Genomic DNA, 112,834 nt, shown 5'->3' with positions numbered 1-112,834 from the left:
CATCCAGTGGGACCTGGTGCCGCAGGCGCGGCCGGGCCCGGATCAACCACCCCAAAAGCCGCAGCACACAGTGTTTTTCACCAATCTCGGCATGGTGGGCATGAACGTCGGGCTCGATGTGCGGGTGATCGATCAGATCGGGCTGGCGAATCCGCTTGCGCAGCACACGGAACGGCTACAGCACGGCCGCATCGGCCACGACAAGAACCTCTTTCCGGATTGGGCGATCGCGGAAGGGCCGTGGGTGAAGGTGTATCCCGGTATCCCGGGATACCTGGACGAGCAATGGGTGGCGGAGGCGGTTGCGGCGCTGCGCTGCCCGGAAACCCAGGCCGTGCTCAGTTCGGTGCGCGCCCCGATGACCCCGCACCGATTCCTTTCCAACTTCCTGCATTCCTATGAATTCACCAAGTACCGGATCGATCGAGTGCCGCGCTACGAGCTCGCCCGGTGTGGGCTGCCGGTGCCCGAAGGGCCGCCGCCGCGCCCCCGCGAGTAATCCTCCGGCAGAGGAATTTTGGACCAATCTCGAAATGATCACGAGCCACCGTTCACGAGAAATTGCCAGCAACTTCACATTTGGGCCTTCACCTGCTGGCAATCACGCTCAAGCACATGCGAAAACGCCGCATTCGGCGCCAGCGCCCGGCCTGGAATGCCAGGGTTGCGGGGGCCGATCGGCGCTTTGCGGGACCGCCTCGATGCGACCCGACGGCTGGAGGTGTGGTTGACTACAACGGCACTGCTGCGCGGAGATCGCATGCAGTACGACCCAAAACATGACGCGCCAGGTTGTTGGGCGCGCCGAGAAGGATGAGGAAGCAAGGATGACGCTTGTCGACAGGTTTCGCGGCGCCGTGGCCGGTATGCCGCGGCGGCTCGGGGTGGCGGCCGCCGGCGCGGCGCTGCTCTCGGGCCTGATTGGCGCCGTGGGGGGCTCGGCGACCGCTGGTGCCTTCTCGCGCCCCGGTCTGCCGGTGGAATACCTGCAGGTTCCCTCCGCGGGGATGGGCCGCGATATCAAGGTTCAGTTCGAAAGCGGTGGCCCCAACTCGCCCGCGCTCTACCTGCTCGACGGCATGCGCGCGCAGGACGACTTCAACGGCTGGGACATCAACACCCCGGCGTTCGAGTGGTACAACCAGTCGGGCATCTCGACGGTCATGCCGGTCGGCGGCCAGTCCAGCTTCTACTCGGACTGGTACAAGCCCGCCTGCGGTAAGGCCGGCTGCGTCACCTACAAGTGGGAGACCTTCCTGACCAGCGAGCTGCCCGAGTACCTGTCGTCGCAGAAGCAGGTCAAGCCGACCGGCAGCGCGGTGGTCGGGCTGTCGATGGCCGGATCGTCGGCGCTGATCCTGGCCGCCTATCACCCGCAGCAGTTCATCTACGCCGGTTCGCTGTCCGCTCTGCTCGACCCGTCCCAGGGGATGGGCCCGTCGCTGATCGGGCTGGCCATGGGCGACGCCGGTGGCTACAAGGCCGCCGACATGTGGGGCCCCAAGGAGGACCCGGCGTGGGCCCGCAACGACCCGTCGCTGCAGGTCGGCAAGCTCGTCGCCAACAACACCCGGATCTGGATCTACTGCGGTAACGGTAAGCCGTCCGACCTCGGTGGCGACAACCTGCCCGCCAAGTTCCTCGAGGGCTTCGTGCGGACCTCCAACCTGAAGTTCCAGGACGCGTACAACGCGGCCGGTGGCCACAACGCGATCTTCAACTTCGACGCCAACGGCACCCACGACTGGCCCTACTGGGGCGCGCAGCTGCAGGCGATGAAGCCTGAACTGCAGTCGACGCTGGGCGCCACGCCGGGCGCCGGCCCGGCCACGGCCGCTGCCGCTGACGCTTCCAACGGCGCTTCCAACGGCACCGGCCAGGGCACCTAAGCCCACAGAACGACGCGATCGGCGGCGGAAACCCTTCGGGGTTTCCGCCGTCGGTCGTTTTGGTGTGTGATTTGTTTCACTACCCGGCGGCCGGGGGAACTACGGCGCTGGCTAATGTGCAGGCATCGACTAGACGATGGAGGGTGGACATGAGGGTCGTGCGGGGTATGTCAGCGCTTCTTCGGGTGTTCTTCGTCGCCGCGCTGGCCGTCGGCTTGATCGGTGTGACGGCCACGGGCGGGCCGGCGGGGAAGGCCCGGGCGGCCGGTTACGAGAGCCTGATGGTGCCCTCGGCGGCGATGGGCCGCGACATCCCGGTGGCCTTCCTGGCCGGCGGTCCGCACGCGGTATATCTGCTGGACGCCTTCAACGCGGCCCCGGACGTCAGCAACTGGGTCACCGCGGGCAACGCGATGAACACCCTGGGCGGTAAGGGGATCTCGGTGGTGGCGCCCGCGGGCGGGGCGTGGAGCATGTACACCAACTGGGAGCAGGACGGCAGCAAGCAGTGGGACACCTTCCTGTCCAGCGAGCTGCCCAACTGGCTGGCCGCCAACAAGGGCCTGGCGCCCGGCGGTCACGCCGCCGTCGGCGCCTCGCAGGGGGGCTACGCCGCGATGGCGCTGGCCGCCTTCCACCCCGACCGCTTCGGCTTCGCCGGATCGATGTCCGGGTTCCTGTACCCGTCGAACACCACGACGAACGGCGCGATCCTGGCCGGCCTGCAGCAGTACGGCGGCGTGGACGGCAACGGGATGTGGGGCGCCCCGCAGCTGGGCCGGTGGAAGTGGCACGACCCCTACGTGCACGCATCGCTGCTGGCGCAGAACAACACCCGCGTGTGGGTCTACAGCCCGACGAACATGGGCGGCGACGACGCCGCGATGATCGGCCAGGCCGGCGAGGCGATGGGCAACAGCCGGATGTTCTACCAGCAGTACCGCAGCGTGGGCGGCCACAACGGCCACTTCGACTTCCCGGGCGGCGGCGACAACGGGTGGGGCTCGTGGTCGGGGCAGTTGGGGGCGATGTCGGGCGACATCGTGGGCGCCATTCGGTAGCTCGGCGCCATGTTTAGCGGCGATCGCGAGCGCGGCGTAGCCGGGCGTGGCGGGTCGGCGCCATGTTCCGTAACGGGGTCGGTAGCGGGTCGCTGCCGGGCCGAACCAGTCGGGCAAGCCGGTACCGTGTAGGGATGCGGCAGGGGTCGGGAGGACCGCTTCGCTGCGATCCACGACTCTGCTAGCGGGAGAACATGGCCACCAACGCCCGGCGCAAGCGCCACCGAGTCCTCGCCTGGACCGCCGCCCTCACGATGGCGGGTGTGGTGTTGTTGGTCATCGTCGCCGTGGTGGTTTTGTTGCGCGGCCGCGAGGCGCCGCCCAGCGCGGTGCCGCCCGGTGTGCTGCCGCCGCCCTCGACGACCACCCACCCGCACAAGCCGCGGCCCGCCACCCAGGACGCGTCGTGTCCGGACGTCCAGTTGGTCAACGTCCCCGGCACCTGGGAGTCGGCCCCGCAGGACGACCCGGCAAACCCGGTGCAATTCCCCAACGCGCTGCTGCACAAGGTGACGGCGGCGATCACTCAGGAGTTCCCCGCCTCTCGGGTGCAGGAGTACACCACGCCCTACACCGCGCAGTTCCACAACCCGCTCAGCGGCGACACGCAGATGTCCTACAACGCAAGCCGGGCCGAGGGCACCCGCGCGACGGTTCAGGCGATGACGGACATGAACGCCAAGTGCCCCCTGACGAGCTACGTGCTGATGGGCTTCTCGCAGGGCGCGGTGATCGCCGGCGACATCGCCAGCGACATCGGCAACGGCCGCGGACCCGTCGACGACGACCTGGTGCTCGGTGTGACGTTGATCGCCGATGGCCGGCGTCAGCCCGGGGTGGGCAACGACATCGGCCCCAACCCGCCGGGGCAGGGCGCCGAGATCACGTTGCACGAAGTGCCCGTGCTGTCCGATCTGGGCCTGACCATGACCGGTGCGCGGCCGGGCGGGTTCGGCGCGCTCGACGGCAAGACCAACGAGATCTGCGCACCGGGCGACCTCATCTGCGCCGCGCCGCAGGAGGCGTTCAGCGTGGCGAACCTGCCCAGCACGCTCAACACCCTGGCCGGTAATGGCGGGCAGCCCATCCACGCGCTGTACGCGACGCCGCAGTTCTGGAACGCCGACGGGCAGACGGCGACCGATTGGACGTTGAACTGGGCTCGAGGGCTGATCACCAACGCGCCATATCCCAAACACGGATGACCGGGAGCGGGACACAGCCGTCAGGAGCCCGTTGCCGGTGCAGATCAGCGGTACCTTGTGATTTGGTGTGCTGCGGGCCGCCCCTTAACATTAAGAGGAATTTAAGAGCTATAACACTTTGTTGCGGGCCCGATCCTGGTGGAAGCCGGCTTGGGATGAGCAAGGTGCCGGCGCCCGCGGCGCCGCGCGAGGACTGGCCCGCTAGAAATGGAAGCCGTCGGCCTGGCCGACCGAAGGACAACACGTCGGCGTAACGCCGGCCTAAAACAGGTGTGACAGGAGAGCGGAATGCCGTACCACAACCCGTTCATCGTGAATGGAAAGATCAGGTTCCCGGACAACACCAACCTGGTCAAGCACGTTGAGAAGTGGGCGAGGGTTCGCGGCGACAAGCTGGCCTATCGGTTCATCGACTACTCCACCGAACGGGACGGTGTGTACCGCGACATCGTCTGGCGCGACTTCAGTGCCCGCAACCGCGCCGTCGGCGCCCGCCTGCAGCAGGTCACCCAACCCGGTGATCGCATCGCCATCCTGTGCCCGCAGAACCTGGACTACCTGATCGCCTTTTTCGGGGCGCTCTACGCCGGCCGGATCGCGGTCCCGCTGTTCGACCCGGGCGAGCCGGGCCACGTCGGCCGCCTGCACGCCGTGCTCGACGACTGCACCCCCTCGACGATCCTGACCACCACCGAGGCCGCCGAAGGGGTGCGCAAGTTCATCCGCGCCCGCTCCGCCAACGAGCGGCCCCGGGTGATCGCCGTCGACGCCGTGCCCACCGAGGTGGCCTCCACCTGGGTGGAGCCCGAGGCCGACGAGAACACCATCGCCTACCTGCAGTACACGTCCGGTTCCACCCGGACCCCGACCGGCGTGATGATCAGCCACCTGAACCTGCCCACCAACGTCTTGCAGGTGCTCAACGGGCTGGAGGGCAAGGAAGGCGACCGCGGCCTGTCCTGGCTGCCGTTCTTCCACGACATGGGCCTGATCACGGCGCTGCTGTCCCCGGTTCTGGGCCACAACTTCACCTTCATGACGCCGGCCGCGTTCGTGCGCCGCCCCGGGCGGTGGATCCGCGAGATGGCGCGCAAGCCCGACGACGAACCGGGTTCGGAACTGTTCACCGTCGCCCCCAACTTCGCCTTCGAGCACGCCGCGGTGCGCGGCGTCCCCAAGGAGGGTGAGCCGCCCCTGGACCTGAGCAACGTCAAGGGGATCCTGAACGGCAGCGAGCCGGTGTCCCCGGCGTCGATGCGCAAGTTCTACGAGGCGTTCGCGCCGTACGGGCTGCGGGAAACGGCGGTCAAGCCCTCCTATGGCCTGGCCGAGGCGACGCTGTTCGTCTCTACCACGCCGATGGACGAGGCGCCCACGGTCATCCACGTCGATCGCGACGAGCTGAACAAGCAACGCTTCGTCGAGGTGCCCGCCGACGCGCCGAACGCCGTCGCGCAGGTCTCCGCGGGCGTCATCGGTGTCGACGAGTGGGCCGTCATCGTCGACCCCGACACGGCCACCGAACTGCCGGACGACCAGATCGGCGAGATCTGGCTGCACGGGAAGAACCTCGGCCTCGGCTACTGGGGCAAGGAGGCGGAGACCCAGGAGACCTTCAAGAACATCCTCAAGTCGCGCATCAGCAAGTCGCACGCCGAGGGCGCCGAGGACGACGGGCTGTGGGTCCGCACCGGCGACTACGGCACGTACCACAACGGGCACCTCTATATCGCGGGCCGCATCAAGGACCTGGTCATCATCGACGGCCGCAACCACTACCCGCAGGACCTCGAGTACTCGGCGCAGGAAGCCAGCCGCGCGCTGCGCACCGGCTACGTGGCCGCGTTCTCGGTCCCGGCCAACGAGCTGCCCCAGGTGGTGTTCGACAATCCGCACACCGGCCTCAAGCACGACCCCGAGGACAGCTCCGAGCAGCTGGTGATCGTCGCCGAGCGCGCCCCCGGCACGCACAAGCTCGACTACCAGCCCATCGCCGACGAGATCCGCGCGGCCATCGCCGTGCGGCACGGGGTCACCATCCGCGACCTGCTGCTGGTGCAGGCGGGCACCATCCCGCGCACCTCCAGCGGCAAGATCGGCCGCCGCGCGTGCCGCGCCGCCTACCTCGACGGCAGCCTGCGCAGCGGTGTCGGCTCGCCGACCGCATTCGCCAGCTCGACCGACTGAATTCACGAAAACTATGGCTGACACTGATCCTTCCGAGAACCCAGAGAACACCGACGGCGACGTCCCCGCCAAGAAGACCGACTTGACGGTCCCGGAGATGCGCGAATGGCTGCGCAACTGGGTGGGCCGGGCCGTCGGCAAGTCACCGGACGACGTCGACGAGTCGGTCCCGATGGTGGAGCTGGGTCTGTCGTCGCGCGACGCCGTGGCGATGGCCGCCGACATCGAGGACATGACCGGTGTCACCCTGTCCGTCGCGGTGGCCTTCCAGCATCCGACCATCGAGTCGCTCGCCACGCGGATCATCGAGGGCGAGCCCGAGATCGACACGTCGGGCGACGACGTCTCGGACTGGACGCGCAACGGCCCGGCCGAGCGCGTCGACATCGCGATCGTCGGCCTGTCGACCCGGTTGCCCGGCGACATGAACACCCCCGACGAGACGTGGCAGGCGCTGATGGAGGGCCGCGACGCCATCACCGACCTGCCCGAGGGCCGCTGGGCGGAGTTCCTGGAGGAGCCGCGGCTGGCCGAGCGGATGGCGAAGGCCCGCACCCGCGGTGGCTACCTGAAGGACATCAAGGGGTTCGACTCCGAGTTCTTCGCGGTGGCCAAGACCGAGGCCGACAACATCGACCCGCAGCAGCGGATGGCGCTGGAGCTCACCTGGGAGGCGCTCGAGCACGCGCGCATCCCCGCGTCGAGCCTGCGCGGCGGGTCCGTCGGCGTGTACGTCGGCGTCTCCAACAACGACTACAGCTTCCTGGCGGTGTCCGACCCGACCATCGCGCACCCCTACGCGATCACCGGCACCGCGACGTCGATCATCGCCAACCGGGTGTCGTACTTCTATGACTTCCGCGGCCCGTCGGTGGCGGTCGACACGGCCTGCTCGAGCTCCCTGGTGGCCGCCCACCAAGCGGTCCAGGCGCTGCGCAACGGCGAGTGCGACGTGGCCGTCGCCGGTGGCGTCAACGCGCTGATCACCCCGGTGGTCACCCTCGGTTTCGACGAGATCGGGCAGGTGCTGTCGCCCGACGGCCGGATCAAGTCGTTCTCCTCGGACGCCGACGGCTACACCCGCTCCGAGGGCGGCGGCATGCTGGTACTCAAGCGGGTCGACGACGCCCGCCGCGACGGCGACCAGATCCTCGCCGTGATCGCGGGCAGCGCGGTCAACCACGACGGCCGCTCCAACGGCCTGATCGCGCCCAACCAGGACGCCCAGGCCGACGTGTTGCGCCGGGCCTACAAGGACGCCGGCATCGACCCGCGCACCGTCGACTACATCGAGGCGCACGGCACCGGAACCGTCCTCGGCGACCCGATCGAGGCCGAGGCGCTGGGCCGCGTCGTCGGTCGGGGCCGGCCCGCCGACCGACCGGCGCTGCTGGGTGCGGTGAAAACCAATGTGGGCCACCTGGAATCGGCGGCCGGTGCGGCCAGCCTGGCCAAGGTGGTGCTGGCCTTGCAGCACGACAAGCTGCCGCCGTCGATCAACTTCGCCGGACCCAGCCCCTACATCGACTTCGACGCGATGCGCCTGAAGGTGATCGACCAGCCCGCCGACTGGCCGCGCTACGGCGGCTACGCGCTGGCCGGGGTGTCCAGCTTCGGCTTCGGTGGGGCCAACGCGCACCTGGTGGTGCGCGAGGTCTTACCGCGCGACGTCATCGAGCGTGAGCCCGAGCCGGCGCCCGAAGCGCAGGCGGCCCCGGAAGCCGCCGCCGAAACGGCCGACGCCCCCACCATGGAAAGCCACGCGCTGCGGTTCGACGACTTCGGCAACATCATCCCCGACCCCGAAGTGCCCGAAGAGGAAGAGCCCGAACTGCCGGGCGTCACCGACGAGGCGCTGCGGCTCAAGGCGATCGCACTCGAGGAGCTGGCGGCGCAGGAGGCAGCCGAGCCGACCAAACCCCTGATCCCGCTCGTGGTTTCGGCGTTCTTGACGTCGCGCAAGAAGGCCGCGGCCGCCGAGCTGGCGGACTGGATGGAAAGCCCCGAGGGGCAGGCGTCGTCGCTGGAGTCGATCGGGCGGGCGCTGTCGCGGCGCAACCACGGCCGCTCCCGCGCGGTGGTGCTGGCCCACGACCACGCGGAGGCCGTCAAGGGTCTGCGCGCGGTCGCGGAGGGCAAGCAGCGGCCGGGCGTGTTCAGCGTCGACGGTCCGGTGACCAACGGGCCCGTGTGGGTGCTGGCCGGCTTCGGCGCGCAGCACCGCAAGATGGGCAAGAGCCTGTACCTGCGCAACGCGGTCTTCGCCGAGTGGATCGAGAAGGTCGACGCGCTGATCCAGGACGAGCTGGGCTATTCGGTACTCGAGCTGATCCTGGACGACTCGCAGGACTACGGCATCGAGACCACCCAGGTGACCATCTTCGCGATCCAGATCGCGCTCGGTGAGCTGCTCAAGCACCACGGGGCCAAGCCCGCCGCGGTGGTCGGGCAGTCGCTGGGCGAGGCCGCCTCGGCGTACTTCGCCGGCGGTCTGTCGCTGCGCGACGCCACCCGGACCATCTGCTCGCGCTCGCACCTGATGGGCGAGGGCGAGGCGATGCTGTTCGGCGAATACATCCGGCTGATGGCGCTGGTGGAGTACTCCGCCGACGAGATCAAGACGGTGTTCTCCGACTTCCCGGACCTGGAGGTGTGCGTCTACGCCGCCCCCACCCAGACCGTGATCGGCGGCCCGCCCGAGCAGGTGGACGCGATCATCGCCCGCGCGGAGTCGGAGGGCAAGTTCGCCCGCAAGTTCCAGACCAAGGGCGCCAGCCACACCCAGCAGATGGACCCGCTGCTCGGCGAGCTGGCCGCGGAGCTGCAGGGCATCCAGCCGCTTAGCCCGACGGTCGGCATCTACTCGACGGTGCACGAGGGCACATACATCAAGCCCGGCGCCGAGCCGATCCACGACGTCGACTACTGGAAGAAGGGCCTGCGCCACAGCGTCTACTTCACCCACGGCGTCCGCAACGCCGTCGACAGCGGCCACACCACCTTCCTGGAGCTGGCGCCCAACCCGGTGGCGCTGATGCAGGTGGGTTTGACGACGGCCAGCGCTGGTCTCCATGATGCCCAGCTCATCCCGACGCTGGCCCGCAAGCAGGACGAGGTCGAGTCGATGGTCTCGACCATGGCCCAGCTCTACGTCTACGGGCACGACCTGGACATCTGGACGCTGTTCACCCGCGCCGCGGGGCCGGCCGATTACGCGAACATCCCGCCCACCCGGTTCAAGCGCAAGGAGCACTGGCTGGACGTGCACTTCGCGCACGGCAGCAGCTCGGTGCTGATGCCGGGCAACCACGTCGCGCTGCCGGACGGCCGCCACGTGTGGGAGTACAACCCCCGCGGCCTGACGGACCTGCCCGCCTTGGTGAAAGCCGCCGCGGCCGAGGTGCTTCCGGACGCGCAGCTGGCGGCGGCCGAGCAGCGCGCGGTGCCGGGCGAGGGCGCCCGGCTGGTGACGACGCTGACCCGGCACCCGGGCGGCGCGTCGGTGCAGGTGCACGCCCGCATCGACGAGTCCTTCACGCTGGTGTACGACGCGCTGGTGACCCGCGCCGGGGAGGGCGTCGTCGCCCTGCCGTCCGCGGTGGGCGCGGCCGCGGCGATCGCGGCTCCGTCCAACGGGACGGCGACCGCCGCGCCGGAGGCGCCCGTCGAGGAGGCCGGGGCCGAAACCCTGACGGACAGCCTGACCAACCGCTACTTCTCGGCCAGCATGGGCAAGTGGTCCCCCGACTCGGGTGAGACGGTCGCGGAGCGCCTGGGACTGATCGTCGGCTCGGCCATGGGCTACGAACCCGAGGACCTGCCGTGGGAGGTGCCGCTGATCGAGCTCGGACTGGACTCGTTGATGGCGGTGCGGATCAAGAACCGCGTCGAGTACGACTTCGACCTGCCGCCGATCCAGTTGGCCGCGGTGCGCGACGCCAACCTCTACAACATCGAGGAGCTGATCAAGTACGCGGTCGAGCACCGCGACGAGGTCGAGCAGCTGCACGAGTACCAGAAGACGCAGTCGGCCGAGGAAATCGCCCGGATGCAGGCCGAGATGATGAGCGGCGCCACGCCGGGCACCGTGGCCGCGCCCGCACCGGACCCACAAGCCGAGCCGGAGACGCAACCGGCGCAGCCGGCCTCGGAAGTTCCGATCCCGCCGCCACCGACCGACCCGTCGGGCCCCAACGGCAATGGCGCCGCGCAGGCCAAACCCGACCCGGCCGGCGCCGCCGATGCGCTCAACCAGCAGGCGGTCGCCGCGGCGCTCAACTCGGACGTGCCGCCGCGCGACGCGGCCGAGCGGGTGACGTTCGCGACGTGGGCGATCGTCACCGGCAAGTCGCCGGGCGGCATCTTCAACCCGCTGCCCAAGCTGGACGACGAGCAGGCCGCCAAGATGGCGCAGCGCCTCTCGGAGCGCGCCGACGGCCCGATCACCGTCGAGGACGTCGCGACGTCGGAGAACATCGAGGCCCTGGCCGAGAAGGTGCGGCAGTACCTGGAGGCCGGCGTGGTCGACGGGTTCGTCCGAACGCTGCGCGCGCGGCCCGAGGGCAGCTCGAAGCCGCCGGTGTTCGTGTTCCACCCGGCCGGCGGTTCGACCGTCGTGTACGAGCCGTTGCTCAACCGGCTGCCGCCGGACACCCCGATGTACGGCTTCGAGCGGGTCGAAGGATCGATCGAAGAGCGTGCGGCGCAGTACCTTCCGAAGCTGATCGAGATGCAGGGCGACGGCCCCTACATCCTGGCCGGCTGGTCGCTGGGCGGTGTGCTCGCCTACGCCTGCGCGATCGGGCTCAAGCGGCTGGGCAAGGACGTGCAGTGGGTCGGGCTGATCGACGCGGTCCGCGCGGGCGAGGAGGTCCCGCAGACCAAGGAGGAGATCCGCAAGCGCTGGGACCGCTACGCCCGCTTCGCCGAGAAGACGTTCAACGTCACCATCCCGGAGATCCCGTACGAGCAGCTCGAGGAGCTGGACGACGAGGGCCAGATCCGGTTCGTGCTCGAGGCGGTGAGCCAGAGCGGCGTGCAGATCCCGGCCGGGATCATCGAGCACCAGCGCACGTCGTACCTGGACAACCGCGCCATCGACACCGCCGAGATCCAGCCGTACGACGGGCATGTCACCCTCTACATGGCGGATCGCTACCATGACGACGCGATCATGTTCGAGCCGCGGTATGCCGTTCGCCAGCCGGACGGCGGCTGGGGCGAGTACGTCTCCGACCTCGAGATCGTGCCGATCGGTGGGGAACACATCCAGGCCATCGACGAGCCGATCATCGCCAAGGTGGGCGCGCACATGACCGAGGCGTTGGGCAACATCGAGGCGGGGCGCCGCCGGACGAGTGAGGTGGGCAACTAGTGACCGGTGCGGAACCTTCTCGCGCTCACACGACGGCCGAAAAGCTGGCCGAGCTGCATGTGCGGCTGGAAAAGGCCATGGAGCCCGGCGGCGAGAAGGCCGTCGCCAAACGCGAGAAGAAGGGCATCCCCAGCGCCCGCGCCCGCATCCACGCGCTGGTCGACCCGGGCACCTTCATGGAGGTCGGGGCGCTGGCCAAGACGCCCAACGACCCGACCGCGCTCTACGGCGACGGGTGCGTCACCGGCCACGCCATGATCGACGGCCGGCCGGTCGGGGTGTTCTCCCACGACCAGACCGTCTTCCAGGGCACGGTCGGCGAGATGTTCGGCCGCAAGGTGGCCCGGCTGATGGAGTGGTGCGCGATGGTCGCCTGCCCGATCATCGGCATCCAGGATTCGGGCGGCGCCCGCATCCAGGACGCGGTCACCTCGCTGGCGTGGTACGCCGAGCTGGGCCGCCGGCACGAGGCGCTGTCCGGACTGGTGCCGCAGATCTCGCTCATCTTCGGCAAATGCGCCGGCGGAGCGGTGTATTCGCCGATCCAGGACGACCTGCTCGTGTCGGTGCGCGACCAGGGCTACTTCTTCGTCACCGGCCCGGACGTGATCCGCGAGGTCACCGGCGAGGAGGTCACCCTCGACGAGCTGGGCGGCTCCGACGCACAGGCCCGCTACGGCAACATCCACCAGGTGGTGAACTCCGAGGCCGAGGCGTTCCAGTACGTGCGCGACTTCCTCTCGTTCCTGCCGTCGAGCACCTTCGGCCAGCCGCCGATCGTCAACCCCGGCCTGGAGCCGGAGATCACCCCGACCGACCTGGAGCTCGACGCGATCGTGCCGGACTCCGACAACGCCGCCTACGACATGCACGAGATCCTGCTGCGCATCTTCGACGACGGCGACTTCCTCGACGTCGCCGCGCAGCACGGGCCGGCCATCATCACCGGATACGCGCGCGTCGACGGCCACCCCGTGGGCGTGATCGCCAACCAGCCCATGCACATGTCGGGGGCGATCGACAACGAGGCGTCCGACAAGGCCGCGCGCTTCATCCGGTTCTGCGACTCCTTCAACATCCCGCTGGTCTTCGTGGTGGACACGCCGGGCTTCCTGCCGGGTGCCGAGGAGGAGAAGCGGGGCATCATCAAGCGCGGCGGGCGGTTCCTCTACTCGGTGGTGGAGGCCGACGTGCCGAAGGTGACGATCACCGTGCGCAAGTCCTACGGCGGCGCCTACGCCGTGATGGGGTCCCGGCAGCTGACCGCCGACTTCAACTTCGCCTGGCCCACCGCGCGCATCGCGGTGATCGGCGCCGAGGGGGCCGCCCAGCTGCTGATGAAGCGGTTCCCCGACCCGACGACGCCGGAGGCGCAGCAGATCAAGAAGGACTTCATCGAGGGCTACAACCTCAACATGGCGATCCCGTGGACCGCCGCCGAACGCGGCTTCATCGACGCGGTCGTCGACCCGCACGAGACGCGGCTGCTGCTGCGCAAGTCGCTGAGGCTGCTGCGGGACAAGCAGTTGTGGTTCCGCACCGCGCGCAAGCACGGCCTGATCCCGGTCTAGTTTTCTTCCGCGAGCAGACGCAAAATCCCGTGTCTCACGGCAAGGTTGGGCGATTTTGCGTCTGCTCGCGGTGATATCGTCCAGCCGGTCAGCGTGCCGGGTTTCCGGCCCCGCCGGATGGCTGACCCGCCGGTGGCGTGGTCGGCGCGAGGCCCTGCTGGGCACCGGTCTCCTTGCGCCGGACCCAATCCGGCCCTTCGAGGACGTCCGGGAGGAGCCAATACAGTACGGCGAAACTCGTCACCGCCAGCACCCCGTGCAACACGATGTCGCGCGCCTCGAAGCCGAGCGGGCCCGGCGCATGATGTGCCGCGGCGATCGCGCCGATGATCACCAGGGCCGCGAAGACCACCGTGCAGAGCGCGGCCGCGGCGACCGCCGCGCGCCGGCCGACGACTCCGACCGCGGCCAGCACCCCGAGGCCGAGCAGCAGTGTGCTGTGCCAGGGGGTCAACGCGAGCCCGAGCACCGGGGCCCCGGTGGGCGGGGCGTGCCGATGGGCTGCGGCGGAGACCAGCCCGGCGACGCCCAGAGCGATCAGCAGCACCGCGTCGACCAACAGCAGCCACCGGCCGCTGCGGAAGTGGCTTTGCTTCCGGGAGACCAGGCGTAGTCCGGACGTCAATCGGCCCATCGGGCCCCGGGTGATGGGTGACATCGCTCAACCTCCCGACCGTCAGGTGCTCGTCTGCCATCCCGCGTACCCCGCCGCGGGCCAGGGGTCCGCGCGCCGCACGAAATTCTCAGCGATATCCCAGGTGAGGGCCCTCGGCAGCCAGCGCGCTAACCGGTGAACGCCCCGTCCAGTAGCTCGTCGAACCGCTCCAGCGCCTCGTCGGAGTCGGCGTCGATGCCGCGCAGCGCCCCGCGGTCGGCGAGATAGCGCTGCGCGTGGAGCCGGGCGACCAGCGCCTTGCGCTCCCCGCCGCGGGTCGCGCGTTCCCACGCGGCCTGCTCGGTGAGCAGCGCCGCGGCGTACACGTCGCCCATGAACTGGGCCAGCGGGAACGGCCGGGCCTCGGCCGTGTCGCGGTCCAGCTTGGACCACGCGATGATCGCCGCGTCGAGGTCCTCGACGCGCCCGGCCACCAGCCGCGTCGTCTCGTCGCCGTCGGACACCGACACCGCGTCCCGCAGCCGCGCCAGCAATGGCTCGTGGGCGCGGGTCTGCTCGATCCCGCGCCGCACATCCAGGCACAGGATGTTGTCGGGTCCCTCCCAGATTGTGTTGACCTGGGCGTCGCGCAGCAGCCGGGCCACCGGCCACGTCTCGATATAGCCGATGCCGCCGCGGATTTCGATCGCGTCGGACGCCGCGGTGATCCCGAGCCGGCAGGCCTTCAGCTTGGTGACCGGCACGGCGATCCGTTGCCGCATGGCGCGCGGCTGGCGATGGTTGGTGGCGCCGGTGCCGTCGAAAACCATTGCCTGCGCGGATTCCACGTCGACGATCATCTCGGCGAGCTTGCGCCGTATCAGCGGCTTGTCGATGAGCGCCCCGCCGAACGCATGCCGGCGCCGGGCGTAGCACAGCGACTCGACCAGCGCGCGGCGCGCGTTGCCCAGGCCGAACAGGGCGATGCCCAGGCGTGCGGCGTTGGTCAGCTCCATCATGCGGCCCAGCCCCTTGCCGTCGGACGGGCCCGTGTCGCCGGTGGGTTCCCCGGACAGCAGAAACGCTTCCGCGTCAACGAATTCCACCTCGCCGGAAGCCACCGAACGGGTGCCGAGCTTGTCTTTGAGCCGGCGCACCCGCACCCCGTTGCGCGACCCGTCGCGGCGGGTGCGCAGCACCAAGAAGTTGGCGACGCCCCGCGTCGAGTCGGGCGCACCCTCCGGCTTGGCCAGCACGACGAACGCCTCACCGGCGCAGTTGGACGCAAACCACTTGAACCCGTTGAGAATCCAGGAGTCGCCGGCGCGGGTCGCCGTGGTCTCCAGCGCACCCAGGTCCGAGCCGCCGGTGCGTTCGGTCAGCAGTTGCGCCGTCTCGCCCGCCCACTCGCCGGAGGCGAACTTGGCCAGCACGTGCTCGCGCACGTCGGCCGGCGCGTACGCGGCCACCAACGACTGGACCATGCCGCCGCCGGTGCCCAGCGCGCAGCCCATCCCGATGTCGGCCTGGTTGAGCAGATAGTTGGACGCGAACAGGCTCAGGCCCGAGCTGATCTTGGCGGCGCGCGCGTCGTCGCGCAGGGCCTGCTGGGCACCCAGGACCGCGCGTTTGGACTGCGTGAAGGAGGCCGGCATGACGACCTGGCTGATGTCGTGCCCCCAGCGGTCGTAGCGCTCCAGCCGCGGCGGGTTGTGGTCGGTCTCCTCCGCCCACCTCGCGACCGGGCCGCCCATCAACTCGCCGATCCGCACCAGATGCGGTTCCACGACCGCCAATTCCTCGGGCTGCAGGTAGTACGCCATGGTGAACCGCAGCGTCGGGTCGGTGAGATACCAGTTCAGACCCACCGCCCCGCTGTAGTTCTCGGTTCGGTAGCGCTGCGACTTCTCGTCGGTGGAAAAGGGCAGCCTGTCCACCGCCTCTACGGCGTAGTCGCTCATGGGTGAGACGCTACGCGCCCGTGAGGAAAACCAGACGGACCCGGCCGATCTGAATCTCGTCGCCGTCGGCCAGCACCGCCGCGTCGACCGGCTCCCGGTTCAGATAGGTGCGGTTCATGCTGCCCACGTCGACGAGGCGGAATTGGCCACCCTCGCTGAGGAATTCGGCGTGCCGGCGGCTGACGGTGATGTCGTCGAGGTAGATGTCGCTGTCCGGATGCCGGCCCGCCGACATGACGGGCTGGGTCAGCGCGAACCGGGAGCCGGTGTTGGGCCCCCGCGTGACGACGAGCACCGCGGAGCCCGGGCTGAGCGCCGGCCTGTCTTCGATCCCCAGGCCCGCGGTCGCCGGCGCGTCGAACTCGGCGGTTACCGCGGTGCCCATGTCGCCCGTCCGCTCCTGGACGCCCTCGCGCGGAGCCGGCTCCTGCGGCGTCGACCCCGTGTCGCTCACGCGGCTCGCGGCAGATCCGGCTGGCCGGCCGCCGCTTGCGACGTCGGCCGATTCGGTGCGGGCGCCCAGCCGACGTAGGTCAGGTACAGGCCGACGAGGGCGAAGACGACGCATAGCGTGATCCACCACGCCTGCGCGCCGATCATGTCGTTGGCCAGTGAGGCGAAGAACTTGGGGAAGGCCACCAGCAGCAGCCCGCGCAGCACGATCAGCCAGCCGATCAGGGAAACGATGATCGCCGCGGCACCGCGCCAACTTTGGTGCGCGGCCACAATCGTCAGGCCGAGCAGCAAGACGAACGCGCCGGTGACGAAGGTCCACATCGAATTGGCCTCGAATTGGGACAGCAGCGACTGCATGTCGGAGGCGCGCACGACCGCCGTCACGTCGACTATGACCAGGAAGGGACCGAGCACGCGGGAGAAAAAGCGTGTCGCACCCTGCGACTGTGGGGAAGCGTCCATTGCCGTGCCTTTCATGCGACGCCGGTCATCCGGCGATCCCCTTTAGGGGAGCACTTGACCGGGGCGTCGAGATAGGGACTTATGGCACTGCCTCGGCGACGCCGCGGTTATACCGGCGCCACGAACTCGGAGGTGTAAAACTCGGCCGGATTCTGCGAGTTCGCGTTGCGCCGCTCGACAATTACCCACACGCCGGTCGTGCCGGGCCGAATGGTGTCCTGCACGGTCGCCGTTCCGTTGCCGGCGGCGTCGGTCTGCATGCCCGAGAACGCGGTGCCCGGATCGCCCGGTCCGCAGGGGCTCGACGAGCTCCGGGGCATCTGGATGAGCCCGACGTCGAAGTGGGTGCCCGGCTCGGGCTCGTCGTAGAGGTGGACCTCCGCGATCGCTTTCGACCCGGTGGTGTGGATCGTCGCCTAACCCGTGCCCAGCATCGGGCTCGGGACCTGGGGGGCGACGCTGACGCGGCTGAAGTCGCAGCGCCGCAGATAGTTGTCCAGGACGACCGTGGTGCCGCTCTCGGCGCCGGCCGTGGCGCCCCCCAATGTGATGGCCCCGGCGGTCATCGAAGTGGCCACGGCCGCAGATGTTCCCAAGCGTGTAAGCGTGTACATCGGCCCACCCGTTCCCCCGTGTGAACTGGATCACAGCGGTTTACGGATTAACCCGATCGCGGCCCCATTAAACCTATTTTCGACAATTACTCATTCGTCAATTTGAGCGGTTATTTGGCTGCTGACGAATTGCGGTGGAAATCCGTGATAAATGGCTAGGGCTTAATGCGGATCGGGCCCGGGGACCACCACCCGGTGCGGGTCGCGGTGCCAAGGTCGAGCTGCGCGGGACGGGCGTCGGCGATGGTGTCGAACTTGCGCAGCGATCCCCAGTCGCGACCCCAGTCGTGGGACAGGTAGGTCGACATCACGTGCGCCCGCAGCAGCAGGTCGGTGATGCCGAGCAGGCCGCCGTTGACGCCGTCCTGCCAGGTGTCGGTGTCCTGCTTCTTGGCGTTGTAGTCGGGCGTGATGCGGAACTTGGGGATCTCGGTGACGCCGTTGACGTGCAGCATCGGCTGCTGGCACGGGAATGCCAGCCCGACCGCCCAGTCCATCAGGACCGGCTGTGTCGAACCGACGTACTCCTGCAGCGAGCGCAGTTCCGGCACGCGGGGCGGGGTCAGGGCGACCCAGTCGTCCGGCGTCAGGGACAGGTCCTCGGCGACCACCCGCACCGCGACGGCGTCGGCGGGTATCTGGGAGCGGGGGAAGCGCAGGTTGCGCCACACCTTGGGCTGCTCGCCGTACAGGTCGTAGGGCACCAGCCGTCCGGCCGGGAGCACCGAGCCGCCGGGACCGGGCCTGCCGATTTCCAGTTCCACGGTCTGCCCGCCGGTGTGGTGATGCAGGATGCTGTTGCCGGCGATCGTGCCCGCGGCGGTCACCACCACCAGCGGGTGCCCGGCGTCGGGCTTCGGCAACTGGTACCACGCCGAGGTCAGCTTGCTCTGCTGTTGCGCGCCGGTGGTGTAGCTGCCGGCCAGCGGGACCTGATCGGGGTCGAGGCCGTAGGGCAGCGGCACCGTCGACCCGTTGATGCCCGGGGTCGTCAGCTTGAGCGGCGCGTCCCAGTCGTAATCGGTGCCGGGCTGCGGCACCGACGTCTCCTTGACCGACTCGGCCAGCGTGCGGTCCGGCACGCCGTTGGGGGTGAAGCCCGTCGGCTTGACCCCGCCCAGCGGCCCCAACGGCCCGAAGCTGTCGGGCAGCGCGGGCATGAAGCCGGCGTTGCTGTCCGGCTCGACGAGAATGTCGTCGGCCAGGCCGCAGCCGCCGCTGAACTCGCGCAGGTTGTCCCAGGCGTTGGAGTAGGTGGGGTACTGGCGAACGATGCCGGCCGTCATCGACGCGATGAACACCAGCGCCATGAACCCGGCGGCCAGCGGGATCGGCGCCGCCGTCAGCGCCCGCGCCAGCCGGCCCTCGCCGCGACCGGGATCGACGAAGTGCAGCCAGGCCGCGTAGACCGCCGTGATCGCGAACAGCGCGAAAAAGATTGTGCTGATCGAGATTCCGTCGATCTTCGGCATGCTGCTGTTGAACGGCACGCCGTAGCTGGAGACATACCACCAGCCGTTGGTGGTGGCGAAGCACAGCGCAAGGATGAACATCAGCGCCGCCAGGAACGCCATCCGGTTCCGCGACCAGCGCAGCACCTTCGGCGACACCAGCACGGTGGTCAGCGCCGCCATCGCGGCGCCCACCGCCGCGAACAGCCCGAAGTGGTGCACCCACTTGGTGGGGGTGAACATCAAAAAGAACATGGTGCCGAAGATGACGCCCATCAGCCGCCAGGCGGGCCCACGCGCCACGCCGGGAATTCGCTTGCGCCGCAACATGATGAACAACGCCGTGAAGAGGCACAGGGCGGTGACCAAAAAGCCGAAGCGGCGCGAGAGCGAGCCGTCGACGGTGGGCAGGATCAGGTAGTAGTAGCGCAGGTTCTCGGTGTACCAGGCCTGGCTGGGCCCGATCTCGGTCCGGATCCTGGTGGCCTCCAAGACCGTTGACAGCGTCTGATCGGCGAACACCACGGTCAGGATGACCGTGCCGGCGGCGAGCATGGGCGCCACCAACGGCCAGGTGCCGACCAGCCGGTGCCGGCGGACGAGGATTCGCAGGATGGGGCGGCCACCGGCGACCAGCGCGGCCACCGCGATCAACCCGGTGGGCTGGACGCCCAGGGTGAAAGCCGCGGTGATGACCGCCAGCGCCGCGGGCGTCAGCCGGCTGTAGCGCATCGAGCGCTCGATCAGCACGTAGGTGATCAGCGAGCCGACGGCGATGATCGGCTCGGGGCGCAGGCCGTTGTCGAACGGCATCCAGGCGGTGAGCAGCACCATGCCCGCCGCCCAGTTCGCCGGCTTGCTGGCCGCGACCGCGGGTCCCAGCCGGGGCAGCACCTCGCGCGAAAGAAGCAGCCAGCAGACGATTCCCGCGATCAGGTCCGGCAACCGCATCCACAGGCTGGCGTCGCTGACATGGGTCATCAGCGCCAGCAGGTTGTAATACCAGCCGAAGGGGTCCTCCGGGCTGCCGAACCAGCGGAAGTAGTTCGACATGTAGCCGGCGTGGTCGGCGACGCGGGCCATGCCCAGGATGTAGCCGTCGTCGGAGGAGTTCGCCCCGATCACGTGCCAGAGCACGAAGCCGAAGATCACCGTGACGTCGGCCAGGGTGAAGGTGCGCCAGTTGGCGGGGATGAGCCGCCGCATGCGGTGGCCGTCGAGCTGGTCGAGGCGCCACAGCGCGACCAGCGCGACGATGGTGGACACGATGGCCAGCACCATCGCGGCCAGCTTCAGCGTCGTCGGGGTGGTGGAGAACCGGGTGTCGATGGTCGCCGAGAATTGCAGCCCGGGCGGCGCCGGGCCGGTGAGATCGGTGAACACCCCGACGATCTGCGGGCGCAGGTTCGGGTCGGGGAAGCCGCCGCCGATCGGTCGGCCCGCCGAATCCTTCAGCCCGACAAACGTGGCGAACGCGCCGGCCTTCGTCGAGGTGATCTCGATCCTTGAACATCCGGGGGCACCTGCGGCTCCTGCCACCTGATCGCGCGCCGCGCTGGCGATCACCACGTTGCGGTCGGTGACGTCGACGCGCTTGCCGTTGACCACCACGAACAAAGCGTTGAGCGCGGCGTCCTTGCCCTTCTTGGGGGCGGTGCTCAGGACCACCCCGCCCTCGGGCGGCAGGGCGCGCACCAGCGAGCACGGCACGGTGACCGTCACGTCGACCGGGGTCAGCGAAATCAGCGGTGCGGTAACGCTGTTGAGTTGGCCGTTCTGCGGCCAGTTGAGCGTCGCGGTGGTTTGGACGACGGGCAGCAGCGGCGTCGCGATCGACAGGACGAAACCGACCAGCCCGGCGATCGTCGCGACCCAGCGCGTCACGCGCACGTCGTGCCGGGCGGCCGCCTTGTCCTCGCGGTGGTTCACGGTCGCGACGCTCATGGGAGTGCCCGAATCGGTCCCTGCCGGCTCCAGCCGTGCACTGTCATCACACCCTGTTCGATAACGGCCTCCGGCGCCTGATCGGCCGGCACCAACCGGAAGTACTGCTCCACGGATCCCCAGTCGCGGTACCAGTCGCCGCGCAGGTACGTCGAGATCGTCGAGGTGCGCAGCATGGTCTGCAGGAAGAGGAACGGCCCGCCGGCCTCGCTGGACTGCCACCCGTTCGACGACGACGCCGTCTGCTTGTGATCCGGCAGGATGCGGTACTGCGGGAGTTCGGCCACGCCGAGGTGCTCGGAGAACGGGTGCTGGCAGGGGAAGTTCGCGGCGGTCGCGATGTCCATCAGCACCGGTGTGCGCGACCCCATCAGCTGCTGCAGGCTCTGCAGCACCGGCACCCGCGGCGGCGTGAACGCGAACCACTGATCCGAACTCAGGTTCGGGTCGTAGGCGACGATTCGCGCCACGTTGGCCTCGGGCGGCGCCCAGGTGAGCGGGAACCGCAGGTTGCGCCACGCCGGCTCGGGGCCGATGTCGATCGGCTGCACCTCCGCTAGCGGCTGGGTGGTGCCGTCCGGGCGGTCGAAGTCGCGGTGGCCCCACTGCAATTTCAGCGACTGCCCATAGGTGAAGGTGCCATCCTCCTTGTACGACCAGATCGCGCCGGTGGCCGACACCACGACGATCGGCCGGTCCGGCGTGCGGGGCGGCAGCTGGTACCAGGCCGAGGTGGCCGTGGCGGCGAGCGAGTTCTCGCCGTAGCTCCCCATCACCGGGGTCCGGGCCGGGTCGAGGCCGAACGGCAGCGCCGCGTGCGAGCCGTTGACGCCGGCCGGGCCTTTCCCGCCGGCCGTCCCCGCGGAGTCGCTCATGGCGGCGTTGGGCTTGTTGGGCGACGCGTCGGAATTCACCACGCCCGGCTTGGTCACCACCGGGTAGGACCGGAGGTCGGTCCCCACGCCGTCGGGTTTGAAGCCAACGGGGTTGCTACCTCCGAGCGGTCCGTCGGGGCCGAACGTCTGACCGGGCGCCGGCTGCAACATGCCCGCATTGGGGTCGGGTTCGGTCAGCACGTCGTCGGCCATCGCACAACTGGCGGGCGAGAGTCCCGACGTGATCGCCGCCAGGTTGGCCTTGCCGGTGGTGTAGAGCGGGTAGCGGAAGACCGCGCCCTTGGCCAGCGAGCCGACTTCGCCGATGACCATGATGGTCGCGACCACCAGCAGGGGCGTCGACGCGAGCACCCGGTTGCGCCGGTTGTCCTCGACCTCGGTGTGCCCGGCGTAGTCCATCCGGAAGTGCTGCCACGCGGCCAGCAGCCCGGTGAGGATGGACAGCGTCAAGAACATCGACGTCACCGGGTGGCTGGCGATGACCGGCTGGATGTCGTACCACGGCACGCCGTAGTTGCCGACGTAGAACCAGCCGTTGACGCCGGAGGTCGCCACCGCCAGCACGAACAGCAGCGCGGTCACGTACAGCGTCAGGTTGCGGCGGTTGTGCAGGCCGATCCGCGCCAGGGCGAACGCGGTGACGGCCCCCAGCGCTCCGGCCAGTCCGGCGAAGGCGCCGAACTGGACCGCCCACTTCGTCGGGGTGAACGTCAGCAGCAACAGGCCGAAGGCGGTGGTGCCGATCAACCGCCAGGCCGGCCCGCTGGCCACGCCCGGGATCCGGCCGCGGCGCAGCAGGGTGACCAGCATCCCGAACAGGCACAGCAGCAGCACCAGCACCGCGAATCGCCTCGACATGGACCCGTCGGGGTTGGACTCGACCGTGAGGAAGTAGTAGCGGAGCCAGTCCTGGTACCACGCGATCGTCGGCCCGACCTTGTACTTGATGCGCGCCGACTCGGCGACGGTGGCCAGCGTCTGGCTGCGGAACACCACGACGGTGATCAGGGACAGCGACGCCGCCAGCACCGCCAGCGGCGCCAGCAGTCCGTCGGTCGCCCGGCGCCGCCGGACCGTGCGCGCGATGGCCCGCGACCCGGTCAGCAGCGCGGCGACGGCGATCAGGCCCTGCGGCGCCAGCGTCGCGGTGAGCATCGCGACGAAGATCGCGACCGCGGCCGGGGCGAGGCGTTGCAGCGCGATCGCGCGCTCCACCAGTATCCAGGTGACCAGCACCCCGAGGGCGATCAGCGGCTCGGGGCGCAGCCCGTTGTTGAACGGCAGCCAGGCGGCCACGAACACCGCGCCCGCGGTGAACACGGCCACCCGGTTGGCCGCCAGGCCGCCGCGGCCCGGACCCAGCCTGCGCAGCACCCAATGGCTGATCACCAGCCAGCACGCGATGCCGGCCAGTATGGCGGGCAACCGCATCCAGACGCCGGCGGTGCTCACCGACGCGAGCCTGGACAGCAACCCCAGATACCAGTCGAACGGCGCGTCGGTCGTCCCGAAGTAGCGGTAGTAGTTGGCGATGTAGCCGGCCTTCGGGGCGACGCGGGCGATGGTCAGGTTGTAGCCGTCGTCGGATGAGGTGGCGCCGATGACGTGCCACAGCAGCAGCGTGGCGATCACCCCGGCGTCGGCGATCCAGGTGGCGAGCCCGACGCGGCGCCACGAACTCCACCTCGCGCGGGGGCGATACCGCGAGAGCCTGGGGGCACCGCCCGCTTGCGGGGGAGCGATCGGGGACCGCCAATTGATTGGCACGCCGCCGCCGCGACTGCGACGGTCGAGCGCGGCCAGCGCGATCACGGCCGTCAGGACGGCCAGCGCGCCCACACCCATCGCCAGCTGCTTGAGGGCGGTGGGGGCCGTGATGAACCGGGTGTCGATGTCGATGCGGGCCGACAGGCCGGGCTGGGCCGGCACCTTCAGGTCGGTGAAGATCCCGCCGACCTGCGGCTTCTTCTCCGAGGGCAGGGTTCCGGCGGCGTTGGGGATGCCGACGAACTCCGCGCCCGACGCGCCCGCGTCGGCCCAGACGTGCAGCACGCTGCAGGCCCCGGCCGCGACCGCCGGGCGCGGCGCCACCGCGGCCACGGTGTCGCGGAACGCGGCGACCACCAGGTCCTTGTCGGCGCGCACGAACAACCCGTTCTTGCCGGCGTCGATCCCGCCGGTGGGCAGGGTCGAGACGACCAGGCCGCCGCCGGCGGGCAGGGTAGCGATCGCCGCACACGGGATGGAGATGTCCAGGGCCCGCGGCGCGCCGGACACCAGGGGCGCGGTGATCTGGGCGACGTGCCCGTCCACGGTGCCCTGCGGCCACAGCACCGTCGCGGTGGTCTGCTTGACCGGGAGCAGCGGGACGAGTGCGCACAACAGCAGTCCCACGAGACCGGCGATGGCGGCCACCAACCGTGGGATCCGCTGCGATCGCTGATTACCGTCGTGGGGCACGAGGGTCGATCGTAAGCGAAGCTCCTTAGTCCGATGAGGACGCGGGGCCGGGCGGCGGGCCCGCGGACTGGTCGGACAATCGGTTTAGTCCGATGAGGACGCGGGGCCGGGCAACGGTCAGCGGGTGAGCCGGGCGGCCAGCGTGTCCAGGCCCGGGCCGTCGAGGTCGGCGAGCGCGGCGGGGCGGCCGGCCATCGCCATCAGCAGCGCCTCGCCGGGGCCGGTGACCCCCGGCCCGCGTCCGTGTTCCCAGTCGACGTCGGTGGCGCGCAGACGCAGCCCCCTGATCCGGCGGCCGGCGCCGATCCTGGGGTTGCCGGGCAGCAGGCCCAGGACCCGCACGAGCCGATCCGCCGGCACGCGGCGGGGCCGGCCCAGCGCGCGGCGGATGTCCTGGTGATGGATGGTGCCGTCGACGAGCGCGATCATCCCGCCGAACCCCGCCGTCAGCCCGCGCGGTTGGAGATGGGCACGCAGGAAGTCGAGCAGCTGCTGGCCGCTCAGCCCCGCGAACTCGTCGACGCCCACCTGGTTGGCCCGGACGATCCAGCCCTTGGCGAAGCGCCTCAGCAGCCCGAGCGTGCCGAGCTCTTCGTAGCTGACCATATGCGCGACAACGTCTTTGACGGTCCAGCCCGAGCACAGGCTGGGCTCGTCCCACTGTTGCGGTGTCAGTGTGGCCAGGAACTCTGCCAGTTCGGCCCGCTCGTCGCGGGCCATGCTCATCAGGGTGGCCGTCATCGCCGGTTCCCGGCGGGCAGCAGTGCGGCGTAGCGATCCAGATACAGCGGCCAGCCCGCCTCGCCGTCGACGCCTCGGGCGACCGATTCCCATCCGGGGCCGTGGCGATCCAGATGGCGGTGTTCGAGGTCGACCCGCGTGCGGTCGCCGGACTCGGGGGTGAAGCTCACTTCGACCTCGCTGGTTTTCGACGGGTCCGATTCCACTTGCCACGTGGGCCCGATGTCCCAGGTGAACACCAGGCGCCGGGGCGGCTCGTAGACCAGGATCCGCGCCCAGCGGCACACGCTGCCGTCGACGCCGCGGTCGTAGATGTGCCCGCCCGCTCGCGGCTCGAACACCGTCTCGGCGATCGGGACGGCCAGCAGGTTGTGCTCCCGGGGCTTGAAGTCGCCGAACCGCTCGGTGAAGACGGCGAACGCCCGCTCGATCGGGGCGTTGACGACGACGTGGTGCACCACGTTCGGAACCCGTTGTGTCATCAGCTTTCTCCCTTCGCTTCGTCGATCTTCTGGGCGTAGCCGGTCAGCGCCTGCGCCCAGAACCGGTCCAGGTCGGCGCGCAACGCCTGCAGGCCCGTCGGGTCGAGTTGGTAGACGCGGCGGGTCCCCGCGGCGCGATCGCGCACCAGCCCGGCGGATTTGAGCACTTTGAGGTGTTGTGACACCGCCGGCCTGCTGACGGGCAGGTCGCGGGCCAATTCGCCGACCGCCGAAGGGCCGTGCGCGAGACGTTCCACGATGGCCCGCCGCGTCCCGTCGGCCAGGGCCCCCCAGACGTCGCCGCTTTGGTAAGTGGCCACGAACGGTAAGCATAGGCTTACGGATACCCGGCAAGAGCGCCGGCGATCCAAGCGGTGCTCAGCTCTTGCGCAGCGGGGCGGGGCTCCACAGGCCGCTGCGGGTGGCCGTCCCGAGCTCCAACCGCGCGGGCTGGGCGTCGGGGTAGTACGGCGTCAGCCGTTGCAACGAGCCCCAGTCGCGCGACCAGTCGTCCTTCAGGTAGGTGGCCATGGTGGTCGCCTTGAGCAGCAGCTCGGTGACGCCCAACGGGCCACCGCCGTTGTTGTCCATCACCGGGGAGTTGGCTTCGGCGCCGAAACGGTCCGGCAGGATGCGCCACTTCGGCGTCTCGTCGACGCCGTTCTGATGGCCGAACGGCCGCTGGCACGGGAAGGCCAGGCCGACCAGCCAATCCAGGAACACCGGGTCTTTGGAGCCGACGACGTCCTGCAGCGTGCGCAACCGCGGGATCCGGGGCGGTGTGAGTGCGATCCAGTGCTGTGGCGCCAGGTCTTCGTCGTCGGCGACCAACCGGATCTGGGTGGCGCTGCCGGGGATGGCCGACAGCGGCAGCCGCAGGTTGCGCCACGCCGGGGAGGCGCCCACGTCGGAGAACTGGAAGGACCCGCCGGGGTGTCCGCCCGCCGCTTCGCCGTCGGTGGCCCACTGGACCTGGATCTCGCGGGGGTCGAAGCGGCCGGCCGCGCTGACCACCAGCAGCGGTCCCGCCTTGTCGCGGGCGGGCAGCCGATACCAGCCCGATCGCAGATGCGCGGGCACCTGGATGCCCGGGCGCCAGCTGCCCAGGACGGGCGTGCGCGCCGGGTCCAAGTTGTAGGGCAGCTTGGCGACCGAACCGTTGATTCCCGGCGCCGGGGTGGTGCCGCCCTCGGTGCCCGCCTCGGCGCCGGTGACCAGCTTGTCGTCGTTGATGAAGCTGCGGTCACCCGGTCGTTCCATCACCGGATCCGCGCGGACGTCGGCGGGAATCCCGTTGGGAGTGAAGGCTTCCGACAGCCCCGCGCCCAGGGCGTCACCCACCGTGGCGCTCACCGGCGCGAGCATCCCGGCGTTGGGGTCCTGTTCTACCAGCACGTCCTGGGCCAGTCCGCAGGTGTGGCCGGTCTTGAAAACAAAAGCAGCCTCGAGGTTGGAGCGACCCACCGTCCAAGCGGGGTACTGGTCGGTGACCGCCAGGGTCAGCGACGCGACCTCGAATACCACCAGCACCCACGTCGCAATGGCCAACGGGGACTGGACGATTCGTGCCACGCGTGCCCCGTAGCGGGTCCTGGGCGGGCCGTTGTCGGGCGACACGAAGTGGAACCATGCCGCCAGCAGCAGCACCAGGACGGTCAGCCCGAGCAGCGCGGTGGCAAACGCGTAATGCCACGCAGGGAACGAATTCGACCAGGGCACACCGAAATTGGACACATACCACCAGCCGTTGACGCTGGCGAAGGACAGGGCGACCAGGAACAGCACCACCGCGGCGAACATGGTGCGGTTGCGCCGGGAACGCATCGCCGCCGAGGTCACGGCGACCGCGGCCAGTGCGCCCAGCGACCCGGCCAGCCCGGCGAACACCCCGAAATGGTGGGTCCATTTGGTCGGAGTGAACATCATCGCGATAAACGAGATGATGGTGATCCCGACGATGCGGCGGCTCGGTCCGGCGGCCGTGCCCGGAATCCTGCCTTTGCGCAACGACATTGCGACGCTGATCGCGAGCGCGAGCACCAGCGCCAGCACGGCGAAGCGGCGGGCGACCGACCCGTCGGGGCTGGCCATGAACAGCCGCTCGTAGCGGATGTGTTCGTCGAACCAGCTCAGGCTGGGCCCGACGGCGCGCTTGAGAGCAGTGGCCTGGACCTCGCCGGCCAGGGTCTGGTCGCGGAAGATGAGGATGGCGGTGACGGTGATCGCGGCGAACAGAGGCGCCACCAACGGCAGCGCGCCGAACAGCTTGGATCGGCGGTTCAGGATGGTCCGCAGCGGCCCGATCGCGACCAGCAGGGCGCCGATCGAGGCGATGCCCGTCGGCCCGGAGAACAGGGTCAGCGCGCCGATGATGCAGGCGGCCGCCACCGGCAGCAGCCGGCTGGTCGCCACCGCGCGTTCCACCGAGCACCAGGTCAGCAGGATGCCGAGCGCGATGATCGGCTCGGGCCGCAGCCCGTTGTTGAGCGGCAGCCACACGGCCAGGAACATTCCGGCGGCCGTCCACGCCGCGCCGCGGTTCTGTTTGACGGCGTGCCCCAGGCGCGGCATCACCTCGCGGCTGATCACCCACCAGCAGGTGAGCGCCATGACCAGGGTGGGCAACCGCATCCAGATGCTGGCCGTGCTGACGTGCGCCCACAGCGCCAGCAGGTCGTAGTACCAGCCGAACGGCGCCTCCGGCGTGCCGAACCAGCGGTAGTAGTTGGCCATGTAGCCGGCGTGCTCGGAGACCCGGGCCATGGTCAGGATGTAGCCGTCGTCGGACGTGTTCGCCCCGACGAACTGCCACCACACCAGCACGGCGACGACCAGGGCGTCCAGCCCGCTGAGCGACCACCAGCGCGACGGCAGGAAGCGCCGGTGCCGGGTGCCGTCGGCGGTGTCGAGCAGGTGCAGCGCGATCAGGGCGGCGGCGGTGAGCACCACCCCGAGGATCATCGCCGCCATCTTCAGCTGGGTGGGGCTGCTGCTGTAGCGGGTGTCGATGGTCGCCGAGAAGCTCAGGCCCGGCGGCGCCGGCCCGGTGAGGTCGGTGAACACGCCGACGATCTGGGGGCGGAAGTCGTAGCCGCTCTTCTCGCCCCGCAGCGGCGCGCCCGGGTGCTCGGCGTTGGGCCCCTGGGTCAGCCCGACGAACTCGGCGGTGACGCGGTCGGCGTGTGCCGTGAAGGTCAGCCGCTGGCAGGCGGGGCCGAGCACCTGGTTCAGGGGGGCGGTCACCACCGCGACGTTGCGCACCACGAGCACCAGGTAGTCGTTGGCGCGCTGGATGAGTAGCCCGCGGTCGACGGCTTTGGGGGCCTGCTTGGGCACGGTCGAGAGCAGCACCGTCTTGCCGGTGTTCTGCGGGCCGGTCAGCCCGGCGGCGGCCTGGCACGGCACGGTGACGTTCAGGTCGGTTGCCACGTACCCGATCAGGGGGGCGTCGACGCTTTCGAACGCGCCGTTCTGCGGCCAGTTCAGCTGGGCGGTGGTCTGGTTGACCGGCAGCAGGGGGGTGGCGATGGCCAGCAGCGCCCCGAGCAGCCCCGCGATGGTAGCTACCCACCGAGTGATCCGGTGGTTCGCTCCCGTGTCGGTCACGGTGGTTGATGCTAGTTCTTCGGCGCGTCGCGGCGAGGTGTCGGTGCTCATGGGCGCCCTGCCGCCGGCTTGCGGACGGCCAGCACGAAGGGGCCGGCGCTGTGGACGACGAATTGCGGGCTGTCGAAGAGGGCGGCCCGCAAATCGGCGGTGTAGCGGCGCACGTTGGGCTGGTTGGGATAGACGTCCTCGGCGAGCCGCAGCGTGTAGTTGCCGTTGGCGCCGCGGCGCATCAGGAACACCGTGGGCGGCGGCCACGGACAGGTGTCCAGCGCGTGGACGAGCTCGCCGGCGGACTTGAGTTTGGACCACTTCTCGATCTGGGCGGCCCGCAGGTCGAACTGCGCGAGCGGGTTGGCGTAGTGCGACGTCAGCCCCTGGAAGCCCCAATAGGGATAGAAGGACAGGAAGCTGTAGTCGGCCGTCATCACGACGGTCTCGTCGCGGGGCCGGCCCGTCACGGTCGTGATGGCGCGGTCGATGTCCGGGTAGAACTTCTCCGAGCCCGGGGGTCGCCGGTCGCCGCGCTGCCCGTCGCCGTCGGTGTCGGTGTAGGCGATGGTGAGGTCCGGGCGCAGCACGTCGGGAATGTCCTGGCTGAACGCGATCGCGGCGGCCAGGCCGACGGCCCCGGCGACCGGGAACACGGCCCGGCCCCGCGCGGACAGCGTCCGCACCGCCTCGACGAAGCCGAACGCCCCGGCGGCCACCAGCAGCACGGTCAGGGTGGGCTGCAGCCGGAACGACAGCAGGGTGGTGCGCGCCAGCGTGGTCAGCATCGACAGCAGCGACCACAGATAGACGGCCAGCACGCCGATGGCCAGGGCGCCCGCCCGCACCGACGACCGCGCGCGCACCACCAGCCACAGCGCGCCCAGCAGGCAGACCGCCCCGAGCAGCGTGAACTGCAGCATCGGGAAGGTCAGCACGGCGCCGTCGGCCGGCAGGTAGTGCTGGGCGCTGCCGGAGTTGCTGACCGGGCTGCGGGCCGCCCGCAACAAGAACGGCAGCCACGTGGTGCTCGCGATGGCCGCGGCGATCACGGCGACGACGGCCAGCCGGCGCAGCGGGTCGAGCGCTGCCTTGGCGCCGCCCTGCCGCCAGCGCAGGGCGGCCAGCCAGAGGGCCATCAGCGCGACGGTGAACGCGCCGAAGGCGAACAGCAGCGTGTACCAGGTGGCCGTCCAGCCGAGGAACAGCCCGGCGCCGACGATGGCGGCCCAGCCGCCTTTCCCGTCGAGCGTCACGTCAGCGTGGCCGTCGCCGTCCGGCGCCACGCTGGCGTGACGCTCGCGGTCGGCGGCGCGCAGACCGGACCACGTCAGGACCAGCACCGGCGGCAGCAGCACGGTGATCATCGCGGCGTACGGCTCGGGCGAGCCGTAGGCGAGCGTCACCGCCGCCGTCGCGGTGGTGACGATCAGCGCGTACTCGAAGCGGACCATCCGCCACCACAGCACCAGGGCGACGGCGACGGCGACGGCGATGGAGGTGACGGCCCACGGCTTGTAGACCTCCCAGGCCGGCGTGCCGGTCAGCGCCGCGGCCCGCCCGCCAATCCAGAACCAGCCCGGCGGGTAGAACGGCGGCAGCCCGAGGTAGGTCATGTCGCGCAGGGCGGGGCTGTCGGCCAGCCGGGTCAGGTACTCGGTGCGAAACTGCTGGTCGACGGAGATGCCGAACAGGTACAGCTTGGTCGCGCCCAGCGGCATGCCCAGCGTCACGACGGTGAACGCGGACACGAACGTCAGGCCGCCCAGCCGGGCGAGCCACCGATACCGCCGCCACGCCCAGCCCGCGGCGACCAGGCCGGCCAGGCAGCCGACCTGCCCCACGGTGGTCAGCGCGTGCAGCTGGTTCGACGACGGGAAGGCGGGCCACTGCACCCGGGAGATGGCGGTCAGCGAGACCACGGCGACGACGACGGCCACCGCCACCGCGGCGAACATCTGGCCGAGGGTGGCCAGCGCGTTACGCATGATCAGATGGGCAGCTTGCGGAAGACGGGTCGCGGGATGTGTCGCAACACCATCATCACGTAGCGGAATGCCCCTGGCGCCCAAACCAATTCCTTACCCTTTGCGGCCGCGGTCACCGCGAGGTTGGCGACGTACTCCTTGTCGACGGTCAGCGGCGCCTCCTTGACGTGCGCGCTCATCCGCGTCCGCACCTGGCCCGGGCGGATCACCAGAACGCGAACCCCGTACTCGCGCAACGCCTCGCCCAGGCCCAGATAGAAGCCGTCCAGCCCCGCCTTGGTGGACCCGTAGACGAAGTTGGACCGCCGCACCCGCTCGCCGGCGGCCGAGCTCATCGCGATGATCTGGCCGAAACCCTGCGCGCGCATCTTCTCGCCGAGCAGAACCCCCACCGAAACCGCTGCCGTGTAGTTGATTTCGGCGGCCAGCACGGCCTTTCGTTGGTCTTGCCACAGCTCCTCGGCGTCACCGAGGATGCCGAAGGCGACGATCGCCACGTCGACGTCGCCGTGGGCGAAGGCCGCGTCGATCATCTTCGGGTGGCTGTCGGGGTCGGTGGCCTCGAAGTCGATCAGCTCCACCGACCGCGCGCCCGCGGCCTTCATCTGGGCGACGGCGGCGTCGCGCCCCGGGTCGGTCGGCATGGCGGCCAGCACGATGCGGGCGTGCGCGTTCTGCAGGTAGCGCTCGCAGATGGCCAGCCCGATCTCTGAGGTACCGCCGAGCAACAGGATGGTCTGCGGATTCCCCACGGCGTCTAAAACCATTGGCGCACCATTTACAACAGCTCCAAACGTCGGGCCATGTCCGAGGCGAACACCCCTGCGGGATCCACCTTGCGGCGCACCGCGATCCACTCGTCGATGCGTGGGTACATGGCGTGGAAGGTCTCGGCGCTCGCGCGCGAATCCTTTGCGGTGTAGACCCGGCCACCGAATTCCAGGACGCGCCTGTCGAGTTCGTTGAGGAACTCGTTGATGCCCGGCTTGTTGGGGAAGTCCATCGCCACGTTCCACCCGGCCATCGGGAAGCTCAGCGGTGCGCGGTTGCCCGGGCCGAACAGTTTGAACACGTTCAGCGCCGAGTAGTGGCCGCGGGTCTGGATCCAGCGGATGATGGCCTTGAATTCGTCCATCGCGTCCGGCGGCACCAAGAACTGATGTTGCGCGAAACCCATTGGGCCGTAAGCGTTATTCCAGCCGCTGACCAGGTCGAGCATGTGGTAGAACTGCGACAGATTCATGATCTTGCCGGTGTAGGTGCCGCCCAGCCGGTAGTACACCTCGCCGATGGCCATGAAGGAGAGCTTGTTCATCGCGCTGACGGGAAACACGTTGGGCACCGTCAACAGTTGCGGCGCATCGAATTTCAGCGGATTTCTGGCCAGCTTCTCGGGCAGCTGGTCGAGCTTCGCCAGGCTGCCGCGGCTGACCGCGGCCCGGCCGAGCTTGGGTGGCGGGCTGATCAGGTCGAACCAGGCGCTGGAGTAGGTGTAGTTGGCCTCGCTGCCGTCGAGGTGCACGGCGACCGTCTCGTCGAGGTCCCTGGTGGCCACCCCGTCGGCGATGAAGTACGCGGTTTCCGTCGGCGTCATTTCGATGGTGGCGCGCAGCACGATCCCGGTCAGGCCGTTGCCGCCGACGGTGACCCAGAACAGCTCGGCGTCGTCACCGTCGGGGGTGAGGGTGCGGACGGCGCCATCGGCCGTGAGTAGGTCCATCGAGCGCACGTGGTTGCCGAAGCTGCCCGCGCTGTGATGATTCTTGCCGTGGATGTCGCAGGCGATCGCGCCGCCGACGGTGACCTGGCGGGTGCCCGGCAGCACCGGCACCCAGAGCCCGAACGGGAGCGCCGCCTTCATCAGTTGGTCCAGGCTGACGCCGGCGTCGACGTCGACCAACCGGGTATCGGCGCTGATCGAGTGGATGCGGTTCAGGCCGGTCATGTCGATCACCAGGCCGCCGCCATTTTGGGCGTTGTCGCCGTAGGACCGGCCCAGCCCGCGGGCGATCACCCCGCGCCCGTTCGGGCCGCCGGATTCGGCGACCCGGGCGACGGCCATGGCGATCACCTCGGGATCGCGGGTCGAGAGCACCTGGGCCACCGACGGCGCGGTGCGGCCGAAGCCGGTCAGCCGGGTGGTGGTGGTCGGAACGTCGGTGCTCAACATCGTCAAAGAGGGTACCGCTTGCGACCGCCGGGTCAGCGGATGCGGAAGATTACCGCCCGCTGCACGATGAAGTTGATCACCGTCGCGGTGCCCTGCGCGATCACGAACGCGACGGGGATCGCCCACCCGCGGTAGTGCAAAAGCGCGAGGCTCAGGTGGTTGAGCCCGACCTGCACGGCGAAGGTGACGCCGTAGAGGATCATGACCGCGACGAAGCGCGCGGTGCTCGGGGCAGCCTGGAACGTCCACCGCCGGTTGATCAGGTAGGCGGTGATGGTGCCGACGACGAAGCTGGTGGCCTTGGCCAGGTCGACCTGGACGCCCACCGCCTGGTACAGCAGCAGGTACAGGCCGAAGTCCACGATCCCCGCCAGGCCGCCGGTGACGACGAACCGCGTCACCTGCGTCGTCAGACTCAACTGCGGACCCGTCGGCGCGGCATCGGGCAGCGGGGCAACCATTCGGGCGAGTCTAACCGGGCCGGACGGACGGCCCCGCGACGCTTCAGCGGGGCAGCTTGACCGCGATCAACTCGACCTGATCCTCGCCCTGCGGCGTCGAGTACGTCACCGTGTCGCCCGCCTTATGGCCGGCCAGGGCCTGGGCCAGCGGGCTGCGCGCGGTGAGCGTTTCCCCTTCCCGGCCGACGGGGGTCTCCTCGACGATCGAGATCACGTGCATCGTGACCACCTCGCCGTCGGAGAACCGCAGGGTCACCTCGGTGCCCCCGGGCAGGGTCTCGGATGCGTCGGGCTGCGACGGCCCGGTCCGCAGGCGCCGGTCCAGCTCGTTGATCCGGTCGCTGAGCCCGACTAGCTCCTCGGCGCGCTGGATCGCCTCGGCCGCGTCGCCGTGATCGCCCACCATGCCGCGGTCGTTGCGGACTTCGACCTCGAGGCGGTCCCGCCGCTGCCGTAGCCGCTCCAGCTCGGCGGCGAGGTTCGCCTTTGCCGCATCCGCCGCTGATTGGACCTTTTTGCTCACGTCAGGGGACCTTTCGCCCAGGTTGCTCGGGTGGCGTTCCAGTGTTGCACCACGGCGAGGCGCCCGCCACCGTTATCGCGCAAGCGGCGCGTCGGGCTCAGCGGATGGTGTGCCCGGAGTCGGAGTTGGTGGTCAGCGGCGGTGCGGCGTCTTCCTCGTCGTAGTACTCGACGGTGCCGCGCAGGGCGTCGAAGATCGCCCTGCCCTGCGCCACCAGCCCGCTGGCCACCTCGGTGAGCCCCTCGGCCCCGTTGAGCACGGTGACGTTCGCGTTGGCCAGTCCCCGGGCCGCCTTCTCGACGATCTCGGGCAGTTGGTCGATGAGCGCCTTGTCGAGCGCCACCCGGTTGTGCGACGCGGCGGCCTCCGCCTGGATCTTCATCTTCTCCGCGTCGGCGACCGCCAGGATCCGGACGCGTTCGGCCTCGGCCTCGGCGGGCTTGACCACCTCGGCGACCAGTTCCTGCTGGCGCAGCTCGGCGGCCCGCTCGGCGAGTTCGGTGCGCATCTGCAGCACCTCGCGCTGGGCCTCGGCCTCGGCGAGGGGCCCGGCCTGCGCGGCCTCCGCCTGGGCCTTGTCGACCTCGGCCTTGTACTGCGCCTTCACGATGGCGGTTTGACGGGCGAACTCGGCCTGCTTGCGCTGGGATTCCTGTTCGGCCTCGGCGGCCGCCTGGTTGGCCTGCGCCTGTGCGATCTGCGCCTGTTGCTGGATCGCGGCGTTGTGCGGCGCCGACATGGCGTCGATGTAGCCCAGCCCGTCGTCGTCGATGGACTGGATCTGCAGCGCGTCGACGGTCAGGCCGATGCGTGCCATCTCTTCCTTGGACCCGTCGAGCACCTCGGTGGCCAGCTTCTGGCGCTCCCGGATGATCTCCTCGACGGTCATCGACCCGATGATCGAGCGCAGGTGGCCGGCGAAGATGCGGCCGGTCAACACCGACATCTGATCCTGCTCGGAGAGGAATCGCTGCGCCGCGCTGATGATGCTCTCGGTGTCGTTGCCGACCTTGAAGGCGATCACCGCGCGGACGTTGAGGGTGATGCCCTGCTGGGTCACGCACTTCTCGGCGACCTCGGCCTCGCACATCGCCAGCGTGAGGAATCGGGCCTTGCGGAAGACCGGCAGGATGAAGGCGCCGTGGCCGGTCACGACGCGGAACGGGGCGTTGCTCCTGGTGCGGGCACCGGAGATGAGCATCGCCTCGTCGGGGGCGGGCACCTTGTAACCGAGCATGGGGACTCCTTCTCAGGGTTTCGCTGTTGTATCTCGGGCGATCCGGGCCGTCAATTCAGATCAGGCAAGGCCGTGCCAGGGTTCGACGACCACCGTCCGGGTGCCCCTGACTTCGACCACGAGCACCTGGGCGCCCTTCGGCAGGGGGTCGTCGGACCATGCCAGGAAGGCCTCCTTGGCGCCCCGGACGGTGACCAGCACCTCGCCGGCGCCGCGGTCGCCGCGGGTCGCCACGGTCAAGGTTCCTACGCAGCCGATGGCGGAGGCGTCGCTCACGAACGCATACTCCCGCATCGCAAGTGCGCGCGCCGTGTTTCCCCTAAACGGGTGCGGGCATGAGGGTGACGACGTAATTGCGGCTCCCGCGCCTTGATGCGCGATACCCAGACCCGGGCGCCGGTGGCCCGCCCCCCGATGCCTTCCACCGGCCTATGGTTGGTGGTATGAGCGTCGGTCCTCCGAAGTGGTCCGCAGCCCTCCTGGCCCTGCCGTCCGCCACCGCGCTAGTTTTCGCGGCGCCCGCGGCGGCGGACCCGGCCGACGACGCGTTCCTGTCGGGTCTTGCGGACAACGGGATCGTCATCAACGACCCCGACACCGCGATCTCGATGGCACACACGGTCTGCGCCGGATTCGACAGCAATCAGCCGGCGAGCCTACTCGCGATGAAGGCGATGAGGAACACCAACCTGACGCCGAAACAGGCCGGCTTCTTCGTCGGCCTCTCGGTGTCCGCCTACTGCCCGCAGTACAAGGGACAGGCCGGCGGCACCCTGAATTGGCTGCACATGCCGCCGCCGAACATGTGAGCGGTTAGCTCGATTGCCGGGCTCCGCACGCCGCGCTAGACCCAGTACGGAACCCGGGCGCGGTATTGCCGCATCGCGAACGCCGCCAGCACCCAGCCGACGGCGGTCAGCGCCCCCACCACGGCCCAGTGCCGCAACTCCTGGTGGGCGCCCAGCAGCGGGGCGCGGACGATGTCGAGATAGTGCAGCAGCGGATTCAATTCGACGATGCGCGACCAGCGTCCCGCCCCCTGCGCCCGCAACGTGTCGTCGTTCCAGATGATCGGTGTCATGAAGAACAGCAACTGCACGACCGAGAACAGCAGCGGGCCGATGTCGCGGTAGCGCGTCGCCAGGATGCCGAAACACAGTGACACCCATATGCAATTGAGCACGATCAGCGCCAGCGCCGGGATCACCGAGAGGTCCGCCCACGACCACGGCTTCGGATAGATCATCGCGATCACGACGTAGATGACGATGTTGTGCGCGAACAGGATCATCTGCCGCCACACCAGCCGGTAGACGTGCACCGACAGCGGCGTCGGCAACTGCTTGATCAGTCCCTCGTTGGCGACGAAGACGTCGGCGCCCTCCAGGATCGCCGCGTTGATGAGGTTCCACACGATGAGTCCGAGCGTGACGTACGGCAGGTGCACGGACAGCTCGAGGTGAAAGAGCTTGGAGTACAAGCCGCCCATGGCGACGGCGGTGGTGCCGGTCGCGATGGTGATCCAGAACGGCCCGAGCACCGAGCGGCGGTAACGCTGCTTGATGTCCTGCCAGCCCAGGTGCAGCCACAGCTCATGGCGGCGGAAACCGGCGACCAGGTCGCCGCGGGCGCGGGTGAAGGTCCGCGACTGGGCCGCGGCGTCCAAAAACGTCATGCCGATCCTCCCGGGTCCGATGGTGGCGACCCGCTTCGCCCCGCTTGGACTGTTCGCGACGACCCGCTTCGCCCGGCTACGCCGCGCTTGCGATCGCCGCGGCCGCGCTCGCGATCGCCGCTTCGCCCGAATTGCTCGCGGCGGCCCAAGCGGCGCAACCGAATCCACTCGGCCAGGCCTTTCGGGTCGCGCCGCGTGATCAGGAAGTACCAGCCGAACCGCAGCCACTCCTGCAGCAGCAACTTGCGCAGGCCGGGCTGGGACAACAGGTAGCCGCGGTTGCGGTAGGTGTAGAACCGCTTGGCGGGGTCATCGGGGTACTGGGTGTGCATGCGGCCGCCCAGGATCGGCCGGAATTCCGCGGACCCGCACGGGTGCAGGTAGATCGCGTCCAGGCAGGTGCCGAACGGCAAGCCCGACCGCACCAGCCGCCGATGCATCTCGACCTCGTCGCCGCGGATGAACAGCCGCAAGTCGGGGACGCCGATCGCCTCCAGCGTGGCCGCCCGGAACAACGCGCCGTTGAACAGCGACGCGATCCCGGGCAGCAGGTCCTGCCCCGCCTCGGTGCGCAATTCGCTTGCGCGCCTGCGCCATACCAACCCGCGGCGCAGCGGAAACGCTAGCCGCTGCGGGTCGTCCATATTGCACACCATCGGCGACACCTCGGCCAGCGCGTGCTTCTCGGCGCACGCCAGCAGGGTGGCCAGCACGTGCGAGTCCTGCGGGCGCCCGTCGTCGTCGGCCAGCCAGACCCAGTCGGCGCCGCGGGCCAGCGCGTGCAACATGCCGAGCGCGAAACCGCCTGCGCCGCCGAGGTTTCGGCGGGAAGCCAGATAGGTGGTCGGGATCGGCTGGCCGGCCACCAGGTCCGAGACCCGGCCGTCGCCGGGGCCGTCGTTGTCCACGACGATCAGGTGGTCGGGTAGCCGGGTCTGGCTGCTCAGGGTGCCCAGCGACTTGGCCAGCTCGTCGGGGCGCCGGTGGGTGACGACGACGGCGAAGACGGATTCACTCATCCACGGATGCTCTTCGGGCCAGCGGCTGGTCGGCGTCCGCCAGGGAGCGCGTCTCGGCCAGCACCTCGCGCACGTGCCGGGCCGCGTCCTCGCCCTCGTAGGCGCGCACCACGTCTTCGATGCCGCCCGCCATGCGGATCACGCCGTGGTCGATCCACATCGCGGTCTTGCACAGCCGGGCGAGGAACTCGTTGGAATGGCTGGCGAACACCAGGATTCCGGACCGCTCCACCAGGCTCTGCAGCCGGGACTGCGCCTTCTTCATGAAGTCGGCGTCGACCGCGCCCAGGCCTTCGTCGAGCAGCAGGATCTCGGGGTCGATGCTGGTGACCACGCCCATCGCCAGCCGCACCCGCATCCCGGTGGAGTAGGTGCGCAGCGGCATCGACAGGTAGTCGCCCAGCTCGGTGAACTCGGCGATCTCGTCCACCTTGGCCATCATCTGTTTCCGGGTCTGCCCCAGGAACAGCCCGCGGATGATGATGTTCTCGTAACCGGAGATCTCCGGGTCCATCCCGACCCCCAGGTCGAAGATGGGCGCGACCCGGCCGGTGACCTGCGCCCAGCCGCGGGTCGGTTCGTAGATGCCCGAAAGCAGCCGCAGCAGAGTCGACTTCCCGGCGCCATTGTGGCCGACCAGGCCGACGCGGTCGCCCAGCTCGAGGGACATGGTGATGTCGCGCAGCGCCTCGACGACAACCACGTTGGAGCTGTTGCGGCCGATCGTGCCGCCCGCCTTGCCCAGGAAGGCTTTCTTCAGCGAGCGCGACTTGGCGTCGAAAATGGGAAATTCCACCCACGCGTTGTGCGTCTCGATGTGAGGACCCGCCACCGTGCTTCGCTTTACAGGTACTGACCGTGCCCGGATCCGGTGCCCGGCTTGCCGACACCGGGGGGCAGCGCGCCCTGGCGCATGTTCTCCAGCTGCGCGCGGGCGGCCATCTGCTGGGCGAACAGCGCGGTCTGGATGCCGTGGAACAGCCCCTCCAGCCAGCCGACCAGCTGGGCCTGGGCGATCCGCAATTCGGCGTCGGACGGGGCCGAGTCCTCGTTGAACGGCAGGGTGAGGCGGTCGAGCTCTTCGCGGAGCTCGGGCGCAAGGCCCTCCTCGAGCTCGCGGATGCTGGTCGCGTGGATCTCGCGCAGGCGGTTGCGGCTGGCCTCGTCGAGCGGTGCGGCGCGCACCTCCTCGAGGAGTTGCTTGATCATCGTCCCGATGCGCATCACCTTGGCGGGCTGCTCAACCAGATCGGTCAGGGAGCGCTCGTCGGAGTCGTCCTCCGCCACCGCCGTGGTCCGCGGGTCCATGCCGCCGATGATCTCGATGTCATCATCGTCGTTGCGGGTACTCAATCCATCACCATCCTTCGCGGACTAAGAGTGCGGCGCCGCACCGCTTCCGCGCCATTCGTAGATTCGGGCTCCACCGTTGTCGTAGATCAGCGCCCACGACTTCGATTTATCCAGTGACACTAGTCCGTCGGGTACGGCGAAGCCCCGGACCGTCGGCGTGCTGGTGTAGATGTACCGGATATTGAGCGCTTTAATCGCCTCGACCACCCGCGGATCGGAGTCGCCCTTGCGGGCGTAGGCCCAGAAGACGAACCGGTTGGGGCCGGGGCCCATCTGCTGCGGGTAGTCGTAATGGGTCCACAGCGGGTGCAGGTCGGCGACGGCGTACATCCACGCGGTGCCGTCGGTGTTGGCGTTGCCGATCACGGTGTCGCGGGCGCCGGGCAGCGTGGCCAGGTAGGCCATGGCCATCAGGTCGCGCTGGTCGATCATCACCGAGTCGTACTTGTCGCCGAACAGGACCAGGTGCCGATAGAAGTAGTGGCGCGCGGCGAACACCGTCGTCGCCACCAGCAGGACGGCCGTGGCCGCCGCCCACACCGGCGCCGGCTGGGGTCTGAACCGGCCGGCGACGCGTTTGGCGCCGGCCACCACCGCCATGACGATCACGAACAATGCGACGCCGGCCATCGGTTCCAGCAGCAGGGTGATGGCCGCCGAGATCCGGCGCGGGTCCTTGTAGAAGAACTCCCCGAACGCGCCGGCCAGCGCGCCGAACCGGCCGCCGAGCGGCGTTCCCGCGTCGACCTCGACCGCCACCAGCAACAGCCAGACCGCCAGCGGCCACCAGATCTTCTTGTAGGCGAAGATGACGCCGCCGAGGATGGCCAGCGCCATGAGGCCGTACTGGTAGGGGAAGTCGTTGAGATGCCGCGAGTGCTGGAAGATGGCGTCGTAGAGGCCCCGCTTCATGCTGAGGCGGGTGAGGAACGAGTGCCCGGCGATGATGTCTTCCTGCTGACGGACGCTGATGAACTGCGGCAACAGGATCAGCCCGGTGGCGATCGCCACGCCCGCGAGCGTCGCGGCGTCGGCGAGCCTGCCGCGCACCGGACGCCACACCACGTCCAGCAACCACCACCCGACGGCGAACAGGACGACGATGAACCCGCCGGTCAGGTGGACCGACATCACCCCGACGAAGGCCAGCACCGCCACCGGGATGCGGTCGCGGTGCCGCAGCGCCGAGGCGATCAGCACGAACGTCGGGACGGCGACCCCGTAGGCCGCCAGGTTGGGCATGGCGGCGACGCCGAACTCGACGTAGGGCAGGGCGGTGAACGACGCCGACAGCGCGGCGGCGGTGGCGGCCGCCCCGGCGGTGCGCCATTCGCACCAGTGCGGCCGCAGCAGCCGCCAGGTCAGCATCGCCGCGCTGGTCGGGAAAAGCCAGACCGAGGCCGCCACCGAGCACAACGTGTAGCCGGTGGTCGGCGCCGCGCCGGTGAGCTGGCAGAACACCGCCACCCACGCGTGGAACACCGACGGGTAGTACAGCGTCTGGTGCGTCTCGACGTTGCGCAGCTCGCCCATGTGGGTGGACGACGCCTGCCCGGTGTCGAGGATGAACCGCACCTCGTTGGCGTGCCAGACGGCGTCCCAGGTGCTGGGGATGGTCTGCCAATGGGCGGCCAGACCGCGGTAGGCCGCCCACATGATCAGCAGGGACCCGACCAGCACCCCGACCGCGACCGTCGCCGCGGGCCAGCCGCCGATCCCGCGGGCCTCCGCCCCGGTGTCGCGGTAGCGGCCGAGCGCCAGCTGCAGGACGGTCATCACCAGGCACACCGTGGCCAGCGTGGCCAGCGCGGTCCAGCCGTTCCAGGGGATTCCGACGGCGCCGAACGGGATGATCGCCAGCGCGATCGCGCCGTAGGTCAGCGCCGGGCCCACGGCGACGGCGATGGGCCAACTCAGCTGACTGATTCGCGCGATGATCGCCCCGGGCGCTATCAGCAAGAACAACGCGATCAGCGTTCCGAACCAGAGGCCCACTGGACTAGTATGGCTGGCCGGGTGTCCTGCCCTCGGGAAGCCACCGGTCGGCTGGAAAGTCTCGAGCGCCTCCGGGCACCGCAACCGTCACAGTCTCGCGGAAATGCGCAAGCTCTAAGGTGGCTGGCATGGTTTACGACGTCGCCCGGGTGCGCGGACTGCATCCGTCGCTGGGTGACGGGTGGGTGCACTTCGACGCGCCGGCCGGGATGCTCATCCCGGATTCCGTCGCGACCACCGTTTCGACGGCCTTCCGCAGGTCCAGCGCCACCGCGGTGGGCGCGCATCCGTCCGCCCAGCGCAGCGCCGCCATTCTGGACGCGGCCCGGGCGGCGGTGGCCGACCTGTTCAATGTGGACCCGGCGGGCGTGGTCCTCGGCGCCGACCGCGCGATCCTGTTGTCGGCGCTGGCCGAGGCGTCGTCCTCGCGCGCGGGCCTGGGCTACGAGGTGATCGTCAGCCGCCTGGACGACGAGGCGAACATCGCCCCGTGGCTGCGGGCGGCGCACCGCTACGGCGCCAAGGTCAAGTGGGCCGAGATCGACATCGAGACCGGTGAGCTGCCGACCTGGCAGTGGGAGGGCCTGATCGGAAAGTCGACCAGGCTGGTGGCCGTCGCCTCGGCGTCCGCCGCGCTGGGCACGGTCACCGACCTGCGGGCGATGACGAAGCTGGTGCACGACGTCGGCGGGCTGGTGGTGGTCGACCATTCCGCCGCGGCGCCCTACCGGTTGCTCGACGTCAAGGAGACCGACGCCGACGTGGTGGCGGTGAACGCCCTGGCGTGGGGCGGCCCGCCGATCGGCGCGGTGGTGTTCCGCGACCCGGCGCTGCTCAATTCGTTCGGCTCCATCTCGACGGACCCCAAGGCGACCGGCGCCGCGCGTCTCGAGATCGGCGCGCACCAGTTCGGCCTGCTGGCCGGGGTGGTCGCCAGCGTGGAGTATCTGGCGGCGCTCGACGAGTCCGCGCGCGGCAGCCGCCGCGAACGCCTGGCGGTGTCGATGCAGTCGGCCACGTCGTATCTGAACCGGGTCTTCGATTACCTGATGGTGTCGTTGCGGTCGCTGCCGTTGGTCATGGTGATCGGCCGCCCCGAGGTGCGCATCCCGGTGGTCACCTTCGCCCTCAACGGCGTGCCCGCCGAACGGGTGGTGCAGCGGTTGGCCGACAACGGGGTGCTGGCCGTCACCAACGAGAACTCCCGCGCCCTGGACGTGCTGGGCGTCAACGACGTCGGCGGCGCGGTGACCGTCGGGCTGGCGCATTACTCGACGACAGCCGAGGTGGACCAGCTGGTGCGCGCGCTGGCGTCCCTGGGCTAGCCTCTCTTCGCGCGAGGGCTCGAGAGTGCAGCCATGGCTTCCGGTGTGCGCTCACGGCGCGGATGCCGCGAAAATGCCGCCCGCACAGCACGCTCGAAGCCCTCAGCGCACACCCGACGGGCCGGCCTCGATAGCGCGGCGGGCCGGTTAGACCGTCAGCACGACCTTGCCGGTGACCTTGCTCGACGTCAGCTGCTGATGCGCCTCGCCGGCCCGCTGGATGGGCAGGCGGGCGCCGATGATCGGGCGGACGCGGCCCTCGGCGATCAGCGGCCACACCGAGCCGATCACCGCCTGCACGATCTCGGTCTTGCTGTTGGGCCCGGTGACCGGGCGGGCACGCAGCGTGGTGCCGATGACCCGCGCCCGCTTGCCCAGCAGCTTGGCGATGTTGAGCTCGCCCTTGATGCCGCCCTGCATGCCGATGATGACCAGCTGCCCGTCGGTGGCCAGGGCGTCGATATTGCGGTCCAGGTAGGCGGCGCCCATGATGTCGAGGATCACGTCGGCCCCGCCGTTTTGCCGGAGCCGCTCGACGAAGTCCTCGTCGCGGTAGTTGATCGTGATCTCGGCGCCCAGCTCGCGGCAGAATTCGAGCTTCTCCGCCGAGCCGGCGGTGACGGCCACCCGGACGCCGAGGGCCCGCGCGACCTGGATCGCGTGGCTTCCGATGCCGCTGGCCCCGCCGTGCACCAGCAGCAACTGGCCCTTGCCGAGGTGGGCGGTCATCACCAGGTTCGACCACACCGTGCACGCCACCTCCGGCAGCCCGGCCGCGTCGACGAGGTCCACCCGAGCGGGAATCGGCAGCACCTGGCCGGCGGGGACGGCGACGTATTCGGCGTAGCCGCCGCCGGCCAGCAGCGCGCAAACCTGTTGTCCGGCCGACCAATCCGTGACGCCCGCACCGGTTTCGGCGACGACGCCGGACACCTCCATGCCGATGATCTCGCTGGCGCCCGGCGGGGGCGGGTACTTGCCGGCGGCCTGCAGCAGGTCGGCGCGGTTCACACCGGCGGCGGCGACCTTGATCAGCACCTCGCCGGGCCCGGCGGACACGTCGGGAACGTCTTGCCAGGAAAGCTGATCGGGGGATTCGGCGACGATGGCGCGCATGGCAGCCACGCTACCGACCACCGCTACCCTTAGCAGCGGTGGCGTGGCAGAGCGGCCTAATGCACTCGCCTTGAAAGCGAGAGACGGCTAACACCGTCCGGGGGTTCAAATCCCTCCGCCACCGCTGGTGTTCAGTCGACGGGCTGGTGCAGCGTCGGCGCGTAGCGAAGCAACGCGCCGACCCCGTCGGCCGGGGCGATCCGCTCGTCGGTGCGCACCAGCGCCGCCCCGACGGAAATCGCGAACAGCGGCAGGGCCTCGTCGGCGCGCAGCGTCTTGGCGGGCGCCGCGCCCTGTTCCGACAGCACGTTCTCGTTGGGCGCGACCGTCGTCAAACCCTCGTCTGACACCACCGTGGCGTCGCCGACGTCGCCGACGATCAACGTGTCGACGGCTCCCTGGCGCAGGGCCGAGCACACCGCGTCGAGCCCCTCGGCGGCCAGCCCGGATTGCCGCCCCACCTCGGCGGTGAATCGGGCGGCGGCGTCGTCGATCACCTTCAACCGGCGCTTGACGAATTCGGCTTCGATGCCCCGCTGAACCTCCTCGTCGTCGTGACCGCTGTGCCGCGCGCCCACCTGCAGCTGAATTACCCGGTCGCGCAGGCGATCCGGCAGGGCGGACAACAGATCCGAGCGCGAGCGCACCTCGCCGACGACGAAGATCACCTCGATGGACTTGTCGTCGACGAGTTCACCGGTCCGGTCGGCCACGGCGCGCATGTTCTTGCGCGCGGCTTCTTCGGTGCGCAGTTGCGGGTCGCCGTATCCGGCGGTCTCGGCCCCCGCGGCCTTGTGCACGGGGTAGCCGCCGCCGTCGACGGTTTCCGTCCGCAGGGCGCCGTTGACGTGCGTGGTGATGTCGGCGCCGGTGTGGTCGACCACGGCCAGCAGATAGTCGGGGTAGTCGAAGCCGAGCTCGACGATCGGGAGGACGAACGGCAATTCCGACACGCGGACCACCGTCTCGGCCGTGGGCCGGGTGAGGTGCTCGTTGAGCAGCACACGCTCGGCGCTGGCCACGATGCCGCGGCCGCTGCGACCGATCGGGGGCCGCAAATCCAGCACGGCGCGCCCGATTTCGTCGGTCACCGCCGCGGCGGCGCCCCGGCTTTCCAGCTCTTCCTTGAGCGCCCGCCACTTGAGCTCGAGCTGGGCTTCGGCGTCGTGGGTGTCGTGCGAGTCGTCGAAGTAGACCGACGCGAATGGCGCGGGGGCCTCTAGCAGCTTGCGGAAGCGTTCAGAGTCCATGCCTTTGGGTGCCCGGCGAGCCGGGACGCAAACACTAGTAGCTGCGATCGCCTTCGCTGTTGTCGAAGAAGCGCCATTCGCCGTCGGCTTCGACCTCCATGCGCCAGCCCAGTTCGCTGCCTTCGACCGCCTCGTCGGCGAACCACGCGTGCGCCTTGTCGGCGCTGTCGATCTCCTTGGTCGCGACGACGTCGCCCTTGGGGTTGAGCACTCGGTAGGTAGCCATGCGGGCAGTGTTCCCACCGCTGGGCACCCTCAACCCGCGGGAATCTCCGCGGTGATCTTGTCCAGCAGGGCGGTGTAGCGCTTGGCTTCCGGGTCGCGCCCGGGTTTGCCGCTGCTGACCACGCCGGCCGCCAGTCCGCGCGCCGGGTCGGCCCAGATGGCGATGTTGACCAGGCCGAGGTTGCCGAACGCGTGCGGCGCGTGGCGCCCGAACGGCCCCCACCGGTCCGTCCCGAGGATGAAACCGGTGCCCCACCGGGCCGGTTGCAGCCCGACCGCGAAATCCGGCCGCAGCCGGCGGCATTGCTTGACCGCGCCGTACATCGTCTCCGGGCTGACCACCCGCACGCCGTCGAGAGTGCCTCCGCGACGCCAGATTTCGGCGAACCGCGACATCTCGTGCGCGGTCGAGACCGTGTTGGACGACGGGATGATCGTGGTGAGAAACATCGGCGTGTTGGTGTAGGGGATCATCTCGTGCACGGTCCCGCCGATCGCCTTGCGGAAGATCTGGGCGACGACGGGCGGCAGCGGACGACCGGTCGCATGGCTGGGCGCGACCAGGGGCACGTCCCCCTTGGCGACGCCGAAGTTGGTCCAGCGGAAGCCGAGCGGGTCGAGGATCTCGGTGGCCAGGATTTCGCGAATCTCCTTGCCGGTAGCCGCGTAAACGATTTCACGGACCAGCGGACCCCAGGTCAGCGCGTGGTACATGTGAATCAGCCCGGGGCGGTAGAGCGGCCGCAATTCGCCGAGCTTCTGCTGCGCGTATTCGTGATCGTCGGCGCGGGTGACGTCCGGGCGCGGTCCGGTGGGAAAGGGCAGCCCGGCGCTGTGCGTCATCACGTGGCGGATGGTGATCCGATCCTTGCCGTGGCTGGTGAACGTGGGGATGTAGTCGCAGACGCGGTCATCCAGGGAGAAGACACCGCGCTCGACGAGCATGTGCACCACAGTCGCCGCGATGCCCTTGGCCGCCGAGTAGACGCAGAACGGCGTGTCCGGGGTGACGGGGATCTTCTCGGCGTCGGGCGGGTCGCTCGGGGCGTTGCCCCAGCCGTGGCCGATGGCCCGGTTGAGGACGACGCGCCCGTTTCGGCGGAGGCACAGCTGGATCGCCGGGTGGAAGCCCGCCCCGTACCAGTGCCGGGCGGCGTCCCAGATCCGGTCGACGGCGGCGCTGTCGATCTCGGAGTGGTCTTCCTCGCCGATCGTGGTCACGGCGTCCAAGTCGGTCGGGAGGCGGATCTTGCCGTCGGGTGTCGTCACCTCAGCGAGGGTACGTGGCGCCGGATCACTCCCCGGTGAACTGCGGCGGGCGCTTCTCGAACGTCGCCGCGATGCCCTCGGTCAGGTCCTTCGACGGCAGGAAGGCGGCGTTCCAGGCGGCGACGTAGCGCAGGCTTTCCGAGACCGCGGCGACGCGCTGCTGGTCGAGGACGTCCTTGATGCCGTGCACGGCCAGCGGCGGGTTGGCGGCGATCTCGGCCGCGGTGGCGTGCGCGGCCGCCAGCGTGGCGTCGGCGTCGGCGTAGACGTCGTTGACCAGGCCGATCTTCTCGGCCCGGGCCGCGTCGATGTCCTTGCCGGTCAGCGCCAGTTCACGCAGGTGTCCGTCGCTGAGGATGTACGGCAGGCGGGCCAGGCTGCCGACGTCGGCGACGATGGCCAGTTTGACCTCGCGCACCGAAAACTTCGCGTCGGCGCTCGCGTAGCGGATGTCGACCGCGGAGATCAGGTCGACACCGCCACCGATGCACCAGCCGTGCACGGACGCGATGGTCGGCGTGCGGCAGTCCGCGACCGCGGTGATCGCGCCCTGCATGCGCTTGACCTCGCGGTGGAACACCGCGCGGGGACCGGCCAGCGCGTCGCCGGCCAGCAGGGGGGTGAACGAGCCGCCCATCGCGGGCACGTCCAGGCCGTAGCTGAAGTTCTTGCCCGAACCGGTCAGCACGATGGCACGCACCTCGGGGTCGGCGTCGAGGGCCGCGAAAAGCTCCGGCATCTCCGACCAGAACGCCGGGCCCATCGCGTTGCCCTTGCCCGGCCCGATCAGCGTCACCTGCGCGACGTGATCTTTCGTCTCCACCGTGACGGATTCGTATGCTTGCGCCATATCGAGACCGTAGCGTGGCAAACATGGCTCCTGACTTGCGGCCCGGCCCGCACTCCCCGCCCACCGACGAACTGCACAGCGCCGAGGACACGCTCGGGGTGTTGCAGCGGGTGCTGCACCCGATCGCGGCCGACGACCTGTCCCGGCCGACGCCGTGCGCGGAGTTCGACGTCGCGCAGTTGACCGATCACCTGCTGAAGTCGATCACGGCGCTGGGCGGCATGGTGGGCGCACAGATCCCCGAGCGCGACGCGGGCGACTCGGTGGAAGCGCAGGTGGTCACCGCGGCCCGGCCCGCGTTGGACGCCTGGCATCGGCACGGCCTGGACGGGTCGGTGCCGTTCGGCAAGGGGGAGATGCCCGCGAAGGGCGCGTGCGCCGTTTTGTCGATCGAATTCCTGGTCCACGCCTGGGATTACGCCACCGCCGTGGGGCACGAGATCAACGCGCCCGTGCCGCTGTCCGAGTATGTGCTGGGGTTGGCCCGGCAGGTCATCAGACCCGAGTTCCGCGGCGGCGCCGGATTCGCAGACCCGGTCGACGTGCCCGAGGACGCCGGCGCGCTCGAGCAGCTGGTCGCGTTCAGCGGTCGCAACCCGGCCCGCTAGCTACCGTCTAGCAGCCTTCGCCGAGCGTGTTCTCAGGGCGAGAATCCTTGCGGATTTTCGCCGTCACGTCACGCTCGGCGACAGCGGAGCGCCCTACACCCGCTCGAGGTAGAAGTAGTAGTACCGGCCCACCCCACTGGAGAAGTCCCGGACGCCCTTGCCGTTCATGATGCCCATCACGGCGTCGTCGTCGATCTTCTTGAAGTGGTCGTGCACCGGCTGGCCGTCGTAGACCATCGTCGCGGTGACCTCCCCGCGGAACTCCTCGAGCCACAGGCTGGCCTCGCCCTTACCCAACTCCTTGTTGGAGAACTTGTTGCCGTTGGCGTCGAGGCAGACCAAGGGCTGGACGTCGCGGGCCGAGGAGAACGTCTTGCCGAACCAGCCGGCCTGCTCCAGCTGACCGTTCATCCGGTGGCCGGTGCGGAACTCGCCGCCCTGCCACTCGCCGAGCATCCCCTCGATGGTCGCGGGCTCGAGGCTGCTCCAGAAATCGTCGAGCTCGGCATCGGGGATCTCCCCGCCGCGCTCCTTGAACTCGGTGAACCGTTTGCGCGCCAAGTCCAACGGAGTGCTCCTTACGGTTCGGTGCGGGAAATCCAATCGCGGGCGAAGTGCAACAGGGCGTCATTCTCCTCCACCGCACCGATGGTGATGCGCACCCCCTCGCCGGCGAACGGTCGCACCACCAGCCGCGCGTCGGCGGCCTGCTCGGTGAAGTCCGTCGTGCGGGCGCCCAGCGGCAGCCAGATGAAGTTCGCCTGCGACGGCGGCAGGGTGAACCCGGCGTCGCGCAGCCCGGCGCTGACGCGGGCGCGCTCGGCGACCAGGGCGTCGGTGCGGGCCATCAACTCGTCGGACGCCTCCAGCGACGCGATGGCGGCCGCCTGGGCGACGTTCGTCACGGCGAACGGCATGACCACCTTGTCCAGGGCGGTGATCAGCTCCGGGTGGCCGACCCCGTAACCGACCCGCAAGCCCGCCAGCCCGTAGGCCTTCGAAAACGTCCGCAGCACAACGACGTTGCTGCGGGACAGCGCCAGCTCCAGGCTGTTGGGCAGCATGCCGTCGCGAACGAATTCGACGTAAGCCTCGTCGATGGCGATCAGGATCTCCGGCGGCACCGCGTCGACGAACCGGGCCAGGGCTTCCGGCTCGACCACCGTCGACGTCGGATTGTTCGGGTTGCAGACGAAGATCAGCCGGGTGCGGTCGGTGATCGCGGCGAGCATGGCGTCCAGGTCGTGCGTGTGGTCGGTCAACGGCACTTTGACCGCGGTCGCGCCCGACACCTGGACGATCGGCAGGTAGCACTCGAAGCTGCGCCAGCCCATCATCACCTCGTCGCCGGCGGCCGAGGTGATCTGCACCAGCTGCTGACACAGGGTGACCGACCCGCTGCCGACCGCGATGTGCTCGGGGGCGACGTCGGAACCCAGGTGCATCGCCAGCGCCGCCTTGAGGTCCACGCTGGCGTTGTCCGGGTAGCGGTTGACGACGGCGACCGCGCGCTCGATCGCGGCGACCACGCTGGGCAGCGGGCCGTGCACCGTCTCGTTGCTGGCCAGTTTGATCGAGCCCGGCACGTTCTTGCCGGGCACATACACTGGCAGTCCGGCCAGTTCGGGACGCAGGCGTGCGGTCACTTCGACAGTTTATGTCGCGGATGTGTACGCTATGGCCGGTTCCGCGAGACCGGAAAGGGGTCGGGTACCCTCGAACAGTCCAAGGGAGGCGTGCCAGAGCGGCCGAATGGGGCTCACTGCTAATGAGTTGTCCCCCTCAAAGGGGACCGGAGGTTCAAATCCTCTCGCCTCCGCTGGGTCCTGGCGGAACACCACGCAAGACAACTGAACACGGGCGCCCGTAGCTCAACGGATAGAGCATCTGACTACGGATCAGAAGGTTAGGGGTTCGAATCCCTTCGGGCGCGCTTCCGAGCTGTATGACCTCGGCTGATGGGTGACATTTTGTCTTCGGCTGATGGGTGACAGTGTTTCGGCTGATGCGTGACACCTACTTCGGCTGATCCGTGACACTCCCGGAATGAGGGAGTTGAGCGTGGCTGAGCAGAGGTATCAGGCTGTGATGGCGGTGATCGGCGACGGGTTGACGGTGTCGCAAGCCGCCGACAAGACCGGGGTGGCGCGTCAGACGTTGCACCGGTGGCTGGCGCGTTATGAGGCCCAGGGCCTGGACGGGTTGGTGGATCGGTCGCACCGGCCGGTGAGCTGTCCGCATCAAATGCCTGCCGAGGTGGAGGCCGCGGTGGTCGAGCTGCGGCGGTCGCGGCCGTATTGGGGGCCGCGGCGGCTGGTGTTCGAACTGGCAAAGCGTCGAGTGTCTCCGGTGCCCTCGGAGTCGGCGGTGTATCGGGCCCTGCTGAGGGCGGGGATGATCGACCCGGCGCTGCGGGATCGCCGCTCGCGCAAGTGGAAACGCTGGGAGCGTGGCGCCCCGATGGAGTTGTGGCAGATGGATGTCGTCGGTGGGTTCCCGCTGGCTGATGGCACTTCGGCGAAAGCGTTGACCGGCATCGATGACCACTCGCGGATGTGCGTGTGCGCGCGGTTGATGGCCGCCGAACGCACCCGCGCGGTCTGTGAGGGACTGCGTGCTGCGCTGGCCGCCTACGGTGCGCCTGAGCAGATCTTGACTGATAACGGCAAGGTGTTCACCGGCCGGTTCAACCATCCGCCTGTGGAGGTGCTCTTTGATGCGATCTGCCGCGAAAACGGCATCGAGCACCTGCTGACCCAACCCCGCTCTCCGACGACGACGGGCAAGATTGAACGTTTCCACCGCAGTCTGCGTGCGGAGTTCCTCAGCGATACAGCACCTTTCGCAAATCTGAAGACGGCACAACGAGCCCTCGACGAGTGGGTTGAGGACTACAACACCGCACGCCCGCACCAGTCACTGAAGATGGCAACCCCGGCCGAACGTTTCGGCGGGCGCACACCGACATCCTCACTGTCGACCTCGACAAACACGCTGACCGATCGCAGCGGTGATGACTGGGTCAGCCGCCGGGTATGCGCCAACGGCATCGTGTGCGTGTCCTGGCAACAAGTCAGCATCGGCCGCCACTACGCCGGCGCCCGCTGCGATGTCCATGTCGATGGTGATCTGCTGCGGTTCTGGATCGGCGACGATCTGGTCAAAACCGCCGCCCGCACCAGCCGCGGTCAGGTACGAAACAAACGGGCCCTGCGCACCAGCGCAGGCGCCTAAACACACAACATGAGTGTCAAGGATCAACCGACATAGAAATGTCACCAATCAACCGACTCTGAACAGGCGCGCTTCCGAGCGGTCGCGCCGCGAACGGGCGTAGCCGGCGCCGACATTCGCCCCGGCCCGGCGCCCGCGGCGTTTACCGGATCGACGGTCAGGGCAAGCTCACGGCATGTACGCCATCGCCTCACTGCTCGCCGTGCTGGCGGTCTCGCTGCTCGTCACCCGGGTCGCCACCGTGGTCCTCGCCGCCTCGGGGATGTCCGGGGAGTCGGCGCGGTTCCAGGCCCGGTCGGCTTTCACCGGCGCCGGCTTCACCACTACGGAATCCGAGGCCGTGGTGGCGCATCCGTTGCGCCGCCGGGTGGTGATGCTGCTGATGCTCGTCGGCAACGTGGGCTTCGTCGCGGCCGCGAGCTCGCTGATCCTCGGCTTTCGCGGCGGCGCAACGGGGGCCTCCTGGCTGCGGGTCTTCGAGCTGGCCGCCGGCCTGATCCTGTTGGTGTTTCTCTCCCGAAGTCCCCGGGTGAACCGCTGGTTGACGACCCTGATCGGCCGGGCGCTGAACCGCTTCACCGACATGCCGGGCCGCGACTCCGGCATGCTCGCCGACCTGGGGGAAGGGTACGTCGTCAGCGAGTTGGCCATCGCCGCGGACGACTGGGTGACCGGACGCACGCTCGAGGAACTCCAGTTGCCCGACGAGGGCTTGATCGTGCTGGGAATCTACCGAAGCGACGGCCACTACGCGGCGCATCCGGCCCCGGACTGCCGGGTTGCGTGCGGCGACGTGCTGGTGCTCTATGGCCACACCGACGCGATCGCCGATCTCGATCACCGCTCCGGCGACGACGGCGACGCCTCCCATGCCCGGGCGGTGCAACGACACGCGGCACGCGGCGCCGCCCGCGGCTGACAACTCGGCCCCGCGGCCCGCATTCGGGCGTACATTAAGGACCTCGGGCAAACAATTCAGTTCCGCACGAACCATCGGAGTTGAGTGCCATGTCCCGTGTCAGCAAGATTCTCGCCGCCCTGATGATCGCTTCCAGCGCTCTGATGATGTCGGGTTGTGGTTGCACCACAACCGCGGGCGTCACCACTTGCACCTTGATGTAAGCGGTTCACCCCTGCGCCGCTTCGGCGACCGGTCACGCGAGGGCCCGACCAAAATCCCGTCGGGCCAACATGATTCGGGTCGGCCGCCGGGCTCAGGGTGCGCTAACGCCCCCGAACGGCCCCCGACGGGGCCGCGGCGCGGGGGGCGGTAACCGTTTGCGCGTCGGTGCTGGTTTCCGTGCTCGGTGAAGCCGTGACTGCGCGGCCCGCGGGCAGGCCCTGACGGATCAGCGATCGCCCTCGATGAGGGCCAGCGCCCGCTCGAACAGGTGCACCGTGGCCGCGTGCAATTGGTCGCCGACCGCCTTCTCGGCCTGGCCCGCGCAGGCACGGGCCAGCGTCCCCTCGATGACGATGCCCAGCTTGAAGCAGGCCAGCACGGTGTACCAGGTGATGTGCGACAAGTCGCGGGTGGTGTTGGCCGCGTAGCGCTCGAACAGCTCGTCGGTGCTGGCCAGCCCGTCCTGGCCGCCCAGCGCGTGGCTGAACACGCTGGAGCCGTCGGGCTGGCGCCAGGTGGCGAGCAGCCAGCCGAGATCCAGCAGCGGATCGCCGATGGTGCACATCTCCCAGTCGACGATGGCGACGACGTCCGGTCCGGTCCGGGAGAACATCACGTTGGCGGCGTGGTAGTCGCCGTGCATGATGCCGGGCGTCCAACTCGCCGGCCGGTGGCGTTCGAGCCAGGACGACACGTCCTCGATGCCCGGGATTTGCGGCCCGGGATAGCCGTCATACGCGCTGTAGGAGTCCAGTTCCGAAAGCCAGCGCGGCACCTGCCGCTCCAGGAAACCCTCCGGCTTGCCGAAGTCGGCGAGGCCCACCGCGACGTGGTCGACGGCGCCCAGTCTGGCCAGCGCGTCGGCCATCGACAGTCCCATGTCGTGCCGGACGCCGGGATCGGCCGCATGCAGCGGCGGCAGTTGCTCCCCGGCGTTGAATCCGTCGACCGGGTCCATCAGGTAGAAGACCGCGTCGCCGAGCACGGCGGGGTCGTCGCAGGCGGCGATCAAATGTGGGTGCGGCACGTCCGAATCGGCCAGCGCCGCAAGGACTTTGGTCTCCCGCAAAATGACGGTGTTGCTGCGCGGGCGAAGGTGCCGCGGGCCGCGCCGCAGTACGTAGGGCCGGCCGGCCCGGCTGAACCGGAGCATGACGTTCTGCGTTCCCCCGGTGACCGTGGACACGTCCTCCAGCGGGCCTTCGCCGAGTCCCCGCTCGGACATCCAGGCGGCGACGGCATCGAGGTTCACGGCGTCCACGTTCAGCCGATACCGATCTCGTTCATGCCGGACTCCTCTGCAACCCTGTGGGGCGTCTGGGAAAAAGCCTAGGGCACCGGCGGGACGGGGCCTCGGGCGGCGGCGGCTGGAACAATAGTGTGCGGAACTAACGGACTCTGGCGCTGTGGAAGGGAACTGACGATGCCGCGTACCGACAACGATTCCTGGGACATCACCCAAAGCGTGGGGGCCACCGCCCTTGGTGTCGCGGCGGCGCGGGCCGCCGAGACCGAGAGCGAGAATCCGCTCATCAACGACCCGTTCGCCCGCGTGTTCGTGGACGCGGCGGGCGAGGGCATGTGGAGCATCTACGCCGATCCGCAGCTGCTGGCCAAGGCGATGGAGCTGGAGCCCGACGTGCGCTCGCGCATCCAGCTGATGATCGACTTCATGGCCACCCGGACGGCGTTTTTCGACGAGTTCTTTCTGGGGGCGGCCGATTCCGGTGTCCGGCAGGTCGTGATCCTGGCTGCGGGGCTGGACGCACGCACCTGGCGGTTGCCGTGGCCCGACGGCACGGTCGTCTACGAGTTGGACCAGCCCAAGGTCCTCGACTTCAAATCCGACACGCTGCGGCGGCACGGCGCGCAGCCGAAGGCGGGGCTGGTCAATGTGCCGGTCGACCTCCGTCAGGACTGGCCAAAGGCGTTGCAAGAGGCGGGATTCGACGCTTCGAAGCCCGCCGCCTGGTCGGCCGAGGGCCTGGTGCGCTACCTGCCGGCGCAAGCCCAGGACCTGTTGTTCGAGCGCGTCCACTCGCTCAGCGCCCAGGGCAGCTGGCTGGCGTCCAACGTGCCGGGAGCGGGATTCACCGATCCCGGGCTCGTCACGCGTCAGCGCGAGGATATGAAGCGCCTGCGGGCGGCCGCGGCCAAGCTGGTCGACGCCGAAATCACCGACTTCGACGACCTCTGGTACGCCGAGGAGCGCACCCCGGTCGACGGCTGGCTGCGAGAGCACGGCTGGGACGTCACCACGACCACGTTCGCCGAGCTGATGGCGCGCTACGGTCGCAGCGTCGCGCAGGGCGTCGAGGACACGATGCCGCCCACGCTCTACGTTTCCGCGCAGCGGCGTAGCTAGCGCGTCGAACCACCTCGCCGGCCCTCCCGGGCTCCGCTGGGGCACTGACGAATTCACCCGGTGCAAATGTTTAGGCACAAGTCGAATGGGTAACTATCGTCCACGAGAAATTTTTCTCGATCACATTGGAGGTCACCGTGCGTGGCAGCGGAATCATCAGTTCTATTGCATTGGTGTGGTTGGTTATCGGCGTCATCGCGGCGTGGCAACGGGATTACTTCAAAAACGACAACACAACGTGCGCCTCCGCGGGCACCGTTGCGGTGACTGTCATCGCTGGACCACTGAACTACTTCGGTGTCAACCCGAAAGTCACGGATTGCCATTTGCCGCAGCCGAGTTCAATGCCAGCAATGGGCCTCTAACCCTCAATAAGGAGTCGACATGGTCATCCTCGGAATTATCTTGCTAGTTCTGGGATATGTCTTGCACGTGCCTATCCTCACCACGCTGGGCGTCGTGCTGCTCGTCATCGGCGCGGTTCTTTGGATATTGGGCTCCATCGGCCGCCCAGTCGCCGGCCGGCGCTACTGGTATTAACCACTTCGCCGGGAAAACGGGATCGCGCGACTGCCCAGCAGTCGCGCGATCCCGTTCACAGGGCGCGCAAAGGTAGGCCATAGCCGCGCCTCAGCAGGGTGCGCATACTGGAATATGTGACACAGCCCCGAGCCTCCGTCGAGCGGGTGGTCATGTGTCGCGCGGATGGAAATCCGATCAACGTCTTGGTCGTCGACGACGAATCGGTCCTGGCGGAAATGGTGTCGATGGCGCTGCGGTACGAGGGCTGGAACATCGCCACCGCAGGCGACGGCGCGTCGGCCCTCGCCGCCGCCCGCGGCCAACGTCCCGACGTGGTCGTCCTCGATGTGATGTTGCCCGACATGAGCGGGCTGGACGTCTTACACAAGCTGCGTGAGGAGAACCCGCAGCTGCCCGTGCTGCTGCTGACGGCCAAGGACGCGGTGGAAGACCGCATCGCCGGCTTGACCGCCGGCGGCGACGACTACGTCACCAAACCGTTCAGCATCGAAGAGGTGGTGCTGCGCCTGCGCGCGCTGCTGCGGCGCACCGGTGTGACGACCTTGGACAGCGGCGCGCAGCTGGTGGTCGGCGACCTGGTGCTCGACGAGGACAGCCACGAGGTGACCCGGGCCGGCGAGCCGATCTCCTTGACCTCCACCGAGTTCGAGTTGCTGCGGTTCATGATGCGCAACTCCAAGCGGGTGCTCAGCAAGGCGCAGATCCTCGACCGGGTCTGGAGCTACGACTTCGGCGGCCGGTCCAACATCGTCGAGCTCTACATCTCCTATCTGCGCAAGAAGATCGACAACGGCCGCGACCCCATGATCCACACGCTGCGTGGCGCGGGTTATGTCCTCAAGCCGGCTCGCTAGCAGCGGGTCGCGACCGTTGGCCGACGCCCGGCGGGCCTGGTCCCTGCGGCTGCGACTGCTCGTCGGCCAGATTGTCGTCCTGGCGATCGTGTGCGTCGGCATCACCGCGGTGACCGAGCTGGCGCTGAACCACCACCTGGTGAAGCAGCTCGACGGGCAGCTCGCGGGCACGTCGTTCCGTTCGGCGTTGATGTATCCCGAACCGAAGCGCCCGGGATGGCGGCATGAGCACTCGTACTTCCCCAGGCCGGGACCCGGTCCGCGGTTCCTGGACGCCCCCGGGCAGCCGGCGGGCATGGTCGCCGCGGTCGTGAACCACGGTAAGGCGATCGACGCCGGCTACCTGACCGGCAGCGGCACCCGGGCCGCGCTGACCCCCGCCGCCCAGGCGCAACTGGAGCGGATCGCGGCAAGTCACGCCCCCGTCACCCTGGACCTGGACGGTCTGGGCCGATACCGGGTGATGGCCGCGCCGAGCCGCAACGGGGGCGACATCATCGTCACCGGCCTCTCGATGTCGAACATCGACGCGACCCTGATCCGGATGCTGATCATCTTCGGGATCGTCACCGCGATCGCGCTCGCGGCCGCGACGATCGCCGGGGTGATCATCGTCCGGCGGGCGCTGGCGCCGCTGCGCCGCGTCGCCCAGACGGCCAGCCGGGTCGCGGACCTGCCGTTGGATCGCGGCGAGGTCGAGCTTCCGCTGCGGGTCCGCGAATCGGACGCCAACCCCGCCACCGAGGTCGGTCAACTCGGGTCGGCCCTCAACCGGATGCTGGACCACATCGCGGCCGCGCTCTCCGCCCGGCAGGCCAGCGAGACCCGCGTCCGTCAGTTCGTCGCCGACGCCAGCCACGAACTGCGCACGCCGCTTGCCGCGATCCGCGGCTACACCGAACTCACCCAGCGCATGGGTGACGACCGGGAGGCGGTGGCCCACGCGATGAGCCGGGTGGCCTCCGAGACGGAACGGATGACCCGCCTGGTCGAAGACCTGCTGCTGCTGGCCCGGCTGGACTCCGGCCGGCCGCTGGAGCGCGAACCGGTCGACTTGTCGCGGGTGGCCCTCGATGCGGTCAACGACGCGCACGTCGCCGGGCCGGACCATCAGTGGGAGCTCGACCTGCCGGAGGAGCCGGTGATCGTCACCGGTGACGCGGCGCGGCTCCACCAGGTCCTGGCGAACCTCCTCGCCAACGCCCGCCTGCACACCGGCGCGGGCACCGTCGTGACCACCCGGTTGAGCGCGGAGCCGACGCACACAGTGCTGCAGGTGATCGACAACGGCCCCGGCATCCCGGCGGTGCTGCAGTCGGAAGTGTTCGAGCGATTCGCCCGCGGTGACACCTCGCGTTCCCGCAAGGGCGGCAGCACCGGGCTGGGATTGGCGATCGTCTCCGCGGTCGTCAGGGCGCACAACGGGACGATCGCGGTGAACAGCTCACCCGGCCACACCGAGTTCACGGTGCGGTTGCCACTCAACGGGTGGCAACCGCCCGCACCCTCGACTAGCTAGAGCAGTTGACGTCGATTTCGAACGGCTTGTTCACCGGTTGCATCGGGTTGGCCATGTCGACGCCGGTGGCCGTGCCGGTGATCTTGTAGGTGTTGCCGTTCTTCTCGGCGGAGGCGTTGCCCTGGCCGGTTCCGGAGGTGTAACCGAGCGTCACGCCGTTGACGTTGCCCAGACCTACGGACTTCACCTGGGGCGGGCTGGCGTCGGTGAGCACGGCGGCGATACCGGTCGCTGCGCCACCGATCGCGATGTTGACGTTGCCGCCCGCGGTGGTGCACACGACCGAGCCGCTGACGTTCTGATCCTTGCCGTCGATGATGACCTTGGTTCCACTGGCGGCGCCCGCCGAGGTGTTCACCGCGGAGCTGGTGCCCGAACCGCCCGAACTCGACTTGTTGCTGGAACAGCCGGAAATACCGGCGGCCAGAATTGCCGCTCCGGCCGCCGCGACCATCAGTCCACGCTTCACATGTTCTCCTTAGCCCGAAAGTTGCGACCCTCGGCATTGAGGGCCGTTCGGGCAGTATGCGGGTTAACTGGACCGAGAATCTAGGGCCGCCGGAAATTGTTTCTCTGTTCACTAATTAGCAGAACAAGATCCGGCCGGAATGGCTTCGGGAAATGGCGCGTCGATGGCACTGTATTGGCGTGGAGCACAAACCCCCCACCGCGGTCATCGAGTCGGCGCACCGCGGGCACGCGCTGCCCCTTGACGACGACACCGACTTTCACGACGCCGATCGCGGCTTCATCGCCGCCCTGTCCCCGTGCGTCATCAGGGCGGCCGACGGACGCGTGGTGTGGGACAACGACGCCTACTCCTTCCTCGGCGGAACCGCGCCGGCGTCGGTGCACCCCAGCCTGTGGCGGCAGTCGACGCTGGCCGCCAAACAGGGCCTCTACGAGGTGGTTTCGGGCATCTACCAGGTCCGTGGCTTCGACATCTCCAATATCACGTTCGTCGAGGGCGACACCGGCATCATCGTCATCGACCCGCTGGTGTCCACCGAGGTGGCGGCCGCCGCGCTCGCGTTGTATCGGGAGCACCGCGGGGGCGACCGGCCCGTCGTCGCGGTGATCTACACCCACAGCCATGTCGACCACTTCGGGGGCGTGCTGGGCGTCACCTCGCAGGCGGACGTGGACGCCGGGGCCGTGGCCGTGCTGGCGCCCGAGGGTTTCGCCGAGCACGCGGTCCGGGAGAACGTCTACGCCGGCCCGGCCATGACCCGCCGGGCGACCTACATGTACGGCACCCTGTTGCCCCGCGGACCGCAAAGCCAGGTGGGCTGCGGGCTGGGCCAGGCCACCTCCACCGGCGAGGTGGCGATCATCGTCCCCACCATCGACGTCACCGCGACCGGCGAGACGCACACCATCGACGGCGTGGAAATCGAGTTCCAGATGGCGCCCGGCACCGAGGCGCCCGCCGAGATGCATTTCTACTTCCCACGTTTCCGCGCGTTGTGCATGGCCGAGAACGCCACCCACAACCTGCACAACCTGCTGACCCTGCGCGGCGCCCTGGTGCGCGACCCGCACGCGTGGTCCGGGTACCTCACCGAGGCGATCGACGCCTTCGCCGGGCGCGCCGACGTGGTGTTCGCCTCCCACCACTGGCCGACCTGGGGCGCGGAAAACATCGTCGAATTCCTGTCGCTGCAGCGCGACATGTATGCCTACCTGCACGATCAGACGCTGCGATTGCTCAACCGGGGTTACACCGGCGTCGAGATCGCCGAGATGTTCCGGATGCCGCCGGCGCTCGAGCGGGCCTGGCACACCCACGGGTACTACGGGTCGGTCAGCCACAACGTCAAGGCCGTGTACCAGCGCTACATGGGCTGGTTCGACGGCAACCCGGCGCGGCTGTGGCCGCATCCCCCGGAGGCCCTCGCCCCGCGCTACGTCGACGCGATGGGTGGGATCGACCGCGTCGTGGAGCTGGCCCGGACGGCGTTCGACAACGGCGACTTCCGCTGGGCGGCAACGCTGCTGGATCACGCAGTCTTCGCCGACAGCGGACACGCCGGCGCCCGCGCGCTGTACGCCGACACGCTCGAGCAACTCGCCTACGGCGCCGAGAACGCGACCTGGCGCAACTTCTTCCTCAGCGGCGCGACCGAGTTGCTCGACGGGAACTTCGGCACCGCCGCCCAGGTCGCCTCGCCCACCATGCTGTCCCAGCTGACGCCCGAGCAGATCTTCGACAGCCTGGCCATCCGGGTCGACGGACCACGCAGCTGGGATCTCGACCTGACCATCGACCTCGCCTTCGCCGATCTGGCCGTCAACTACCGGCTCACCCTGCGCAACGGGGTGCTGGTGTACCGCAAGTCGGCGCCCCAACCCGCGACGGCGACCGTCATGGTCAGGCTGGACAGCAAGTCCCGCCTGTTGACGGCGGCACTGGGCGACTTCACCTCGCCCGGACTGGAGATATCCGGCGACCGGGAAGCGCTGCGGACCTTCCTGGGTGCGCTGGACCAGCCCGACCCGGGTTTCAACATCGTCACGCCCTAGCTGGTCCTCGCGAGCAGACACAGAATCGCATCCAACCCGCCCGACCTTGTGCGACTTTGCGTCTGCTCGCGGAAGCTAGCGCGCCACGTCGATGACGACCTTGCCAAGCACCTTTCGGTCGGCCACGTGCCGCAGCGCGGCGGCGGTTTCGGACAGGGGGAACCGCGCCCCGATGTACGGGCGGACGGTGCCGGCGGCAAACATCTCCGACAGCTCCCGCAGGTCGCGGGTGGCCTCGTCGGGATGGTCGGTCATGAACGTGCGGATCTCCATGCCGCGCACGCAGATGTCTTTCAGCAGAACGAGATTGAGGGGGATGGCGGGTATCGTCCCGGCGGCGTAGCCCAGGGTGACGAAGGTGCCGCCGCGCGCCAGCCCGCGCAGCGCCGGCTCCGCGTACGGCCCGCCGACGGGGTCGATCACCACCCGGGCGGCGTCGCCGGTGAGCTCGCGGATGCGCGACTTCAAGTCCTCCCGGTCGTAGTCCACGGTGGCCTCGGCGCCGCGCCGGCGGCACAGCTCGAGTTTCTCCGGGCTCGACGCCGCGGCCAGCACCCGCGCCTTCATGGCGACGGCCAGGTCGACCGCCGCCAGCCCCACCCCACCCGCGGCGCCCAGCACCACGACCCAATCGCCTGCTGCCACGTCGGCGGTCGACCGCAGCGCGTGATACGCCGTGCGGTAGGTCACCCCGAAGGCCGCGGCCGACGCGAAGTCGGCATCGTCGGGCACCAGCTCCGCCTGGCCGGCGTCCAGCAGCGCGCGTTCGGCGAACGCACCAAAGGTGGTCCCGGACACGCGCTGTCCCGGTTCGAACGGCGCACCGGCACCCGCGGCGATCACCTCACCGGCGATCTCGTTGCCGGGAATGAACGGCGGCGGAATCTTGACCTGGTACTTGCCGGCGATGAACAGGACGTCGGGGAAATTGACCGCCGCGGCGTGGACCCGCACCAGCAGTTGCCCGGGGGCGGGGACCGGCTCGTCGACGTCCTCGACGACGAGGTCTTCCGGAGCGCCATAGGCACGGCAGACGACGGCGCGCATCACCGCACCCCCAGACCGCGCAGGCAGAATGCCACCAGGTGGGCGATGTCGTCGGACCCCGGCCGGTCGGCCGACCCCACGTATCGGCGCATGGTCGCCGCCGTGCAGCTGAACACCGCCTCCACGTCCCGCTCGACGTCGTTGCTGCCCAGCGCCGCAACGGGTTCGACGAGCAGATCGCGCAGCGGGCGCATCATCTCCCGATCCGCCGCCCGCCAATCCGTGCCGGCCGACATCTGGCCGGCCGCCGCCCGGCTCATGCTGATCAGGTGCGGGTCGGCCACCTGAGCCAGCGTGCCCTCGATCCAGCGTGCGACCCGGTCACGCGGGTGCGGCTCCTTGGCCATCTGGTGCTCGAGGTAGGACGCGACGATGGCCACGCCGCGTTCCATGACGGCCAGGATGAGGTCGTCCTTCCCGGCGAAATACCGGTAGAACGCCTTGTTCGACGAGCCCGCCTCGGCGACGATGTCGCTCACCCGCGGTGGTTCGGGAGCGACCCGTGCCATGACGCGGACCGCCGCGGCCAGGATGCGCTCGACCTCTTCGGTGGCCTCCCGCTGGCGTTCGTCGAGCGCCCGCTCGACCGCCGCCGTCACCCTGGTGTTCACGGCGAATCGGGCAGCGCGGGAACCCGGTCGATCAGGTCGCCGTACTTGGTGCGTGCGGCCTCCCGGCGGATGTCCAGCAGCTCACTGGGCCACTCGGCGTCCTCGGCCTCGTAGTGTTTGAGCAGCAGCTTGGCCAGGTTGACCTTGTGGGCCTCGGTGGGCCCGTCGGCCAGCCCGAGCGCCACCCCGCCGAGCAGCACGTTGACCAGCGGCAGCTGGTCTGTGGTGCCCAGCGCGCCATGCACCTGGATCGCGCGCAGCCCAATCGATTTGAGGACCTGCGAGGCCAGGATCTTGCAGGCGCCGATCTCGGCGCGGGCCGCACGTTCCCCGGCGGTGTCGATCAGCCACGCGGCGTGCAGCACCGCCAGCCGGAACGGCATCAGCTCGGTGTAGGAGTCGGCGATGAACGCCTGCACCAGCTGCTTGTCGGCCAGCGAACTGCCCTGGGTGAAACGGCTTTTCGCGCGGCGGGCCATCATCTCCACCGCGCGTTGGGCCACCCCGATCGAGCGCATCGCGTGATGCAGCCGGCCGCCGGCCAGGCGGGTCTGCAGGATCATGAAGCCCTGGCCGGGCTCGCCCAGGAGCGCGTCCGACGGCACCCGGACCCCCTCGTAGTGCACCAGCGAATGCCCGGGCTCGTGTGGCAGCGCACCGACCAGATGGTGGGTGGCCTCGATGGTCAGCCCGTCGGTCCCGGCCGGCACCAGGAACGTCGAGGCGCCGCGGTGCACCGGCACGTCGGGGTCGGTGATGGCCACGACGATGAAGAAGGAGGCGACCGAGGCGTTGGAGGAGAAGTACTTTCGGCCGGTGATCACCCAGTCGTCGCCGTCGCGGAAGGCGCGCGTCCGGAACACCCGCGGATCGGCGCCGCCCTGCGGCTCCGTCATCGAGAAGCACGAGAAGATCTCCCCCGACAGCAGCCCGGCGAGGTAGCGGTCCTTCTGGTCCTGCGTGCCGAAGCGGGCGATGATCTCGGCGTTGCCCGTGTCGGGCGCCTGCGTGCCGAACACGATCGGCGCCCAGGGGCTGCGGCCCAGAATCTCGTTGATCAGCGTCAGCTTGACCGCGACGAAGCCCTGGCCGCCCAGTTCGGGGCCCAGATGCGGTGCCCACAGCCCGTGGTCGCGGACCCGCTGCTTGAGGGGATCGACGATGCGGCGGCGTTCGTCGCTCAGCGGCAGGAACTCGCAGCCGGGGAACAGCACCTCGAGGGGTTCGACCTCCTCGCGGACGAAGTCGCGGACCCAGTCGATCTTCTGCTGAAATTCCGGTTCGGTGGAGAAGTCCCAAGACATTCGATTGCTCCTAGGTGTTCATTGGCGGCGACCCACCGCGTCAGGGAATTCCACCGTCGGCGCGCAGGATCGAGCCGGTGGTGAAGCTGGCGGCGTCGGACGCCAAAAACAATGCGGCGCCCGCGATTTCGGCCGGGTCGCCGGCGCGCTGCAGCGCCAGGTGTCCGAATGGCTTGCCGTGGGCCGCCTCGAGGTTCCAGGCCTTGCTCACGTCGGTCAGGAACGGGCCGGCCATCAGGGTGTTCACCCGTACCGACGGGCCGAACGCCTTCGCCAGCGCCTCGGTCATCGCATTGAGCCCGGCCTTGGCGGCGGCGTACGGGATGATGTCGGGGGTGGGGCGCAGCGACCCGGCGGTGCTGACGTTGATGATGGACCCGCGACCGGCCGCCGCCATCCGCTCGCCCACCAGAGCCGACAACCGGAACGGGCCCTTGAGGTTGAGGTTGAGCACCGCGTCGAACAGTTTCTCGGTGACGTCGGTCAGCTTGTCGTACAGCGGTGACATGCCGGCGTTGTTGATCAGCGTGTCCACCCTGCCGAACCGGTCGTAGGTCGCCTCGACCAGTCCGTCGAGTTGATCCCAGCGCCCGACGTGCACCTGATACGGCATGGCGGCGCGCCCGGTTTCGGCCTCGATCTCCTTGGCGGTGGCCACGCAGTTGTCCATGTTGCGGCTGGCGATCACCACGTCGGCGCCGCAACGCGCCGCGGCGAACGCCATCTCGCGCCCCAGCCCGCGGCTCCCGCCGGTGACCAGCACGACCCGGTCGGTGAGATCGAAAAGCCGGTCCGCATAACCCATTTCAGCGGCCCCCGGCAGGACCGGCGGGTAAGGACCGCGCGAGCTCGGCCGCCGTGGCGATCAGCTGCAGGATCATGGGGCCGAAGGCGTCAGTGATCTTGGGGTCGACCTTTCCGGTGCGCACCCCCGCAGCGTAAGTCTTTTCCAGCACGATGCCGAGCTTCCAGTTGGCCAGCACCAGGTAGTAGTCGATGTCTTCGGTGGACAGGCCGCTGACCGCCTCGTAGTGCCGCAGCAACTCGCTGCGGGTGGGCATCCCGGCCATGTCCAGATAGAACCCGTCGGCGCGCGGCTCTTCGCCGTCGTAGCCCAGCAGGCACCAGGCCAGGTCCAGCAGCGGGTCGCCGACCGTGGTCATCTCCCAGTCCACGATCGCGGCCAGCCGCGCGGGCTCCCCGTGCGCGAACATCACGTTGGCGAACTGGTAGTCGCCGTGCATGATGCCCGGTCGGTAGTGCGTGGGCCGATTGTTGCGCAGCCAGGCGGACGCCTCGTCGAGACCGGGCAGCTCGCGCACCCTGTAGGCGTCCAGGAAGGTCAGCCAGCGGTCGACCTGCCGCTCGTGGAATCCGTCCGGACGGCCGAACCCCTCGAGCCCCTGCCCGCGCCAGTCCACCCTGCCCAGCCTGGCGGCGCCGTCGACGAGCTGGAAGGCCAGCCCGCGCCGCGCGCTCAGGTCGGTGTCGAACGGCGGTTGCCACCCGCCGTCCATCGGGCTCCACCCGTCGATCGCCTCCATGACGTAGAACGGCATGCCGAGCACGGTGCCGGTGTCGTCGGCCGCGATCAATGCCGCGTGCGGCACGTCGGTGCCCGACAGCGCCCGCACCAGCCGGATCTCGCGCAGCAAGCCGTCGATGCGCGCCGCGTCGGCGCGCGCGCCGGGCATGCGCAGCACCATCCGCTGGCCGCCGCGGTCGAGCAGATACAGGGTGTTCTGCGAACCGCCCTTCAGCTGCGTCAGCCGCGGTTCCGCACCGCTTCCCGGCGCGCCGTTCGCGTCCAGCCAGCGGGCGAGAACACCCGCGTCCAGCTGGGCCTGACCTACCGTTGTCATCGCGCACACCTCGCTCTCCATGCGGAGAATAGCATTCTCCACGGCGGGCGAAGGGCTCGCTCAGCCGGGCTTGTGGGCCGTGACCAGAAAGCCGGGCGCCATGAACCATGAAGTGGCCTTCGGCGTCGCGTTCCAGGCGCGCCAGCGGGCCGTCGGAAGACACCGGCGCGTTCCCGTAGACCTTGGCGGGGCGCAGTTCGTCGACCCGCCAGAGCGTCGAGACGGCGTCGCGCAATTCGGCCTCGGTAAAGCCGCGCGGACCCCCGTGCTCGGCGTCCCCCAGCGCCCCGGCGGCGAAGGCCAGGACGTGGAGCGCCGCCCCGGGGGCGGCCGCCCGCGAGATCGACCGCAGATAGTCCTGGCGCCGCTCCGGCGGCAACGCGTGGAGCAGTCCGCTGTCCAGGATCGTGGCGAAGCGGCCGTCATAGCCGCGGAAGTCGGTGGCGTCGGCCTGGGCGAAGGTCGCTGTCGTCAGCCCTTGTTCGGCGGCCGCCAGGGACGCGGCCTCGATCGCGGTCGCGCTGCTGTCCAGGCCGACCACCGTGTAGCCCCGTGCGGCGAGGGCCAGCGACAGCGCGGCATGGCCGCAGCCGGCGTCCAGCACATCGCCGTGGATCTTGCCTTCGTCGATCAGCGCGGCCAGCTCCGGCTGCGGCCGGCCGATGCTCCACGGCGGCGGCGTTTCCTGCCGGTACGCGGCGTCCCAATCCATTTGGGGGTGGGTCATCTTTCCTCCTCGAGATCGGCTTCGCGGGGCGCGATGAGAAACTGGGCGCTGCCCACCATCCGACGACGGGAACGAACATGCAACTGCTTCTGGTCCGGCATGCGCTGCCGCTGCGCAGCGAACACGGCGAGGGCTCCGACCCGGACCTGTCGGACGAGGGATTGGCGCAGATCGAGCGACTGCCCAAGGCCCTGGACCGGTTTCCCATCTCCCGGGTGGTGAGCAGCCCGCAGCGTCGCGCCGTCCAGACCGCCGAACCGGTGGCGGCGGCCCGGGAGCTCACCGTCGAGATCGACGACCGGTTCGCGGAATACGACCGCGACCTTCCGCTGTACATCCCCGTCGAGCAGATCCGCGAGGAGATGCCCGAGGAGTGGGCGCGGCTGGCCCGGGGGCATCTGCCGAGCGCGGTCGACGAGGACGCGTTCCTCGCCCGGGTGCGCGCGGCGGTCGACGACCTCGTCGCCTCCGTCGATCCCGAGGACACGGTCGCGGTGTTCAGCCACGGCGGGGTGATCAACGTTCTGCTGCACCAGATTCTGGGGACGTCCCGGCTGTTGTCGTTCCCGGTCGACTACGCGTCGATCACCCGGCTGCTGTTCTCCCGCTCCGGACAGGCGACGGTGGCGGGGGTCAACGGCGTCGAGCACGTGTGGGACCTGCTGCCGCGAAATCAGAGGTGGTAAACAAGTCCGGTGACTTCAGCTGACCAACTCGAGGGGCTCGACCTGGCCTCGCTGGATCGATACCTGCGTTCGCTCGGCATCGGACGCGACGGCGAGTTGCGCGCGGACTTCATCTCCGGCGGCCGGTCGAATCTCACGTTCCGGGTCTACGACGACGCGACCAGCTGGCTGGTGCGGCGGCCGCCGCTGCACGGGCTGACGCCGTCGGCGCACGACATGGCCCGCGAATACCGGGTGGTCGCCGCGCTGCGGGACACCCCGGTTCCGGTGGCGCGCGCGATCGCGCTGTGCGAGGACGACGCGGTGCTGGGCGCGCCGTTCCAGATCGTCGAGTTCGTCGCCGGCCAGGTGGTGCGCCGGCGCGCGCAGCTGGAAGCCTTCAGCCACACCGTCATCGAGGGCTGCGTCGACTCGCTGATCCGCGTCCTCGTCGACCTGCACACCGTCGACCCGCAGGCCGTCGGGCTGGGGGATTTCGGCAAGCCCAGCGGTTACCTGGAGCGGCAGGTGCGGCGATGGGGTTCGCAGTGGGCCTTGGTGCGCCTGCCCGACGACCGGCGCGACGCCGACGTCGAGCGCCTGCATTCCGGCCTGCAGGAGGCGATCCCCCAGCAGAGCCGCACGTCGATCGTGCACGGCGACTACCGGATCGACAACACCATCCTGGACGCCGACGACCCGACGAAGGTGCGCGCCGTCGTCGACTGGGAGCTGTCCACCCTCGGCGACCCGCTGTCCGACGCCGCCCTGATGTGCGTGTACCGCGATCCGGCGCTGGACTTGATCGTCAACGCGCAGGCCGCCTGGACCTCACCGCTGCTGCCGACGGCCGACGAGCTGGCCGACCGGTATTCGCTGGTCGCCGGTTTGCCGCTGGCGCATTGGGAGTTCTACATGGCGCTGGCCTACTTCAAGCTCGCCATCATCGCCGCGGGCATCGACTTCCGCAGGCGGATGTCGGACCAGGCCCGCGGGATGGACTCCGACCACATGCCCGAGGTCGTGGCGCCGCTGATTTCCCGCGGGCTCGCGGAGCTGGCCAAGCTGCCCGGCTGAGTGTGCGGCCACGGAGTCGGGGGTGAGCTGACGGCGCTCGTGCGGGCGTTTTCCCGACCGGGGCGCACGGCCGGCGACCGCAGCGCACACTCGATCGGCTAGCGCGAAGAGGCCGCGTGGTGCTTCTTCGCGGCGCGGCGCAGCTGCAGGATCCGCGCTGTGCCGACCGCCACCGTGATCAGGCCACCGACCACCGCCGCCAGCAGGATCGCCACCCCCAGCGGCAGGCTCCAGTGCCAGCCCAGGAACGTAAACGCCGTCGTTGCCGTGTTCTGGGTGATGAAGATCAGCAGCAGAATCAGGATCAGGAAGCCGGCGATCAGGGACGACCACAGCGCCCCGGCGCGGGTGAACCCGATCGCCGGTTCCTTGGGCGCCGGGCCCGGCTTGGGCGGCGCGGCGGGCTTGGGCGTTGCGACGGGCTTGTTGGGCGGCTGGCCGGGCGAGGCAGGGGGGTGGCTGCTCATAGTGTCATCTTTGTCCCATCCGGCACAGAATGAAACCAAACCGCGCAACCGGACCGCTCGGTCGCGGCGCCCGCGTGCTTCTGGCGTTAGTGTCGGCGGTATGGGGATGCCGTCGCGCGCGCGCCGCGCGGTCATCCGAGCGGCGGTGTGGCTCACGGCGATATGTGCGCTGGCGGCGTGCAGCAGTGCCGACCCGCTGGGCGCCGAGGTCCGCAACCCCAGGAACATCGTCGTGGGTTCCGGCGACTTCCCGGAGTCACAGATCATCGCCGAGATTTACGCACAAGCGTTGCAGACCAACGGCTTCGAGGTGGGACGTCGAATGGGGATCGGCAGCCGGGAAACGTACATTCCAGCGTTGAAGGACCATTCCATCGACCTGGTGCCCGAGTACATCGGCAACCTGCTGCTCTATTTCGCGCCCGAGTCGACGGCGACCCTGCTCGACGCCGTTGAGCTGGAGCTCGACCGCAGGCTCCCGGGCGACCTGGCGATCCTCACACCCTCGCCGGCCAGTGACACCGACACCGTGACCGTGACGGGCGGGACCGCGAATTCCTGGAAGCTGAGGACAATCGCCGACCTGGCCGCTCATTCGGCGGACGTGCGGTTCGGTGCGCCGTCGGCGTTCGCGAACCGGCCGTCCGGGCTGCCGGGGCTGCGGCAGAAGTACGGACTTGACATCCGGCCGGGCAATTTCGTCGCCATCGACGACGGCGGCGGCGCCGTGACGGTGCGCGCGCTGCTGGAGGGACGGGTCAACGCCGCCAACGTTTTCACCACGTCGCCCGCCATCCCGCAGAACCATCTGGTGGTGCTCGACGACCCGGAGCAAAACTTCCTGGCCGGCAACATTGTGCCGCTGGTCAATTCGCAGAAGAAGTCGGACCGGCTCAAGGAGGTGCTGGACGCCGTCTCGGGGAGGCTGACCACCTCCGGGGTCGCGGGGCTCAACGCCGCGGTGGCCGGTAACTCCGGTATCGACCCCGATCAGGCCGCGCGGAACTGGCTGCGCGACAACGGGTTGAACCATCCGGTGGGGCAATGATCGTCTTCGACGACGTCAGCAAGGCCTTCACCGACGGGACCACCGCGGTGGACCGGCTGAGCCTGTCGATCCCCACCGGGAAGTTGACCGTCTTCGTGGGTTCGTCGGGGAGCGGCAAGACCACGGCGCTGCGGATGATCAACCGCATGATCGAGCCGACCTCCGGCGCGATCGCCGTCGACGGGGTGGACGTGTCCACCCTCGACCCGGTGCGGCTGCGCCTCGGGATCGGCTACGTCATCCAGCATGCCGGCCTGATGCCGCACCTGCGGGTGATCGACAACGTCGCAACGGTTCCGGTGCTCAAGGGGCAGTCCCGCCGGGCGGCCCGCGCCGCCGCCTACGGGGTGCTCGAGCGGGTCGGGCTGGACACCAGGCTCGCCACCCGCTACCCCGCACAGTTGTCCGGTGGCGAACAGCAACGCGTCGGCGTGGCGCGCGCGCTGGCCGCCGACCCGCCCATCCTGCTGATGGACGAGCCGTTCTCCGCCGTCGACCCGGTGGTCCGCCTCGACCTGCAGAACGAAATCCTGCGTCTGCAAAGCGAATTGCACAAGACGATCGTCTTCGTCACCCACGACATCGACGAGGCGCTCAAGCTCGCGGACCAGGTCGCGGTGTTCCGGGCCGGCTCGTTGCAGCAGTACGACGAGCCCGCCCGGCTGCTCTCGCGGCCGGCCAACGACTTCGTGGCGAGGTTCATCGGCCTCGGCCGCGGGTATCGGTGGCTGCAACTCATCGATGCGGCCGGCTTGCCGCTGCATGACGTCGAGCGCATCCCGGCGGACGACCTGTCCGCGGCCGGGCCGGCCGACGGCTGGGCGGTGGTGGTGGACGGCGCCGGCGCGCCGGTGGGCTGGATCGACGCCGAGGGCCGGGAACGGCATCGCGCCGGTGTTCCGCTGGCGGACAGCATGAGCGGCGTCGGCTCGCTGTTTCGTCCCGGCGGCAACCTCAGCCAGGCGCTCGACGCGGCGCTGTCGTCGCCGTCGGGCGTGGGCGTCGCCGTCGACGCCGGCGGCAAGGTGATCGGTGGGGTGCTGGCCGGCGACGTGCTGGCCGCGGTGGACGCCCGGCGGGGGGAGTGACGGATGCACTACCTGCTCACCCACCTCGACGACGCCTGGGCGCTGACCGTCGTCCATTTGCGGCTCTCGTTGGTGCCGGTGTTGGTCGGGTTGGCCCTCGCCGTCCCACTGGGCGCGGCGGTTCGGCGCGCACCGGTCGCCCGCCGGCTGACGACCGCGACTGCGAGCGTCGTGTTCACCATCCCGTCGCTGGCGCTGTTCGTGGTGCTGCCGATGATCATCGGGACCCGCATCCTCGACGAGGCCAACGTGATGGTCGCGCTCACCGCCTACACCGCGGCGCTGCTGGTGCGGGCGGTGCTCGAGGCGCTGGACGCGGTGCCGGCCCAGGTGCGCGACGCCGCCACCGCCGTCGGTTATCCACCGGTCGCCCGCATGCTGAAAGTCGAACTGCCGCTGTCCATCCCGGTTCTGGTGGCCGGGCTTCGGGTGGTGGTGGTCACTAACATCGCGATGGTCTCGGTGGGCTCGGTGATCGGGATCGGTGGGCTGGGCACCTGGTTCACCGAGGGCTACCAGACCAACAAGAGCGACCAGATTCTGGCCGGCATCGTCGCGCTTTTCGTGCTGGCGATCGTGATCGACGCGTTGATCGTGGCGGCCGGCCGCCTCGTCACGCCCTGGGAACGCGCCGCGCGCACGCCCCGCCGGCGGTCGGTGATGGCCCCGATCGTGGGTGGCGCGCGATGAATTTCGTGCAGGGCGCCATTTCGTACCTGCTCACCGTCGACAACTGGACCGGGCCGGTGGGCATCGCCGCGCGCATCCTGGAGCATCTCGAGTACACCGCAATCGCGGTGGGCGCCTCGGCCCTGATCGCCGTCCCCGCCGGACTCATCATCGGCCACACCGGACGCGGGACGCTGCTGGTGGTGGGCGCGGTCAACGGGTTGCGCGCGCTGCCGACGCTGGGCGTGCTGCTGCTCGGGACGCTGTTGTTCGGGCTGGGCCTGGGGCCGCCGCTGGTGGCGCTGATGCTGCTGGGTGTCCCGGCGCTGCTGGCCGGCACCTATGCCGGAATCGCCAACGTCGAGCCGGCCGTGGTCGACGCCGCGCGAGCGATGGGCATGACGGAGGCGCAGGTGCTGTGGGTGGAGGCGCGCAACGCGATGCCGTTGATCCTCGGCGGTTTGCGCAGCGCGACGCTGCAAGTGGTCGCCACCGCGACCGTCGCCGCCTACGCCAGCCTCGGTGGGCTGGGCAGATATCTCATCGACGGAATCAAGGAGCGCGAGTTTTACCTCGCCCTGGTCGGGGCCCTGCTGGTGGCCGCATTGGCGCTCGCGCTGGACGGGCTGCTGGCGGTGACGGTCTGGGCGTCGGTCCCGGGCACGGGTCGACTGCGCCACACTTACCGGACACGTCTCTCACGGTTCACGGGCACGATTTACGGTAGATGAGTGAACACAGATTCCTCTGATTCGGCTCGGCGCGTGTGGCAGGCGATGCTCACCTGGCGTGCACAGGACGTATCGCGGATGGAATCTGTACGAATCCAGGTGTCCGGCAAGAGAATCCGGGCGAACGGCCGCATCGTCGCCGCCGCTACCGCAACCAACCCGGCCTTCGGCGCGTACTACGACCTGCAGACCGACGAGACCGGGGCCACCAAGCGGCTCGGGATGACGGTCACGCTCGCCGAACGCGAGCGCGTGCTGTCCATCGCCCGTGACGAAGAGAACATGTGGTTGGTCACCGACCATCAGGGCGAGCACCGCGCGGCGTACAACGGCGCGCTCGACGTCGATGTCGTGTTCAGCCCGTTCTTCAACGCCCTGCCCATCCGGCGGCTCGGCCTCCACGAGCGGGCCGACTCGGTCGCGTTGCCGGTCGTCTACGTCCACCTGCCCGACATGTCCATCACCGCGGACCTCGTGACCTACACCTGCGCCGGTGGCCTCGACGGCATCAAGCTGCGCTCGCCGGTCGCCGACACCACGGTGAGCGTCGACGAAGAGGGGTTCATCGTCGACTATCCAGGGTTGGCAGAGCGGATCTGATCACCCCGCCCGCCCGGCCGGCGGCGGCCAGCTCCTCGCGCCAGTCCTCGCTGCCGATGACGACATGGAAGATGTCGGAACGCGGGAAGCTGTCGTAACGCGTGCGGGCGGCGTGGCCGGCCTCGACCAGTTCGGCGACCGTATTGTGCGCGACCAGCGACTCGCGGGCCCGGCTGAGCAGCTCGATGACCCGGTCGGCCGCCGGCAGCAGCTGGTCGGAATTGCCCTCGCACATCGCCCGGACCAGGTCCGGGGCGGTGGCCGCCACCCGCGTCCCGTCGCGGAACGATCCGGCGGCCAGCGCGAATGCCAGCGGGACTTCGCCGGCGACGACGGCCAGCGCCTCGGCCAGCAGGTGCGGCAGGTGGGAGATGGCGGCGGCCGCGGCGTCGTGGTCGTCGGACTTGGCCGGCACCACCACCGCGCCGCAGTCCAGCGCCAGCGTCATCACCATCGACCACACCGCGGGGTCGACGTGGTCGTCGACGCTGACCACCCATGGCGCCCGGGTGAACAGGCCCGGGTGGCCGGCGGCCCAACCCGAATGAGCTGTGCCCGCCATCGGGTGACCGCCGACGAAATGTTCCCGCAGACCGGCCGCGACGACCTCGTCGAGCACCGCCCGTTTGACGCTGGTCACGTCGGTCAACGGGCAGTCCGGGGCCAGCTCGGCGATGTGGGTGAGCATGCCGGCCATCGCCGGCATGGGCACGGCCAGAACGATCAGCGCGCCGGCGTCACTGGCGCGGGTCAGCGTCGCGGTCAGGTCGGTGGTGGCGTCGAAACCGTCGGCGACGGCTCCCTGCGCGCCCTCGACCGACCGGTTGTAACCGAACACATCGCGGCCCACCGCCGTGGCGGCACGCATTATCGATCCCCCGATCAGCCCCAGCCCGAGCACACACACCGGTGGTTGAGAAACAGGGCTAGCCACAGATCAAGGTTGGCACAGTCCGGCGCCGACGGTACGGCCAGATGTTGCCCCGCTCGCGCTCCATCTGGTCACAGGGCGTGGTCTGGGACTACCGTAAGCGGCCATGGGAGCACAACGGGCCCCAGCCCAAGGCCTGTCCGCCGATATCCCGGACGGTTTCGGCGTCGCGGTCGTGCGCGAAGAGGGCCAGTGGCGTTGTGCCCCGATGGCTCGGAAATCTTTGATGAGCCTCAAGGCCGCGGAGACGGAGCTGCGGGAATTGCGCAGCGCGGGCGCCGTGTTCGGGCTGCTCGACGTGGACGACGAGTTTTTCGTGATCGTGCGCCCGGCGCCGTCGGGCACCCGGCTGCTGCTGTCGGACGCCACCGCCGCCCTCGACTACGACATCGCCGCCGAAGTGCTGGACAAACTGGATGCCGACATCGACCCCGAGGACCTGGAGGACTCCGACCCGTTCGAGGAGGGCGACCTCGGATTGCTGGCCGATATCGGGCTGCCCGAGGCGGTGCTGGGCGTCATCCTCGACGAGGCCGACCTGTACGCGGACGAGCAGCTCGGCCGCATCGCCAGGGAGATGGGTTTCGCGGACCAGCTGTCGGCGGTGATCGACCGCATCGGTCGGTGATCGCTCAGCGGGTCGCCGCCAGCAGGCTCCGTCGGTGATCGGCGACGAAGACCTGATCCGGGCCGCGTTGGCGGTCGCCGCGGCGGCCGGTCCCCGGGACGTGCCCATCGGCGCGGTGGTCGTCGGCGCCGACGGAACCGAACTGGCCCGCGCGGTCAACGCCCGGGAAGCCCTGGGCGATCCCACCGCGCACGCCGAGATCCTGGCGCTGCGGGCGGCGGCCGGCGTGCTCGGCGACGGCTGGCGGCTGGAGGGCGCCACGCTGGCGGTCACCGTCGAACCGTGCACCATGTGCGCCGGCGCGCTGGTCCTGGCCCGCGTCGGCCGGCTGGTGTTCGGCGCGTGGGAGCCCAAGACGGGTGCCGTCGGCTCGCTGTGGGACGTGGTCCGTGACCGGCGGCTCAACCATCGCCCGGAAGTGCGGGGCGGCGTTCTCGCCGAAGAGTGCGCCGCGCCACTGGAGGCCTTCTTCGCCCGGCAGCGATTGGGGTGAGGGGGCTGCGGTTCGGTAAGCTGCTCGGCGGTGGCGTGTCCGAGCGGCCTAAGGAGCACGCCTCGAAAGCGTGTGACGGCTAACACCGTCCGAGGGTTCAAATCCCTCCGCCACCGCCAACGCCTCTACGGCGTTCTTGCACATCGGTCGCTTGCCTCACCGCGGCGCCGCCGTCCCCGCGCGGCGAGCGCCTCAGGCCTTCGCAAAACAGTACATCCGGTATTCCAAGGGCCCCCCGCTCTTCAGGCCCTGGTACGTTCCCCACACGAGCCGGTGGCCACGGACCACGGCAAAGTTGTGCCCGACCGCAGGCGCAACCCTATTGATCGTCGCCGCCCACCATTGCGAATTCTTCTCCATCCCGCGCATGACTTCGGAACTGATCACCCTCTGCGACAGGATCCGCATCGGCGCATCAGCCAATTGCGCCTCCCACGCGGCAAGTCCTTCGGTGAGGCGAAAATCCGCGTATAGAAAATGCCCGTTCGGGCGCAGCACGCGCGCGACCTCTGTCAGAAAGCGGGGAAACTGAGCGTAAAGGTGTGAGGATTCGATATTGATCACCACGTCGAAGGATTCGTCGGGGAAAGGCAGATTCTCCGCGTCGCCTTGTACGAACTTCAGGCCGGCCACGTTGTGCCTTTGCCGGCAAAATTCAATGCCGTCCGAGTTCAAATCCAGTCCCGTATATGACGCCGGGCGAAACGTGCGCATGAGGTAGGAGGCGCCACCGCCGTGGCCGCAGCCGACCTCCAGCACCCGTTTACCGTGGAGGTCGACCTGCGCCGCCGTCCGGTGGTAAAGCTGGATGGGGAACCGGTTGGCCTCGTCGGGAGGGGAAAGCGGCACCCCCATCGGCGGGTCCTCTTCGTAGCCGTAGTTGAGGAACACGACGTCGTTCGCGGTGAGCCGACGGGTTAAGTAGCGGTACAAAAACCGCTGGTAGATATACTCGTGAATGTATTGCGCATACTTCTGGTTGACTTTGCGAAGAAGCAGGCGACGAACGTCGCGCTCTTGACCCTGGAGCGCCATGGCCGGAGCATAGCAAAAGCCGACGTGATCGCGATCACATTCAACTTCATCCATTAATCCCGAATTCCGGACCGGCCGGCGACGGCTGACTGCGAGTCGCCTTTTTCGGCAAGGTTCTCGCGAAAGCCCACTACCGCCGAAGGCCCAATCTGGTTCCACGCGATGCTTGGGCCATGCTCGGTCGTAGGGGATAGCATCGTCTTACCGACAACTCCGAGGCGCGCGGCAAGAGGCCACATGACGAAGAACGTCGAACTCGTCGTCCTCTGTTTTTGTGGTGTCCTCTTCGCGGTTCCCAGCGCCGACGCTGAATTGGTCGCGCACGCAGACGATTCCGCCGCTGTCCTGTACAGCGGCGTCAACGGGCTGCGTCAGCCCTGCGGGCCACTCACGGACGACCCGCGCCTGAGGGCGGCGGCTCAGCGGCACGCCGACGATATGCTGCGCACCGGCTTAAGCGGCCACATCGGTTCCGACGGCTCTTCGCCGCGGATGCGCATCGCAGACGCCGGCTACACCAGGCCCCCGGCCACGGGTGAGATTGTCTATTGGGGCACTGGATCAGCAGCGAATCCCATGCAGGCCCTCGACTCGTGGAGGCAAAGCCCCCCACACCAAGGGATCATGGTGAACTGCGCTTTCACAGCGGCCGGCTTCGCCACCGCCACTGACGGGAACAAAATGACCGTGGTGGGTGACTTCGCAGCTCCGTAAGTCCTTGCCGATGCACGCCACCGGTTGGGCCTTCCCGCCGCCAAACGACCGAAATCAGGTCATCCGACAGCCGGCTCAAGCTTGGGAACCCGCCAGCTTGCGGGTCGTCAGCGCTTCGGTGTCCTGGAAGGGCCGGCCGTCGGGCCGGAGCAGGTCGTGGAACCAGACTTTCGGGATCGCGGTGTACGGGTGATCCCACGATTCCCAGGGGAAGTAGGTCTGCGTCTTGCCGGCGACCAGGCCCCAGTTGATGGCACCGACGTTGTGGCGCTTGGCCACCGGGAGAATTCCCTCGATGGTGCTGCCCCGCGGCCGGGCCATGTACTCGGTGCACAGGATCGGCCGGCCCAGCGGGGCGAGCTCGCCGATCCGCGATTCGAATCCCGCGGGGTCGGCGTAGGAGTGGAACGTGATCACGTCGGCGTTGGCGAGCTGAATATCGCTGATTGCGCTGCGGCCCTGGGGTTGTCCCCAGTCTCCGCGCCACACGCCACTGGTCAGGGGCTGGCTGGGATCGACCGCGCGTGCCCAGCGGAAAACCTGGGGGAGCAGGTTGCCGACCAGCTGATCCTTGTCGCTGCGTTCGGCGTTCTTGTACTGCCGGGCCGGGTTGTCCGGCTCGTTCCACAAATCCCAACCCAGAATCCGATCGTCGTTGCGGAACTGGGTCAACACGGCGGTGACGTAGTCGCGCATGACGCCGGCGTAACGGGGGTCGCCGAGCCGTTCGGCGCCCGGGCTCTGCACCCAGCCGGAGTTGTGCACCCCCGGCCTCGGTGCGCGTTGCCGTCCCGCCCGGGGCGCCGGATCCCAGCACGAATCGAAGAAGACGAACAGCGGTTTGATGCGATGGCGCGCGGCGATGCCGACGAACTGCGCGAGCCGCGTCTGGAAGCCGCGCTGGTCCTGGGCCCACAGCTGATCGTGCAGGAACACCCGGGCGGTGTTGTGCCCGTAGAACCTGGCCCACCCGAGCTCGGTGTCGATGCGCCGCGGGTCGTAGGTGTCGGGCTGGAACATCTCGAGCTGGTTGATGGCTGTGGAGGTGATGTAGTTCGATCCGACGAGGAAACCCTGTGCCTGGTACCAGCGGTTCGCGCGGTCGGCGGGCCACCGTCCCGCCTCCTCGGCAGAGGCGCGCGGCGCTCGCGCCAGCGCGGTGCCCGCCGCCAGCAGAAGCGGCAGCTTGAGGGCCGTTCTTCGTTGCACGATGTGACGATAAATTTTCCCGGCGAATTCCCCGGGATTTGCTCAGCGCGTCGCGCCAGCTTGACGTGGTAATTGTTACCCGCCCGTCACCCGCCGCCGGGCGCGGCGTCCGTCCGCCGGCCGCCCACCGCATCGCGGGATGGCCGGCCCGCATCGGGGCCGGGCAAATTCGCCCCGGCGCAGACGGCAAATTTGCTTCAAACTTCACCCCCGGGAGCGCGATACTGAATCCGTGCCCGATCGAAACGTGTTAGGCGGTCCGTTGGAACCGTGCGGCACGGAGCCACTCACCGGCTACTACCGCGACGGTTGCTGCTCGACGGGGCCCGAGGACCTCGGCCGGCACACGATCTGTGCGGTCATGACGACGGAGTTCCTGGAGCACCAGCGTTCGATCGGCAATGACCTGCTGACTCCGGTCCCCGAATACCGGTTCCCCGGCCTGCTGCCCGGCGACCGCTGGTGCGTCACGGCGCTGAACTGGCTTCGTGCGCACCAGGACGGCTGCGCCGCGCCGGTCGTGCTGGCCTCCACGCACGAGCGCACCCTCGAGGTGGTGCCCCTCGAGGCGTTGCAGGAGCACAAGGTCGACGTGCCGGACGACTTGGCGAACCTGTAGGGACGCCCCGGCGTTCGGCGGCTGTGTCATAGTCTCTTGCGACGACACGTCGAAAAGAGGATCCGGTGGGCTCTGCCGTTGATGACATCGACTTCGACGACCTGACCGCGCCCGAACTGACCGACGTCCAACGCCAGATCCTGGAATTCACCGAGGCCAGACGCGTCGACTTCGACCTCGACCGGATGCGCGCGGAGGCGGAGAGTCAGGCGGGCGTCGACGATCTCGACGACGTCGACGGCTTTGCTGACCGGCTCGCCGCGCACGTCGCCGCGATCGAGGCCGACGAGGGACTGCGCCAGCTCACGCGCTCGTCGCTGCGACAGCGCGTCGTGCGGCTGCTGCGCAACCGGTTATCCCTGACCGAACTCCTCAAGCGGTATCCCGAAATAGAGGCGATCCCGATCGAGAACCCGTTCATCGTCGTCGGGATGCCCCGATCGGGCACCACCCACCTGGTGAACCTCATCGCGGCCGACCCGCGCCGGCGTGCCTTGCCGTACTGGGAGAGCCAGGAACCCCTTCCCGCCCGCGGCGACGGCCCAGGCATCTCCGGCGTCGACCCGCGATACGCGCGCGCCAAATCCGAGCACGACGCCCTGATGGCGAGCGCTCCGGTGGTGGCCGCCATGCACGACCGATTCCCCGAGGCCATCGAGGAGGAAGTCGAGCTGCTCGACCTCGACTTCGCCGCCTACGTCCTGGAATGGCATGCGCGGGTGCCGGATTGGCGCGACTACTACCTGGGACTGGACCAAACCCGGCACTACGCATACCTGAAGAGGGTGCTGCAGGCGCTGACCTTCCTGCGCGGTCCGCGGACCTGGGTGCTGAAAAGCCCCCAGCACTGCGAGCAGCTCGGCCCGCTGATGGCGACGTTTCCCGACGCCACCGTGGCTTTCACGCACCGCGATCCCGTCGCGGTGATCCAGTCGGCGATCACGATGATGGCCTACTCCGATCGGCTGCGCCGAACGAGCATCGAGCCGGACTGGCTGCTGGGCTATTGGAGCGACCGGGTGCACCGGCTGCTCGGCGCCTGCGTGCGCGACCGCGACCTGGTGCCGGCCGAACGCAGCATCGACGTCAGCTTCCACGAACTGAACGGCAACGAGATGCCGGTGCTCGAGCGGCTTTACCGTTGCGGCGGCGTCGAACTGACCGCCAAGGTCCGCGCGCGCTTTCAGGCCTACCTGGACGGCAATCCGCGCGGCAAACACGGCCGCATCCACTACGACCTGCACCGGCACTTCGGCATCACCGCCGACGAGTTACGCGCGCGTTTCGGCTTCTACTTCGACAGGTTCGACGTCCGTGCCGAGGCCTAGCGGAAGGGGCTCGCCGGCGTGAGCTTCGAACCGGCCTACCGCAGCAGGCCCGGCGCCGACGCCATGCGGCCCGCGGCCGCCGACCGGGCCGAGGAGATCGCCCCCGGGCTGTGGTGCTCACCGGGACTGTCGAATTCGTACCTGCTCACCACAGGTGAAGGCCGGGTGATCGTCAACACCGGCATGGGCTTCGAGGGCCCGGTGCATCGCGCGAACTTCGACGCGGTCGACGCCTCGCCGGTCCGCTACGTCATCCTCACCCAGGGCCACGTCGACCACGTCGGGGGTCTGGACAGCGTCCGCGACCCGGACACCACCGTCGTCGCGCAGGCGAACTGGACGCTGTGGCGCGACGACAACGAACGCCTCATCCCCTACCGCGCCAGCCGCAGCGCCTTCGCGTTCAGGGACACCCTGACGAGCGGCATCCAGGCGATCCAGCGGCGCCTGGGTAGCACCCGGTTGGCCGGCCAGAGCGCTCCCGTCGTCGACCTCGACTTCGAGGACACCCTGGACCTGGAGGTGGGCGGCCGGCGGATGGAGCTGATCTCCGTTCCGGGCGGCGAAACCACCGACTCGCTGGTGGTGTGGCTGCCCGCCGAGCGGATCTGCCTGTGCGGCAACGTCTTCGGTCCGCTGTTCGGGCACATCCCCAACCTGGTCACCATGCGCGGCGACCGGTATCGTGACGCGTTGACCGCCGTCGCGTCGGTCGAGCGGGTGCGCGACCTGCGGCCCGAGCTCCTGGTCACCGGACACTTCGACCCTATCGCCGGTGCCGACCGCATCCACGCCGAGCTGACCCGATTGCGCGACGCGATCCGCTACGTGCACGACCAGACCGTGGCGGGGATGAACGCCGGCAAGGACGTGCGCACCCTGATGCGCGAGATCGTCTTGCCCGCGGAATGCGAAGTGGGACAGGGATATGGGAAGGTGGCCTGGGACGTGCGGGCCATCTGGGAGAACTATTCCGGCTGGTTTCACCACGAGTCGACGACCGAGCTCTACCCGGTCGGTTTCGACGCCGTCGCCGCCGACATCGTCGAGCTGGCCGGGGCGGACGCATTGGTGGACCGGGCGCGGGGCCACCTCAGCGCCGGCCGTCCGCTGCAGGCCATCCATCTGGCCGAGCTGGTGGGTTCCGACCACGCCGGGGCGCGCGCCTTACTGCGCGACGCCCATGAAGAACTGCTGGCCGGCAGCACGAACTTCTGGGAAAGCGCCTGGCTGAGACACCAGATAGCGAGGAATTCATGACGGCGCGCGTGAGCTTCGACTTCACCGGGACCACGGCTCTGATCACCGGCGGCACCAGCGGGATCGGGCATGCCACCGCGCTCCTGTTCCGCGACGCGGGGGCCCGCGTCGCCGTCACCGGGACCAAACCGGCGGCCGACGACTACGCGGCCGACCTGTCCGGCATGGACTACCACCAACTACGGATCAGCGACCCCGATTCGGTCGACGCCTTGGCGGAGGAGTTCACCAGCCTCGACGTACTGGTCAACAATGCCGGCGCCAATTTTCCCGGCGGCCTTGACGAATCGAAGCCGGACGGGTTCGAGGCGTCGGTCGCGCTGAACCTCACCGGACCGTACCGGTTGACGGTCGGCCTCTACCGCGCGTTGAAGGCGTCGACCGCGGCCGGCGGCGCCAGCGTGGTGAACCTGGCGTCGATGTCCGCGCTGCGGGCGGTTCCCTTGGTCCCCGGCTACGGCGCTGCCAAGGCCGGGATCATCTGTGTCACACGGAATCTCGCCGTCAAGTGGGCGGGCAAGGGGATCAGGGTAAACGCGGTGGCGCCGGGCGCGATCGAAACCCCGATGACCGCGCCCATGCTGGGTTCGGCCGAGTTGGTCGAGTCCGAGCTGGCGCACATCCCGTTGCGTCGATTCGGCTCCGTCTCAGAGATCGCCCCGACCATCGCCTTCCTGTGCACCGAGCAGAGCAGCTACACCAGCGGCGCGGTGTTCGTCGTGGACGCCGCGTCGGACTGCGTCTGAGAGCCCAGGAAAGACATGGCAATTGCGTTGCGCCCGGAGGACTTCTATCACACCGGCATCATCGTGCCCGATCTCGGCGCGGCCATGAGCCGGCTGAGCGCGCTTGCCGGCTACCGGTGGATCACCCCGATGAGCTACACGTTGCCGTTTCGCACGCCCACCGGCGTCCGCGAGCTGACCTCGACGATCGTCTACTCCTTGCAGAGCCCCCACGTCGAACTCGTGCAGGAGGTGCCCGGCAGCCCGTGGACGGCCGCTCCGGGCAACGCCGTCCACCACCTGGGCTACTTCAGTGACAACCTGTCCGAGAGCGCACGCGCGCTGGAGGCCAATGGCTTCACCCTCGAGATGACCGCGGACGTGCCCGGTTCCGATCTGGGGCTGTTCGCCTACTACACAAACGATTTCGGCGCCCGCATCGAGATCGTCGACCGCTCGCTGTTTCCCGACTTCCCTGCCTTCCTGGAGTCGATGGCCGGCCCGGGGGAGGCGTGACGTGCTGTTGTCGGTGCTGCGCTTCAACTTCGCCTCCCCGCAGGGCGAACCCCGAACCCAGAGCGCGCTGCTGTCCGCCGCCCTCGAACTGGCGCAATGGGGAGAGTCGCACGGCGTGACCTCCGTCAGCGTCGACGAGCATCACGCGACCGGCCACGGGTGGAGCTGCAATCCCATCATGGCGGCTGCGATGTTCCTGGCCCGCACCTCGACGCTGATCGCCAGCGTCGACTGCGCGCTCGGCCCGCTGTGGAATCCGGTCCGGCTCGCCGAAGACATCGCGCTGGTCGACAACATGAGCCGGGGAAGGCTGCACACCACGGTGGGCCTCGGCTACCGCACCGTCGAATACGGCGCGCTGGGGGCCGATTTCGCTCACCGCGGTGCCTTGATGGACCGCCTGCTGGAGCGAATGCTGTCGGTGTGGTCCGGAGCCGATGCCGACGCGGGAGTGTGCACCGGCACCTGGAGCCGGCCACATCCGCCGCTGTACGTCGGCGGCGGCGCGCGTGCCACGGCGAGACGGGCGGTGCGCTTCCGGCTGCCGCTCAGCCTGGCCGACCACCTGCCCGACATCGCCGCCTACTACCGCGATCTGTGCGCCGACGCCGGCATGACGCCGCTCATCCTCATGCCGGGGCCGGTGAACCGCGGGATGATCTTCCTGCACGAGGACCCGGACCGGGCGTGGGCGGAACTCGGTGACCACATTCTTTGGGAGGCGGTCACTTACGGCGGGTGGTCGACCGATCAACGCTCCCTCATGCATTTGCCGGGAGTGCAGACGCTGGACGAGGTCAGGGCGTCGGGCCGGTACCGCTTTCTGACTCCCGACGAGTTGATCGCCGAGGTGCGCGAGGCAGACAATTACGGGCCGCTGGTGATGCACCCGCTGGTCGGTGGCATGCCCGTCGACGAGGCGTGGAAGTCGGTGCAGTTGCTCACCGACAAGGTGCTGCCCGCGCTGGCTTGACGTGACGGGGATCCGCACCTCGACTTCTCGCTCGTGAATGCGACCGCGAATTGCGGGTACGCGACAAAGTACGAGCCGAGATAAGGAGGATCTCATGGCATCTCGTGTGCGCAAGGCCGCCGCGGTGCTCGGTGGCGCCGCCGTCCTCAGTCTGGGAATCGGCTGCACCACGGGCGCAAGCGCTTCGGTAAATGGTGCGCCCGCGGCCCCGGCGCCGCCGACTTCGTCCAGGCCGGCGCCACCACCACCGTTGGTGGTCCCCCAGCGACAACAATGCGACGCCTACTACTACTGCCGCGGCAACGGACTCTCCGGCGCGGGTGGTGGGGGCGGCGCGGGTGGTGGCTGAACCACCCCGGCAACCACGAATAGGAGCAAACGATGATGAAAACGCAAGCGAGAAAGGCAATCGCGACATTGGGCGGCGCCGCCGCGCTGACGATCCTGTCCGGCTGCGGCGCGCAGATGCCCGCAAGCGGTGCGCCCGCGGCGCCGAGCGTACCCACGACGTCCAGCCCGGCGCCCCCGCCCCCGGCCCCGCCGTCCCCGACGCCGCCTCCGGGCAGTTCGGGGCACGTCCCAGCTAGCGGCTGCGTAGTCGGTGCTAATTGCTAGTGACCGCATGGGCCGGGAGGCGGTCACCATGGTTGCGCGCAAATCTCCGATTGCGCATGCCAATACGGGGTACGCGGCCAACCATGAAACATGAAGCGAGAAAAGCCCTGGCGCTCCTCGGTGGCGCCACCACACTCGGCCTGGCGATCGCCTTTGGCGGCGGCGCTGGCGAGAACACACTGTCAAGCCGCGCGCCCGCGGCGCCGCCCGTCCCTACGTCGTCCAACCCGGCGCCCCCCGCGCCACCGCCCGTTCCCGGCGGAACTTACGGTGGCGGCGGCAGCGCCGGAAGCGGCGCGGATGGTGGAGGCGCCGCCGGTGGTGCCGGCGGTGGTGGAGGTGCCGGTGGTGGAGGTGCCGGTGGTGGTGGCGGCTGAGTCGCGCCGGTCCACCCGTAACGGGCCGACGACGGTCAGTCGCAAGCGAAGAAGGCGCGCGATCAGGTCGTGAGCCCACGCAGGTCCGGCCGCCCGCCGAGGCGCTGCACCGTGGAGCTCGCGGCCGCCGACGCCCGCCTGCCCGCTTGGGACGGCGACGCTCCCTCGCGCAGGGCGCAGATCAGCCCGGCCACGAACGCGTCGCCCGCACCGGTGGGATCCACCACCTCGACGTCCGCGAACTCGAACAGCTCGCCGCCGCCTTCCCACGCCAGCAGGTCACCCACCCCGGGAACCGCGAGGGCGACCAGTTCTGGGCCGCAGTTCAACAGGTGGTCGGCCAGGGCGAAGGCTTCTTGCACCGTGGTGATGTCCCGGCCGGCGATCAGCGAGGCTTCGGTGGCATCCGCCCGGATCACGTCCACCGAGGCGAGCAGGTCGGCCCGAATCTGGGGCGCAGGCGCACCGTCGGCCACCACGCGTAGTCCCCGGCCCCGTCCGCGCTGCGCGGCCTCCAGCGCGGTGGCCGGCGGTTGCTGCAATTGAATCGAGACGGTGTCGGCGCCATCCCAGGACGCGGCCGCACGGTCCAGGTCGGCCACGCAAACCAGCGAGCTGTCCGGCACGTCTTCGAGCAGCAGCCGCTCCGGCGGGCGGCCCACGATATCGATCAAAAGCGCTGTCGTGCCCCGGCGGAGGACACCGCCGACGCCGATCCCGTCGCGTTGCGCCTGCCGCAACACCGAAGTACCGGCGTGGTCGTCGCCCACCACACCGATGAGCGCGACGGGGACACCGAGCTGGGCCAGGCCGACCGCCTGATTGGCGCCCTTGCCGCCGAGCAACTCGCTGCGCCGCAGGATTGCGGTCGAGTCGCCGGGGGTTGGCGGGCCGTCGGTGCGCAGCACCAGGTCGCGCCCGATCTGGCCGATGACGACAACGCTCATCACTACCAGGTGCCCATTTTCCGCCCGATCGCACGTTCGGCGACCGATGTTCGGCCGGCGGTTTCGCGTGGCCGTTGGCGGCAACCCTCTTTGAGCGCACTTCAACGACGCGAACGAAACGGAGGCGATCCATGCGTGCGGCGGTCTTGGAAGCGGCGGGGGACATCCCGAAGGTTCGCGACTTCGATGAACCATCGGGCGATCCGCACGGCGACACCGTCGAAGTCGTTCTGGCCGGCTGCAATCCGGTGGACCTCCTGTTGGCGTCCGGCAAGATGGGTCGGCCGACGGTGCCGTCGGTGGTCGGCCGTGAGGGCGTCGGCACGCTGGACGGCAAGCGCGTCTACTTCAACGCGCCGCCGGACCCGTTCGGGTCGTGGGCGCAGCGCTGCCGCGTCGACCCGGCCAAGACATTCCCCGTCCCCGACGGGCTCGATGACGACGTCGCGGTCGCCTGCGGCATCGCCGGCCTGGCCGCGTGGTTGCCGCTGACCCGGCACGCCGACGTGTCGCGCGGTGAAACGGTGTTGATCCTCGGCGCGACCGGGGTGGTGGGCCGCATCGCGGTGCAAGCGGCCAAGCTGCTCGGCGCGGGACGCGTCGTGGGCGCCGGTCGCAACCCGGAAGCATTAGACAAGGCGCGAGAGCTGGGTGCCGACGCCACGGTGCGGTTGGGCGGCGACGACGACGCGGAAGCGCTGCGACGGGAAGCCGGTGACGGCTACGACGTGGTGCTCGACCTCGTCTACGGCAAGCCGTTCATCGCCGCACTGGACGCCACGGCCAACGGCGGCACGCTGATCACCGTCGGCGAAGGCGCCGGCGAGACGGCTGAGGTGCCGTTTCGTTCGCTGACGGGTCGCACCCATGTCGGCCACCTCAATGACGCCATGGGGCCCGACGTGCTGCGCGCGGGCTACGCGGAGATCACCAAACATGCTGTCGAGGGCGAGATTCGGATAGACACCCGCCGGTACTCGCTCGAGGACGCCCCGCAGGCGTGGCGCGAGCAACAGTCCGGGCCGCACGTCAAGATCGCGGTGGCGCCGTGACCGGACGCTACGCGCCGTTCAACACCATGCCGATCGGCACCAAGTGGCGCGCCGGGTCGGCGGGCGAGAGCCGGGCGGACACCGATCCCTGGAGCGGGCAGAAGCTGATCGAAATCCCCCAGGCCAATGCCGACGACCTCGACGAGGCCTACGACGCCGCGGCCCGCGCACAGGCGCAGTGGGCGGCAAAGCCCCCGGTGGAGCGCGCCGGCGTGATGCGGTCGGCCGCCGAAGTGATGACGCGGCGCAAAGACGAGATCACCGAGTGGCTGATCCGTGAGACCGGCGGCACGGTCGCCAAGGCCGAATTGGAGTGGAGCCTCACCCGATCGGTGTTATGGGAGGCGGCGGCCATGCCGCACCACGTCGAGGGCAAGATCATGCCGTCGGACATACCCGGCAAGGAGAGCCGCGTCTACCGCGAGGCCGTTGGGGTGGTCGCCGTCATCTCGCCGTGGAACTTCCCGATGCAGCTGTCCAACCGCTCGGTCGCCCCCGCGCTGGCGGTGGGCAACGCGGTGGTCCTCAAGCCCGCCGGTGACACTCCGGTCACCGGTGGCCTGCTGCTGGCGCGGATCTTCCAAGAGGCCGGCCTGCCCCCGGGAGTCCTGTCGGTCATGATCGGCTCGGGTTCCGCGATCGGCGACGCGATCGTGGAACATCCGGTCCCCAAGGTGGTCTCGTTCACCGGCTCCACCAAGGTGGGTCGGGGGATCGCGCAGAAGGCGGCCCTCAAGCGCACGGCGCTGGAACTCGGCGGCAACGGCCCGGTGGTCATCCTCGACGACGCCGACCTCGACTGGGCCATCGACGCCTCGATTTTCGGTTCGTTCTTCCACCAGGGGCAGATCTGCATGATCGCCAACCGCATCATCGCCGATGCCAGCGTCTACGACGAGTTCGTCGACCGCTTCGTGGCGCGGGCAAAGGCGCTGCGGGTCGGCGACCCGTCCGACCCGGCGACCCAGCTGGGGCCGATCATCAACGAATCCCAACTGGAGTCGATTCGGGACAAACTCGCGCGGGCCGCCGCGGACGGCGCCGAATTGCTCTGTGGCGGAGACCCTTTCGGACCCACCGGGCTAGCGCTGCCGCCACACGTGCTCGCCGCGGGCAACGGCGTCGCCACCGCGCGCGAAGAGGTGTTCGGTCCCGTGATGACCGTCATCCGCGCCGACGACGAATCCGACGCCCTGCGCCTGGCCAACGACACCTCATACGGGCTGTCCTCGGCGGTGTTCAGCGGCGACGTTGAGCGCGCGGTGCGGTTCGCCAGGCGGATCGACGCGGGGATGACCCACGTCAACGACTCGCCGGTCAACGACGACTCCAACACGGCCTTCGGCGGTGAAAAATCTTCGGGTGTCGGCCGGTTCGGCGGTCGGTGGGCCATCGACGAGTTCACCACCGAGCAGTGGATTTCCGTGCAGCACCGGCCGCGCGAGTACGCGATCTAGCGCCGTGCCCGATGCGGCAACCCGCCGACCGACCGCGAGCACGACCAGGAGTAGCCGACGCGGCACCGGACCGGTGGTCGATGCTTGAATGGGACCATGGGTGACCGCGGACCGCAGGTGGCGATACTCGACGACTACGCCGGCGTGGCGCTACGCCTCGCCGACTGGTCATCGGTGCAAACGCGTTCGCGCATATCCGTTTTCGACCGGCATCTCGGCGAGGAGGAAGCCGCGGAGGTGCTGCGGCCGTTCGACGTGATCTGCACCCTGCGCGAGCGGATGGCGCTGCCGAGGGCGCTGCTCGAACGGCTGCCGAACCTGAAGCTGATCACCATCGTCGGCAGGAGCCTGCCCAACCTGGACATGGCCGCGGCCACCGAGCGGGGCATCCTCGTCGCGCACACCGACTTCGCCCATCCGAGGTTCCGTTCCGTGCACGACGCCACCCCGGAATTCGCCTGGGGTTTGCTGATCGCCACGGTGCGCAACCTGGCCGAAGAACACCGGCGCATGCGTGACGGCGCCTGGCAGGCGACGACGGGCGTCACGCTGTCGGGTAAGACGCTCGGGCTGATCGGCCTCGGCCGGGTCGGCACGCGCATGGCTGAATACGCGAAAGTCTTTGGCATGGAGGTCATCGCGTGGAGCCAGAATCTGACCGCGGAGGCCGCCGCGGCCGCCGGCGCCCGCCGCGTCGAGAAGGCGGCGCTGTTCGGCGAGTCCGACGTGGTCTCCATCCACGTCGTGCTCTCGGACCGCACGCGCGGTCTCGTCGGCGAAGAAGAGCTGACCCTCATGAAGCCGCACGCCTACCTGATCAACACCTCGCGGGGCCCGATCGTCGACGAGACGGCGATGATCGGTGCGCTGCAGACAGGGCGCATCGCGGGCGCCGGGCTCGACGTGTTCGACGTCGAGCCGCTGCCGCCGGATCATCCGTTGCGCCGGCTCCCCAACGTGACCCTGTCGCCCCACCTCGGGTACGTCACCCGCGAAATGCTCGGTGCCTTCTACTCCGACACCGTGGAGGCGGTGGTCGCCTGGCTGGACGGCGCCCCGATCCGGATCGCCAATCCCGAGGCGGCGCAGCGTTGATCAGGCGCGCTTCCGCTTCCAGTGCGGGCTCCTGACGGCTTCGAGGGCCTCGGTGACGTAGCGATCCAGCGGCCACGGGCGGCCGGACTGGCGCACCCATTGCTGGAACCCGAAATCGGCTGCCGCGAAGGCGAGTTGGACCAGGAGGCCGGGGCGGAGGTCGGCGTCGGGGTTCACCCCCATGCGCACGGCGATCAGCTTGGCGGCGCGTTCCTTGTCGGCGGGCGTGTGGACCGTGACCTTACGGAGCAGGTCGGGGGCCACCAGCAGCGCCTCCCGCCACTCGTTGGTGTCGGCCTGTTCGAACGACCGGGTCCGCGTGACGATCGCGTTGATCAGCGCGACATCGGGCGACTCGTTGGCGGGCCGCTGCTCGAGCAGGTTGACGATCGCGGCGCCGCCATGGCGGACGGGGGCAAGCAGCAGATCTTCTTTCGTCGGCACATGCCGGAAGAATGTGCGGGGGGAAACGCCTGCGGCAGCGGCGATCTCCTCCGTCGTCACGGTATCGTAGCCGCGTTCGACGAACAGCCGGAACGCCGCGCGCCTGATGTCGGCCCGGATCTGTGCGCGCTGCCGGTCGCGCAGCGATTGCGGTCGGGCGGGAGAGGTCACCGGAAGCAGCCGATCCCACCGTCGACGTGAATGGTCTGCCCGGTGATGAACGTCGCATCGCCGCCGAGCAGGAAGGCCACCAGCGCCCCCACGTCGGTGCGGACATCGCCGATGCGCTTCATCGGCACACGATTCACGGCCTTGTCGTACTCCTTGGGCGCGAACGATTTCCAGAACTTGACACCGTCCGATTCGGCGAACGGGCAGATGACGTTGACCCGGATGTTGTCGCGCCCCCACTCCAGGGCGGCCACCTTCGACAGGCCCCGGATGGCCTCCTTGGCGGCGGCATACCCGCCCCATTTCGGTTCGCCGCCCGTGCCCGTCCCGGAGCCGAGGTTGACGATCGACCCGCCGCCCGCCGCGACCATGACGGGGTGCACCGCCTGCATCAGCAAAAACGTGGCCCGCGGCCCCACGTCGTGACCGAGCGCGAAGTCTTCGGTGGTGATGTCGACGAAGGCCTTGGGTTCGTTGGTGGCGATCGCATTGTTCACCAGGCCGTGCACCGTACCGAATGCGTCGACCGCGGCCGTCACGATCCGTTGGGCGCTGGCCGGGTCCCGCAGGTCGGCGGTCAGCTTCTCCACACGGCCCAGCGACGACAGCTCGGCGGTCGTCTCGCCCAGCAACTCGTCCTGGATGTCGACCAGCAGCACCGCGGCACCGCGTTCGAGCAGCGCCGCGGCGGTGCCCTTGCCCACGCCCTGGGCGGCACCGGTGACGATCGCGACGTGGCCGCGCATCGACGACGGGTGGCTGTAGGTCACGACGTGACGAGGCCGGGAGCCGGGCGCCCGGCGAACAGGGGCAGATCGAGATAGGTCTTGACGCCGGGCTCGGCGGCGCAGACGTCGGGGATGGCGTTGACGCAGTGGTTGGCCGTGGCCACCACGCCCGGATTCTTCACCAGCCCTTCGGCGATCGTCTCGGGTTGAAGGCCCTTGAAGGTGAGGCTCACGGTGGGGTCACCGGTGATCTCGACCTCGAACCGCTCGCCCCGCCCGCCGAAATTCCAGGCCGGCTCGAGGCTTTCCTCACCCATCAGCCAGTTGACCGCCGCCGTGATGACGGGTTCGCCGTCCACCAGCGCCTGCCAGCGGAACCGGCGCGCGGCCACCTTTCCGGTGGTGATCGGAAACGGCGCGTAGTCGATGTCGGCCGTCGCCACGGCGACGTCCTGGATGGTCCGGATGTTCGGGTCGATGCGGAATCCCATGTGGTCGGCGATCATTCGGACCGACTGTTTGAAGCCCGCGTCGAGCAGGCCGGCCATGGGCCCCTGCACGGCCTCCTCGGGCGTGCCGCCGAACCCCATGATGTGACGCACGACGTCCGGGGCGTTGTAGGTCCGGATGTCGGAGAACTCCTCGGCGCGGATGTGGGTGACGGCCGCGGACAGCGAGGACAGCATGAGGGGGAATCGTTCCGTGATGCCGCCGGGGTGGATTCCCGAGCCGTGCAGGGTCACCCCGGCTTCGACCGCGGCGTCGGCGACGGCCCGGTGCCGCGGGTTGCCGGGATCGGGGTACACCCAACCGACCGGGGTGACGACGTTCTTGCCGGACCGCAGGATCGCGATGACCTCGTCGTCGTTGGGCACCAGTGGGCTGTAGACGACGCAGTCGGCGTCGGTGGCCAGGATCTCCTCGGCGCTGGAAGTGGCGGTGACACCGAGGTCTGGAGTTCCGAGGATCCTGCCGACGTCGACACCGTTCTTCTCGGCGCTGTGCACCCAGCAGCCGGCCAGTTCCAGCTGCGGATGGTTCAGCACGCACGCGATGGCCGCCTTGCCGACTCCTCCCGTGGCCCACTGGATGACGCGGAGCTTGGACGGACTACTCATCTGCTGACCTCCGAATTGCATGCCTTTACACGCCCACGACCGGACTGGCACAGTATGACCCGCTGACAGTGACTGTCAACATCGGCTTCGAGTGGAGGGCCCGTCATGAGCGTGCTGGACGGCAAAGTCGCGATCGTCACCGGAACCAGCCGCGGAGTCGGCGTCGGGATCGCCCACGAACTGCTCCGCGCGGGCGCCACCGTCATCGGCTGTTCGCGCTCGCGGCTCGACACCATTCCCGGCGTGGAACCCGACTGGGCCGTCCGGGCCTCCCAAAAGGTGTGCGACCAGGGGGACCACCGCGCGATCGACTCGTTCGTCGCCGAGGTCGTCGCCGAGCACGGCCGGATCGACATCCTGGTGAACAACGCCGGGGGTACCGTGCCGGCGCCGCACGCCGAGAGCATCCCCGAACTGGTCCAACGCATTCAGGGTGCGCCCGCCAGCGACGACGAGTACGAGCGCACGGCGCTGTTCCATGCGTTCGCGGTGCAGATGAACCTGATCAGCCCGCTGTGGTTCGCCATCCGCGCCTACCGGCAGATGCGCACCCAGGACGGCGTCGGCTGCATCATCAACATCTCGAGCGGCGCCGGGCATCCGGCGGGCTCACCGACATTGGTGTCCTACGGCGCGGCCAAGAGCGGCCTCAACCATCTGACCCGCTCGCTGGCCGAGGAGTGGGGGCCCAAGGTGCGGGTCAACTGCATCGCGCTGGGACCGACGATGACCGAGAACTTCCGGTCGTTCGTGCTGCCCAAAGACGACCCAACGGGTGCAAGGTATTTCGCCGCGGTTCCGCTGCGGCGAGCGGGCGATCCGGCGGAGGTCGGCAGGGTCTGCGTGTTCCTGGCCGGCGGGGAGGCCGACTTCGTCAACGGCACCACGATCGAGCACGACGGTGGCATGCTGCCGGGCGTGTTGTACGAAGCCGGTCTGAAGACGATCACCGATCTGCTCTAATCGTCACCATGAGCAGCTCCCTGGGACCCACCGCCGAACAGTTCGGGGCGCTGGCCGCCCGGCCCGCCGACGCGCCGGTGGTGATGGTCAACCTGCTGAAGTTCAAGACCCCGGGCGGCCTGGAGTCCTACCGGCGCTACGGGCTGGAGGTCGCGCCGCACCTGGAACGGGTGGGCGCCACCGTCCGCTATGCGGGCACGGCGCCGGCCTACGTGATCGGCGACGGCGAAAGGCCATGGTGGGATGCGATTCTCATCGTCGAGTACCCGACGCCGCAGGCGTTCATCGACATGGTGAGCACCCCGGAGTACGCGAAGGTACACGAACACCGCGCCGCGGGACTGGATCGGGGCGACCTGATCGCGACGTCGGCATGGTCGCTCGCGGACTCCTGACGGAGCCGACTGCTCAAAGCTTGTAGCCGATGGTGCGCAGCAGGTCGTGGCGCTCGGCCGCGTCGCGTTCGCCTTCCACCGCGACGGGAGTCTGCCCGTCGATGACGCCGACGATGCCGCGACCGCGGGGAGACACGGCGACGATGACCTCAACCGGATTTGCCGTGGCACAGTAGATTCCGCAGACCTCGGGTACCGCCTTCACCGGGTTGAGGACATTCACCGGAAAGCCCTCGCGTAAGAAGATGACGAAGCTGTGTCCGGCCGCGATGGCCACCGCGGTGCGTGTCGCCAGTTCGACGAGATCGGCGTCGTTGCCGCTGCGGCGGACCAGCCGCGGTCCGGACGCCTCGCAGAAGGCCAGTCCGAACCGCAGCGACGGGCTCACTCCTGCCAGGGCCTCGTGCAGGTCTTCCACGGTCTTGATGAAATGCGCCTGGCCGATGACCACGTTGACGTCGTCCGGTTTGTCAACGGCCACCACATCCCAGGTCAGCGATGTTGTCGTCACCACCTCATGCTCCCACCCGGTTACCGCCGGGCCGAAAGACGCGAGGTTCTCCGAGAGCGCCGTCGCCCCGGCGTCAATCGGGGTCTAATGGGGGGATGGAACTGATGATGCCCACCGACGCGATCTTTTTGCTGGGAGAATCGCGGGAACATCCCATGCACGTCGGCGGCTTGCAGTTGTTCGAGCTGCCGAACGGCGCCGGCCGTGGCTTCGTCCGGGAACTCTACGACCGGTTGGTCGAGCAGGACGACTTTCAGCCCACCTTTCGCAAGCACCCGGCCGCGTTCGTTGGTGGGATCGCGAACCTGGGTTGGTCCTACGATAAGGACGTCGACGTCGACTACCACGTGCGGCGCTCGGCGGTACCCTCACCCGGACGGATCCGGGAACTGCTCGAGCTGACCTCGCGGTGGCACAGCAGCCTGCTGGATCGCCATCGCCCCCTGTGGGAGACGCACATCATCGAGGGCCTCAAGGACGGCCGGTTCGCCATCTACACCAAGATCCACCACGCGCTGATCGACGGTGTCTCGGCGCAGAAACTGATGCAGCGCGCGCTGTCGACCGACCCCGACGACCCGGAGTTCCGCGCACCGTGGAGCCTGGCCAAGAAGAAGCGCAGGAGCAGCCCGCTGAGCCCGTTGAGTTCCGTGCTGCATGCGGCGGGATCCGTTGCGGCGCTGGCCCCGTCGACGGTGTCGCTGGCCCGCGCCGCCCTGCTCGAGCAGCAGCTGACGTTGCCCTTCGGCGCGCCGCGCACCATGCTGAACGTCAAGATCGGCGGCGCGCGGCGCTGCGCGGCGCAGTCATGGTCGTTGGACCGGATCAAGAGCGTCAAGAAGGCCGCCGGCGTGACCGTCAACGACGTCGTCCTGGCGATGTGTTCGGGTGCCCTGCGCTATTACCTGCTCGAGCAGAACGCGCTGCCGGACACGCCGCTGATCGCGATGGTCCCGGTGAGCTTGCGCACCGAGGACGAGGCCGACGCCGGGGGCAACCTCGTCGGCGCCATCCTGTGCAACCTCGCCACCGACAGCGACGATCCCGCGCAGCGGTTGCAGACGATCAGCGATTCGATGCGCAGCAACAAGACGGTGTTCTCGCAGTTGCCCCGGTTCCAGGCGCTGGCGCTTTCCGCGGTCAATACGTCCGCGCTGGCGTTGGCCGCGGTCCCGGGCTGGGTGGCGTCGACGTCGCCGCCGTTCAACATCATCATCTCGAACGTGCCGGGGCCGACCCAGCCGATCTACTACGGGGGCGCCCGGCTCGACGGAAATTACCCGCTGTCCATCGCGCTGGACGGCCAGGCGCTGAACATCACCCTCGCCAACAACGCCGGCAATCTCGACTTCGGTCTGGTGGGATGCCGGCGCAGCGTGCCGCACCTGCAGCGCATGCTTGCCCATCTGGAGTCGTCGCTCAAGGATCTGGAACGCTCGGTCGGGTTCTGACCGGATGCCGAAACTCAGCGCGGGCGTGCTGTTGTACCGGACCCGTGACGGCGTCGTCGAAGTCCTGATCGCGCATCCGGGCGGCCCCTTCTGGGCGCGAAAGGACAACGGCGCGTGGTCGATTCCCAAAGGGGAGTACGCGGAAGGCGAGGACCCGTGGGCCGCGGCGCAACGCGAGTTCTCCGAGGAACTCGGGCTTTCGGTGCCGGCCGGGCACCGGCTGGACCTCGGGCAGCTGAAACAGTCCGGTGGCAAGGTGGTCACCGCCTTCGCCGTCCGCGGCGACCTCGACGTGTCCGACGCCCGCAGCAACACCTTCGAATTGGAGTGGCCGAAGGGCTCGGGCACCGTGCGGGAGTTTCCGGAAGTGGATCGGGTGGGCTGGTTTCCGGTGGCGCAGGCCCGCGTCAAACTGCTGAAGGGCCAGCTGGGATTCCTGGACCGATTGATGGCGCATCCGGATCCGGCGCGGTTCGGCGAAGGGGCTTGACGTGCAGGGCCGCCCGTGCGATCCGCCCGTGTGCACAATGTCAGCATGACGACCGCCCCTCCCGACCAAGACGAATCGCAGGGGTTGCTGCTGCAACTGCTGGACCCGGCCAACCGGCCCGACCCGTATGGACTCTGCGCGCAGTTCCGCAAGGGCGGGGCGCTGCGGCTGCCCGACGCCAACCTGGTCGTCTTCTCGAGTTACCGGGATTGCGACGAGGTATTGCGGCACCCGTCGTCGAGCAGCGACAACGTCAACTCGACGGTCGCCAAGCGGCAGGCCGAGGCCGGCACGGCGCCCCGGCGGGAGGGCCCGCCGGGCTTTCTGTTCCTCGATCCGCCCGACCACACCCGGCTGCGTCGGCTGGTCAGCAAGGCGTTCGCGCCGCGAGTGGTGAGCGCGCTCGAGCCCGATATTCGTTCGCTGGTCGACGGATTGCTCGATCGGGCAGCCGATCGGGGGCACTTCGACGTTGTCGAAGATTTCGCTTACCCGCTGCCGGTGGCGGTGATCTGCCGGCTGCTCGGCGTGCCGCTCGACGACGAGCCGCAATTCAGCCGCGCGTCGGCATTGCTGGCTCAGGCGCTGGACCCGTTTTCGACGATCACCGGCGTACCCCCGGACGTCGCGAGCGAGCGGCAACGGGCCGGGGCGTGGCTGCGCGAATACTTCCATGGTCTGATCGAGCGCCGCCGTTCACATCCCGGCGACGACTTGCTGTCGGGGCTCATCGCGGTGGAGGAGTCCGGCGATCAACTCACCGAAGAGGAGATCGTCTCCACCTGCAACCTGCTCCTGATCGCCGGACACGAGACCACGGTGAACCTGATCGGGAACGCCGTGCTGGCGATGCTGCGCAATCCCGGTCAGTGGGCCGCGCTGGGCGCCGACCCCGGCCGGGCGCCCGCGATCGTGGAGGAGACCCTGCGTTACGACCCGCCCGTACAGCTGGTGGGCCGAATCGCTTTGGCCGACATGATGATTGGTGGGATCGAGGTGCGGGCGGGCGATGTCATGATGTTGTTGCTCGCCGCGGCCCATCGCGACCCTGCCGAATTCGACCGGCCGGATGTCTTCGACCCGGAGCGGAAAGGATTGCGGCACCTCGGATTCGGCCGCGGCGCACACTACTGTCTGGGCGCGCCGCTGGCCCGCCTGGAAGCCGGCGTGGCGCTGTCGGCGGTCACGGCGCGCTTCCCGGACGCCCGGCTAGTGGCCGGCGAGCCGCGGTATAAGGCCAACGTCACGCTGCGGGGATTGGCGCACCTGGGAGTCGCGGTCTAGCTTTCGCGTTCCCACGGCGCGGTCTAGCTTTCGCGTTCCCACGGCGCGCGCTCGCCCATCTTCTTGTAGTACTTGGCCAGATGGCTCTTCACCCGGTCGACGTCCTCCTTCGGCAGGTCGATACCGCCGCGCGCACCGTCCATGATGGCGCCGGCCGCCATCACCCCGCGTGGCACCGCCTTGAGGTCGCCTCCGACGACATCGGCGATCAGCAGCTTGTACGCCGTGAAGTTGTCCTTCTTGTCGTTGTCGTACCAAAGATGGGCATCGCGGTACTTCTGATTCGGTGTGTCCTCGGCGCCGGCCCACTCGCGAACCCGCTTCTCGGCCGCGCCACCGTCCCACTTGCGATCGCGGTCGGCCAGCGGCAAATCTTGAAACGCTGTCACTGACATGTCAGGTCGCGTGCCCGCTCTGCGCGGCCGTTAAACGCGCGCGCGGCGGCGGTTGTCCACAGTTGGGACTTGATCCACAGGCCGGCACCTCGAGTGGGGCGTGTCGGGGGTTGAGTTCATGACCGGTACTAATATCGAAAGTATGTTCGAGTGCTCAGTGCCGACCGTCGAGGAGCTGGCGCGCGCCGACGATACAGACGTGGCGGCCGCGATCGCCACGTGCGCGCGGGTCGAGGCGGTGGCCGCGGCGCACCGGTTGGCGGCCATCGCCGAGCTCGTCCACCGCCGCGCCGATGGGCCCACCATCTCGGCCCACTGGTCGTGCGACAACTGGGATGTGATGGCCGCCGAGGTCGCCGCGGCACAAAACATCAGCCACGCCATGGCCTCCGGTCAGATGTACCTGGCCGCCGCGCTGCGCAACCGGCTCCCGCAGGTGGCGGCGCTCTTTGCCGAGGGCACGATCAGTGCTCGGCTTGCGGCGACCATCGTCTGGCACACCGACCTGGTGAAGGACGCCGAGACACTGCAATTGATCGATGCCACGCTGGCCGAAGACGCGAAGCGTTTCGGGCCGATGTCGGTCAACAAGACCGCGCAGGCCATCGACGCGGTGGTGGACCGCTACGATCCGGCCGCCCTGAGGAGGACCCGCGCCAGCGCCCGCAGCCGCGACGTCGTCATCGACCAATCGGCCGACGAGTCGGGGACAGCGGCCTTGTGGGGGCGGCTCTACACGCACGACGCGGCCATGCTGGACCGGCGCCTGTTGCAGATGGCTCACGACGTGTGCGAGGACGATCCGCGCACCGTTGCCCAGCGCCGCGCCGACGCGCTGGGTGCGCTGGCGGCCGGCGCGGACCGACTCGCGTGTGGCTGCGCCAACGCGGACTGCCCGGCGGCCGCCGACGGGGACGCGCGGGCGACCGGCGTGGTCGTCCACGTCGTTGCGGACGCTTCGGTGCTCGACGCCGCCCCCGACCCGCACACGGCCGGCGAACCGGCCCGCACGCCCATCACGGATCAGACCACCCTCGCCGAGGCGCTGACGCCCGATCCCGAGCCGGACGTCCCGGAAGCCCGACCACCGGCGTTGATCACCGGCGGCGGCATGATATCGCCGGCGCAGGTCGCCGAGCTGATCCGGGGCGGCGCGAAGGTTCGGCCGGTGCGCCACCCCGGCGACGCAGCCCCCGAACTCGGTTATCGCCCGTCGGCGGAGTTGGAGCGCTTCATCCGATGCCGGGACATGACGTGCCGGTTCCCCGGCTGCGATCGACCCGCCGAGTTCGCCGATATCGACCACACGGTGCCCTATCCGTTCGGCGCCACCCACGCGTCGAATCTCAAATGTCTGTGCCGAAAACATCACCTTCTGAAGACCTTCTGGACGGGGTGGCGCGACGAGCAACGGCCGGACGGCACCGTCGTGTGGACATCGCCGAACGGACAGACCTACACCACCCGGCCGGGCAGTCGGCTGCTGTTCCCGGCGCTGTGCGCGCCGACGAGTGAATGGCCCACTGTGGCAACGACATATCGACCGCTTGCCGACCGTGGCGTCATGATGCCGAAGCGCCGCCGGACGCGGCAACAAGACCGCGCCCGCCGCATCGCCGCCGAGCGCGCGCTCAACGCCGCTCACGTCGCCGAACGCAACGAGCCGCCGCCCTTCTAGCCGGATCCCAATCCCGGGACGATGTCACCGAGGCTGAAGGTGACCGGCTGTTCGAGTTGTTCGTATGTGCACGAACGCGGGTCGCGGTCCGGGCGCCACCGGTTGAATTGCGCGGTGTGGCGAAATCGCCGGCCTTCCATGTGGTCGTAGCGGACCTCGACCACGCGTTCCGGTCGCAGCGGCACGAACGAGAGATCCTTTCCGGCGTTCCAGCGCGAGAACTCGTTCTTGCGGGGGGTCCGTTCGCCGGTTTCATGGGCCGCCCAGTTCCACGGGTGGTCGTCGAAATCGGTCACCAGCGGCTGCATTTCGGCGAACAGGCGTCGCCGTTCGGCCATCGGAAACGCTCCGATCACGCCGACCGACGCGAGTTGACCATCGTCCTGGTAGAGCCCGAGCAGCAGCGAGCCGATCGCATCCCCGCCGGACTTGTGCACCCGATAGCCGGCGACCACACAGTCGGCGGTCCGCTCGTGCTTGATTTTGAACATGGCGCGCTTGTCGGGCTGATAGGTGACGGTCAGCGGCTTGGCGATGACACCGTCGAGACCGGCGCCCTCGAATTCGTCGAACCAGCGTCGCGCTACATCGACGTCGGTGGTGGCCGGCGTGACGTGGACCGACGGGCCGGAGTCGCTCAGCGCGTCGACGAGGGCGGCGCGCCGCTCGCTGAACGGCCGGCGCGTGTAGTCGTCGTCGCCCAGGGCGAGCAAATCGAAGGCGATGAACGCCGCCGGCGTCGCCTCGGCGAGCATCCGTACCCGCGAATCCGCCGGATGGATGCGCTGTTGAAGAGCCTCGAAGTCCAGGCCATGGTCGGTCGCGATGACGATCTCCCCGTCGATCACGCAACGCTCGGGCAACTCCGCCCGGACCGCGGCCACCAACTCGGGGAAGTACCGGGTCATGGGCCGCTCGTTGCGGCTGCCCAACTCCACTTCGTCGCGGTCACGGAAACAGATGGACCGGAATCCGTCCCACTTGGGCTCGTAAGACGCGTCCGGCGGGATCGACCGCACCGATTTGGCCAGCATGGGCGACACCGGCGGCATGACAGGTAAGTCCATAGGGCGATTGTGCTGGAATCTTCGGTATGGCTGCTGCAGAAGAGCTCGACGTCGACGGTGTGGCGGTGCGCCTGACGAATCCGGACAAGGTGTATTTCCCCAAGTTGGGCTCGAAAGGTACCAAACGGCGGCTCGTCGAGTACTACCGCGCCGTCGCGGGCGGCCCGATGCTCGACACGCTCCGTGACCGGCCCACCCATCTGCAGCGCTTTCCGGACGGGGTCGACGGCGAGGAGATCTACCAGAAGCGGATTCCGCAGCACCATCCCGACTATCTGCAGACCTGCCGGGTCACGTTTCCCTCCGGCCGCACCGCGGACGCGCTGAAGGTGACGCACCCCTCGGCGATCGTGTGGGCGGCACAGATGGGTACCATCACGTTGCACCCGTGGCAGGTGCGCTGCCCGGACCCCGACCATCCTGACGAGTTACGCATCGACCTGGATCCGCAGCCGGGAGTCGCCTTCGAGCAGGCGCGGACGGTGGCCGTCGACGTGCTGCGGCCGTTGCTCGAAGAGCTTGGTCTGGTGGGGTACCCGAAGACTTCCGGTGGGCGCGGGATCCATGTGTTCCTGCGGATCGCCACCGACTGGGATTTCGTCGAGGTGCGCCGCGCCGGCATTGCACTGGCCCGCGAGGTGGAGCGGCGCGCCCCCGAGGCGGTCACCACGTCGTGGTGGAAGGAAGAGCGCGGCGAGCGCATCTTCATCGACTTCAACCAGAACGCCCGCGATCGCACCATGGCGTCGGCCTACTCGGTGCGGCCCACCCCCATCGCGACGGTGTCGACACCGCTTACCTGGGACGAGCTGGCCGGTGCGGAACCCGACGATTACACCATCGCAACCGTTCCCGACCTGGTGAAGGGGCGCGAAGACCCCTGGGCCGCAATGGAAGACGTGACGCAGTCGATCGCGCGATTGCTGGAGATGGCCGACGCCGATGAGGATCGCGGTCTCGGAGACATGCCGTATCCACCGAATTACCCGAAGATGCCGGGCGAGCCTAAACGCGTTCAGCCAAGCCGTGATACGGGCCTGAAGAAAGACGCAAAGTAAGGCGGCACCGCTTTGGCCGGCACATTAGCGCCGGAAACACAGCGCGATGCGTCGGTTAGACGAGCACGCCTGGCGCACCGGCGCTTTCGGCTAGCCATGCCGACGCTGAACTTGGAGCGCTGACTGGCACGCCTACGCGAAGTAAGGCGTGCCAGTCAGCGCAAACCCGGCGGTCGCCGGGCAGTTCTATGGCGTGCAGGTGATTCCGGTGGGAGAACCGGTGCACGAGATAGACGGCAGCGTGCACCCGGCACTTGACAATGCGGTGGCGGCCAGGACCAAGCCGAGAACAACTTTGTACTTCAAACGAGACATGAACCACTCCCATCTCCTGAGGAGAACTGATTACGCCCGAGGGGAGTTATATTACGTGAGTGCAATGCGGAATGCTATGGGATTCACCGAATTTGCGGCCGCCCGCGGGTCGACGGATTAGATCGGGGCTGGGCCGCGGCTGAATCGTCGCCGGCCATGGAATGAAACGGCCTGGGCCGTGATTCAATCCGGCGCCGCCGGAACTGATTTGCATTCATCTCGGCAAGATTCTCCGCGTGGACAACTTGGGAAACGGAGGAGCAATGCGCTATCCGCCCTGCCCCTAAGACCCCGGCGACTGAATTCCAAACGTACTCAAGAAAAAGAAGATGCGTACTCCCGGTCTGGAAATCGTCGATCGAAGGTGTCTGTCGGTATGTCCGGGGTCCCACGCAATCATGCCAGTGCACTCGTTCAGGCGTACCCGCACGACCACCGTTGACCACACCGACGGATCGGCTCAAGCCAATTCTGGTCCGCCCTTCCGGAACTATCAATAGCTTGAATGCATTTCACCTGGGCGGCCCCGGGGAACCGGTCCGCCGTGAAGCTTCCAAATCGGGCCAACCAGACCGGGAAACGTAAGCTTTGTCGCCATGCGGATCGTAATGGGTGCGTGGCGCGTGGCGTCCGCCTTCGCGCTGTCCGCGGCGGTCGGCGTCACCATGGCGGCGCACGCGCCGGCGGAGCCCGGCGGCAACGGCGCGGCTGAAAGGCTGATCGGCTGGGACACCTACCGCCGGCTGGACCGGTTGCCATACCTGCGTCCCGACACCCAAGCCCTGCAGTTTTCCAGCTTCGACCGCAGCGGCGGTGACTTCGACCTCTCCACCGGAAATCACAACGGCACCGGCGGATGCCTGACGGCCGGCGGCGCCGGCTGCGTCGTCGCGGAGGATCGCGGCGCCGGCGAGGTGGATTCGATCTGGTTCACGCGCGACGGCGGCAAAGTGACCAAGATGGGAAACGTCCGCGTCGAACTGGATGGGCGGACCGTGCTGGACGCGCCCCTGCAATCGGTGGTCGACGGCGCACTGGGTGCGCCCTTCGAATGGCCGTTGGTGGCGAACGCGGCGCAGTCGCCGGGCGGGGTGTACATCAAGGTACCGATGCCCTACCGGCAGTCGATGCGCATCAGCGTCGCCGCGAATCTCGAGTACTACCACGTCGATTACCGCCAGTTCCCCACGGCCGACGGCATGAGCACGTTTTCGACGTCCGACCCCGCGCTCGACGTGCTCGCCACGCTGCGCGGGGCGGGAACCACCGACCCCAAACCGGCGGCCCCGGCGGTCCACGAGAGCCGCGTTGTCGAGCTCCCCCCGGGCGCGGGTGTGACGGTCGCCCAATCGACCGGTCCCGCCAGCATCTCGGCGCTGCGTCTGCGGCTGCCCGAGCCGACGGATCAACTTCTCAGCGGTCTGCGGCTGCAGATGGAGTTCGACGGCCGGACGACGGTCGACTCCCCGCTCGGGGAGTTCTTCGGCGCCGGGTTGGGTGCCGACACCGTGCGATCGCTGATGTTCGCCGCCATCCCAGGGCCGCAGGGGTCGTTGGCGTTGTCGGCATGGTGGCCCATGCCTTTCGCCCACGCGGCTCGCGTCACGCTCATCAACACCACCGAAGATCCGGTGGCCGGTATCGACAGCGACGTGGCGATCGCCCCCGACGCCGAGTGGGCGCCCGCGCTGGCCGAGGGCAGGGCCGGATATTTCACCGCTCGCTCGCACGCCGCGCCGACGGTTCTGGGCCAGGACTGGCTGTTCGCCGACGAACGGGGCCACGGCAAGTTCGTCGGGGTCAGCCACACCATCCGGGGCTCCCGGATCCGGACGGCGTTCAGCGAGGCCGCCCCCTACTTCCTGGAGGGTGCCGAGCGCGTCTACACCGACGGCGCCTCGTCGCCCCAGTGGTACGGCACCGGCACCGAGGACCTCTACGAGGGCGGCTGGTATTTCAAGGACGGCACCCGCTTCAGCGACCCGCTCACCGGCCAACCCGATCGGCGCACGGCCGGCGGCGGCTGCGCGGACTACTGCGTCGCCGTCTATCGGCTGATGCTCGCCGACGCCGTCGACTACCACTCCGCGATCCGCTTCGGCATCGAGCACGGCAAACGCAACATGGTCCAACCCGACTACAGCTCAACGGCTTTCCTCTATACCCAACTCGACGAGACGCTTGTACCCGGCGATGACGTCCGGCCCGCCGATCCGGTCAGCCGGCTCCTGCACGGGTACGCCGACGGCGACGCCACGGACCAGTTGCTGGTCAGCCAGTACGAAGGCGCCGAGGACACCCGCCCGGTGATCGGATCGGTCCGCGCCACCAACGCCTCGATCACCTTCCACGTCGACATCGACCCGGGCAACGGTGGCATCCTGTTGCGCCGCACGTCGGATCAGGCCGACGGATTCCAGTCGGCGGACATCGCCGTCGACGGCGTTCCCGTCGGAACCTGGCTACAGCCGCGCGGCAACATTTTTCACCGGTGGCTCGACGACACCTACCTGCTACCGCCACCGGCGACCGCGGGCAAGGCGCAGCTGACGATCACCCTTACGCCGGCGCCCGACTCCCCACCGTGGACGGCGAGTCGCTACCAGGTCGAAACGGTGACGGGCTGACCGATCAGGCGGCGGTGGACCGCATGACCCGACGGGCGAGCGGCACCGCGATGACCGCGCCCGTCAACCCGCCGACGGGAGCCGCCAACGGCGACGACCCCGAGAGCACGAAGTAGGCGAAGGCGGCGCCGACGACGAGCAGGGCGGCGTGCATGCCCGTCCAGCGCGGGATGGACGGCAACCGGAATGACAACGCCATGCCGAGCAGCAGGGCGAGCACGTGGCCGAACGCGGTGAAATCCGCGTCGACTGTCGCCGCCACCGCGATGCCGAGCCACCAACCGATCCAGGCCGGGCGCCAGCGCGCCGGTATCGACGCGGTCAGGGCGCCCAGCACGCACACCGCGCCGTAGCTGATGCCGACGTCGGTGGCCCGGGCGACCGAGAACGGCAGGCGGCCGGTCTCGACCGCGGCAACCAACCCGACGGCGACGATCACGGTGGCGCCGATATGGCCGACCGCGAAGGTGATCAGCAGGCCCCTGCCGCGCCAGATGAGTTCGCCCAGCGCCAGCAGGCACACCAACCCCGGCAACCAGAGATAGACGTCGCCGCCATCGCTGACGAAGGCGCTGCCGACCAGCGCGCCCAGGTGGCCGTGCGCCAGGTTGTGCAGGTTGGTGCTCATCTCCCTGACGACCGCGGCCCGGGTGTGCCGACCCAGCGCCGTCAGCGTGACGGAGACCGCGAGCAGCATCAGGGCGTAGGCCGCCGTGACCCGCAAGCGGTCGGCCCGCGCACGAACGTCGGTGCCCGAAACGAGCCGTTCCAGCCGCGGCCGCGGGACAGCGGCGGCCGGCTCGAAGGGCGTCATGCCTCCACGGTGCCGGTCCGATCGCCGGCATGCCGCGCTCTTAACGAAGGCTTCACACCGGGGCGCGAAATCTTCACAGATCCGGACCGGTGGCCGGGTCAACCCCGCCCGGGACGCCCCGGCCGGGTGTCTTGACTGCCCGCCGTCCCCGCTGCTAGACATGGGTGCGCCGAGATTTGGGCGATCGCCCAAACCGCTGCGGATGGAGGTGGCGATGGGCCGGGCGGACGTCTACTACGACCCCTACGACGTCGACATCAACGCCGACCCGTATCCCACCTACGCGCGGCTGCGCGAAGAGGCGCCCATCTACTACAACGAGCGCCACGACTTCTGGGCGCTGTCACGGCACTCCGACGTGGAGCGCGCGCTGGCCAACTGGGAGACGTTCTCCAACAAGCGCAGCGACATCCTCGAGCTCATCCAGTCGAAATTCGACATGCCCGGCGGGGTGATGATGTTCCAGGACCCGCCCGAACACACGCGGCTGCGCGGCCTGATGTCGCGGGTGTTCACGCCGCGCCGGATGGCGGAACTCGAGGACCAGATTCGGCAATACTGCGTGCGGTGCCTGGACCCGCTCGTCGGGTCCTCGGGCTTCGACATCATCGCCGAGCTCGCCTCGATGATGCCGATGCGGGTGATCGGGATGTTGCTGGGAATCCCGGAATCCGAACAGGTTTCCGTGCGCGACGCCAACGACGCGAACCTGCGCACCAAGCCGGGCGCCCCGCTGAAGGTCGCCGACGCCGACTCCATCGCCGACGGCCGGATTTACGCCGACTATGTCCAGTGGCGGTCCAAGAACCCCTCCGACGACCTGATGACGACGCTGCTCAACGTCGAGTTCGACGACGAGCACGGGGTGCACCGCAAGCTGACCCGCAAGGAGGTGCTGCACTACACGCAGGTGGTCGCCGGGGCGGGCAACGAGACGACCGGCCGGCTGATCGGCTGGCTGGCCAAGGTGCTCGCCGAACATCCCGACCAGCGGCGGGCGGTCCACCAGGACCGGTCGCTGCTGACCCGTACCGTCGACGAGACGCTACGATTCGAGCCGACCGGCCCGCATGTCGCCCGCTGGATGGCAAGGGATTTCGAGTGCTACGGCACGACCGTTCCGGCGGGCAGCGCCATGCTGCTGTTGTTCGGCGCCGCCAACCGCGATCCCCGCCGCTACACCGATCCCGACACCTACGACATCCGCCGCGACAACATCTCGCACATCACGTTCGGTAAGGGCGTGCACTACTGCCTCGGGGCGAACCTGGCCCGCCTCGAGGGCCGCGTCGCGCTGGACGAGCTCCTCAACCGCTGGCCCGAATGGGGCATCGACTACGAAACCGCGCAACTGGCCTCGACGTCGACCGTGCGCGGCTGGGAGCGGCTGCGAATCATCTTGCCCTGAAACGGGTTACCGGGGCATCTCGAACCGGTCGACGATCCGGTTCACCAGCGCGACGGCCTCCAAGTGGCCGGTCGTGGCGCCCAGCGCCTGCTCCAGGATCAGCATCCGGCCGACCGCGGCGATGACGACCGCGATGCCGGCGGGCGGGAAGTCGCCGGTGTCCAGGTCATGTTCGCGGACAATGAAATTCAGCGCGGTGATCTGCATTTCGCGCCACCGGTCCGACCAGGCGGCGATCTCGGCCCTGATCGCCTTGCGGTGGTTGGCCAGACCCATGAACTCCAGCAGCAGGCGGGTGTCCTTGGGCTCGATGAGCGTGTCCCACAAGGCATGCAGCGGGCGGTCGGAGGCCAGTGCGCGCTGCTGGCGCTCCAGGTAGGCCGCGGCGCCGCGCCGAAAAACGGTCAGGTAGAGGTCGTCCATGGTGGGGAAGTAGTAGTGCACCAGGGCCGGCTTGACGCCGGCTTCGGCCGCCACCCGGCGCGACGTCGCGGCGGCGTAGCCCTCATCGACCATGATCCGGATGGTCGCGTCGATCAGCGTGTCGCGCGTCGTGGAATCGCGCGCCTTGCGTCGTTCGGGAGCGGTCATGGCGCGGAGTTCCTGTCGAGGGGCCGTTGTGGCCGACTTTTGGGCGAGCGCCCAAAAGTCTAGCCGGGGGAGGGGCCAGGATTAGGAAGTGGCGTGATCGGGGAACTGGGTTCGCAGTGTTCACGAAAAGGAAGGAAGGCCGTGCCTCCCACTTTCGCCGACGTCATCGGATCCAAGTACCTGCTGCTGACGACGTTCACCAAGGACGGCCGCCCCAAGCCCACCCCGATCTGGGGTGTTCCCGAGGGGGACAAGCTGCTGGTCATCACCGACGACGGGTCGTGGAAAACCAAGCGGATCAAGAACACGCCCCGGGTGACGATCGCCAAGAGCGGCGCGCTGGGCAAACCCAAGAGCGAAGAGGTCGAGGGCATCGCCCGGGTGCTGCCGAAGTCGGAGACGCGGCGCGTCTACAACGCCGTGCTCAAGCGGTACTGGTACCACGCCTGGTGGTTCTACGCGCACTCGATCGTTCGGGGTGGCATCGACAAGGTGCACGTCGGCCTGGAGATCAAACCGGCCGATTAGCGTCGCTCCCGGGGTCGATCAGGATCTTTGCGTGCGCCTCGGGATCGCGGAGCGCGTCGAACGCGGCGTCGACGCCGGACAACCCGACCGTCCCGGTGATCAGCGGCGCGACCTCGACCTTGCCGTCGGCGAGCATATGCAGGGTGTCGCGGAACTCCAGCGGCGTATAGCCGAGGACGAATCGCAGGTCGATCTCCTTGTTGATCGCCATGGCGGGACGAATCCGGTCCGCGCCCATGCAGACCCCGACGACGACGACGCGCGAGAACAGCGGGGCGTTGGCGATGATGTCGTCGATGATGCCGGGCACGCCGACGCATTCGAAGACGATGGGGTGCTTGGGCGTCGCGGCGCCGACCGCGTCGGCGGCGCGCCAGACATGCCACCACGGCAACCGGAGCCGCTGGAGCTTCTCGATCGTGCCGACCGCCAGGTCGAAGGCCTCGAGGATGCCGTGCAGGTGTTTGCGGCCCGCCGCCGTTTCGTAGGGCGTGCCGTGCGCCGGGTCGACGACGATGTCGGCTCCGCACGCCGTCGCCAGCGCGCGGCGTCCGGGTGAGAAGTCACTTGCGATGACGGTGCGCACGCCGTGCGACTTGAGCATGCTGATCACCGCGAGACCGATGGGCCCGCAACCGATCACGATCGCGACGTCGCGCTTGCCCACCTCGCCGCGCCGCACGGCGTGCCACCCGACGGCCATCGGCTCGGTCAGCGCGGCGATCTCGGGGGACAACCCATTGGGGACGGCGAACGTCAGCGACTGCTCGACGAGCAACTGTTCGGCGTAGGCGCCGGGCGCCATCGTCGACAGCCCGATCCCGTGCACCTCCTTGCCGCGGCGCAGCAACGGCAGGGCCACGACCCGCGTCCCCGGCCGCGGCGCCTTCCGGGTGCCGGGACCGAAATCGACCACCTCACCGCAGAATTCGTGGCCGAACACGACGCGCTGATCCGAGCGCATGAAAGCGTCGTACCCGGATTCGGCCATCACGTCGGCGAGCTCGTCGCAGTGGTGCCGCGCGTGCAGGTCCGATCCGCAGATGCCGCACCGCAGGACGTCGATCAACAACTGCCCCTTGGTGGGGGTCGGCGTCGGGGCGTCGACGACTTCGAGCTTCGCGTTGGTGCACGTCACACTTTTCATCCGTCGATCCTCCTCCACGGCGCCGGCGCTCAGCCCACGGCGCGCAGGGCCTCGAACGTGTCGGCCAGGGTCTCTCGCGGGTCCCGATAGGTGATGCCGAGTTCGCGTTCGCTGGGCGAGTCGTCGGATGCCGGCATCTGCGTGTAGTACTGCATCCCGGCCCACGTGAACGGCGTATCGAAGGGCAGGAACCGGCCGGCCTGATCCATCACCGCCCCCGCGACGCGCAGCGCGGTGTCGGGAATCGGAACCGACACCATCGCCGACCCGGACACCTCGCCGAGCATCTTCGCCAGCTCCGCCGCCGGGACGCGGTGGCCGCCCGCCATGTAGCGGCGCGGGCCGCGGCCGGGCTCCAGCAGCGCCGCATGCAGGGCCGCCAGGTCGCGCACGTCGACGATCAGCCAGGCCCCGCTCCGGCCCGGGATCACATGCATCTGCAAGGCCGCCTTGACACCTTCGCCGGCCTCCCCGAACTGGTCACCCACCGGCGGACCGATGACCATGCCCGGGTAGGTGATGTTCACCGGCGCACCCGCATCCTGCAAGCCGCGGGCATAGATCTCCACCTGCGCCTTCGAGGTTCCGTAGCCATCCGCCCCACCGACGACCGGCAGGTCCGCCGACAGCTGCTCCAGGCCGGCGTGAAAGAGCGCGCTGAAACTCGACACGTGGACGATGGGGTCCAACCCGAGCTCGACCGATTGACCGAGGACGTTCTGGGCGCCCTGCATGTTGGTGGTGAGCATCTGCGTCTTCTGGCGCGGGTCGGTGGCGACCAGCGCGGCGCTGTGCACGACGGCCTCGCATCCGTCGAGCGCCGCGCGCACCGCCATCCGATCCGTGATGTCGGCGACGGCGAAGTCGGACACGTCGACGCCGAGCTGGGCCACCGACGTCTTCAGTTTGCCGGGGTTGCGCACCAGAAACCGGATGGAGTGCCCCGCGTCGGCGATGGCCTTGGCCGTCCAGCCGCCGACGAATCCCGTACCGCCTGTGATCAGAACGCGCATGGTGCGATCTTTGCAGTACCCGCCCGGCCTACAGGTGACTGGAGGCGAAGTTGGCGGCCTGACTCGTCATGCCGTTCATTCCGTAGGAGGTGTGCGCGGCGAGATCGTTGCCGTTACCGCTGCCGCACACCGGATCGCCCTGCGCGCACAGCTCGAGGGTCTTCGGCTGGTACAGGGGTCCGATCGCCAGCGGCGGGGCGTGATACTTCTGCAGGAAGTCGCCCGACGGCGTGCCGAACAGGGTGACCGCGGCGACGTGGTTCGCGACGTCCGCCGGCATGGGCGGGGGCACGGCGGACGCGGGCACGCCCGGCGGCACCGCCGCCGAGGTGACATACCCCGCCAGAGCCGCGCCCTGTGAGTACCCGCCGAGGACCTCGCGGGTGTTGGGGCAGTTCTTGGCCGTGGCTTCGACGTGCGAGCTGGCGTCGCGGATGCCGTCGATGACCGTGCTGGGGAAGTTGGGGTTCGAAAAGTCAGTGCTGGCAGGGTAATTGACCGCGTACACACCCAGCGAGCGGGAGCCGATCTGCGAGCGCAGCGCATCCACGAACGACCCGCCGATGCCGCCGATGCCGGGGGGCTCGCCCGACCCGCGCGCGAACACGACCTCGACGTCGGGACACGGCGCGGCCGACGCCGACGGGCTGGGCACGCTGGCCACCAGCGCCGCGGCCGTCAACGCCGCCAGCCCGACGAGCGCCGGCAGCTGGCGCAGCGCGGCGAGCCCGCTCACTTCTTGAACGCGTCTTTCACCTTTTCGCCCGCGTCCTTGAGGCTGGACTTCGCCTGGTCGGCCCGGCCCTCGTCCCTGGTGTCGTGGTCACCGGTGACCTTGCCGATGGCCTCCTTGGCCCGGCCGCCCAGGTCTTCGATCTTGTTCTTCAGTTTGTCCTCGTTGCTCATGCCGGGGTGGCTACCCCGCGGCGGGACATATTGAAACCCCCGTCCTGCCATCATGGAGGTCGTGAGCGCCGCAATCGTGGTGGCAATAGTGGTGGGGTTGATGTTGCTGGGCATCGGCATGGTGGTCAACCAGTTGCTGCGCCTCCGCAGGTACCTGAATGAGTCGCCGCCCGCACCGCCGCCCGAACCACCGGACCTCCAGGAACCGCCCCGCTAGCCGAATCTTCCCATTTGGGCGGGGCGCGACTGATAGCTTCGTCCTCGTGGTGGCGGGGCGGCGCGGCACCGTGACACCGTCGGTCCTGCTGGCCACCGACGACGGTCTGCCGCGCGGCGTGTCGGGCGCGGCCGACCCCCACTTCGGCAACGTCGTCAAGCTGTTCGCGCAGTTGTTTCCCGGGCGCAGGTTCGGCGGCGGCGCGCTGAGCGTCTACATCGACGGCGTGCCCGTCGTCGACGTCTGGACGGGCTGGTCGGACCGGGCCGGCACCCGGCGCTGGACGGCCGACACCGGCGCGATGGTGTTCTCGGCGACCAAGGGGGTCGCGTCGGCCGTGATCCATCGGCTCGCCGACCGCGGCCTGCTGTCCTACGACGAACCCGTCGCCGCATACTGGCCCGAGTTCGCCGCCAACGGCAAGGCGGGGATCACGGTGCGCGACGTCCTGCGGCACCGCTCCGGGTTGTCGCATCTGCGCGGCGTCACCAAGACGCAACTGATGGACCACGCCCTGATGGAGGAGCGCCTCGCCGCCGCGCCGGTCGACCATCTGCGCGGCGTGCAGGCCTATCACGCGCTGACCTACGGCTGGCTGCTGTCCGGTCTGGCCAGGGCGGTGACGGGCAAGGGGATGCGTGAACTGATCCGCCGGGAGGTCGCGCGGCCGCTCGACACCGACGGCCTGCACCTCGGCCGCCCGCCGGAGGGCTCGCCGACCACGCCCGCGGAGATCCTGATACCGCACGGCCGGCTGCGCACCCCGGTGTTCAACTTCATCGCGCCGAAGGTGGCCGGCCTGCCGTTCTCCGGCGCGCTGGGCGCGATGTACTTTCCCGGCGTCGTCTCGCTGATCAAGGGGGACACCCCGTTCCTCGACGGGGAGGTCCCCGCCGCCAACGGCGTGGTGACCGGCCGCGGGCTGGCGAAGATGTACGCCGCGCTGGCCAACGGCGGCCGCATCGACGGCAAGAAATATCTGTCCGAGGAGCTGGCGCGGGGCCTGGCGGGGCAGGCGCGGCGCAAGTGGCCCGACGCGAACATGGTGGTGCCCATGCCCTTTCACCTCGGCTACCACGAATCGCCGGTGCCCGGGCTGCTGCGCGGTTTCGGCCACGTCGGCCTCGGCGGGACGCTCGGCTGGGCCGACCCCGAAGCGGGCAGCTCGTTCGGTTTCGTCCACAACCGGTTGCTGACACCGTTGCTGTTCGACATGGGATCCTTTGCGGGACTGGCCCGTCCGCTGCGCAACGCCATCATGGCCGCGCGGGACCAGGGCCCGCTGCGGGTGCCCGCGCTCGGCGCCGGCTACGCCAAACCGGCCCGGCGCACGGCCTCCCTATAGGCGGGCGGCGACGAAGTTCGCGGCCTGGGTGGTCATGCCCGACTGCACGTACGAGCCGTGCGCCAGCACGTTGCCCCCGCCGGAGCACGCCGGGTCGCCGTCGGCGCACTCGTCGATCGTCTTGGCGGCATAAGGCGGACCGATCGGCGGGAACACCGTGCCGGCGAGGCTGTTCGCCAGCGGGCTGGTCGGATTGCCGAAGACGGCGATCGCCGCGACGTGGCCGGCCGCCTGCGGCGGCAGGGCCTTGGTGGCCAGGTCCATGACGCCGGCGCCCTGGGAGAACCCCCCGAGCACCAGTCGGGTGCCGGGACACCGGCCGATCATGTCCTGCACGTGGGCGACGGTGTCGTCGGAGCCGGCTTGGGCGCTCGTCGCGAAAGCCGTTGTCGCCGGGTAGTTCACCGCGTACACGCCCATCGAGCGCCCGGAGAGCTGCGGCCCGAGCGCATCGATGAACGCCTGACCCACCTGGCCGACGCCGGACGCCTGGCCGGTGCCGCGGGCGAACACCACCTCGACGGCGGGGCACGGGTCGGCGGCAGCGGCGGGAAGGCCGATCGGTCCGGCCGGCGCCGCCGAACTCAGCGCGGCCGCAACGCCGACGACGATGCGCCTGCCAATCACCGCTCCATGCTGACATAGGCGTTGCCACGCGGCAGCGTCAGCGGAAGGTCGGCGTAGGTGACGATGCCGGGTGCCGCGGCGACGACGGCGGGGATGGCGTTGATCGCGGGCATCGCGGTCATGATGTGCCCGAGGTCCATGAACTCCTCGATGGTCGTGGCCGCGAAGTACGGCGGCGGCAGGAAGCCGACCTTGGTGGTCACCGTCGGCTGCCCGTCGATCTGGATGACCCAGCCGTCCTGCTCGATCTTCCAGTCCGGTTCGAGCGTCTGCCCCTTGCGCCACCGCACGTTCAGGTCGATCAGGGTGGTGTCGCCGACGATGCCCTGCCAGCTGATGTAGACGCCCGCCACGCAGCCCGCCGGGATGGTCCACGACGCCATCTCGAGATCCGCCGTGGTCTGGGCGAACTCGGCGACGCAGCGCACCTCGTCGAGTTCGACGCCGAGCGCGTCGCCGACCAGCCGGACGGCCTCGCCGAAGATGGCCGTCCCCTTGGCCGCCATCGCCTGCAGCTCCGGGTGGTCGATCGGCTGCCCGAAGCCCACCGGCCGCTCGGTTTCCGGTGAGTCATAGAACGTGGTGTCGGCGGCCTCGTTGACCGTGACCTTGTCGATCCGGTTGCACACCATCGCCGAGACGATCGCCAGCAGCTCGGCGAAACCCGGGCTGACGCCCGACCCGAAGATCGTGGCGCCGCCCTTCTCGCAGGCCTCCGCCAGCTTCTCGCGGCCGGCGCCGAGGTTTCCGCCGGTGATGAACGACGCCGTGGTCACCACGTTGACCCCCGCGGACAGGATGCGGGCCAGCTCGTCGACGTCGATCCACATCGGGTTGTAGACCACGCAGTCGGGTTTCAGCGCGAGCAGCGCGTCCACGTCGTTGGTGGCCGCCACCCCCAGCGGCGCGATCCCGACGAGTTCGCCGGCGTCGCGGCCGACCTTGTCCGCCGACCAGGCGTAGCAGCCGACCAATTCGTAGGTGGGGTTGGCGACGATCGACTTCAGCGAGCTCTTGCCGACATTGCCGGTGTTCCACTGGACCACTCGATAGTTGTTTGGCACTCGCTCAGCATAGGGAACGGTGGTCGGGGTTAGTAGGCGGATTCGGCCGCCAATATCTCGGCGAGGAAGGCGTCGCCGGGCGGCCGGTCCAGTCGCGCTCGCGCCCACCGCCGCACCCGTTCCCGGGTTTCGGGCGACTCCGTGGTCTCGGTCCCGACGACCACCGACGTGGTCGACCAGTCGTGGTTCCAGGCGGCGGATTCCGTGAGGGGCCCTCGCCGGCCGTCGACCAGGGGGAGGGTGGCGCGGCCGCCGGCGTCCAGGGCGCCGGCGGCCGAAACGGTCCCCGAGCTCAGTCGCACCGCGACGCCGGTGGGCGCGTCCGGCCCGATGACGGCGGCGTGGACGACGGCCGTCCCGGCGGCCCCCACCGCCCAGTCGACGGTGTCCTCGCCCGCGTCGAACACCCCGGGCGGAACCCCGCCCCAGTCGATCGAC

105 protein-coding genes, 4 tRNA genes and 4 pseudogenes (1 of these 113 only partly in view) are annotated in these 112,834 nt (G+C 69.1%); 55 read left to right on the top strand and 58 right to left on the bottom strand.

Going from position 1 to position 112,834, the window contains the following annotated elements:
• From aftB to HMPREF0591_RS02510, 7 genes are all read left to right on the top strand, one after another.
• Window positions 1-499, top strand: the 3' end of a protein-coding gene (gene aftB / locus HMPREF0591_RS02540) for a terminal beta-(1->2)-arabinofuranosyltransferase (protein ID WP_279626948.1). Its footprint begins 1,472 nt before the window's first position; only the last 499 of its 1,971 coding nucleotides appear in the window; its start codon lies beyond the left edge, outside the window; it ends in the stop codon at window positions 497-499.
• Between the two features lie 328 nt (window positions 500-827).
• Entirely contained in the window at window positions 828-1,889 is a 1,062-nt protein-coding gene (gene ag85A, locus HMPREF0591_RS02535) for a diacylglycerol acyltransferase/mycolyltransferase Ag85A (RefSeq protein WP_040620959.1), read from the top strand.
• Window positions 1,890-2,047: 158 nt separating this feature from the next.
• Window positions 2,048-2,950, top strand: coding sequence for an esterase family protein (locus HMPREF0591_RS02530; protein WP_040621695.1), 903 nt, complete (start codon window positions 2,048-2,050; stop codon window positions 2,948-2,950).
• Between the two features lie 194 nt (window positions 2,951-3,144).
• On the top strand, window positions 3,145-4,155 hold the full coding sequence (gene culp6 / locus HMPREF0591_RS02525) for a carboxylesterase Culp6 (protein WP_007166824.1): 1,011 nt from the start codon (window positions 3,145-3,147) through the stop codon (window positions 4,153-4,155).
• Window positions 4,156-4,443: 288 nt separating this feature from the next.
• Window positions 4,444-6,342 (top strand): long-chain-fatty-acid--AMP ligase FadD32, encoded by a 1,899-nt coding sequence (gene fadD32 / locus HMPREF0591_RS02520; RefSeq protein WP_007166823.1) that lies wholly within the window; start codon window positions 4,444-4,446, stop codon window positions 6,340-6,342.
• A 13-nt stretch (window positions 6,343-6,355) separates the two neighbouring features.
• Window positions 6,356-11,716 (top strand): polyketide synthase Pks13, encoded by a 5,361-nt coding sequence (pks13, locus tag HMPREF0591_RS02515; RefSeq protein ID WP_007166822.1) that lies wholly within the window; start codon window positions 6,356-6,358, stop codon window positions 11,714-11,716.
• A 77-nt stretch (window positions 11,717-11,793) separates the two neighbouring features.
• A complete protein-coding gene (locus tag HMPREF0591_RS02510; RefSeq protein WP_244268826.1) occupies window positions 11,794-13,287 on the top strand; it encodes an acyl-CoA carboxylase subunit beta in 1,494 nt (497 codons plus the stop codon).
• Window positions 13,288-13,375: 88 nt separating this feature from the next.
• On the opposite strand, the gene HMPREF0591_RS02505 is transcribed toward HMPREF0591_RS02510, so the two are convergent.
• From HMPREF0591_RS02505 to HMPREF0591_RS02420, 18 genes and pseudogenes are all read right to left on the bottom strand, one after another.
• Window positions 13,376-13,945 (bottom strand): DUF4383 domain-containing protein, encoded by a 570-nt coding sequence (locus tag HMPREF0591_RS02505; protein ID WP_007166820.1) that lies wholly within the window; start codon window positions 13,943-13,945, stop codon window positions 13,376-13,378.
• 125 nt (window positions 13,946-14,070) lie between these two features.
• Complete coding sequence (locus HMPREF0591_RS02500; RefSeq protein WP_007166819.1) at window positions 14,071-15,843, bottom strand: acyl-CoA dehydrogenase family protein; 1,773 nt, start codon at window positions 15,841-15,843, stop codon at window positions 14,071-14,073.
• Between the two features lie 10 nt (window positions 15,844-15,853).
• Window positions 15,854-16,297 (bottom strand): FHA domain-containing protein, encoded by a 444-nt coding sequence (locus HMPREF0591_RS02495; protein WP_007166818.1) that lies wholly within the window; start codon window positions 16,295-16,297, stop codon window positions 15,854-15,856.
• Window positions 16,294-16,761 (bottom strand): hypothetical protein, encoded by a 468-nt coding sequence (locus HMPREF0591_RS02490; protein ID WP_007166817.1) that lies wholly within the window; start codon window positions 16,759-16,761, stop codon window positions 16,294-16,296. The genes HMPREF0591_RS02495 and HMPREF0591_RS02490 overlap by 4 nt, the downstream gene beginning before the upstream one ends.
• 107 nt (window positions 16,762-16,868) lie before the next feature.
• Window positions 16,869-17,375, bottom strand: a pseudogene (locus HMPREF0591_RS34520) (hypothetical protein).
• A 155-nt stretch (window positions 17,376-17,530) separates the two neighbouring features.
• On the bottom strand, window positions 17,531-20,770 hold the full coding sequence (locus tag HMPREF0591_RS02480) for an arabinosyltransferase domain-containing protein (RefSeq protein ID WP_007166814.1): 3,240 nt from the start codon (window positions 20,768-20,770) through the stop codon (window positions 17,531-17,533).
• The gene (locus HMPREF0591_RS02475; RefSeq protein ID WP_040620956.1) at window positions 20,767-24,126 is read right to left on the bottom strand and encodes an arabinosyltransferase domain-containing protein; all 3,360 of its coding nucleotides are present in this window, start codon (window positions 24,124-24,126) and stop codon (window positions 20,767-20,769) included. Before HMPREF0591_RS02475 ends, HMPREF0591_RS02480 begins: the two co-directional genes overlap by 4 nt.
• Window positions 24,127-24,243: 117 nt before the next feature.
• Window positions 24,244-24,867: a maleylpyruvate isomerase family mycothiol-dependent enzyme gene (locus HMPREF0591_RS02470; protein WP_007166812.1), complete on the bottom strand. Its 624-nt coding sequence runs from the start codon at window positions 24,865-24,867 to the stop codon at window positions 24,244-24,246.
• A complete protein-coding gene (locus HMPREF0591_RS02465; protein WP_007166811.1) occupies window positions 24,864-25,349 on the bottom strand; it encodes an SRPBCC family protein in 486 nt (161 codons plus the stop codon). The genes HMPREF0591_RS02470 and HMPREF0591_RS02465 overlap by 4 nt, the downstream gene beginning before the upstream one ends.
• On the bottom strand, window positions 25,349-25,669 hold the full coding sequence (locus HMPREF0591_RS02460; protein ID WP_007166810.1) for an ArsR/SmtB family transcription factor: 321 nt from the start codon (window positions 25,667-25,669) through the stop codon (window positions 25,349-25,351). The genes HMPREF0591_RS02465 and HMPREF0591_RS02460 overlap by 1 nt, the downstream gene beginning before the upstream one ends.
• A gap of 58 nt (window positions 25,670-25,727) precedes the next feature.
• Window positions 25,728-29,006, bottom strand: coding sequence for an arabinosyltransferase domain-containing protein (locus tag HMPREF0591_RS02455; protein ID WP_007166809.1), 3,279 nt, complete (start codon window positions 29,004-29,006; stop codon window positions 25,728-25,730).
• Window positions 29,003-30,934 carry a galactan 5-O-arabinofuranosyltransferase gene (locus tag HMPREF0591_RS02450; RefSeq protein ID WP_007166808.1) on the bottom strand — a complete coding sequence of 644 codons (1,932 nt, stop codon included), beginning with the start codon at window positions 30,932-30,934 and terminating at the stop codon, window positions 29,003-29,005. Before HMPREF0591_RS02450 ends, HMPREF0591_RS02455 begins: the two co-directional genes overlap by 4 nt.
• 2 nt (window positions 30,935-30,936) lie before the next feature.
• Complete coding sequence (gene dprE2, locus HMPREF0591_RS02445; protein ID WP_007166807.1) at window positions 30,937-31,701, bottom strand: decaprenylphospho-beta-D-erythro-pentofuranosid-2-ulose 2-reductase; 765 nt, start codon at window positions 31,699-31,701, stop codon at window positions 30,937-30,939.
• An 11-nt stretch (window positions 31,702-31,712) separates the two neighbouring features.
• On the bottom strand, window positions 31,713-33,104 hold the full coding sequence (gene dprE1 / locus HMPREF0591_RS02440; protein WP_007166806.1) for a decaprenylphosphoryl-beta-D-ribose oxidase: 1,392 nt from the start codon (window positions 33,102-33,104) through the stop codon (window positions 31,713-31,715).
• Between the two features lie 32 nt (window positions 33,105-33,136).
• On the bottom strand, window positions 33,137-33,565 hold the full coding sequence (locus HMPREF0591_RS02435; RefSeq protein ID WP_007166805.1) for a GtrA family protein: 429 nt from the start codon (window positions 33,563-33,565) through the stop codon (window positions 33,137-33,139).
• Window positions 33,566-33,608: 43 nt separating this feature from the next.
• Window positions 33,609-34,088 (bottom strand): GreA/GreB family elongation factor, encoded by a 480-nt coding sequence (locus HMPREF0591_RS02430; RefSeq protein ID WP_007166804.1) that lies wholly within the window; start codon window positions 34,086-34,088, stop codon window positions 33,609-33,611.
• A 97-nt stretch (window positions 34,089-34,185) separates the two neighbouring features.
• Window positions 34,186-35,325: an SPFH domain-containing protein gene (locus HMPREF0591_RS02425; RefSeq protein ID WP_007166803.1), complete on the bottom strand. Its 1,140-nt coding sequence runs from the start codon at window positions 35,323-35,325 to the stop codon at window positions 34,186-34,188.
• A gap of 60 nt (window positions 35,326-35,385) precedes the next feature.
• Complete coding sequence (locus HMPREF0591_RS02420) at window positions 35,386-35,601, bottom strand: hypothetical protein (RefSeq protein ID WP_083212199.1); 216 nt, start codon at window positions 35,599-35,601, stop codon at window positions 35,386-35,388.
• 167 nt (window positions 35,602-35,768) lie between these two features.
• Here HMPREF0591_RS02420 and HMPREF0591_RS02415 point away from each other — a divergent pair, with 167 nt between their 5' ends.
• Window positions 35,769-36,134 (top strand): DUF732 domain-containing protein, encoded by a 366-nt coding sequence (locus tag HMPREF0591_RS02415; protein ID WP_007166801.1) that lies wholly within the window; start codon window positions 35,769-35,771, stop codon window positions 36,132-36,134.
• 35 nt (window positions 36,135-36,169) lie between these two features.
• Here HMPREF0591_RS02415 and wzm read toward each other — a convergent pair whose 3' ends face one another.
• The 5 genes from wzm to HMPREF0591_RS02390 form a co-directional block, all read right to left on the bottom strand.
• Window positions 36,170-37,000, bottom strand: a complete 831-nt coding sequence (wzm, locus tag HMPREF0591_RS02410) for a galactan export ABC transporter permease subunit Wzm/RfbD (RefSeq protein ID WP_007166800.1) — start codon at window positions 36,998-37,000, stop codon at window positions 36,170-36,172.
• Window positions 36,997-38,019, bottom strand: coding sequence for a galactofuranosyltransferase GlfT1 (gene glfT1 / locus HMPREF0591_RS02405; RefSeq protein WP_007166799.1), 1,023 nt, complete (start codon window positions 38,017-38,019; stop codon window positions 36,997-36,999). The genes wzm and glfT1 overlap by 4 nt, the downstream gene beginning before the upstream one ends.
• The gene (gene wzt, locus HMPREF0591_RS02400; protein ID WP_007166798.1) at window positions 38,012-38,851 is read right to left on the bottom strand and encodes a galactan export ABC transporter ATP-binding subunit Wzt/RfbE; all 840 of its coding nucleotides are present in this window, start codon (window positions 38,849-38,851) and stop codon (window positions 38,012-38,014) included. Before wzt ends, glfT1 begins: the two co-directional genes overlap by 8 nt.
• Window positions 38,852-38,862: 11 nt before the next feature.
• On the bottom strand, window positions 38,863-39,327 hold the full coding sequence (locus tag HMPREF0591_RS02395; RefSeq protein WP_244268824.1) for a bacterial proteasome activator family protein: 465 nt from the start codon (window positions 39,325-39,327) through the stop codon (window positions 38,863-38,865).
• 66 nt (window positions 39,328-39,393) lie between these two features.
• Window positions 39,394-41,367: a DUF6541 family protein gene (locus HMPREF0591_RS02390; protein WP_007166796.1), complete on the bottom strand. Its 1,974-nt coding sequence runs from the start codon at window positions 41,365-41,367 to the stop codon at window positions 39,394-39,396.
• 128 nt (window positions 41,368-41,495) lie between these two features.
• Between HMPREF0591_RS02390 and HMPREF0591_RS02385 the strand changes: the two genes are divergently transcribed.
• Window positions 41,496-42,692 (top strand): cysteine desulfurase-like protein, encoded by a 1,197-nt coding sequence (locus HMPREF0591_RS02385; protein WP_007166795.1) that lies wholly within the window; start codon window positions 41,496-41,498, stop codon window positions 42,690-42,692.
• A 147-nt stretch (window positions 42,693-42,839) separates the two neighbouring features.
• On the opposite strand, the gene HMPREF0591_RS02380 is transcribed toward HMPREF0591_RS02385, so the two are convergent.
• Window positions 42,840-43,808, bottom strand: a complete 969-nt coding sequence (locus tag HMPREF0591_RS02380) for an NAD(P)H-quinone oxidoreductase (protein WP_007166794.1) — start codon at window positions 43,806-43,808, stop codon at window positions 42,840-42,842.
• A gap of 37 nt (window positions 43,809-43,845) precedes the next feature.
• Between HMPREF0591_RS02380 and HMPREF0591_RS02375 the strand changes: the two genes are divergently transcribed.
• A tRNA-Ser gene (locus tag HMPREF0591_RS02375) sits at window positions 43,846-43,932 on the top strand.
• 7 nt (window positions 43,933-43,939) lie between these two features.
• On the opposite strand, the gene HMPREF0591_RS02370 is transcribed toward HMPREF0591_RS02375, so the two are convergent.
• Genes HMPREF0591_RS02370 through HMPREF0591_RS02355 form a run of 4 tightly spaced genes read right to left on the bottom strand, consistent with a single transcriptional unit; the run spans window position 43,940 to window position 47,402 of the window.
• Window positions 43,940-45,058, bottom strand: coding sequence for an Rv2629 family ribosome hibernation factor (locus HMPREF0591_RS02370; protein ID WP_007166793.1), 1,119 nt, complete (start codon window positions 45,056-45,058; stop codon window positions 43,940-43,942).
• 34 nt (window positions 45,059-45,092) lie between these two features.
• Window positions 45,093-45,284 carry a hypothetical protein gene (locus tag HMPREF0591_RS02365; RefSeq protein WP_007166792.1) on the bottom strand — a complete coding sequence of 64 codons (192 nt, stop codon included), beginning with the start codon at window positions 45,282-45,284 and terminating at the stop codon, window positions 45,093-45,095.
• Window positions 45,285-45,313: 29 nt separating this feature from the next.
• Window positions 45,314-46,552 (bottom strand): lipase LipE, encoded by a 1,239-nt coding sequence (gene lipE, locus HMPREF0591_RS02360; protein ID WP_007166791.1) that lies wholly within the window; start codon window positions 46,550-46,552, stop codon window positions 45,314-45,316.
• Between the two features lie 25 nt (window positions 46,553-46,577).
• Window positions 46,578-47,402, bottom strand: a complete 825-nt coding sequence (locus HMPREF0591_RS02355; RefSeq protein ID WP_007166790.1) for a crotonase/enoyl-CoA hydratase family protein — start codon at window positions 47,400-47,402, stop codon at window positions 46,578-46,580.
• Between the two features lie 23 nt (window positions 47,403-47,425).
• Here HMPREF0591_RS02355 and HMPREF0591_RS02350 point away from each other — a divergent pair, with 23 nt between their 5' ends.
• The gene (locus tag HMPREF0591_RS02350) at window positions 47,426-48,010 is read left to right on the top strand and encodes a TIGR03086 family metal-binding protein (protein ID WP_170826171.1); all 585 of its coding nucleotides are present in this window, start codon (window positions 47,426-47,428) and stop codon (window positions 48,008-48,010) included.
• A 93-nt stretch (window positions 48,011-48,103) separates the two neighbouring features.
• Here the strand turns inward: HMPREF0591_RS02350 and HMPREF0591_RS02345 are convergent, their stop codons facing one another.
• Window positions 48,104-48,577: a DUF4334 domain-containing protein gene (locus HMPREF0591_RS02345; protein ID WP_007166788.1), complete on the bottom strand. Its 474-nt coding sequence runs from the start codon at window positions 48,575-48,577 to the stop codon at window positions 48,104-48,106.
• Between the two features lie 11 nt (window positions 48,578-48,588).
• Window positions 48,589-49,656: a histidinol-phosphate transaminase gene (gene hisC / locus HMPREF0591_RS02340; RefSeq protein WP_007166787.1), complete on the bottom strand. Its 1,068-nt coding sequence runs from the start codon at window positions 49,654-49,656 to the stop codon at window positions 48,589-48,591.
• Between the two features lie 84 nt (window positions 49,657-49,740).
• On the opposite strand from hisC, the gene HMPREF0591_RS02335 reads away from it, so the two are divergent.
• The 4 genes from HMPREF0591_RS02335 to HMPREF0591_RS02320 all read left to right on the top strand — a co-directional run bounded on the left by HMPREF0591_RS02335 (window position 49,741) and on the right by HMPREF0591_RS02320 (window position 52,163).
• A tRNA-Ser gene (locus HMPREF0591_RS02335) sits at window positions 49,741-49,829 on the top strand.
• Window positions 49,830-49,870: 41 nt separating this feature from the next.
• Window positions 49,871-49,943 (top strand) — tRNA-Arg (locus HMPREF0591_RS02330).
• 113 nt (window positions 49,944-50,056) lie between these two features.
• Complete coding sequence (locus tag HMPREF0591_RS02325) at window positions 50,057-51,244, top strand: IS481 family transposase (protein ID WP_007166786.1); 1,188 nt, start codon at window positions 50,057-50,059, stop codon at window positions 51,242-51,244.
• 175 nt (window positions 51,245-51,419) lie between these two features.
• The gene (locus tag HMPREF0591_RS02320) at window positions 51,420-52,163 is read left to right on the top strand and encodes a TrkA C-terminal domain-containing protein (RefSeq protein ID WP_007166785.1); all 744 of its coding nucleotides are present in this window, start codon (window positions 51,420-51,422) and stop codon (window positions 52,161-52,163) included.
• Between the two features lie 430 nt (window positions 52,164-52,593).
• Here the strand turns inward: HMPREF0591_RS02320 and HMPREF0591_RS02315 are convergent, their stop codons facing one another.
• Entirely contained in the window at window positions 52,594-53,592 is a 999-nt protein-coding gene (locus HMPREF0591_RS02315) for a phosphotransferase family protein (RefSeq protein WP_244268822.1), read from the bottom strand.
• A 198-nt stretch (window positions 53,593-53,790) separates the two neighbouring features.
• Between HMPREF0591_RS02315 and HMPREF0591_RS02310 the strand changes: the two genes are divergently transcribed.
• The 5 genes from HMPREF0591_RS02310 (at window position 53,791) to HMPREF0591_RS02300 (ending at window position 57,648) form a co-directional block, all read left to right on the top strand.
• The gene (locus HMPREF0591_RS02310; protein ID WP_007166782.1) at window positions 53,791-54,732 is read left to right on the top strand and encodes a class I SAM-dependent methyltransferase; all 942 of its coding nucleotides are present in this window, start codon (window positions 53,791-53,793) and stop codon (window positions 54,730-54,732) included.
• Between the two features lie 125 nt (window positions 54,733-54,857).
• Window positions 54,858-55,097: a hypothetical protein gene (locus HMPREF0591_RS30650; protein ID WP_083212414.1), complete on the top strand. Its 240-nt coding sequence runs from the start codon at window positions 54,858-54,860 to the stop codon at window positions 55,095-55,097.
• Between the two features lie 19 nt (window positions 55,098-55,116).
• Window positions 55,117-55,272, top strand: a complete 156-nt coding sequence (locus HMPREF0591_RS31885; RefSeq protein ID WP_007166780.1) for a DUF6131 family protein — start codon at window positions 55,117-55,119, stop codon at window positions 55,270-55,272.
• Window positions 55,273-55,424: 152 nt separating this feature from the next.
• The gene (locus HMPREF0591_RS02305) at window positions 55,425-56,129 is read left to right on the top strand and encodes a response regulator transcription factor (RefSeq protein WP_040621688.1); all 705 of its coding nucleotides are present in this window, start codon (window positions 55,425-55,427) and stop codon (window positions 56,127-56,129) included.
• 16 nt (window positions 56,130-56,145) lie between these two features.
• On the top strand, window positions 56,146-57,648 hold the full coding sequence (locus HMPREF0591_RS02300; RefSeq protein ID WP_007166778.1) for a sensor histidine kinase: 1,503 nt from the start codon (window positions 56,146-56,148) through the stop codon (window positions 57,646-57,648).
• Here the strand turns inward: HMPREF0591_RS02300 and HMPREF0591_RS02295 are convergent.
• Window positions 57,641-58,117 (bottom strand): lipoprotein LpqH, encoded by a 477-nt coding sequence (locus HMPREF0591_RS02295; RefSeq protein WP_007166777.1) that lies wholly within the window; start codon window positions 58,115-58,117, stop codon window positions 57,641-57,643. The two genes, HMPREF0591_RS02300 and HMPREF0591_RS02295, sit on opposite strands and share 8 nt — an antisense overlap.
• A gap of 173 nt (window positions 58,118-58,290) precedes the next feature.
• Here HMPREF0591_RS02295 and HMPREF0591_RS02290 point away from each other — a divergent pair, with 173 nt between their 5' ends.
• Window positions 58,291-60,171 carry an alkyl/aryl-sulfatase gene (locus tag HMPREF0591_RS02290; RefSeq protein ID WP_167310131.1) on the top strand — a complete coding sequence of 627 codons (1,881 nt, stop codon included), beginning with the start codon at window positions 58,291-58,293 and terminating at the stop codon, window positions 60,169-60,171.
• A 75-nt stretch (window positions 60,172-60,246) separates the two neighbouring features.
• Here HMPREF0591_RS02290 and HMPREF0591_RS02285 read toward each other — a convergent pair whose 3' ends face one another.
• The 6 genes and pseudogenes from HMPREF0591_RS02285 to HMPREF0591_RS30645 form a co-directional block, all read right to left on the bottom strand.
• Complete coding sequence (locus HMPREF0591_RS02285) at window positions 60,247-61,218, bottom strand: NADPH:quinone oxidoreductase family protein (protein WP_007166775.1); 972 nt, start codon at window positions 61,216-61,218, stop codon at window positions 60,247-60,249.
• Window positions 61,218-61,829 carry a TetR/AcrR family transcriptional regulator gene (locus HMPREF0591_RS02280; protein WP_007166774.1) on the bottom strand — a complete coding sequence of 204 codons (612 nt, stop codon included), beginning with the start codon at window positions 61,827-61,829 and terminating at the stop codon, window positions 61,218-61,220. Before HMPREF0591_RS02280 ends, HMPREF0591_RS02285 begins: the two co-directional genes overlap by 1 nt.
• The gene (locus HMPREF0591_RS02275; protein WP_007166773.1) at window positions 61,826-63,133 is read right to left on the bottom strand and encodes an acyl-CoA dehydrogenase family protein; all 1,308 of its coding nucleotides are present in this window, start codon (window positions 63,131-63,133) and stop codon (window positions 61,826-61,828) included. The genes HMPREF0591_RS02280 and HMPREF0591_RS02275 overlap by 4 nt, the downstream gene beginning before the upstream one ends.
• Window positions 63,134-63,173: 40 nt before the next feature.
• Complete coding sequence (locus tag HMPREF0591_RS02270) at window positions 63,174-63,938, bottom strand: SDR family NAD(P)-dependent oxidoreductase (RefSeq protein WP_007166772.1); 765 nt, start codon at window positions 63,936-63,938, stop codon at window positions 63,174-63,176.
• A 1-nt stretch (window position 63,939) separates the two neighbouring features.
• Complete coding sequence (locus tag HMPREF0591_RS02265; RefSeq protein WP_040621686.1) at window positions 63,940-64,995, bottom strand: phosphotransferase family protein; 1,056 nt, start codon at window positions 64,993-64,995, stop codon at window positions 63,940-63,942.
• A 60-nt stretch (window positions 64,996-65,055) separates the two neighbouring features.
• Window positions 65,056-65,722, bottom strand: a pseudogene (locus HMPREF0591_RS30645) (class I SAM-dependent methyltransferase).
• Window positions 65,723-65,799: 77 nt separating this feature from the next.
• Here HMPREF0591_RS30645 and HMPREF0591_RS02260 point away from each other — a divergent pair.
• Both HMPREF0591_RS02260 and HMPREF0591_RS02255 read left to right on the top strand, forming a co-directional pair.
• Window positions 65,800-66,408, top strand: coding sequence for a histidine phosphatase family protein (locus tag HMPREF0591_RS02260; protein WP_007166770.1), 609 nt, complete (start codon window positions 65,800-65,802; stop codon window positions 66,406-66,408).
• 9 nt (window positions 66,409-66,417) lie between these two features.
• Window positions 66,418-67,464 (top strand): phosphotransferase family protein, encoded by a 1,047-nt coding sequence (locus tag HMPREF0591_RS02255; RefSeq protein WP_007166769.1) that lies wholly within the window; start codon window positions 66,418-66,420, stop codon window positions 67,462-67,464.
• Window positions 67,465-67,562: 98 nt separating this feature from the next.
• Here the strand turns inward: HMPREF0591_RS02255 and HMPREF0591_RS02250 are convergent, their stop codons facing one another.
• Window positions 67,563-67,931, bottom strand: coding sequence for a LapA family protein (locus HMPREF0591_RS02250; RefSeq protein ID WP_007166768.1), 369 nt, complete (start codon window positions 67,929-67,931; stop codon window positions 67,563-67,565).
• A 100-nt stretch (window positions 67,932-68,031) separates the two neighbouring features.
• Here HMPREF0591_RS02250 and HMPREF0591_RS02245 point away from each other — a divergent pair, with 100 nt between their 5' ends.
• The 5 genes and pseudogenes from HMPREF0591_RS02245 to HMPREF0591_RS02225 all read left to right on the top strand — a co-directional run bounded on the left by HMPREF0591_RS02245 (window position 68,032) and on the right by HMPREF0591_RS02225 (window position 72,067).
• Window positions 68,032-68,979 carry an ABC transporter substrate-binding protein gene (locus tag HMPREF0591_RS02245; protein ID WP_007166767.1) on the top strand — a complete coding sequence of 316 codons (948 nt, stop codon included), beginning with the start codon at window positions 68,032-68,034 and terminating at the stop codon, window positions 68,977-68,979.
• A pseudogene (locus HMPREF0591_RS02240) lies at window positions 68,976-70,113 on the top strand (ABC transporter ATP-binding protein). Before HMPREF0591_RS02245 ends, HMPREF0591_RS02240 begins: the two are co-directional and overlap by 4 nt.
• The gene (locus HMPREF0591_RS02235) at window positions 70,071-70,757 is read left to right on the top strand and encodes an ABC transporter permease (protein WP_007166765.1); all 687 of its coding nucleotides are present in this window, start codon (window positions 70,071-70,073) and stop codon (window positions 70,755-70,757) included. The pseudogene HMPREF0591_RS02240 and the gene HMPREF0591_RS02235 overlap by 43 nt, the downstream one beginning before the upstream one ends.
• Window positions 70,754-71,467, top strand: a complete 714-nt coding sequence (locus tag HMPREF0591_RS02230) for an ABC transporter permease (RefSeq protein ID WP_007166764.1) — start codon at window positions 70,754-70,756, stop codon at window positions 71,465-71,467. The genes HMPREF0591_RS02235 and HMPREF0591_RS02230 overlap by 4 nt, the downstream gene beginning before the upstream one ends.
• Window positions 71,468-71,512: 45 nt before the next feature.
• Window positions 71,513-72,067: a putative glycolipid-binding domain-containing protein gene (locus HMPREF0591_RS02225; protein ID WP_007166763.1), complete on the top strand. Its 555-nt coding sequence runs from the start codon at window positions 71,513-71,515 to the stop codon at window positions 72,065-72,067.
• On the opposite strand, the gene HMPREF0591_RS02220 is transcribed toward HMPREF0591_RS02225, so the two are convergent.
• Window positions 72,030-72,974: a prephenate dehydrogenase gene (locus HMPREF0591_RS02220; RefSeq protein ID WP_083212494.1), complete on the bottom strand. Its 945-nt coding sequence runs from the start codon at window positions 72,972-72,974 to the stop codon at window positions 72,030-72,032. The genes HMPREF0591_RS02225 and HMPREF0591_RS02220 overlap by 38 nt on opposite strands.
• A gap of 130 nt (window positions 72,975-73,104) precedes the next feature.
• Between HMPREF0591_RS02220 and HMPREF0591_RS02215 the strand changes: the two genes are divergently transcribed.
• From HMPREF0591_RS02215 to HMPREF0591_RS02205, 3 genes are all read left to right on the top strand, one after another.
• Window positions 73,105-73,626, top strand: coding sequence for a tRNA adenosine deaminase-associated protein (locus HMPREF0591_RS02215; protein ID WP_007166761.1), 522 nt, complete (start codon window positions 73,105-73,107; stop codon window positions 73,624-73,626).
• A gap of 34 nt (window positions 73,627-73,660) precedes the next feature.
• Entirely contained in the window at window positions 73,661-74,119 is a 459-nt protein-coding gene (locus HMPREF0591_RS02210) for a nucleoside deaminase (protein WP_007166760.1), read from the top strand.
• A gap of 29 nt (window positions 74,120-74,148) precedes the next feature.
• Window positions 74,149-74,238 (top strand) — tRNA-Ser (locus tag HMPREF0591_RS02205).
• A gap of 73 nt (window positions 74,239-74,311) precedes the next feature.
• Here HMPREF0591_RS02205 and mtf2 read toward each other — a convergent pair.
• Entirely contained in the window at window positions 74,312-75,154 is an 843-nt protein-coding gene (gene mtf2 / locus HMPREF0591_RS02200; RefSeq protein ID WP_007166759.1) for a fatty-acid O-methyltransferase Mtf2, read from the bottom strand.
• Window positions 75,155-75,391: 237 nt separating this feature from the next.
• On the opposite strand from mtf2, the gene HMPREF0591_RS02195 reads away from it, so the two are divergent.
• Window positions 75,392-75,868 carry a CAP domain-containing protein gene (locus tag HMPREF0591_RS02195; RefSeq protein WP_007166758.1) on the top strand — a complete coding sequence of 159 codons (477 nt, stop codon included), beginning with the start codon at window positions 75,392-75,394 and terminating at the stop codon, window positions 75,866-75,868.
• A 75-nt stretch (window positions 75,869-75,943) separates the two neighbouring features.
• Here HMPREF0591_RS02195 and HMPREF0591_RS02190 read toward each other — a convergent pair whose 3' ends face one another.
• Window positions 75,944-77,077, bottom strand: coding sequence for a glycoside hydrolase 5 family protein (locus HMPREF0591_RS02190; protein WP_007166757.1), 1,134 nt, complete (start codon window positions 77,075-77,077; stop codon window positions 75,944-75,946).
• Between the two features lie 232 nt (window positions 77,078-77,309).
• On the opposite strand from HMPREF0591_RS02190, the gene HMPREF0591_RS02185 reads away from it, so the two are divergent.
• From HMPREF0591_RS02185 to HMPREF0591_RS34345, 8 genes are all read left to right on the top strand, one after another.
• Window positions 77,310-77,696, top strand: coding sequence for a DUF2237 family protein (locus HMPREF0591_RS02185; RefSeq protein WP_007166756.1), 387 nt, complete (start codon window positions 77,310-77,312; stop codon window positions 77,694-77,696).
• A 65-nt stretch (window positions 77,697-77,761) separates the two neighbouring features.
• The gene (locus HMPREF0591_RS02180; protein WP_007166755.1) at window positions 77,762-79,024 is read left to right on the top strand and encodes a sulfotransferase family protein; all 1,263 of its coding nucleotides are present in this window, start codon (window positions 77,762-77,764) and stop codon (window positions 79,022-79,024) included.
• 63 nt (window positions 79,025-79,087) lie between these two features.
• On the top strand, window positions 79,088-80,284 hold the full coding sequence (locus HMPREF0591_RS02175) for an MBL fold metallo-hydrolase (RefSeq protein WP_050790003.1): 1,197 nt from the start codon (window positions 79,088-79,090) through the stop codon (window positions 80,282-80,284).
• Window positions 80,281-81,030, top strand: coding sequence for an SDR family NAD(P)-dependent oxidoreductase (locus HMPREF0591_RS02170; RefSeq protein ID WP_007166753.1), 750 nt, complete (start codon window positions 80,281-80,283; stop codon window positions 81,028-81,030). The genes HMPREF0591_RS02175 and HMPREF0591_RS02170 overlap by 4 nt, the downstream gene beginning before the upstream one ends.
• Before the next feature lie 15 nt (window positions 81,031-81,045).
• A complete protein-coding gene (locus tag HMPREF0591_RS02165; RefSeq protein ID WP_007166752.1) occupies window positions 81,046-81,525 on the top strand; it encodes a VOC family protein in 480 nt (159 codons plus the stop codon).
• Between the two features lies 1 nt (window position 81,526).
• Complete coding sequence (locus tag HMPREF0591_RS02160; protein ID WP_007166751.1) at window positions 81,527-82,498, top strand: LLM class flavin-dependent oxidoreductase; 972 nt, start codon at window positions 81,527-81,529, stop codon at window positions 82,496-82,498.
• Between the two features lie 94 nt (window positions 82,499-82,592).
• On the top strand, window positions 82,593-82,847 hold the full coding sequence (locus tag HMPREF0591_RS32075) for a hypothetical protein (protein WP_007166750.1): 255 nt from the start codon (window positions 82,593-82,595) through the stop codon (window positions 82,845-82,847).
• 536 nt (window positions 82,848-83,383) lie between these two features.
• Window positions 83,384-83,563, top strand: coding sequence for a hypothetical protein (locus HMPREF0591_RS34345; RefSeq protein ID WP_040620937.1), 180 nt, complete (start codon window positions 83,384-83,386; stop codon window positions 83,561-83,563).
• Here the strand turns inward: HMPREF0591_RS34345 and HMPREF0591_RS02145 are convergent.
• The gene (locus tag HMPREF0591_RS02145; RefSeq protein ID WP_007166748.1) at window positions 83,553-84,437 is read right to left on the bottom strand and encodes a ribokinase; all 885 of its coding nucleotides are present in this window, start codon (window positions 84,435-84,437) and stop codon (window positions 83,553-83,555) included. The two genes, HMPREF0591_RS34345 and HMPREF0591_RS02145, sit on opposite strands and share 11 nt — an antisense overlap.
• A gap of 131 nt (window positions 84,438-84,568) precedes the next feature.
• Here HMPREF0591_RS02145 and HMPREF0591_RS02140 point away from each other — a divergent pair, with 131 nt between their 5' ends.
• The 3 genes from HMPREF0591_RS02140 to HMPREF0591_RS02130 all read left to right on the top strand — a co-directional run bounded on the left by HMPREF0591_RS02140 (window position 84,569) and on the right by HMPREF0591_RS02130 (window position 88,041).
• Window positions 84,569-85,489 carry a quinone oxidoreductase family protein gene (locus tag HMPREF0591_RS02140; protein WP_007166747.1) on the top strand — a complete coding sequence of 307 codons (921 nt, stop codon included), beginning with the start codon at window positions 84,569-84,571 and terminating at the stop codon, window positions 85,487-85,489.
• Complete coding sequence (locus tag HMPREF0591_RS02135; RefSeq protein ID WP_007166746.1) at window positions 85,486-86,946, top strand: aldehyde dehydrogenase family protein; 1,461 nt, start codon at window positions 85,486-85,488, stop codon at window positions 86,944-86,946. Before HMPREF0591_RS02140 ends, HMPREF0591_RS02135 begins: the two co-directional genes overlap by 4 nt.
• A 96-nt stretch (window positions 86,947-87,042) precedes the next feature.
• The gene (locus HMPREF0591_RS02130; RefSeq protein WP_007166745.1) at window positions 87,043-88,041 is read left to right on the top strand and encodes a D-2-hydroxyacid dehydrogenase family protein; all 999 of its coding nucleotides are present in this window, start codon (window positions 87,043-87,045) and stop codon (window positions 88,039-88,041) included.
• Here the strand turns inward: HMPREF0591_RS02130 and HMPREF0591_RS02125 are convergent, their stop codons facing one another.
• Genes HMPREF0591_RS02125 through HMPREF0591_RS02115 form a run of 3 tightly spaced genes read right to left on the bottom strand, consistent with a single transcriptional unit; the run spans window position 88,042 to window position 90,502 of the window.
• Complete coding sequence (locus tag HMPREF0591_RS02125; RefSeq protein ID WP_007166744.1) at window positions 88,042-88,656, bottom strand: TetR/AcrR family transcriptional regulator; 615 nt, start codon at window positions 88,654-88,656, stop codon at window positions 88,042-88,044.
• Window positions 88,653-89,426: an SDR family NAD(P)-dependent oxidoreductase gene (locus HMPREF0591_RS02120; protein ID WP_007166743.1), complete on the bottom strand. Its 774-nt coding sequence runs from the start codon at window positions 89,424-89,426 to the stop codon at window positions 88,653-88,655. The genes HMPREF0591_RS02125 and HMPREF0591_RS02120 overlap by 4 nt, the downstream gene beginning before the upstream one ends.
• A complete protein-coding gene (locus HMPREF0591_RS02115; protein ID WP_040620933.1) occupies window positions 89,423-90,502 on the bottom strand; it encodes an NAD(P)H-dependent amine dehydrogenase family protein in 1,080 nt (359 codons plus the stop codon). Before HMPREF0591_RS02115 ends, HMPREF0591_RS02120 begins: the two co-directional genes overlap by 4 nt.
• Before the next feature lie 105 nt (window positions 90,503-90,607).
• On the opposite strand from HMPREF0591_RS02115, the gene HMPREF0591_RS02110 reads away from it, so the two are divergent.
• Together HMPREF0591_RS02110 and HMPREF0591_RS02105 are read left to right on the top strand one after the other, a co-directional pair.
• Window positions 90,608-91,465: an SDR family NAD(P)-dependent oxidoreductase gene (locus tag HMPREF0591_RS02110; protein ID WP_007166741.1), complete on the top strand. Its 858-nt coding sequence runs from the start codon at window positions 90,608-90,610 to the stop codon at window positions 91,463-91,465.
• A gap of 8 nt (window positions 91,466-91,473) precedes the next feature.
• Window positions 91,474-91,860, top strand: coding sequence for a DUF1330 domain-containing protein (locus HMPREF0591_RS02105; RefSeq protein WP_007166740.1), 387 nt, complete (start codon window positions 91,474-91,476; stop codon window positions 91,858-91,860).
• Between the two features lie 13 nt (window positions 91,861-91,873).
• Here the strand turns inward: HMPREF0591_RS02105 and HMPREF0591_RS02100 are convergent, their stop codons facing one another.
• Window positions 91,874-92,371, bottom strand: coding sequence for an adenosine-specific kinase (locus HMPREF0591_RS02100; protein WP_040621677.1), 498 nt, complete (start codon window positions 92,369-92,371; stop codon window positions 91,874-91,876).
• A gap of 95 nt (window positions 92,372-92,466) precedes the next feature.
• Between HMPREF0591_RS02100 and HMPREF0591_RS02095 the strand changes: the two genes are divergently transcribed.
• Genes HMPREF0591_RS02095 through HMPREF0591_RS02085 form a run of 3 tightly spaced genes read left to right on the top strand, consistent with a single transcriptional unit; the run spans window position 92,467 to window position 95,596 of the window.
• On the top strand, window positions 92,467-93,822 hold the full coding sequence (locus HMPREF0591_RS02095) for a WS/DGAT/MGAT family O-acyltransferase (RefSeq protein WP_007166738.1): 1,356 nt from the start codon (window positions 92,467-92,469) through the stop codon (window positions 93,820-93,822).
• A 4-nt stretch (window positions 93,823-93,826) separates the two neighbouring features.
• Window positions 93,827-94,312 (top strand): NUDIX hydrolase, encoded by a 486-nt coding sequence (locus HMPREF0591_RS02090; RefSeq protein WP_007166737.1) that lies wholly within the window; start codon window positions 93,827-93,829, stop codon window positions 94,310-94,312.
• Window positions 94,313-94,357: 45 nt separating this feature from the next.
• Window positions 94,358-95,596, top strand: coding sequence for a cytochrome P450 (locus tag HMPREF0591_RS02085; RefSeq protein ID WP_040621675.1), 1,239 nt, complete (start codon window positions 94,358-94,360; stop codon window positions 95,594-95,596).
• 23 nt (window positions 95,597-95,619) lie between these two features.
• Here the strand turns inward: HMPREF0591_RS02085 and HMPREF0591_RS02080 are convergent, their stop codons facing one another.
• Window positions 95,620-95,991, bottom strand: a complete 372-nt coding sequence (locus HMPREF0591_RS02080; protein ID WP_007166735.1) for a hypothetical protein — start codon at window positions 95,989-95,991, stop codon at window positions 95,620-95,622.
• Window positions 95,992-96,133: 142 nt separating this feature from the next.
• On the opposite strand from HMPREF0591_RS02080, the gene HMPREF0591_RS02075 reads away from it, so the two are divergent.
• Entirely contained in the window at window positions 96,134-97,669 is a 1,536-nt protein-coding gene (locus HMPREF0591_RS02075; RefSeq protein WP_040620930.1) for an HNH endonuclease signature motif containing protein, read from the top strand.
• On the opposite strand, the gene HMPREF0591_RS02070 is transcribed toward HMPREF0591_RS02075, so the two are convergent.
• Window positions 97,666-98,736 (bottom strand): ATP-dependent DNA ligase, encoded by a 1,071-nt coding sequence (locus HMPREF0591_RS02070; RefSeq protein WP_007166733.1) that lies wholly within the window; start codon window positions 98,734-98,736, stop codon window positions 97,666-97,668. The two genes, HMPREF0591_RS02075 and HMPREF0591_RS02070, sit on opposite strands and share 4 nt — an antisense overlap.
• Before the next feature lie 26 nt (window positions 98,737-98,762).
• On the opposite strand from HMPREF0591_RS02070, the gene ligD reads away from it, so the two are divergent.
• Window positions 98,763-99,794: a non-homologous end-joining DNA ligase gene (gene ligD, locus HMPREF0591_RS02065; RefSeq protein ID WP_007166732.1), complete on the top strand. Its 1,032-nt coding sequence runs from the start codon at window positions 98,763-98,765 to the stop codon at window positions 99,792-99,794.
• Between the two features lie 980 nt (window positions 99,795-100,774).
• Window positions 100,775-102,736: a glycoside hydrolase family 172 protein gene (locus HMPREF0591_RS02060; RefSeq protein ID WP_244268820.1), complete on the top strand. Its 1,962-nt coding sequence runs from the start codon at window positions 100,775-100,777 to the stop codon at window positions 102,734-102,736.
• Between the two features lie 4 nt (window positions 102,737-102,740).
• Here HMPREF0591_RS02060 and HMPREF0591_RS02055 read toward each other — a convergent pair whose 3' ends face one another.
• Complete coding sequence (locus HMPREF0591_RS02055; protein WP_007166729.1) at window positions 102,741-103,550, bottom strand: rhomboid-like protein; 810 nt, start codon at window positions 103,548-103,550, stop codon at window positions 102,741-102,743.
• A gap of 214 nt (window positions 103,551-103,764) precedes the next feature.
• Here HMPREF0591_RS02055 and HMPREF0591_RS02050 point away from each other — a divergent pair, with 214 nt between their 5' ends.
• Entirely contained in the window at window positions 103,765-104,958 is a 1,194-nt protein-coding gene (locus HMPREF0591_RS02050; protein ID WP_167310113.1) for a cytochrome P450, read from the top strand.
• Between the two features lie 6 nt (window positions 104,959-104,964).
• Here HMPREF0591_RS02050 and HMPREF0591_RS02045 read toward each other — a convergent pair whose 3' ends face one another.
• Window positions 104,965-105,549: a TetR/AcrR family transcriptional regulator gene (locus HMPREF0591_RS02045; RefSeq protein ID WP_007166727.1), complete on the bottom strand. Its 585-nt coding sequence runs from the start codon at window positions 105,547-105,549 to the stop codon at window positions 104,965-104,967.
• Window positions 105,550-105,690: 141 nt separating this feature from the next.
• Here HMPREF0591_RS02045 and HMPREF0591_RS02040 point away from each other — a divergent pair, with 141 nt between their 5' ends.
• Window positions 105,691-106,077, top strand: coding sequence for a PPOX class F420-dependent oxidoreductase (locus tag HMPREF0591_RS02040; protein ID WP_007166726.1), 387 nt, complete (start codon window positions 105,691-105,693; stop codon window positions 106,075-106,077).
• Here the strand turns inward: HMPREF0591_RS02040 and HMPREF0591_RS02035 are convergent.
• Genes HMPREF0591_RS02035 through HMPREF0591_RS02020 form a run of 4 tightly spaced genes read right to left on the bottom strand, consistent with a single transcriptional unit; the run spans window position 106,061 to window position 109,143 of the window.
• Window positions 106,061-107,224 carry a zinc-binding dehydrogenase gene (locus HMPREF0591_RS02035; protein ID WP_007166725.1) on the bottom strand — a complete coding sequence of 388 codons (1,164 nt, stop codon included), beginning with the start codon at window positions 107,222-107,224 and terminating at the stop codon, window positions 106,061-106,063. The genes HMPREF0591_RS02040 and HMPREF0591_RS02035 overlap by 17 nt on opposite strands.
• A 29-nt stretch (window positions 107,225-107,253) precedes the next feature.
• Window positions 107,254-108,237: an NAD-dependent epimerase/dehydratase family protein gene (locus tag HMPREF0591_RS02030; RefSeq protein WP_007166724.1), complete on the bottom strand. Its 984-nt coding sequence runs from the start codon at window positions 108,235-108,237 to the stop codon at window positions 107,254-107,256.
• A gap of 28 nt (window positions 108,238-108,265) precedes the next feature.
• On the bottom strand, window positions 108,266-108,946 hold the full coding sequence (locus HMPREF0591_RS02025) for a cutinase family protein (RefSeq protein ID WP_167310130.1): 681 nt from the start codon (window positions 108,944-108,946) through the stop codon (window positions 108,266-108,268).
• Window positions 108,947-108,969: 23 nt separating this feature from the next.
• On the bottom strand, window positions 108,970-109,143 hold the full coding sequence (locus HMPREF0591_RS02020) for a CsbD family protein (RefSeq protein WP_007166722.1): 174 nt from the start codon (window positions 109,141-109,143) through the stop codon (window positions 108,970-108,972).
• Window positions 109,144-109,204: 61 nt separating this feature from the next.
• On the opposite strand from HMPREF0591_RS02020, the gene HMPREF0591_RS32865 reads away from it, so the two are divergent.
• Window positions 109,205-109,360, top strand: coding sequence for a hypothetical protein (locus HMPREF0591_RS32865; RefSeq protein WP_167310108.1), 156 nt, complete (start codon window positions 109,205-109,207; stop codon window positions 109,358-109,360).
• A gap of 70 nt (window positions 109,361-109,430) precedes the next feature.
• Window positions 109,431-110,705 (top strand): esterase/beta-lactamase LipL, encoded by a 1,275-nt coding sequence (gene lipL, locus HMPREF0591_RS02015; RefSeq protein WP_040621674.1) that lies wholly within the window; start codon window positions 109,431-109,433, stop codon window positions 110,703-110,705.
• On the opposite strand, the gene HMPREF0591_RS02010 is transcribed toward lipL, so the two are convergent.
• From HMPREF0591_RS02010 to HMPREF0591_RS02000, 3 genes and pseudogenes are all read right to left on the bottom strand, one after another.
• Window positions 110,700-111,332, bottom strand: a complete 633-nt coding sequence (locus tag HMPREF0591_RS02010) for a cutinase family protein (protein ID WP_007166719.1) — start codon at window positions 111,330-111,332, stop codon at window positions 110,700-110,702. The genes lipL and HMPREF0591_RS02010 overlap by 6 nt on opposite strands.
• Entirely contained in the window at window positions 111,329-112,396 is a 1,068-nt protein-coding gene (locus HMPREF0591_RS02005; RefSeq protein WP_040620921.1) for an NAD(P)H-dependent amine dehydrogenase family protein, read from the bottom strand. The genes HMPREF0591_RS02010 and HMPREF0591_RS02005 overlap by 4 nt, the downstream gene beginning before the upstream one ends.
• A 29-nt stretch (window positions 112,397-112,425) precedes the next feature.
• Window positions 112,426-112,834 (bottom strand): annotated as a pseudogene (locus HMPREF0591_RS02000) (hypothetical protein); the annotation flags it as partial.

This window comes from Mycobacterium parascrofulaceum ATCC BAA-614, from assembly GCF_000164135.1.
Taxonomy (GTDB): Bacteria; Actinomycetota; Actinomycetes; order Mycobacteriales; family Mycobacteriaceae; genus Mycobacterium; species Mycobacterium parascrofulaceum.
The sequence above is the reverse complement of the archived record's forward strand: the minus strand, read 5'-3'. Positions and strand labels throughout refer to the sequence as shown.

Bases quoted from the DNA above. Each gene is read 5' to 3' on its own strand.
- HMPREF0591_RS02350 (WP_170826171.1), top strand. From the start codon at position 47,426: ATGGCTCCTGACTTGCGGCCCGGCCCGCACTCCCCGCCCACCGACGAA.
- HMPREF0591_RS02115 (WP_040620933.1), bottom strand. From the start codon at position 90,502: ATGAGTAGTCCGTCCAAGCTCCGCGTCATCCAGTGGGCCACGGGAGGA.
- HMPREF0591_RS02170 (WP_007166753.1), top strand. From the start codon at position 80,281: ATGACGGCGCGCGTGAGCTTCGACTTCACCGGGACCACGGCTCTGATC.
- HMPREF0591_RS02275 (WP_007166773.1), bottom strand. From the start codon at position 63,133: ATGTCTTGGGACTTCTCCACCGAACCGGAATTTCAGCAGAAGATCGAC.
- HMPREF0591_RS32075 (WP_007166750.1), top strand. From the start codon at position 82,593: ATGGCATCTCGTGTGCGCAAGGCCGCCGCGGTGCTCGGTGGCGCCGCC.
- HMPREF0591_RS02395 (WP_244268824.1), bottom strand. From the start codon at position 39,327: ATGGACCCGCGGACCACGGCGGTGGCGGAGGACGACTCCGACGAGCGC.
- pks13 (WP_007166822.1), top strand. From the start codon at position 6,356: ATGGCTGACACTGATCCTTCCGAGAACCCAGAGAACACCGACGGCGAC.
- fadD32 (WP_007166823.1), top strand. From the start codon at position 4,444: ATGCCGTACCACAACCCGTTCATCGTGAATGGAAAGATCAGGTTCCCG.
- HMPREF0591_RS02370 (WP_007166793.1), bottom strand. From the start codon at position 45,058: ATGGACTCTGAACGCTTCCGCAAGCTGCTAGAGGCCCCCGCGCCATTC.
- HMPREF0591_RS02030 (WP_007166724.1), bottom strand. From the start codon at position 108,237: ATGCGCGTTCTGATCACAGGCGGTACGGGATTCGTCGGCGGCTGGACG.
- HMPREF0591_RS02285 (WP_007166775.1), bottom strand. From the start codon at position 61,218: ATGCGCGCCGTCGTCTGCCGTGCCTATGGCGCTCCGGAAGACCTCGTC.
- HMPREF0591_RS02480 (WP_007166814.1), bottom strand. From the start codon at position 20,770: ATGAGCGTCGCGACCGTGAACCACCGCGAGGACAAGGCGGCCGCCCGG.
- HMPREF0591_RS02305 (WP_040621688.1), top strand. From the start codon at position 55,425: ATGTGTCGCGCGGATGGAAATCCGATCAACGTCTTGGTCGTCGACGAC.
- HMPREF0591_RS02270 (WP_007166772.1), bottom strand. From the start codon at position 63,938: ATGGGTTATGCGGACCGGCTTTTCGATCTCACCGACCGGGTCGTGCTG.
- HMPREF0591_RS02250 (WP_007166768.1), bottom strand. From the start codon at position 67,931: ATGAGCAGCCACCCCCCTGCCTCGCCCGGCCAGCCGCCCAACAAGCCC.
- HMPREF0591_RS02050 (WP_167310113.1), top strand. From the start codon at position 103,765: ATGGGCCGGGCGGACGTCTACTACGACCCCTACGACGTCGACATCAAC.
- HMPREF0591_RS02130 (WP_007166745.1), top strand. From the start codon at position 87,043: ATGGGTGACCGCGGACCGCAGGTGGCGATACTCGACGACTACGCCGGC.
- HMPREF0591_RS02385 (WP_007166795.1), top strand. From the start codon at position 41,496: ATGGTTTACGACGTCGCCCGGGTGCGCGGACTGCATCCGTCGCTGGGT.
- HMPREF0591_RS02080 (WP_007166735.1), bottom strand. From the start codon at position 95,991: ATGTCAGTGACAGCGTTTCAAGATTTGCCGCTGGCCGACCGCGATCGC.
- HMPREF0591_RS02320 (WP_007166785.1), top strand. From the start codon at position 51,420: ATGTACGCCATCGCCTCACTGCTCGCCGTGCTGGCGGTCTCGCTGCTC.
- HMPREF0591_RS02230 (WP_007166764.1), top strand. From the start codon at position 70,754: ATGAATTTCGTGCAGGGCGCCATTTCGTACCTGCTCACCGTCGACAAC.
- HMPREF0591_RS02105 (WP_007166740.1), top strand. From the start codon at position 91,474: ATGAGCAGCTCCCTGGGACCCACCGCCGAACAGTTCGGGGCGCTGGCC.
- ligD (WP_007166732.1), top strand. From the start codon at position 98,763: ATGGCTGCTGCAGAAGAGCTCGACGTCGACGGTGTGGCGGTGCGCCTG.
- wzm (WP_007166800.1), bottom strand. From the start codon at position 37,000: ATGACGTTTTTGGACGCCGCGGCCCAGTCGCGGACCTTCACCCGCGCC.
- HMPREF0591_RS02380 (WP_007166794.1), bottom strand. From the start codon at position 43,808: ATGCGCGCCATCGTCGCCGAATCCCCCGATCAGCTTTCCTGGCAAGAC.
- HMPREF0591_RS02175 (WP_050790003.1), top strand. From the start codon at position 79,088: ATGCGGCCCGCGGCCGCCGACCGGGCCGAGGAGATCGCCCCCGGGCTG.
- mtf2 (WP_007166759.1), bottom strand. From the start codon at position 75,154: ATGGCGCTCCAGGGTCAAGAGCGCGACGTTCGTCGCCTGCTTCTTCGC.
- HMPREF0591_RS02035 (WP_007166725.1), bottom strand. From the start codon at position 107,224: ATGAAAAGTGTGACGTGCACCAACGCGAAGCTCGAAGTCGTCGACGCC.
- HMPREF0591_RS02020 (WP_007166722.1), bottom strand. From the start codon at position 109,143: ATGAGCAACGAGGACAAACTGAAGAACAAGATCGAAGACCTGGGCGGC.
- HMPREF0591_RS02260 (WP_007166770.1), top strand. From the start codon at position 65,800: ATGCAACTGCTTCTGGTCCGGCATGCGCTGCCGCTGCGCAGCGAACAC.
- dprE2 (WP_007166807.1), bottom strand. From the start codon at position 31,701: ATGGTTTTAGACGCCGTGGGGAATCCGCAGACCATCCTGTTGCTCGGC.
- HMPREF0591_RS02365 (WP_007166792.1), bottom strand. From the start codon at position 45,284: ATGGCTACCTACCGAGTGCTCAACCCCAAGGGCGACGTCGTCGCGACC.
- HMPREF0591_RS02075 (WP_040620930.1), top strand. From the start codon at position 96,134: ATGTTCGAGTGCTCAGTGCCGACCGTCGAGGAGCTGGCGCGCGCCGAC.
- HMPREF0591_RS02095 (WP_007166738.1), top strand. From the start codon at position 92,467: ATGGAACTGATGATGCCCACCGACGCGATCTTTTTGCTGGGAGAATCG.
- HMPREF0591_RS02355 (WP_007166790.1), bottom strand. From the start codon at position 47,402: ATGGCGCAAGCATACGAATCCGTCACGGTGGAGACGAAAGATCACGTC.
- HMPREF0591_RS02425 (WP_007166803.1), bottom strand. From the start codon at position 35,325: ATGCTCGGTTACAAGGTGCCCGCCCCCGACGAGGCGATGCTCATCTCC.
- dprE1 (WP_007166806.1), bottom strand. From the start codon at position 33,104: ATGTTGAGCACCGACGTTCCGACCACCACCACCCGGCTGACCGGCTTC.
- HMPREF0591_RS02325 (WP_007166786.1), top strand. From the start codon at position 50,057: ATGAGGGAGTTGAGCGTGGCTGAGCAGAGGTATCAGGCTGTGATGGCG.
- HMPREF0591_RS02510 (WP_244268826.1), top strand. From the start codon at position 11,794: ATGGAGCCCGGCGGCGAGAAGGCCGTCGCCAAACGCGAGAAGAAGGGC.
- HMPREF0591_RS02215 (WP_007166761.1), top strand. From the start codon at position 73,105: ATGGGAGCACAACGGGCCCCAGCCCAAGGCCTGTCCGCCGATATCCCG.
- HMPREF0591_RS02085 (WP_040621675.1), top strand. From the start codon at position 94,358: ATGACGACCGCCCCTCCCGACCAAGACGAATCGCAGGGGTTGCTGCTG.
- HMPREF0591_RS31885 (WP_007166780.1), top strand. From the start codon at position 55,117: ATGGTCATCCTCGGAATTATCTTGCTAGTTCTGGGATATGTCTTGCAC.
- HMPREF0591_RS02465 (WP_007166811.1), bottom strand. From the start codon at position 25,349: ATGACACAACGGGTTCCGAACGTGGTGCACCACGTCGTCGTCAACGCC.
- HMPREF0591_RS02045 (WP_007166727.1), bottom strand. From the start codon at position 105,549: ATGACCGCTCCCGAACGACGCAAGGCGCGCGATTCCACGACGCGCGAC.
- HMPREF0591_RS02435 (WP_007166805.1), bottom strand. From the start codon at position 33,565: ATGGTTGCCCCGCTGCCCGATGCCGCGCCGACGGGTCCGCAGTTGAGT.
- HMPREF0591_RS02245 (WP_007166767.1), top strand. From the start codon at position 68,032: ATGGGGATGCCGTCGCGCGCGCGCCGCGCGGTCATCCGAGCGGCGGTG.
- HMPREF0591_RS02070 (WP_007166733.1), bottom strand. From the start codon at position 98,736: ATGGACTTACCTGTCATGCCGCCGGTGTCGCCCATGCTGGCCAAATCG.
- HMPREF0591_RS02090 (WP_007166737.1), top strand. From the start codon at position 93,827: ATGCCGAAACTCAGCGCGGGCGTGCTGTTGTACCGGACCCGTGACGGC.
- HMPREF0591_RS02195 (WP_007166758.1), top strand. From the start codon at position 75,392: ATGACGAAGAACGTCGAACTCGTCGTCCTCTGTTTTTGTGGTGTCCTC.
- HMPREF0591_RS02140 (WP_007166747.1), top strand. From the start codon at position 84,569: ATGCGTGCGGCGGTCTTGGAAGCGGCGGGGGACATCCCGAAGGTTCGC.
- HMPREF0591_RS02505 (WP_007166820.1), bottom strand. From the start codon at position 13,945: ATGTCACCCATCACCCGGGGCCCGATGGGCCGATTGACGTCCGGACTA.
- HMPREF0591_RS02490 (WP_007166817.1), bottom strand. From the start codon at position 16,761: ATGGACGCTTCCCCACAGTCGCAGGGTGCGACACGCTTTTTCTCCCGC.
- glfT1 (WP_007166799.1), bottom strand. From the start codon at position 38,019: ATGAGTGAATCCGTCTTCGCCGTCGTCGTCACCCACCGGCGCCCCGAC.
- HMPREF0591_RS02500 (WP_007166819.1), bottom strand. From the start codon at position 15,843: ATGAGCGACTACGCCGTAGAGGCGGTGGACAGGCTGCCCTTTTCCACC.
- HMPREF0591_RS02455 (WP_007166809.1), bottom strand. From the start codon at position 29,006: ATGAGCACCGACACCTCGCCGCGACGCGCCGAAGAACTAGCATCAACC.
- HMPREF0591_RS02315 (WP_244268822.1), bottom strand. From the start codon at position 53,592: ATGTCCGAGCGGGGACTCGGCGAAGGCCCGCTGGAGGACGTGTCCACG.
- HMPREF0591_RS02415 (WP_007166801.1), top strand. From the start codon at position 35,769: ATGAGCGTCGGTCCTCCGAAGTGGTCCGCAGCCCTCCTGGCCCTGCCG.
- HMPREF0591_RS02060 (WP_244268820.1), top strand. From the start codon at position 100,775: ATGGCGGCGCACGCGCCGGCGGAGCCCGGCGGCAACGGCGCGGCTGAA.
- HMPREF0591_RS02055 (WP_007166729.1), bottom strand. From the start codon at position 103,550: ATGACGCCCTTCGAGCCGGCCGCCGCTGTCCCGCGGCCGCGGCTGGAA.
- HMPREF0591_RS02310 (WP_007166782.1), top strand. From the start codon at position 53,791: ATGCCGCGTACCGACAACGATTCCTGGGACATCACCCAAAGCGTGGGG.
- HMPREF0591_RS02165 (WP_007166752.1), top strand. From the start codon at position 81,046: ATGGCAATTGCGTTGCGCCCGGAGGACTTCTATCACACCGGCATCATC.
- ag85A (WP_040620959.1), top strand. From the start codon at position 828: ATGACGCTTGTCGACAGGTTTCGCGGCGCCGTGGCCGGTATGCCGCGG.
- HMPREF0591_RS02225 (WP_007166763.1), top strand. From the start codon at position 71,513: ATGCTCACCTGGCGTGCACAGGACGTATCGCGGATGGAATCTGTACGA.
- HMPREF0591_RS02450 (WP_007166808.1), bottom strand. From the start codon at position 30,934: ATGCGTAACGCGCTGGCCACCCTCGGCCAGATGTTCGCCGCGGTGGCG.
- HMPREF0591_RS02265 (WP_040621686.1), bottom strand. From the start codon at position 64,995: ATGACAACGGTAGGTCAGGCCCAGCTGGACGCGGGTGTTCTCGCCCGC.
- HMPREF0591_RS02235 (WP_007166765.1), top strand. From the start codon at position 70,071: ATGCACTACCTGCTCACCCACCTCGACGACGCCTGGGCGCTGACCGTC.
- HMPREF0591_RS02145 (WP_007166748.1), bottom strand. From the start codon at position 84,437: ATGAGCGTTGTCGTCATCGGCCAGATCGGGCGCGACCTGGTGCTGCGC.
- HMPREF0591_RS02110 (WP_007166741.1), top strand. From the start codon at position 90,608: ATGAGCGTGCTGGACGGCAAAGTCGCGATCGTCACCGGAACCAGCCGC.
- culp6 (WP_007166824.1), top strand. From the start codon at position 3,145: ATGGCCACCAACGCCCGGCGCAAGCGCCACCGAGTCCTCGCCTGGACC.
- HMPREF0591_RS02470 (WP_007166812.1), bottom strand. From the start codon at position 24,867: ATGACGGCCACCCTGATGAGCATGGCCCGCGACGAGCGGGCCGAACTG.